Source organism: Bacteroides sp. 43_46 (assembly GCF_001915455.1).
Lineage (GTDB): Bacteria > Bacteroidota > Bacteroidia > Bacteroidales > Bacteroidaceae > Bacteroides > Bacteroides caccae.
On record NZ_MNQN01000014.1, the window covers coordinates 1 to 95,846 of the forward strand.

Annotated in this window: 65 protein-coding genes and 2 pseudogenes; 27 read left to right on the top strand and 40 right to left on the bottom strand. The window is 43.1% G+C overall.

Going from position 1 to position 95,846, the window contains the following annotated elements:
* From BHV72_RS00380 to BHV72_RS00400, 5 genes are all read right to left on the bottom strand, one after another.
* Positions 1-568, bottom strand: a 568-nt coding sequence (locus tag BHV72_RS00380) for a LytR/AlgR family response regulator transcription factor (protein WP_286853368.1), incomplete at its 3' end; no start/stop codon positions are given.
* Complete coding sequence (locus BHV72_RS00385) at positions 565-1,593, bottom strand: sensor histidine kinase (RefSeq protein ID WP_032838032.1); 1,029 nt, start codon at positions 1,591-1,593, stop codon at positions 565-567. The genes BHV72_RS00385 and BHV72_RS00380, both read right to left, overlap by 4 nt.
* Before the next feature lie 36 nt (positions 1,594-1,629).
* Positions 1,630-2,934: a TolC family protein gene (locus BHV72_RS00390; RefSeq protein WP_373587319.1), complete on the bottom strand. Its 1,305-nt coding sequence runs from the start codon at positions 2,932-2,934 to the stop codon at positions 1,630-1,632.
* A 2-nt stretch (positions 2,935-2,936) separates the two neighbouring features.
* A complete protein-coding gene (locus tag BHV72_RS00395) occupies positions 2,937-5,969 on the bottom strand; it encodes an efflux RND transporter permease subunit (protein ID WP_122140652.1) in 3,033 nt (1,010 codons plus the stop codon).
* 10 nt (positions 5,970-5,979) lie between these two features.
* Positions 5,980-7,050: an efflux RND transporter periplasmic adaptor subunit gene (locus tag BHV72_RS00400; RefSeq protein ID WP_122134510.1), complete on the bottom strand. Its 1,071-nt coding sequence runs from the start codon at positions 7,048-7,050 to the stop codon at positions 5,980-5,982.
* Positions 7,051-7,245: 195 nt separating this feature from the next.
* Between BHV72_RS00400 and BHV72_RS00405 the strand changes: the two genes are divergently transcribed.
* The 8 genes from BHV72_RS00405 (at position 7,246) to fucP (ending at position 16,275) form a co-directional block, all read left to right on the top strand.
* On the top strand, positions 7,246-8,547 hold the full coding sequence (locus tag BHV72_RS00405) for a Na+/H+ antiporter NhaC family protein (RefSeq protein ID WP_122264086.1): 1,302 nt from the start codon (positions 7,246-7,248) through the stop codon (positions 8,545-8,547).
* A 109-nt stretch (positions 8,548-8,656) separates the two neighbouring features.
* Positions 8,657-9,178, top strand: coding sequence for a 30S ribosomal protein S16 (locus BHV72_RS00410; protein ID WP_286853386.1), 522 nt, complete (start codon positions 8,657-8,659; stop codon positions 9,176-9,178).
* A gap of 261 nt (positions 9,179-9,439) precedes the next feature.
* Positions 9,440-10,435: a GntR family transcriptional regulator gene (locus BHV72_RS00415; protein WP_005677746.1), complete on the top strand. Its 996-nt coding sequence runs from the start codon at positions 9,440-9,442 to the stop codon at positions 10,433-10,435.
* A 69-nt stretch (positions 10,436-10,504) separates the two neighbouring features.
* On the top strand, positions 10,505-12,280 hold the full coding sequence (gene fucI, locus BHV72_RS00420) for an L-fucose isomerase (protein ID WP_022043309.1): 1,776 nt from the start codon (positions 10,505-10,507) through the stop codon (positions 12,278-12,280).
* Between the two features lie 171 nt (positions 12,281-12,451).
* Positions 12,452-13,090, top strand: a complete 639-nt coding sequence (locus BHV72_RS00425) for a class II aldolase/adducin family protein (protein WP_005677744.1) — start codon at positions 12,452-12,454, stop codon at positions 13,088-13,090.
* A 19-nt stretch (positions 13,091-13,109) separates the two neighbouring features.
* Positions 13,110-14,540: a rhamnulokinase gene (locus BHV72_RS00430; protein WP_149921712.1), complete on the top strand. Its 1,431-nt coding sequence runs from the start codon at positions 13,110-13,112 to the stop codon at positions 14,538-14,540.
* 7 nt (positions 14,541-14,547) lie between these two features.
* Positions 14,548-14,940, top strand: a complete 393-nt coding sequence (locus BHV72_RS00435) for an L-rhamnose mutarotase (protein ID WP_005677742.1) — start codon at positions 14,548-14,550, stop codon at positions 14,938-14,940.
* 18 nt (positions 14,941-14,958) lie between these two features.
* The gene (gene fucP, locus BHV72_RS00440) at positions 14,959-16,275 is read left to right on the top strand and encodes an L-fucose:H+ symporter permease (RefSeq protein ID WP_286853391.1); all 1,317 of its coding nucleotides are present in this window, start codon (positions 14,959-14,961) and stop codon (positions 16,273-16,275) included.
* Positions 16,276-16,509: 234 nt separating this feature from the next.
* Here the strand turns inward: fucP and BHV72_RS00445 are convergent, their stop codons facing one another.
* Together BHV72_RS00445 and BHV72_RS00450 are read right to left on the bottom strand one after the other, a co-directional pair.
* Complete coding sequence (locus BHV72_RS00445) at positions 16,510-18,564, bottom strand: protein-disulfide reductase DsbD family protein (protein WP_005677738.1); 2,055 nt, start codon at positions 18,562-18,564, stop codon at positions 16,510-16,512.
* A 17-nt stretch (positions 18,565-18,581) separates the two neighbouring features.
* Positions 18,582-18,881: a Dabb family protein gene (locus tag BHV72_RS00450; protein WP_005677737.1), complete on the bottom strand. Its 300-nt coding sequence runs from the start codon at positions 18,879-18,881 to the stop codon at positions 18,582-18,584.
* Positions 18,882-18,982: 101 nt separating this feature from the next.
* On the opposite strand from BHV72_RS00450, the gene udk reads away from it, so the two are divergent.
* Both udk and BHV72_RS00460 read left to right on the top strand, forming a co-directional pair.
* A complete protein-coding gene (gene udk, locus BHV72_RS00455) occupies positions 18,983-19,594 on the top strand; it encodes a uridine kinase (protein WP_032838031.1) in 612 nt (203 codons plus the stop codon).
* 37 nt (positions 19,595-19,631) lie between these two features.
* A complete protein-coding gene (locus BHV72_RS00460; protein WP_005680524.1) occupies positions 19,632-21,017 on the top strand; it encodes an MltF family protein in 1,386 nt (461 codons plus the stop codon).
* Here the strand turns inward: BHV72_RS00460 and BHV72_RS00465 are convergent.
* The 9 genes from BHV72_RS00465 to BHV72_RS00505 form a co-directional block, all read right to left on the bottom strand.
* Positions 21,014-22,564 (bottom strand): sodium:solute symporter family protein, encoded by a 1,551-nt coding sequence (locus BHV72_RS00465; protein ID WP_005677732.1) that lies wholly within the window; start codon positions 22,562-22,564, stop codon positions 21,014-21,016. The two genes, BHV72_RS00460 and BHV72_RS00465, sit on opposite strands and share 4 nt — an antisense overlap.
* Complete coding sequence (locus BHV72_RS00470) at positions 22,561-22,686, bottom strand: symporter small accessory protein (protein WP_004296931.1); 126 nt, start codon at positions 22,684-22,686, stop codon at positions 22,561-22,563. The genes BHV72_RS00465 and BHV72_RS00470 overlap by 4 nt, the downstream gene beginning before the upstream one ends.
* Positions 22,687-22,757: 71 nt before the next feature.
* Positions 22,758-23,357, bottom strand: coding sequence for a nitroreductase family protein (locus BHV72_RS00475; protein WP_258908437.1), 600 nt, complete (start codon positions 23,355-23,357; stop codon positions 22,758-22,760).
* A gap of 12 nt (positions 23,358-23,369) precedes the next feature.
* Positions 23,370-26,117, bottom strand: coding sequence for a methionine synthase (metH, locus tag BHV72_RS00480; RefSeq protein WP_286853422.1), 2,748 nt, complete (start codon positions 26,115-26,117; stop codon positions 23,370-23,372).
* A 10-nt stretch (positions 26,118-26,127) separates the two neighbouring features.
* Positions 26,128-26,580 (bottom strand): SsrA-binding protein, encoded by a 453-nt coding sequence (smpB, locus tag BHV72_RS00485; protein WP_286853424.1) that lies wholly within the window; start codon positions 26,578-26,580, stop codon positions 26,128-26,130.
* Between the two features lie 9 nt (positions 26,581-26,589).
* The gene (locus tag BHV72_RS00490) at positions 26,590-27,135 is read right to left on the bottom strand and encodes a Yip1 family protein (RefSeq protein ID WP_286853425.1); all 546 of its coding nucleotides are present in this window, start codon (positions 27,133-27,135) and stop codon (positions 26,590-26,592) included.
* A gap of 32 nt (positions 27,136-27,167) precedes the next feature.
* Positions 27,168-27,935: a hypothetical protein gene (locus BHV72_RS00495; protein ID WP_286853427.1), complete on the bottom strand. Its 768-nt coding sequence runs from the start codon at positions 27,933-27,935 to the stop codon at positions 27,168-27,170.
* Positions 27,936-28,017: 82 nt separating this feature from the next.
* On the bottom strand, positions 28,018-28,518 hold the full coding sequence (locus BHV72_RS00500) for a DMP19 family protein (protein ID WP_005677725.1): 501 nt from the start codon (positions 28,516-28,518) through the stop codon (positions 28,018-28,020).
* 493 nt (positions 28,519-29,011) lie between these two features.
* A complete protein-coding gene (locus BHV72_RS00505; protein ID WP_286853430.1) occupies positions 29,012-29,416 on the bottom strand; it encodes an HsmA family protein in 405 nt (134 codons plus the stop codon).
* A gap of 238 nt (positions 29,417-29,654) precedes the next feature.
* On the opposite strand from BHV72_RS00505, the gene BHV72_RS00510 reads away from it, so the two are divergent.
* Together BHV72_RS00510 and BHV72_RS00515 are read left to right on the top strand one after the other, a co-directional pair.
* Positions 29,655-30,356, top strand: a complete 702-nt coding sequence (locus BHV72_RS00510) for an iron-sulfur cluster assembly scaffold protein (protein WP_005677723.1) — start codon at positions 29,655-29,657, stop codon at positions 30,354-30,356.
* A gap of 19 nt (positions 30,357-30,375) precedes the next feature.
* Positions 30,376-31,386, top strand: coding sequence for a GGGtGRT protein (locus BHV72_RS00515; protein ID WP_005677721.1), 1,011 nt, complete (start codon positions 30,376-30,378; stop codon positions 31,384-31,386).
* A gap of 116 nt (positions 31,387-31,502) precedes the next feature.
* On the opposite strand, the gene BHV72_RS00520 is transcribed toward BHV72_RS00515, so the two are convergent.
* Positions 31,503-31,646, bottom strand: coding sequence for a hypothetical protein (locus BHV72_RS00520; RefSeq protein WP_286853500.1), 144 nt, complete (start codon positions 31,644-31,646; stop codon positions 31,503-31,505).
* Positions 31,647-31,923: 277 nt separating this feature from the next.
* Here BHV72_RS00520 and BHV72_RS00525 point away from each other — a divergent pair, with 277 nt between their 5' ends.
* The gene (locus tag BHV72_RS00525) at positions 31,924-34,479 is read left to right on the top strand and encodes a GH116 family glycosyl-hydrolase (RefSeq protein ID WP_286853501.1); all 2,556 of its coding nucleotides are present in this window, start codon (positions 31,924-31,926) and stop codon (positions 34,477-34,479) included.
* Between the two features lie 199 nt (positions 34,480-34,678).
* On the opposite strand, the gene bamJ is transcribed toward BHV72_RS00525, so the two are convergent.
* On the bottom strand, positions 34,679-35,080 hold the full coding sequence (bamJ, locus tag BHV72_RS00530; protein WP_005677719.1) for a BamJ family beta-barrel-assembly machinery protein: 402 nt from the start codon (positions 35,078-35,080) through the stop codon (positions 34,679-34,681).
* Between the two features lie 97 nt (positions 35,081-35,177).
* On the opposite strand from bamJ, the gene BHV72_RS00535 reads away from it, so the two are divergent.
* The 7 genes from BHV72_RS00535 (at position 35,178) to BHV72_RS00565 (ending at position 47,879) form a co-directional block, all read left to right on the top strand.
* Complete coding sequence (locus BHV72_RS00535; RefSeq protein WP_286853505.1) at positions 35,178-40,814, top strand: alpha-2-macroglobulin family protein; 5,637 nt, start codon at positions 35,178-35,180, stop codon at positions 40,812-40,814.
* Positions 40,815-40,846: 32 nt separating this feature from the next.
* On the top strand, positions 40,847-43,204 hold the full coding sequence (pbpC, locus tag BHV72_RS00540; protein WP_195578737.1) for a penicillin-binding protein 1C: 2,358 nt from the start codon (positions 40,847-40,849) through the stop codon (positions 43,202-43,204).
* A gap of 25 nt (positions 43,205-43,229) precedes the next feature.
* Positions 43,230-44,405 carry an MFS transporter gene (locus BHV72_RS00545; protein ID WP_195414325.1) on the top strand — a complete coding sequence of 392 codons (1,176 nt, stop codon included), beginning with the start codon at positions 43,230-43,232 and terminating at the stop codon, positions 44,403-44,405.
* A 49-nt stretch (positions 44,406-44,454) separates the two neighbouring features.
* Positions 44,455-44,889 carry a hypothetical protein gene (locus BHV72_RS00550; RefSeq protein ID WP_005677712.1) on the top strand — a complete coding sequence of 145 codons (435 nt, stop codon included), beginning with the start codon at positions 44,455-44,457 and terminating at the stop codon, positions 44,887-44,889.
* Between the two features lie 154 nt (positions 44,890-45,043).
* Entirely contained in the window at positions 45,044-46,471 is a 1,428-nt protein-coding gene (locus BHV72_RS00555; protein WP_005677711.1) for a Na+/H+ antiporter NhaC family protein, read from the top strand.
* Between the two features lie 67 nt (positions 46,472-46,538).
* Positions 46,539-47,129, top strand: coding sequence for a DUF4251 domain-containing protein (locus tag BHV72_RS00560; RefSeq protein WP_005680512.1), 591 nt, complete (start codon positions 46,539-46,541; stop codon positions 47,127-47,129).
* Positions 47,130-47,219: 90 nt separating this feature from the next.
* The gene (locus BHV72_RS00565; RefSeq protein WP_022042941.1) at positions 47,220-47,879 is read left to right on the top strand and encodes a response regulator transcription factor; all 660 of its coding nucleotides are present in this window, start codon (positions 47,220-47,222) and stop codon (positions 47,877-47,879) included.
* Between the two features lie 41 nt (positions 47,880-47,920).
* On the opposite strand, the gene mnmA is transcribed toward BHV72_RS00565, so the two are convergent.
* Positions 47,921-48,985 (bottom strand): tRNA 2-thiouridine(34) synthase MnmA, encoded by a 1,065-nt coding sequence (gene mnmA, locus BHV72_RS00570; protein WP_122134141.1) that lies wholly within the window; start codon positions 48,983-48,985, stop codon positions 47,921-47,923.
* Positions 48,986-49,141: 156 nt separating this feature from the next.
* Between mnmA and BHV72_RS00575 the strand changes: the two genes are divergently transcribed.
* Positions 49,142-50,551, top strand: a complete 1,410-nt coding sequence (locus tag BHV72_RS00575) for a S41 family peptidase (protein WP_005677704.1) — start codon at positions 49,142-49,144, stop codon at positions 50,549-50,551.
* Between the two features lie 373 nt (positions 50,552-50,924).
* Here BHV72_RS00575 and BHV72_RS00580 read toward each other — a convergent pair whose 3' ends face one another.
* Positions 50,925-51,743, bottom strand: a complete 819-nt coding sequence (locus BHV72_RS00580; RefSeq protein WP_286853514.1) for an alpha/beta hydrolase — start codon at positions 51,741-51,743, stop codon at positions 50,925-50,927.
* Between the two features lie 23 nt (positions 51,744-51,766).
* Entirely contained in the window at positions 51,767-52,204 is a 438-nt protein-coding gene (locus BHV72_RS00585) for a putative signal transducing protein (protein ID WP_022042940.1), read from the bottom strand.
* 114 nt (positions 52,205-52,318) lie between these two features.
* Here BHV72_RS00585 and BHV72_RS00590 point away from each other — a divergent pair, with 114 nt between their 5' ends.
* The 4 genes from BHV72_RS00590 (at position 52,319) to BHV72_RS00605 (ending at position 57,524) form a co-directional block, all read left to right on the top strand.
* Positions 52,319-54,697, top strand: coding sequence for a TonB-dependent receptor (locus BHV72_RS00590; protein WP_286853517.1), 2,379 nt, complete (start codon positions 52,319-52,321; stop codon positions 54,695-54,697).
* A gap of 30 nt (positions 54,698-54,727) precedes the next feature.
* Positions 54,728-55,510: a M48 family metallopeptidase gene (locus tag BHV72_RS00595; RefSeq protein ID WP_005677698.1), complete on the top strand. Its 783-nt coding sequence runs from the start codon at positions 54,728-54,730 to the stop codon at positions 55,508-55,510.
* Between the two features lie 188 nt (positions 55,511-55,698).
* Complete coding sequence (locus BHV72_RS00600; RefSeq protein ID WP_005677697.1) at positions 55,699-56,988, top strand: hemolysin family protein; 1,290 nt, start codon at positions 55,699-55,701, stop codon at positions 56,986-56,988.
* Between the two features lie 59 nt (positions 56,989-57,047).
* Positions 57,048-57,524: a copper resistance protein NlpE gene (locus BHV72_RS00605; RefSeq protein WP_005677696.1), complete on the top strand. Its 477-nt coding sequence runs from the start codon at positions 57,048-57,050 to the stop codon at positions 57,522-57,524.
* Positions 57,525-57,653: 129 nt separating this feature from the next.
* On the opposite strand, the gene BHV72_RS00610 is transcribed toward BHV72_RS00605, so the two are convergent.
* The 19 genes and pseudogenes from BHV72_RS00610 to BHV72_RS00700 form a co-directional block, all read right to left on the bottom strand.
* Positions 57,654-58,874 carry a glycoside hydrolase family 88 protein gene (locus tag BHV72_RS00610; RefSeq protein ID WP_122295525.1) on the bottom strand — a complete coding sequence of 407 codons (1,221 nt, stop codon included), beginning with the start codon at positions 58,872-58,874 and terminating at the stop codon, positions 57,654-57,656.
* A 63-nt stretch (positions 58,875-58,937) separates the two neighbouring features.
* Positions 58,938-60,587, bottom strand: coding sequence for a glycoside hydrolase family 43 protein (locus tag BHV72_RS00615; RefSeq protein ID WP_286853523.1), 1,650 nt, complete (start codon positions 60,585-60,587; stop codon positions 58,938-58,940).
* A 198-nt stretch (positions 60,588-60,785) separates the two neighbouring features.
* Entirely contained in the window at positions 60,786-62,144 is a 1,359-nt protein-coding gene (locus BHV72_RS00620) for an alginate lyase family protein (RefSeq protein WP_022042935.1), read from the bottom strand.
* 8 nt (positions 62,145-62,152) lie between these two features.
* Complete coding sequence (locus BHV72_RS00625; RefSeq protein WP_022042934.1) at positions 62,153-63,652, bottom strand: DUF4979 domain-containing protein; 1,500 nt, start codon at positions 63,650-63,652, stop codon at positions 62,153-62,155.
* Positions 63,653-63,688: 36 nt separating this feature from the next.
* Complete coding sequence (locus BHV72_RS00630) at positions 63,689-65,458, bottom strand: RagB/SusD family nutrient uptake outer membrane protein (protein WP_286853526.1); 1,770 nt, start codon at positions 65,456-65,458, stop codon at positions 63,689-63,691.
* Positions 65,459-65,468: 10 nt separating this feature from the next.
* Positions 65,469-68,660, bottom strand: coding sequence for a SusC/RagA family TonB-linked outer membrane protein (locus BHV72_RS00635; RefSeq protein WP_286853528.1), 3,192 nt, complete (start codon positions 68,658-68,660; stop codon positions 65,469-65,471).
* A 181-nt stretch (positions 68,661-68,841) separates the two neighbouring features.
* Complete coding sequence (locus tag BHV72_RS00640; protein ID WP_022042930.1) at positions 68,842-69,357, bottom strand: sigma-70 family RNA polymerase sigma factor; 516 nt, start codon at positions 69,355-69,357, stop codon at positions 68,842-68,844.
* 580 nt (positions 69,358-69,937) lie between these two features.
* Positions 69,938-72,760: a ligand-binding sensor domain-containing protein gene (locus tag BHV72_RS00645; protein ID WP_022042928.1), complete on the bottom strand. Its 2,823-nt coding sequence runs from the start codon at positions 72,758-72,760 to the stop codon at positions 69,938-69,940.
* A 159-nt stretch (positions 72,761-72,919) separates the two neighbouring features.
* Positions 72,920-76,102 (bottom strand): glycoside hydrolase family 2 TIM barrel-domain containing protein, encoded by a 3,183-nt coding sequence (locus BHV72_RS00650; RefSeq protein WP_286853530.1) that lies wholly within the window; start codon positions 76,100-76,102, stop codon positions 72,920-72,922.
* Positions 76,103-76,199: 97 nt separating this feature from the next.
* The gene (locus tag BHV72_RS00655; RefSeq protein ID WP_229093513.1) at positions 76,200-77,465 is read right to left on the bottom strand and encodes an alginate lyase family protein; all 1,266 of its coding nucleotides are present in this window, start codon (positions 77,463-77,465) and stop codon (positions 76,200-76,202) included.
* A 50-nt stretch (positions 77,466-77,515) separates the two neighbouring features.
* Positions 77,516-78,982 (bottom strand): Ig-like domain-containing protein, encoded by a 1,467-nt coding sequence (locus tag BHV72_RS00660; RefSeq protein ID WP_286853533.1) that lies wholly within the window; start codon positions 78,980-78,982, stop codon positions 77,516-77,518.
* A gap of 34 nt (positions 78,983-79,016) precedes the next feature.
* Positions 79,017-80,738, bottom strand: coding sequence for a RagB/SusD family nutrient uptake outer membrane protein (locus tag BHV72_RS00665; RefSeq protein ID WP_022042924.1), 1,722 nt, complete (start codon positions 80,736-80,738; stop codon positions 79,017-79,019).
* Between the two features lie 27 nt (positions 80,739-80,765).
* Positions 80,766-83,914, bottom strand: a pseudogene (locus tag BHV72_RS00670) (SusC/RagA family TonB-linked outer membrane protein).
* Between the two features lie 44 nt (positions 83,915-83,958).
* The gene (locus BHV72_RS00675; protein WP_008021644.1) at positions 83,959-84,474 is read right to left on the bottom strand and encodes a sigma-70 family RNA polymerase sigma factor; all 516 of its coding nucleotides are present in this window, start codon (positions 84,472-84,474) and stop codon (positions 83,959-83,961) included.
* A 186-nt stretch (positions 84,475-84,660) separates the two neighbouring features.
* Positions 84,661-87,432: a two-component regulator propeller domain-containing protein gene (locus tag BHV72_RS00680; protein WP_286853542.1), complete on the bottom strand. Its 2,772-nt coding sequence runs from the start codon at positions 87,430-87,432 to the stop codon at positions 84,661-84,663.
* Between the two features lie 101 nt (positions 87,433-87,533).
* Positions 87,534-89,813: a heparinase II/III domain-containing protein gene (locus BHV72_RS00685; protein ID WP_286853544.1), complete on the bottom strand. Its 2,280-nt coding sequence runs from the start codon at positions 89,811-89,813 to the stop codon at positions 87,534-87,536.
* Between the two features lie 29 nt (positions 89,814-89,842).
* Positions 89,843-90,922 (bottom strand): annotated as a pseudogene (locus tag BHV72_RS00690) (serine hydrolase domain-containing protein); the annotation flags it as partial.
* A gap of 112 nt (positions 90,923-91,034) precedes the next feature.
* Complete coding sequence (locus tag BHV72_RS00695; RefSeq protein ID WP_286853546.1) at positions 91,035-92,957, bottom strand: glycoside hydrolase family 127 protein; 1,923 nt, start codon at positions 92,955-92,957, stop codon at positions 91,035-91,037.
* Positions 92,958-93,039: 82 nt separating this feature from the next.
* The gene (locus BHV72_RS00700; RefSeq protein WP_122264935.1) at positions 93,040-94,650 is read right to left on the bottom strand and encodes a hypothetical protein; all 1,611 of its coding nucleotides are present in this window, start codon (positions 94,648-94,650) and stop codon (positions 93,040-93,042) included.
* 152 nt (positions 94,651-94,802) lie between these two features.
* Here BHV72_RS00700 and BHV72_RS00705 point away from each other — a divergent pair, with 152 nt between their 5' ends.
* Both BHV72_RS00705 and BHV72_RS00710 read left to right on the top strand, forming a co-directional pair.
* The gene (locus BHV72_RS00705; RefSeq protein WP_286853550.1) at positions 94,803-95,585 is read left to right on the top strand and encodes a HipA family kinase; all 783 of its coding nucleotides are present in this window, start codon (positions 94,803-94,805) and stop codon (positions 95,583-95,585) included.
* A partial coding sequence (locus BHV72_RS00710) for a DUF3037 domain-containing protein (RefSeq protein ID WP_286853551.1) occupies positions 95,563-95,846 on the top strand: 284 nt, incomplete at its 3' end. The genes BHV72_RS00705 and BHV72_RS00710, both read left to right, overlap by 23 nt.

Genomic DNA, 95,846 nt, shown 5'->3' on the forward strand with positions numbered 1-95,846 from the left:
TGGTAACTACAAAAGTGAGCTTGTTCTCCGAATAGAAATAGGCAACATCACTTACCGCCAAAGTAAAAAGTTTATTACCGGAAGAAATAAGAAATCGAGTGCGATATTTTTTATTCTCTACTACCGGAAGCTTCTGCGTATCAGACAAACTTTCCAACACCTCCAGTATCCGGCTCTCCCGATTAAAATCACGGATATATTTCTCTGTGAGACTCTCGAAACGTTCGATAGTCTGCAATAAACGTTCCTGATGAATCGGTTTCAGTAAATAGTCAATGCTATTCACCGCAAAAGCACGGACAGCGTACTCGTCATAAGCGGTGGTAAAAACAATCATACTATCCGGCCGAGCTTGTTCAATCAACATAAATGAATTACCGTCCGTCAACTGAATATCCAAAAATAAAAGTTCCGGATGAGGATTCACACGAAACCATTCAACGGATTCTTCGATAGTACCGGGCAGAATCATCACCTCCCAATCCGGGCGAAGCGACTGTATCATCTCATGTAGCAAACGTGCCGCCGGCACTTCATCTTCTATTATTGCAGCTTTTATCTTATTCATGAAAGCAAGGGAATTTTTACGGTAAATTTATCAGATTCATTTTCTATCACAATATCCTGATTACAAAGGAGCTTATAGCGGGCGGAAAGATTTTTCAGCCCCATTCCCGAAACGACTCCGCATTTTTTTGGCCGAATCGGATTACAGATTATCAGAGTCGGAGGTTCTTCTACATTACACAACTCGATAACCATTGGTTTCCCCGAATGGATCACATTATGCTTGATTACATTTTCGACCAATAGCTGAAGCGTCAAAGGCGGCATCTTCATCTCTTTCCACTCATCCGGCACATTGTTGTGGACATAAATGCAATCACCCAAACGAACTTGATGAAGAAAAATATATGAATCAAGAAAACCAAGCTCATCCTGCAACGTCACCAATCGCTGATTCTGACACTGGAGAGTATAACGATATACGTCGGAAAGATGTTGTGTGAAGAGTTCTGCATTTTTAGGATTATATCTGATTTCTGAAATCAACGTATTCAAACTATTAAACAGAAAATGGGGGTTTAGCTGGTTTTGAAGAGCTGTATAGCGTGCTATGTTATTTTCTTCCTGCAAAGCAGCCGCCTGTTTCTGCAATTTGAGGGTATGCTGCATAGAACGGTTGGCAAGCAGCAAACCTAAAATCACCAGTTCCACCAACCAAACTAATATCAAGATACGCCACCCGCCATTAGGAAAAACAAAAGGATGTGAAGCACCGACCAAGAATTTGGCAGTTACCAACAATCCATAATTGAGCAGAAAAAACATCAACATCACCATTGTATAAATAAAAATCAGTTTCCAACGACGATGAATATTCACCGAATACTGATTATCTACCCATGTAGTCAGCCGAATAGTAGAATATCCGAGCAAATTGAACGCAAGAATAAAAAACAGAAACATTCCTACCGAATATAACGCATCCGATACTCTATCGGAAAGTTCCGCATAGTTGGCTAGCAGGAAAAAAGAGAAAACGCCTAGCCCTGAAAACAGCGCACTATATGATATACGGTTCAATTTTATATTCATACGATTCTTTTCACACAAAGTTACTGCTTTTTAGCGATAATCATAACTATGGAGCGCTTTTATTAATTCCGAATAATGTCCTTGTGCAGCAGCTTTTGCCTGTACATAGTTCACCTGCGAAGTCTGCCGATAGGTTTGTGCATCAATCACTTCCACCACCGAAACTTTTCCTTCATTGTAGCGTTCTACTGCTTTTGTCTCATTTTCTTCTGCTTTAGCCAGCGAACTTTCACTCAAACGAACACGTTCAATAGCCTGTGACAATGCCTTACGCGCTACACTCACTTCTAATTCCACCTGGTCTACGACTTTATTTAGATTATCTTCCGCCATTCCGATACGGAAGGAAGAAACACGCTTCTCGCTTCTCCGTTTTCCCCATTCAAAAATAGGAACGGACACTTTAGCATAAACAGCGTAGTTTGGATCTAAATCTTTCTTGAAATTGTATCCGGGAGATGAATAGCTACCTTCTACTCCCACATAGAATTGAGGTTTGAATTGCGAATCATTCAGTTTTTTTGTGCTCTCAGCAATACGAATTTTGTCATAAGCCATTTGTATTTCCGGACGTCCCATCCCGGTAGATAACCACAGAGAATCGCTGACAACTACTATCGGTATCTGCGCATCCAACTCCGTAGGCTGTTCCAGCCGGACACCAATCATTGAGTTTAATGCCATTCTGCCTGTTTCAAAATTACTTTGCGCCTGAAGTAATTGATATTCCGCTTCATTTAACTTCACTTCTGCCATTAACAGGTCCTGTGGGTCAACGAGTCCTACTTCTACCCTTTCTTTTATTGTTTTAACCAAGGCTGCTATCGAATTGCGAAAGTCTTCGGCGACACCAACAATTTCCTGCCGAGCAACGGCACTCCAATACTGAATATCCGTTTGGTAACAAACAGCATCATTCAGTGCTTTCGCCTGATTACCGGCCAAGGCCTGCTGATGTTGCGCCATACGGATGGACTCCAGTACACGCCCTCCCGTATAAACCGGTTGTAAAATAGACAGAGAACCTCCATAGTTTAAATTCTTTCCTTCCACTGTTTTCGACAACCCTATGGAAGGAATATCCAAAGTTAGTTCCATAGGATTTCCGGTGTATTGAAAACTGGCAGCACCGGAAAGTTTCGGTTTCAAATCGGCACGTGCAGATTTCTCTACTTCCATACTGGCAGCGATATTCTTTTCCGCTGCTTTCAAATCGTGATTATAGTCCAATGCCATAGTCCGATATTTCTCCAGCAATGTGCTTTGTTGTGCAAGAACCGGCAAAGACAAAAAGACGAAAGTACAAAACAACAGGTTAAATATTCCTTTTCTCATCTTCATTTTCCTTTTACTTTATAAAACATGGAATATAAGGCGGGGGTGACAAAAAGCGTTAATCCCGTAGCAAATGTCAATCCGAAAATTATAGTAACAGCCATTCCCCCGAAAGCAACATCAAACAACAATGGCACCATACCGAAAATCGTTGTTGTAGCAGCCATTAATACAGGACGGGTTCGGGAAACAGTAGCCTCAACAATGGATGTATATAAATCAATTCCACTCCGATGTTGAACATTTATCTCATCAATCAGCACAATTACATTTTTGATTATCATCCCAAGCAAACCTAACCAGCCGGCTATCGGAAAGAATCCAAAATCAAACCCTGTCAGCAACATACCAACAGCAATTCCTATCAAAGACAAAGGCAGAATGCAAAGAATGATAACCGGCTCGCGAAAATTGCCGAACAAGGCCACCAAAATGACTATCAATGCAAGAAATGCCAACGGAAAATATTTCGCAATAGCCTGCATCGCCTCCCCTTGATCTTTATATTGAGAATCCCAAAAGAAGGTGTATCCTTCCGGTAAGTGGATTTTCTCTATTTCTTTCCGTATTTCTCCATGTACCTCGGACATGGTGTAGCCCGGTTTCACCCCACACATGGCAGCCATTGAAAGTTGCCGGTTATATGTCCGTACCTGAGGAAATTCCCAACTTCTTTCTATTCGTTCCGTGACCTGCGAAAGCGGAGCCGATCTTTCTCCATTCCAAATTGAGAAATCTCCCAATGCATTGACATCAGTAATATCCACATCACCTGATTTCAACAAAACGGGTACCTTTTTCTCATCATCCCGGTAGATACCAACAGGCAGACCGTCATTGATTGATTTCACTGATTGCATCATCGAAGCCTTGGTGATACCTAATGCACCCGCCTTCACAGGATCATAAACCGGGCGAATTACCAACGACATATTTCCCCATTCATTACGTGCATCCGCTACTTTGGGATTTCGTCGCATCACTTCAATAGCTTGTCCCACCAATGAATCAAGTACAGCAGGGTCCGGGCCAAGAAAACGGGCTTCAATGACGGCCTCCGTCAAAGGACTCAATTCAAACTTATTCACTTTAATCAGAGGTTCGGGATATTTCAGCGAAATCGAATCTTGTAACCGGGTATGCAACTGACGGGAAAGTTCTGACGTTTTACATTTTACCAATATTTGTGCATAATTGGACTGAGGTCCAAAAGATACATTAGACAAGTAATAACGTGGCGGAGTTCTTCCTATATAAGTAGATACTATTTCCGTTTCCTCCTGCCCACGGATATATTCCGACATTTCCATTACCTGACGGTCCGTTTCTTCTATTTTTGTCCCTTCGGGTAACCATACATCCAATGTGAAGTACTGTTTATCCAACGCCGGTATAAACACCTTGGGAATAAACTTGAAACTCCAAGCCGCTAGCAACATCATCACAACCATGCATCCTATTGTTGCATACCGATGACAAATCACCCACCTCAATGCTGTACGAAACTTATCATAATATTTACCTGCAAAAAGAGCATCCTTTAGTTCGTCGGGTCTTGGCCGACGAACAAACTCCTGAATGAAGAAAGGAGTCTGCGTCAGCGCAAAGACCCAACTGAACATCAGCGAAACGCCGATAACTACAACTAAGGATGACAACAACTCACCGGTTATATGCGGTGAATAATATATAGGTAAAAAAGTTAAAATTGCGATAATTGTTGCCGCTAATAACGGTAATGCAGTTGAGGAACAAGCTCGCATTATGGCCACTCGCTTGCGCATCCCCCGTTGCATATTGACTAATGCCGAATCGGATACTACAATGGCATTATCCACCAGCATTCCCATTGCAATAATAATTGCAGCCAGTGACATACGCTGCAAAGCTATCCCTTGAGCCAACATCACAATCAGCGTTGCAAAAATGGAAAAGACCAGACCACTACCTATCAGGATACCATTTTTGAATCCGATAAAAAACAACAGAATGGCAACTACCGTCACAACGGAAATTATCAAATTCCAGATAAAACCTTGATTTGCCACAGCCGACTCGTAACCTTGGTCGTAAATTGTCTGTAACTCAAAGCCTTCGGGCATTGTCTCCGAAAATTGCTCAATTTTACCTTTTACAGCTTCCGCCATATTTACGACATTCCCAGTCGGTACGGTAGATATGGCAATACCCACCGCGGGACTCCCATTAATCCGCATTTTATTGCTCGGAGGCGTCTGATAACTTTCCTTAATCTCTGCAATATCCGCCAATCGAAAATGCTCTCCCGTACGTGATACGATAGTCAGATTCCGGATATCATCCAAAGAATAAAAATTTCCGGTAGATTCAATCCGTATTCTGTTTACACCCGCATCAATACCTCCTGCATCTACTACTCTGTTTTGGGCCTCGAAAGCACGGGAAATATCCGAAGGAGTAATACCGCTTCGCGCCATGACGGAAGGGGTGAGAATAACATCAATCGTCGGAGGTTGTACACCATAAATTTCGACCTTGGCTACGTCCTTTACTTTCAACAGTTCGTTTTTAATGAGTTTTGCCTGTTCTTCCAGTTCCCGATACGAATATCCTTCACCAGTCAGCCCATAAAAGACACCCAACACATCGCCAAAGTCATCGTTTACTACGGACGGACCTGCGTCAGCCGGTAGCTTAGATTGTACATCATTAACCTTCCGACGGAGTTTATCCCACAGTTGCTGCATTTCATCCGCACGAATTTCCTTCTTCACATAAACCGTTATCTTGGAAAGTCCTGCCCGGTTTTCTGTTTTAAGATAATACAATTCACCTAAAGACTGTATGGATTCTTCCAGCACATCAGTCACTTGTGATTGTACCTCGGAAGGAGAAGCACCCGGATATGGAGTTAATACCAATGCCTGTTTTATAGTGAACGGAGCATCTTCCAACTTTCCCATTTTGACATAGGAAAGTAGTCCTCCTCCTAAGACTAATAGTAAGAGCAGAATAGTCACCGACCTTTTCTGCAAGAAATATTTCACAAACTTCATACTTTCAAATTTACTTTTGAGCAGTGACCGGCATTCCTTGTTTCTGAGCCATGATTTCTACAGATGTTCCTTCTGAAAGGAAACGCAATTTACTGACAGCTACCGTTTCTCCAGCCTGTAATCCACCTTTCACTTCCACTTTCCCATTCGGAAGTAATTCACCTAAAACAATCTTTCTTTTCGAGACTTTTCCGGCAGCATTATCTACCGTCCAGACATAATCTCCTTCAGTAGGACGATGATTGAGAGCTGTTTGCGGTATGGTTATCATGGATGTCGTTGAAGGAGAAGGAAGATCAAGCAAAACCTTTCCGGAAACGCCCGCCGGCCATTCACCCTGTTTATTGGGTAATAATGCCGTCATCAGGAAAGACAGGTTATTCCGGGTAGTACTTTTGGAAATTTCTACCACTTTCGCCGGATATACAACATCAGAACCTATATCAAAGCGCACACTTACTTCTTTGATTTCTCCGGCCTGAAGTGCAATATCCTGTGTGACATAAGCTTCTATCTTTAATTGAGTAATATCAATAAAGGAGATGACAGGTTGAGTCGCTTTCACATCCTGATATTTCTCGATATACACTTCCCCGACATATCCGTCAAAAGGTGCAATCAACTGCGTATCATGTAACTCATTTGTCGCTGTCTCAAAAGCAGTCTTAGCAGAAGTATAATCCGCACGTGCTTTTTCATAAGCGCTGGCAGATAAATTATTTTTCTCATACAACACTCTTATCCGTTCAAATTCCGCTTTTGCCTGATTATAGATAGCCTCTGCACGTTCTTTACGGATACGGAAATCACGAGAGTCTATTTCAGCAATGATATCCCCACGCTGATAATAGTTACCGGCATATACCTCAAAACGGTCAATAGGACCGCCTACCCGAAAAGATAGTTCCGTCTCCTTGAATGGTTTCGAAATAAACGAAAACTCACGTTCCGAGGAAGGAACCGACATTTCTACTTCTGCCACTTTTATCCGTATTGATTCATCAGTCCTCTTTTCTCCTGTTCCGCACGACGCAAACAGGCAGATAAAAAGCATACACATTGAATAATTAGTCGTTGTCATTCTATTCTACATTAGTTATATTATCAACGGTACGAAAATAGAGGAAACAAAGAAAAGCGCCCAACTTTAAATTTCCGAAACCGAAAAAGGAAAGGCTCAAACGGAAAAAGAAAAGATGAAAATCTGAGCCTTTTATACTACTTATGTGTTTCCTTACTATCTTTGCAGCTCAAACAAATATTACTAATCTCATTTATGACCGAAGAAAAAATACATAACGACCGTTCCGGTAGCTGGTGGGCATTAAGTCCGTTGTTCGTGTTCCTCTGCCTCTATCTGGTAACTTCCATTCTCGTCAACGACTTCTACAAGGTACCTATCACTGTCGCTTTTCTTGTTTCTTCCTGCTACGCGATTGCTATCACGCGCGGCTTGACACTGGACCAGCGGATTTACCAATTCTCCGTAGGAGCTGCCAATAAGAATATCCTCCTGATGATATGGATATTCATTCTCGCCGGTGCCTTTGCGCAAAGTGCCAAACAAATGGGTGCTATTGATGCCACCGTCAACCTGACTCTGCATATTCTTCCCGACAATCTGCTGTTAGCAGGAATATTTATAGCCGCCTGCTTCATCTCCCTATCCATAGGAACCAGTGTAGGAACAATCGTTGCCCTCACTCCTGTTGCCGTAGGACTAGCCGAAAAGACAGAGATTGCTCTCCCATTCATGGTGGCAGTTGTTGTCGGAGGGTCTTTTTTCGGAGATAATTTATCGTTTATCTCCGACACTACAATCGCCTCAACAAAAACTCAGGAATGTGTGATGCGTGATAAGTTCAGGGTAAATTCCCTGATTGTCGTCCCGGCAGCTATTATCGTGCTGGGTATTTATGTTTTCCACGGATTGTCCATCACTGCTCCCACCCAAGTACAGACTATCGAATGGATAAAAGTTATACCTTATATAATAGTATTGGGAACAGCCGTTGCCGGAATGAACGTTATGCTCGTATTAATCATAGGTATCCTGACAAGTGGTATTATCGGTATTACTACCGGAAGTATTGATGTGTTCGACTGGTTCGGAGCTATGGGAACAGGCATTACGGGCATGGGCGAACTGATAATCATTACTTTACTGGCCGGAGGAATGCTTGAAACAATCCGCTACAATGGTGGTATTGACTTTATTATCCGGAAACTAACCCTCCACGTCAACGGAAAGCGGGGAGCGGAACTAAGTATTGCCGCTTTAGTAAGTATCGCCAACTTATGTACCGCCAACAACACAATAGCCATCATTACAACAGGACCGATAGCCAAAGACATTGCGCAGAAATTCCACCTTGACCGGCGAAAGACTGCAAGTATCCTCGACACTTTCTCCTGTCTGATACAGGGAATTATCCCATACGGGGCACAAATGCTGATTGCTGCCGGATTAGCCAATATCTCTCCTATCAGTATCATCGGCAATCTTTATTATCCGTTTACAATGGGAGCTTGCGCCCTGCTCGCTATCTTATTCCGTTATCCGAAACGGTATTCATAAAGAAAAAGAACAGAAATATTTGTCAATCAAAAGAAAAGCCGTATCTTTGCGCCCGCTATTACGAGTTAGTAGCATAATTCAAATCATTAATTAAAAACAATTATTAAAAATGGCAACTAGAATCAGATTGCAGAGACACGGACGTAAAAGTTACGCGTTCTATTCAATTGTAATTGCAGACAGCAGAGTTGGTACTTACAACCCTAACACCAATCCTGCTACAGTAGATTTGAATTTCGACGCTGCATTGGCTTGGGTACTGAAAGGTGCACAACCAAGTGACACTGTACGTAACATCCTTTCTCGCGAAGGTGTATACATGAAGAAACATCTTCTTGGCGGTGTAGCAAAAGGTGCATTTGGAGAAGCAGAAGCAGAAGCTAAATTCGAAGCTTGGAAAAGCAACAAACAGTCAGGTCTGGCTACTTTGAAAGCTAAACAAGACGAAGCTAAGAAAGCTGAAGCCAAAGCACGCCTGGAAGCAGAAAAGAAAATCAACGAAGTGAAAGCAAAAGCACTCGCTGAAAAGAAAGCTGCTGAAGCTGCTGAAAAAGCTGCCGCTGAAGCACCTGCAGAAGAAACTGCTGCTCCGGCAGAAGAAGCTCCTGCAACAGAAGCTGCTGCTGAATAAATTCGGCAGATTCCGAACAAGAAACAAGGAAAAGCTATAAATCCTCTCCGGTTCGCCGGAGGGGATTTTTTTGTTTCAACACGAGAGAAACTGAGGTTTTATACAGAGACCTGATAATCTACAAATAGCAGATTCTATGTTACGTCATGTGAAATTATCCTCTTTATGCTATAAAACATAGTAAATTATTTCTCCTATTTAGAATAAAATTCCTTTCTTTGCATCAGCATAGTTCAGCACAGTTATCAATAATAAATAAGGATGAGACGAACTGATAAGAAAGCAACATTCGGCCAACACTCGAGCAAAGTCACACAATTGGCAGACACGCTCAGCCAGGCAATCTCCATGAAAGAATTTCGTGAGGGAGATTCCTTGCCTTCTATCAATCAGTTAAGTGCACAATATGGAGTATCACGGGATACTGTTTTTAAAGCCTTTCTGGATTTACGCGAACGGGGTCTGATAGACTCTACACCGGGAAAAGGATACTATGTGACCAGTCAGGTAACCAATATCCTATTATTACTTGACGAATATACTCCTTTCAAAGAGGCCTTATACAATAGTTTCATAAAACATTTGCCTATCAACTATAAAGTAGACTTGTTATTCCACCAATACAATGAACGGCTTTTCAATACTATCATCCGTGAATCCATAGGAAAGTATAAAAAATATATAGTGATGAACTTCGATAACGAAAAGTTCAGCACAGCTCTGAATAAAATCAATCCTTCCAGGTTATTACTCCTTGATTTCGGAAAATTTGAGAAAGATAAATACTCGTATATCTGTCAGGATTTCGATGATTCATTCTATCTAGCATTATTTACACTAAAAGAAAGAATGCAGAAATATCTTCAAATCGTTTTCCTGTTTTCTAAAGGTTTGAAACACCCTCAGAGTAGTAAGGAGTATTTCACACGTTTCTGTGAAAAAGAAGGCTTCTTGCATGAAATACAGGAAGATATCGAGAACCTGACGGTCCGCAAAGGGACTGTATACATTGCTATCAAACAGCAAGATGTAGTAAAGGTAGTAAAACAAGGAAGATTGGCAGGACTGAAATGCGGAAAAGATTTCGGTCTGTTAGCATATAATGATATTCCTTCATACGAGGTCATCGATGAAGGAATTACTTCATTAAGTATTGACTGGGAAATGGTGGGAAATGAAGCGGCAAACTTCGTACTCAACAATGTCCCGATACAAAAGTACATGCCTACTGAAGTGCGACTTCGAAAGTCACTCTGATTTTTTTTGCCGCACAATCAGCACAGCTCAGCACAGATGTTATTTACTAAATAAAAAAATTAAGAAACCATGAAAAAGTATCCGAAAATCGGGATTCGTCCCACTATCGACGGTCGCCAGGGTGGCGTTCGTGAAAGCCTTGAAGAAAAGACAATGAACTTGGCTAAAGCAGTAGCCGAATTAATTAGCAGTAATCTGAAAAACGGTGACGGAAGCCCTGTGGAATGCGTGATTGCCGATAGCACTATCGGCCGTGTTGCTGAAAGCGCAGCCTGTGCTGAAAAGTTCGAAAGAGAAGGTGTAGGTTCTACTATTACCGTAACTTCTTGCTGGTGCTACGGTGCGGAAACTATGGATATGAACCCTCATTACCCGAAAGCTGTATGGGGATTCAATGGAACAGAGCGTCCGGGAGCAGTATATCTTGCAGCAGTATTGGCAGGACACGCACAAAAAGGACTTCCTGCATTCGGCATTTATGGACATGACGTACAGGATTTGGACGATAACAGCATTCCCGAAGATGTAGCGGAAAAAATTCTTCGTTTTGCACGCGCCGCACAGGCAGTAGCTACAATGAGAGGCAAATCTTACCTGTCAATGGGTAGCGTATCTATGGGAATTGCCGGTTCTATCGTTAATCCTGATTTCTTCCAGGAATACCTGGGAATGCGTAATGAGTCTGTCGACCTGACAGAAATCATCCGCCGCATGGAAGAAGGTATCTATGACCACGAAGAATATGAAAAAGCAATGGCATGGACAGAAAAGCATTGCAAAGTAAACGAAGGCGATGACTTCAAAAATCGTCCCGAAAAACGTAAAAACCGCGAAGAGAAAGATAAAGACTGGGAATTTATCGTGAAGATGATGATTATCATGCGCGACCTGATGACCGGTAATCCTAAACTGAAAGAAATGGGCTTCAAAGAAGAAGCATTAGGGCACAATGCTATTGCAGCCGGTTTCCAAGGACAACGCCAATGGACTGACTTCTATCCTAATGGCGACTATCCCGAAGCTCTGCTGAATACTTCCTTCGACTGGAACGGTATCCGCGAAGCATTCGTGGTAGCTACCGAGAACGATGCCTGCAACGGTGTGGCAATGCTGTTCGGACACTTACTGACCAACCGTGCTCAAATATTCTCTGATGTACGTACTTACTGGAGCCCCGAAGCTGTGAAACGTGTAACCGGCAAAGAACTGACAGGGCTGGCCGCCAACGGTATTATCCACCTTATCAACTCCGGAGCAACAACCCTAGACGGTTCGGGACAATCATTGGATGCAGAAGGAAATCCGGTAATGAAAGAACCTTGGAACCTGACTGACACAGATGTAGAAAACTGCCTTAAAGCAACGACCTGGTATCCGGCAGACCGTGATTACTTCCGTGGCGGCGGTTTTTCATCTAATTTCTTGTCAAAAGGTGGTATGCCTGTAACTATGATGCGTCTGAACCTAATTAAAGGCCTCGGTCCCGTTCTTCAAATTGCAGAAGGTTGGACTGTCGAGATCGACCCGGAAATCCACCAAAAACTGAATATGCGTACAGATCCTACATGGCCTACTACTTGGTTTGTTCCCCGTTTATGCGACAAACCGGCTTTCAAGGATGTGTATTCTGTAATGAATAACTGGGGAGCCAACCATGGAGCAATCAGCTACGGTCACATTGGTCAAGACCTGATTACTCTTGCTTCGATGCTTCGAATTCCGGTATGCATGCACAATGTAGAAGAAGACGAAATGTTCCGCCCGGCTGCATGGAATGCCTTCGGTATGGATAAAGAAGGAGCAGACTATAGAGCTTGTGCAACCTACGGTCCTATCTACAAATAATTTTCAGGCACGGATTACGCTGTTGCTTTCATATTTCTAAAAGCCGTGTAATCCGTGCCTGCAATGACAATCCCCTGCAAGGAAACCTTACCGGGGGAGTATGTCCCTAAATACCCATTTTTCTAACCTATTTTGAGTTACTATTATTATAAATAATTTATCTTTGCAATCATGATAACTAACGAACATATCGAACAGTTCATTGAACAAGCACATCGCTACGGTGATGCAAAACTTATGCTTTGCAGTAGCGGAAACCTTTCCTGGCGGATTGGTGAAGAAGCATTAATTTCCGGTACAGGTTCTTGGGTTCCTACCCTTGGCAAGGAAAAAGTCTCTATCTGCAATATAGCAAGCGGAACACCGACTAATGGTGTAAAACCTTCTATGGAAAGTACTTTCCATTTGGGTATTCTCCGCGAACGCCCGGATGTAAATGTGGTACTTCACTTCCAGTCGGAGTATGCCACGGCTATCTCCTGCATGAAAAACAAGCCGACTAATTTTAATGTAACAGCAGAAATTCCCTGCCATGTAGGTTCAGAAATACCTGTGATTCCATATTATCGTCCCGGCTCACCCGAACTGGCCAAAGCAGTAGTTGAAGCCATGTTGGAACACAACTCCGTCTTATTGACCAACCACGGACAAGTTGTCTGCGGAAAAGACTTTAATCAAGTGTACGAACGAGCTACCTTCTTCGAAATGGCTTGCCGTATTATTGTTCAGTCCGGAGGCGATTATTCAGTATTGACACCGGCAGAAATAGAAGATTTGGAAATCTATGTATTAGGAAAGAAAACAAAATAGTATCCGTACATACCATACCATGAAAGACAACATTAAAAACACATACTTAGCAGCAGACTTTGGAGGAGGTAGCGGACGAATTATCGCCGGCTCCCTTCTCCATGGAAAGCTGGAACTGGAAGAAGTTCACCGCTTCTCCAACCGTCAGGTAAAATTAGGAAATCATGTCTACTGGGATTTTCCTGCCCTATTCGAAGACATGAAAACCGGACTGAAGCTGGCTGCCCAAAAAGGATATGCCGTCAAGGGAATTGGTATCGACACGTGGGGCGTAGATTTCGGATTGATTGATAAAAATGGAAATTTGCTAAGTAACCCTATCTGTTACCGGGATGCAAGAACAGACGGAATGCCGGCAAAGGTATTCAAGGTTCTGGATGAACAGCAACACTATACTACTACCGGAATACAGGTCATGGCTATCAACACGCTATTCCAACTTTATAGTATGAAACAGAACCGGGATCCCCAATTAGAGATTGCCCACCAACTTCTGTTCATGCCCGACCTTTTCAGTTACTTCCTGACCGGAATAGCCAATAATGAATATTGCATCGCTTCCACTTCGGAATTACTTGACGCAAAACGACGAAACTGGTCACAAGAAACAATTCGTGCATTAGAACTTCCCGAGCATCTGTTTGGTGAAATTATCCAACCGGGAACTATCAGAGGTACTTTAAAAGAGGATATTGCACGGGAAACCGGACTGGGTGCAGTAGATGTAATAGCCGTAGGTTCTCATGACACAGCCAGTGCCGTTGCAGCCGTTCCGGCGACAAAAACTCCTATTGCTTTTCTAAGTTCCGGTACGTGGTCGCTTTTGGGCGTTGAAGTCAATGAACCGATATTGACAGAAGAAGCACGGAAAGCCGAATTCACCAATGAAGGAGGTGTTGGAGGCCGCATCCGCTTCCTGCAAAATATCACAGGACTATGGATTCTACAACGCTTGATGAGTGAATGGAAAGCACGTGGAGAAGAACAACATTATGATACAATCATACCACAAGCTGCCGAAGTGGAAACTGATACAATCATCCCTGTTGACGCTCCGGAATTCATGAATCCGGAAAATATGGAGACTGCTCTTATGAATTATTGCCGGGATCACTCTCTGCACATACCTCAAAGCAAAGCGGAAACCGTTAAATGTGTACTCCAATCATTAGCATTCAAATACCAACAGGCAGTAGAAAAGCTTAACCATTGTCTCCCCTCCCCGATCCGCCAATTAAACATCATTGGAGGAGGTTCGCAGAATAAATTACTCAACCAGCTTACAGCCGATGCACTCAATATCCCTGTTTACGCCGGTCCTGTCGAGGCTACTGCCATAGGTAATATTCTGACACAAGCAATGGCTAAGGGAGAAATTTCCGACCTCCGGGAATTAAGAGAGATTGTAAGCCGAAGTGTCACACCTCAAGTATATTATCCTAAAAAATAAAAAGTATATGGAAACACCTAAAACCGGTTATCAGGTCCAATCTTACAGCGTCCCAGTCAAAAGATATTGTCAGACTCTTGACTTACGCGATTCTCCGGAATTGATTGCCGAATATCGGAAAAGACATAGTCAAGCGGAGGCATGGCCTGAAATCCTTGCAGGTATCCGGGAAGTAGGCATCCTCGAAATGGAAATCTATATTCTTGGCACACGCTTGTTTATGATTGTCGAAACTCCCGTTGACTTCGACTGGGACACAGCAATGGCACGCCTGAATACTCTTCCCCGCCAACAGGAATGGGAGGAATACATGGCTATCTTCCAACAAGCCGCTCCCGGAATGAGTTCCGCGGAAAAATGGAAACCAATGGAGAGAATGTTCCATTTATATAATACCTAAAAATATCCCAAAAGAACCATGAAACACATCAAACAGTCCATCCTGTCAAAAGATGGCATCAATTATCTTATCCCTTTTATTCTCATCACTTCTTGTTTTGCGTTATGGGGATTTGCAAACGATATCACCAACCCAATGGTAAAGGCATTTTCCAAAATCTTCCGGATGAGTGCTACCGGCGGAGCGTTAGTACAAGTCGCTTTTTATGGAGGCTACTTTGCCATGGCTTTTCCGGCTGCCATGTTCATCCGCAAATATTCTTATAAAGCAGGTGTTCTGCTAGGTCTTGGTCTGTATGCTTTTGGAGCATTCCTATTCTTCCCTGCTAAAATGACAGGAGAATATTACCCGTTTCTGATAGCTTACTTTATCTTGACTTGCGGACTCTCATTTCTGGAGACAAGCTGTAATCCATACATTCTTTCTATGGGAACAGAAGATACTGCCACAAGACGTTTGAATCTTGCCCAATCTTTCAACCCAATGGGTTCATTGCTCGGAATGTATGTAGCCATGCAATTCATTCAAGCCAAATTACATCCAATGGGTACTGAAGAACGTGCTTTACTCAATGAGAGTGAATTTCAGGCAATCAAAGAGAGCGGTCTTGCAGTGCTAATCGCCCCTTATCTTATCATCGGTCTGATTATCGTAGCTATGCTTCTCTTGATACGATTCGTAAAAATGCCAAAGAACGGAGATCAGAACCATAAAATAGACTTCTTCCCGACATTAAAACGTATTTTCACCCAAACACGTTATCGCGAAGGTGTGATTGCTCAGTTTTTTTATGTAGGTGCACAAATCATGTGCTGGACTTTTATAATCCAATATGGTACCCGCCTGTTTATGTCACCGGAATTCGGCATGGACGAAAAGAGTGCGGAAGTGCTTTCGCAGCAATACAATATCATAGCAATGATTATTTTCTGTATCAGCCGTTTCATTTGTACTTTCATTCTGCGTTATCTGAATGCAGGAAAATTATTAATGATTCTGGCTATTTTCGGAGGAATTTTCACCTTAGGTACTATCTTCCTTCAAAATATTTATGGACTCTATTGCCTGGTAGCCGTATCCGCCTGCATGTCTCTAATGTTCCCCACTATTTACGGTATTGCCTTAAAAGGTCTTGGAGATGACGCAAAATTCGGAGCAGCCGGACTTATTATGGCTATTCTCGGAGGTTCTATTCTTCCTCCATTGCAAGCAAGCATTATTGATATGAAAGAAATCGGTTGGTTGCCGGCAGTCAACGTTTCATTCATTCTACCTTTTATCTGTTTCCTTGTGATTATCGGTTACGGCTATCGTACAGTGAAAAGAAACTGGTAGAAAACATACTTGACAATAGTGAGGCTACCTCAAAAAGAATGAACTGCCCCCAATAGTTTTGTGTCTAACTATTGGGGGCAGTTCACTTACACATTCACCTACCACCTCCCCCTACGGGGACTCCTCCTTCCCGAAGGAGGAGAATGGAGGATACTATCGACTATAAGCTAGCAAATCATTATTTTACTAATTCACCTTACCAGCAAATTTGAAGAAGAACCTTTAAGAAGGAGATTATCTCTCCTTCTTGTAATTTTCCAATCCAGTTTGCAGAAACTCGATATACTTGGGAATATCTTCATCATAAGCATACGACTTGTTCAACGGTTTTCCCTGATTATCCAGCAATACGTAGAAAGGCTGTGCATTGGCACCGAACTTCACACGTTGCAGATAACTCCATTTGTCACCGACAGTACGCAAGGTACGTTCTGTTCCGTTCTCGACAATCTTCACAGGTTCGGTCAGCGGAGTTTTATTATCTACATAGAGAGTTATCAATACATAATCGTTATTAATTAAGTCGCTCACCTTCGGGTCAGTCCAAACAGCAGCCTCCATTTTACGACAATTGACACAACCGTATCCGGTAAAGTCGAGCATTACAGGCTTACCATTCAAACGTGCATACTCCATTCCTAAATCATAATCGTCAAATTTGGCATGTACTTCATTCTTATACAAATTGAAATCCTGCGTCTGCATAGGCGGAGCAAACGCACTGACAGCTTTCAACGGTGCTCCCCATAGACCAGGAACCATATATACCGCAAATGCCAAAGAAACAAGTGCCATGAAGAAGCGGGTAACACCTACCTTATTATCATCATCATCATGCGGGAACTTGATCTTACCCAACAGATAAAATCCAAGTAAAGCAAAAATAACAATCCATAAAGCAAGGAAAGTTTCACGATCAAGCAGTCTCCAGCCATAAGCCAAATCGGCAACCGATAAGAATTTAAGTGCAAATGCAAGTTCAAGGAAACCCAGTGTTACCTTGATCACATTCATCCAACCTCCCGATTTCGGCATAGATTTCAGCCACGATGGAAATAAAGCGAAAAGAGTAAACGGCAACGCCAAAGCAATGGCGAATCCCAGCATTCCAATTGCCGGAGCTACTATACTTCCCGTTGTGGAAACCTGTACCAACAAAAATCCGATAATCGGACCTGTACAAGAGAAAGACACCAACGAAAGTGTAAATGCCATTAGGAAAATACTCAGTAATCCCGTAGTCGATTCCGCTTTACTATCTACCGCATTACTCCACTTCGAAGGCAATGTAATCTCAAATGCTCCGAAGAACGAAGCGGCAAAAACTACCAACATCAGGAAGAAGAGAATATTGAAAATTGCATTAGTAGATAAGGCATTCAACGCACTGGCACCGAAGATCAATGTAATAGCCAAGCCTAATGCCACATAAATCACAACAATAGACGCACCATAAGTCCACGCATCACGAATCCCTTTCTTCTTGTCCTTACTACGTTTCAGGAAAAAACTGACCGTCATAGGAATAATCGGCCATACACACGGAGTAAACAAAGCTAATAGTCCGCCTAAGAAACCTGTCACAAAAATATAAATCCAGGACATATCTCCCTGCGTATGTTCTTCACCTAACGCTTGCAGTTCACTAATGACCGGTTTCCAGAGTTCACCGGATGCAACGGCAGGTTGAATCCCCGTAGATGCATCTGTTGTAGTGGCAGGAACCAGTTCCATCATAGCTACAGTATCCTTAGAAACAACAGGAGCCGCCTCTTCTTTTTTCTCAACTTCCTTTTTTTCCGGTTGTTCCGCTTTAGCTGCAGCAGCATTAGCTGTCTTCGCTACTCCGGAAAACTTAAACGGCACTTCAGTAGGAGGAAGACAACTTTCATCGTCACAAGCTCCATACTCCAGATAACCTTCTATTTCATAAGCTCCACCTGTGAGCTTCACCTTCTGAATGAATTTAGCCGTATTCTCAAAATAACGCACCTTCATTTCAAACAACTTGTCGAAAGTGGCGACCTCTTTGCCAACCGGTTTCAGCTTTCCCAGTAGCTCTATGCCAGACGTTTTATCAACATTAAACGTTGCAGAAATAGGTCCGCCGTCTCCAAGTTCGGTAGAATACACATGCCACCCTTTATCAATGGCAGCGGTAAATACAATCTCCGCTTCCGTGTCAGAAAGAGTATTGAACTCAGTCTTGAACTTTACCGGATCTTTGATCTGCGCTTGCAAAACACATACAACAAAGCTTAAAAGCAGTGAAGAAATTAACTTTTTCATTTTCAATAATTAGGGGATTATAATTCATAATCTACACACGCACGGCTTTCCTTTGTCTCAGCCAAAATCCTTCCGGCTGCCACATGGTCGGGATGCGTCGCATAGTATTTCACATCTTCCAGCGTATCAAATTCACTATACAGCGCTATGTTCCACGTTTCTCCGGGATTCATATTCAATCCGACTTCAACCTTACGGATCACCGGAATTTTAGCCGGAAGCGCTTCTATTGCCTCCTTAAATTTATTCATGACTACAAGTTTCTCCTCTGCTGAAACTTCGTCTTTTAACTTAAATAATACAATGTGTTTTACCATTACGTTGTTATTTTAATGAATTGTTTCTATATTTGCCTGGTCAATGCACTGCATAAACAATGCAAATTTACTCTATTTGGTTTAAATATACACTTAAAGAGATGTTAATTATAGGAATAGCAGGCGGAACAGGCTCCGGAAAAACCACCGTCGTACGAAAAATTGTAGAAAGCCTTCCTGCAGGGGAGGTAGTATTGTTACCTCAGGATTCATACTACAAAGACAGTAGTCACGTCCCGGTGGAAGAACGCCAGAACATTAACTTCGATCATCCGGATGCCTTTGAGTGGAGTTTGCTCTCCAAACATGTCATGATGCTGAAAGAAGGAAAAAGCATCGAACAACCAACCTATTCCTATCTGACTTGTACCCGCCAGCCCGAAACAATTCATATTGAACCTCGCGAAGTAGTTATCATTGAAGGGATTCTTGCTTTATGCGATAAGAAACTACGCAACATAATGGATCTCAAAATATTTGTAGATGCCGATCCGGATGAACGCCTGATACGTGTTATTCAAAGAGACGTTATCGAACGGGGACGTACGGCAGAAGCTGTAATGGAACGTTACACACGCGTTCTCAAGCCCATGCACCTGCAATTTATCGAACCTTGCAAGCGCTATGCCGATCTTATCGTACCCGAAGGCGGAAGCAATAAAGTAGCCATTGATATACTGACAATGTACATCAAGAAGCACTTAAGGGGTTGAGAATGGTAAGTTGAAAATGAGAAGTAAAACGTCAAATATGAATGCCAAAAACCTGATTATCCCTCTACTCCTTGTGTTGTTCTGCTGCATGTTAGGTTGCCGAAATAAACAACATAACAAGGTGAATGAAAATGTACGCGATCTTTCGCAGATAAAAGATAGCGGAGAATTGGTTGTATTGACGCTTTACAGTTCAACTTCATATTTCAACTATCGTGGACAGGAAATGGGTTTTCAATACGAACTTAGTGAGCAATTCGCCAAAAGTATGGGATTGAAGCTCAGGATTGAAGTTGCCAACAGTGTGGATGAATTAATCCGCAAGTTATTGGCTGGCGAAGGAGATATGATTGCCTACAACCTGCCTATCACAAAAGAATGGAAAGACAGTATCCTCTATTGCGGGGAAGATATCATTACTCATCAAGTGATTGTGCAACAGGGAAAAAGCAAGTCTCTGAAAGATGTAACCGAGCTGGTAGGAAAAGACATATATGTTAAGCCGGGGAAATATTACGACCGGCTTGTCAATCTGAATAATGAACTGGGAGGAGGTATTCATATCCACAAAGTTACCAGTGACAGTATTACTGTGGAAGACCTGATCACGCAAGTAGCACAAGGTAAAATTCCCTATACGGTAGCCGACAATGACTTAGCGAAACTGAACAAGACCTACTATCCTAATCTGAATATCGATTTGTCCGTCAGTTTCGACCAACGTTCTTCATGGGCTGTACGAAAAGACAGTCCCGAACTGGCAGCCGCAGCTACAAAATGGCATCAGGAGAACATGACTTCTCCGGCTTATACAGCGAGTATGAAACGTTATTTTGAAAACAGTAAAATGATGCCCCACTCTCCTATCCTTTCATTAAAAGAAGGAAAAATATCCCATTATGACGATTTGTTCAGAAAATACTCCAAAGAAATCGGCTGGGATTGGCGTATGCTTGCATCATTAGCTTATACGGAATCCAATTTTGACACAACAGCTGTTTCATGGGCAGGAGCCAAAGGCTTAATGCAACTAATGCCTGCCACCGCCCGGGCTATGGGAGTACCTCCGGGAAAGGAACAGAATCCGGAAGAAAGCGTAAAGGCAGCTATCAAGTATATTGCCGCTACCGACCGCAGTTTCAGTATGATTCCCGATAAAGAAGAACGCCTCAATTTTATCCTCGCTTCTTACAATGCCGGTTTAGGACATATCTATGATGCCATGGCATTGGCAGAGAAATACGGAAAGAACAAACTGGTGTGGAAAGATAATGTAGAAAATTTCATCCTGCTTAAAAGCAATGAAGAATACTTCACTGATCCTGTCTGCAAAAACGGGTATTTCCGTGGTATAGAAACTTATAACTTCGTTCGTGACATTGTGTCACGGTACGAATCTTATAAGAAGAAAATTAAAGCCTAATACTTTTTGTAAGTCAACAGACTGATTCCGACAATAGCCAGGACTGATAAAGGTAATGCAAACAATATCGGGTCAATCACCGGGAACGGATATGTTTCTATCAGTACATCCCGTCCGAACAACGCCTTGCAGATACCCAATGCAGCCGATTCTTTCTGATGTAGAAATACCAGAGCAAAAAGACTTCCAAGAGTTCCTACCCAAAGACTCGCTATTACCCCTTGTTTCGTCGCCCGCTTCCAATAGAGCGCACAGAAATAGGCAGGGAGGAAAGCTGCCGCACAGATTCCCATAAAAATAGAAGTTCCACGGGCAATAATATCATGGGGCAACATATAGCAAATAATATAGCTGACCAAGATAGAGAATAACACTCCCAAACGAATCACATTCGTGAGTTTGCCACGGGAGCGAGGCTTATACGTACCATAAATATCCGAGCCGACCGACGCACCCATTGTATGAAACTGTGAACTCAACGTCGACATACTTGCCGAAAGGATGCACAGCATAAATAGTGCGGCAAACCAATCGGGCATTGCCTTATTAATAAAATATGGAATAATCTTATCAATATCCTGTACGACTTCCGTAGCAATCGCCCCTTCTGTTTTCAGAAAGAAAAGATTACTCAATGCTCCGGCATGATAAATAGCACCTACGGTTATAATCAAAAAGAAACAACCGATAAACACACCACGGTTCAACTGCTTGCTACTTTCCACCGTCATGAAACGGACTACTAGCTGCGGTTGCGCCAGACATCCGATTCCAACACCCAGAATAAGAGAAGTAACCAACGAATACCATTGTGGAGAACCCGTGACAGGCATCGCAGTCCACCCCTGATGTCCCAATGCCTTAAACTTTTCCGGAACCAGAGGAGCAATAGCAGTCAGTTCCTTATTAGCCTCCGTAAAGTTCATATCAAGCACCTGATACAAAGAGAAAAGCAGGAACAACATACAAGCAAACATAATGACTGCCTGCAAAGCGTCCGTATACATCACTCCCTTCATTCCTCCGGCAATCACATAAGCGGCAATCACCAGCGTGAAGATCAATAAAGAGATATTGAAGTCTATCTGAAAGATCTGTTCGATAAATACGGCTCCGCCCTTCATCACAACTGCGGCATAAAGCGGCATCCCTATAAAAATCACAGCAGCAATAAAGACTTGGATATTACGTGAGCGAAAATGACGTCCTAACAATTGCGGGAAAGTACTGACATTCAGTTTAGCCCCCATACGCCGGGTGCGCAAACCAAAAAAGATAAAAGCAATAACAACCCCGATAAACATATTGAGGAAACAGAGCCACTGGATACCCATACCAAAAGCGGCAGCCACTCCCCCGAAGCCCACAATAGCAGATGCGGAAATAAACGTGGCACCATAAGAAAGTGCCATAACGATAGGATTCATCTGACGCCCGCCTACCAGATAGTCACTGGTACTCGTTGTCTTTTTATACCCTAAAAAACCAAGATAAGCAAGTGATAGCAGATAGCCTATCACAATCAAACTGAGTGTAAATGTATTCATCGTGTTTCGTCTTTTTCGTCGTCCTTATTCCAGTATTTCAGCCCGAACCAGGCAGCAAAAATCACACATACTACCGAAAGCAGGTAGGGCAGAATTATAAAAGGGTCGTCTATTCCAAACATTTGCGTATCAGATTTTAATTAATTCAGACGCAAATGTAAGGAAATTATTGAAAAGACAAAACTTTTGTTTACTAATACTGATTATAATGTATCTTTTTCTCGTCAAATTTCTGTTTCGGATTCTCTTTGGTAGCGGGATAACCGAACGGAATGACACAAAGCGGAAGGATATTCTCAGGCAGACCGGTATATTTACGCACCACCTGCATACGGTCTTCATAAGGATAAGCGGCTGTCCACACAGCACCAAATCCCAGACTTTCGGCAGCCAAAAGGATGTTTTGGGCAGCAGCAGAGCAGTCCAGATACCAATAGGAAGATTTCACGGAATCACCGCAAACAATAATTGCATTACGAGCCTGCGTCAACATCTTGGCATACGGAAGTGCGGCAGCCATTGAATCCAGTTTGGCACGGTCGGACACAACGACAAATTCCCACGGACGGACGTCTTTACCCGAAGGGGCAGCCATTCCGGCACGAAGCAACAAATCAATCTTCTCTTTCTCCACTCCCTTATTCAGATAAGTGCGTACGCTTTTACGCTCAAAGATATTATCCAATGCAGCATTTCCGGTTCCGGACGTTCCTTTTTCTTCTTTTGCAGAAGAACATGAACTCATTGCAACTATTGCCATGAAGAGGCATAAGAAAGAGAAAATCTTTTTCATTGTGACACTGTTTTAAAATAGGTTTAACTTATTTTTCTGTGCTTCTTCCAGTGAAACGGTTTCACGGCGCAGTAATCCGCTCTTTTCACGAAGTGCCTCATATTCCGCCTCCAGTTCATTTACCAATTCAGCCTTTAATTGCGGATTCAATAAACGGGAAGCGACACTTGCATTCTGGGAAGCATCTTTAAGGTGCACCACCGGAGCGTGATAGACCGGAGCAATTTTCAGCGCCGTGTGCATCTTAGACGTAGTAGCTCCACCAATCAGAAGAGGTATATCCAGTCCGGCTTTCTCCAGTTCGATAGCTACATGGGCCATTTCCTCCAGAGACGGAGTAATCAGGCCACTAAGACCTATCATGTCTACTTTTTCCTCAATAGCGCGCTGAACGATAGTCTCTGCGGGAACCATTACTCCCAAGTCGACAATCTCATAGCCATTGCAAGCCATTACCACGGCAACAATATTCTTACCGATATCGTGTACATCACCTTTCACTGTGGCAAGCAATACCTTTCCGGCAGAAGTCGTTCCTTCTACTTTTTCCGACTCGATAATCGGTTGCAGAATAGCAACAGCCTTCTTCATTGTACGGGCAGTCTTCACCACTTGAGGCAGGAACATCTTTCCTGCACCGAAAAGCTCGCCTACATAATTCATTCCGTCCATCAACGGACCTTCAATTACATTGACTGCTTTATCATAGAGTGGCAATGCTTCTGCCAAGTCTTGTTCGAGATAATCTCCGATACCTTTCATCAAAGCATATTTCAGACGTTCCTGAACGGATTCATCCCTCCATGCATCATGCTTCACAGCCTGTTGTCCGGCAGCTTCGCCAGAAGTTGCCTTTAAAGCTTCCGCCAGTTCAATCAGGCGTTCGGCAGCGTCGGGGCGACGATTCAAGACAACATCCTCTATCTTTTCAAGAATATCTACCGGTATATCACTATAAAGTACAGAAGTTCCCGGATTCACAATCCCCATATCCATTCCTTGCTGTATGGCATGGTAAAGGAACACAGCGTGCATGGCTTCACGGATATAATTGTTACCACGGAAAGAGAAAGAAAGGTTACTTACTCCCCCGCTGACATGCGCTCCGGGAAGGTTTTTCTTAATCCAACCGGTAGCTTCGATGAAGTCCACCGCATAGTTGTTATGCTCTTCGATACCCGTAGCTACGGCAAGCACATTCGGATCGAAAATAATATCGTGAGGGTTAAAACCTATTTCATCAACCAAAAGACGATAAGCACGCTCGCAAACTTCTATTTTACGCGCAGCAGTGTCAGCCTGTCCTTTTTCATCAAAAGCCATTACTACGGCCGCAGCTCCATATTGCTTGATAATCCGGGCGTGTTCAAGGAATTTGTCTTCGCCTTCTTTCAGAGAAATAGAGTTAACGATCGATTTCCCCTGAAGGCATTTTAATCCGGCTTCGATAACTTCCCATTTAGAGGAATCGATCATCACAGGTACACGTGCAATCTCCGGCTCGGACATGATAAGATTGAGGAACGTTGTCATCTCTGCCTTAGCGTCCAGCAATCCATCATCCATATTGACGTCAATCACCAAAGCTCCGTCTTCTACCTGTTGACGGGCAATAGACAACGCTTCATCATATTTCTTTTCATTTATCAGACGAAGGAATTTACGCGAACCGGCCACATTACAGCGTTCTCCGACATTTACAAAGTTTATTTCCGGTTTCACTTCCAACAGCTCAAGGCCGGAAAGCCACATACAATCAGGTTTAGGAGCCGGTATATGCGGTCGGGCACCTTCTACCAAAGCCGGATATTCGGCAATATACGCATCCGTTGTTCCACAACAACCACCGATAATATTGATTAATCCTTCCTGGATATATTCTTTCACCTCATGGGCCATATCCGCAGGAGTTTGATCATACTTGCCGAGACTGTTCGGCAAACCCGCATTCGGATAAGCACTTATATAATAAGGTGCGCGGACAGCCAACTGTTCAAGGAAAGGCTTTAACTGTCGGGCCCCGAACGAGCAGTTCAAACCGACAGAAAAGATATTGGCGTGTTGCACAGAAGCAAGAAATGCATCCAGCGTCTGACCGGACAATGTTCTTCCGCCTACATCAGACACGGTAACAGATAACATGACCGGCACCTCAACACCTGTTACTTTCATAGCTTGTTCTGCAGCAAAAATAGCGGTCTTGGCATTCAACGTATCAAATATCGTCTCAATCAGAATGGCATCCACTCCACCTTCAAGCATAGCTTCCATTTGCTGTTGGTAAGCTGCCGCCAGTTCATCATAAGTCAAGGCACGATAAGCCGGGTTGTTCACATCCGGACTCATAGAGCAGGTCTTATTGGTAGGTCCAACGGAACCGGCTACAAAACGCGGTTTATCAGGATTCTTTGCAGTATATTCATCAGCCAGTTCACGCGCCAGTTTTACAGCTGCAAGATTTATTTCACACACATATTCTTCCACGTGATAATCTGCCATAGAAACCGTAGTCGAACTGAATGTATTGGTTTCAATAATATCCGCACCTGCTTCCAGATACTTACGATGAATATCTTGAATTACATCGGGACGTGTCAGACACAATAAATCATTATTTCCTTTCAACTGTCCGGGAATATGCGCAAAACGCTCGCCACGAAAATCTTCTTCTGTGAGATTATATTGTTGGATCATTGTACCCATTGCTCCGTCCAAAATAAGAATGCGGTCGGATACAATCTGAGAAATTGTCTTTTTCATTACCCTATCATCATCTTTTAAACATACGAGCCATATCTCTACGGTCGTCTTTTTCTTTTATGGATTCCCGCTTATCATACTCCTTCTTACCTTTCGCCAAAGCAACGACCAGTTTCGCCAAACCTTTTTCGTTGATAAAAAGACGCACGGTCACAATTGTAAACCCGGGATTCTTCATTTCCCGTTGAAGTTTCTCCAGTTCTTTCCTACTAAGCAACAGCTTCCTGTCCCTGCGTGCCGTATGATTATTGTACGATCCGTAAAAGTACTCGGCGATATGCATATTCTTTACCCATAATTCGCCTTTCACAAAATAGCAAAACGTATCTACCAGACTCGCTTTTCCCAAACGAATGGATTTGATTTCCGTACCGGTCAATACGATACCTGCCGTATAGGTATCTATCAGTTCATAGTCGAACGTAGCACGTTTATTCTTAATATTTACAGGAGGTTGTTTCATTTTCACTTATTAATTAAGTATGGCCGTCAACTTATTAAACACAAATTGAATCACCGTCGGACATAGTATTAACAAAACGGACGATAAAAGGGTGTATTTCAACCGTTGTTTTTCTTCTACCTTCATCATTATAGGAGCACCTTCCCATACTACATAGACAATGTAGAACTGCAACAGCCAAGCAATAATTCTAAAATCAGGTAATAGTCCGGTGACAATCTGAAGCAGAAACGGTACAACAAGTGCATATCCTGCAAATTGTTGCACTAACGGCATATTAGCATGCATGCCAAACATCTTGATTCCTATTTCATTTATGGCATAAGCTGCCAGAAAGTATCCTCCGAACAGGGCCACAGCTACGGCACAACAATTGGTCATAGCTATCTGAAAACTTTGCGGACCGCCCCAACCATTGGTCAATAGTGACCCGATAAAGACGGACAAGCCGCATAAACCAATCATAGGATAGACAAAAGCCATAAAAACTTTTCGCCTATCCTCTTCCATAGAAATTTCCTCCCAGGCCTTGGCCGGAGAGGAAATCAATTTCATTGCTATGTTAAATAGTTCCTTGTAGTTCAATGTTATTCTCTAAAAGTATAAGTCACAGGAGTTGTAGTTGTTGTCTTGGGGACATCATTATTGCTTGAATTCGCTTCTGATACAATCGTAATATTACTTGGATATCTTCCTTCATTTGCATTCTTATAAGCCTCTATAGCACTTCTTATATCAAAGACTCTATACGAAAAAGCTCTATAAGTTTCTTTAGCCTTTTCTTCTGTAGAAGTATGACGTAAAAACAGTTTTAAATCTGTTTTACCTTTAAGCTCGTTTTCATCACTATAATATACCATAAAAAAAGTATGACTGGCTATTTTCTCAAAAGCAAAATATTGAATAGGAACAAGCAAGTTATAGTTATCAATCATAGCCGGCTTCAAATCGGTAATACTTATGACACCTCTATCTGAAACATAAGAAGGATGCTCTCCTTCATCTTCTGCTTTTGTCGTACTATGTACAGCATTACCCGAGATTTTTTCAGTAGATCCGATTGTTGCATTGATAGTGTTTGTTGTATAATCTATATCCACCTCTCTATCATAGCTACACATTGCAACAATAAAATCACCTGTCATAAAGTTAGTTGTACCTTCAACCGTATTCTTTGATTTAAAAGTAAATCCATCCAATGAAGTGAAAGTTAACCCCAAAAAGCTATCTTTTACTTTACCTAGAACAGGAAGGTCATTTACCTGTGATTTATCATCCCCATTCATACAAGAAGTAACCGACATTCCCATTACTACAGCCATCAAAGCCACCAAGAAAAATTTCATTTGTTTCATAAACATATTTTTTAGATTTTGCAAAGATATAAATTCTAATTCACAATTGATAAATGCAGATACTTAAAAAATACTGCATCCCTTACTTTATTATTTTCGCAAAAAGTTCCAAATGTTCGTCTACATAGCTTGCAATCAAAGCCGTAACCTGTTCTTCCATTTCCAAATAAACCTCTTCCAGCTCATCAAAAGCCTCGTATTGCTCATACATAGCCATAAATTCATCATCAGTCCGCTCCTTCTCCAAGTCCTTACGATTGGCATCAAATATTTTTTTGGCCTTATAGATCAATTTCGAGAATTCATCCGCCCCCCACAAACGCATCACCTTCGCAAACGGATTATCAAAAATATATCCTCCGTATCCATTCTGGATCAATTGACAGAATCCGCCAACCATAATTTCATCACGGAAAATCTGGTAAGCCAACAAAGAATGCTGCTCACCTGTCAGTAATGGCATCGTATCAGCAGTCAATTCACCACCAATCACTTCCTTATATTTATCGGTAAACACTTGGATAAATTCATCCATTCCTTCGCCCGCAGCCTTTTGTAAAGCAGATTCTATAACTTCAATCATAATTCTTTCTTAATAAATTATGCAGCAAAGCTACGAATTTTATTCTACATCTCAATAACTCATACTACAAATAAGGATGCAAATCATTATCTTCTACACAAGGAAAAAATGCAATTTTCTCTTTCACCTATCACCGCAGAGCGTCAAAGTGGTTATTCATCGTGGTTTCGCATACGGTGACAGGTTAATTGCAACCTATCACCAACCTATCAACCTATCACCGTCTTCCCCCTTGATTAATACCCTAAAGAAGCAAGTATACTTCTTCTATCCCCCTTTCATAGTTCATATTTAGCGCTGATATTGTTAGGTCACCACGGCCGTGAAGAGAAGTTACCACAGCTGTGGCAGGATATCTCCACGTCCATGACAAGATCTTACCACGGCCGTGGTGACCTAACAATACCGGCATCCTTTTCCTATTTTAGCTACTACTTTTGAGTACTTTCCCTATGGGATATACTATTATTCTCTATTTGTCCGGAAACTAATTCTATGGATGTAAGCGCATTCCCATATACACACCTATTAAATAAGGTATAAGCCAAATACACCAAACGACAATGCTGAAACGGTTAAAATGCTTTTTAGCTTTTGCCGAACCTTTCACATAAGTCCATATCGCCCACAAAGCATGCACAAACATTAAAAGAATGGCAATAGGCCCCGTCACCGTATGAATCTCATCATGCAGGTGAGTCAGTTCGGCGATATGTTCCATTAAACTGGTACCAACCGTATCAGCTATCAATCCGATCAAAAAGAAAGCTATATGCCAGAACTTCAGCTTCTTTTGGAGTCGCTCGCCCCAGACACCGATCGAATAAAAAACGAGTGCAGAGGAAATGACACAAATTGCCGCAATTAAATAATGTATATCTATTTGATCCAGTTCCATACTTTTTTGTTTTTCAATAACAACAAAGATATGAATAGATAGTTCTACAACCTTCAAACTTTCACAAATGCAATCCCGACTTTACAAACGACGGAGAAAGGCAAACCGATTTGTCTCTTTTCACAAAAAAGTAATAAAAGGCGATTTGCAGAAACAAATAAATCGACTACCTTTGTGGGCGATTTAGAGAATCGTGACTACGTATTTTTAATTATATCACTTAAAAAAAGAGCTAATTATGACTTATTCACACGAAGTGGAACACATGTGTGTTGTAAAGAAGGGTCCTAACCACGGACCGGCTCCCATACCCGAAGAAGGCAAATGGGTAAAATCAAAAGAAATCGTTGATATTTCAGGTTTGACACACGGTATCGGTTGGTGTGCTCCTCAACAGGGTGCTTGCAAACTGACACTGAACGTTAAAGAAGGCGTTATCCAGGAAGCTTTGGTGGAGACTATCGGATGTTCCGGTATGACTCACTCTGCTGCTATGGCTGCCGAAATTCTTCCGGGAAAAACGATCCTCGAAGCATTGAACACTGACCTTGTTTGCGACGCAATCAACACTGCTATGCGCGAACTCTTCCTGCAAATCGTTTACGGACGTACTCAGTCTGCTTTCTCTGAAGGTGGTTTGATCATCGGTGCAGGTCTGGAAGATTTAGGTAAAGGTCTGCGTAGCCAGGTAGGTACTCTTTATGGTACTTTGGCTAAGGGTCCCCGTTACCTTGAAATGGCTGAAGGTTACATCAAAAACATCTTCTTGGATAAGAATGACGAAATCTGTGGATACGAATTCGTTCACATGGGTAAGTTCATGGATGAAATCAAGAAGGGAACAGATGCAAACGAAGCATTGAAGAAAGTTACAGGTACTTACGGACGTGTAACAGCAGAACAGGGAGCAGTTAAACATATTGATCCACGTCACGAATAATATAAGGAGGAAAGAAACTATGATTAGAGAAGTAAAATTCGAAAGCCAAGACCGTCGTATCAAAGGTATCATCGAAGCCTTGAACGCTAACGGCATCAAAGACATCGAAGAAGCTAACGCTATCTGCGAAGCTGCCGGACTTGATCCTTATAAAACGTGTGAAGAAACTCAGCCTATCTGTTTTGAAAACGCAAAATGGGCTTATGTGGTAGGTACTGCAATCGCTCTTAAGAAGAACTGCACAAACGCTGCTGAAGCTGCAGAAGCTATCGGTATCGGTTTGCAGGCATTCTGTATTCCGGGTTCTGTTGCTGACGACCGTAAGGTTGGTATCGGCCACGGTAACCTCGCTGCTATGTTGCTGCGCGAAGAAACTAAATGTTTCGCTTTCCTTGCAGGTCACGAATCTTTCGCTGCTGCTGAAGGTGCTATCAAAATCGCTGCAAAAGCAGACAAAGTACGTAAAGAACCGTTGCGTTGCATCCTGAACGGTCTTGGAAAAGACGCTGCTCAGATCATCTCTCGTATCAACGGCTTTACTTACGTTCAGACTCAATTCGATTACTTTACCGGTGAACTGAAAGTTGTTCGCGAAATCGCTTACTCTGACGGTCCTCGTGCAAAAGTAAAATGCTACGGTGCTGACGACGTTCGTGAAGGTGTAGCTATCATGTGGAAAGAAGGCGTAGACGTTTCTATCACAGGTAACTCTACTAACCCGACTCGTTTCCAACATCCGGTTGCAGGTACTTACAAGAAAGAACGTGTTCTTGCCGGTAAACCCTATTTCTCAGTAGCTTCAGGTGGTGGTACAGGTCGTACTCTTCACCCGGACAACATGGCTGCCGGTCCTGCTTCATACGGTATGACGGACACTATGGGTCGTATGCACTCAGACGCTCAGTTCGCTGGTTCTTCATCAGTTCCTGCTCACGTAGAAATGATGGGATTCCTGGGAATTGGTAACAACCCGATGGTAGGTTGTACAGTGGCTTGTGCTGTTGACGTAGCTCAGGCTTTGAGCAAGTAATTATAACAATTACAACATATTAAATCCCTGTAACTGATAAGGTTATGGGGATTTTTATTCTCTATACCAAAAGAAAAAGCAAAGCAAGAAGGTTCTTCTTCAAATTTAGTGGTAATTTACAAGTCGGTGTTATCTCTATTCTCCTCCTTCGGGAAGGAGGAGTACCCGTAGGGGGAGGTGGTAGGTAAATGCACAAGCATAATATATGCACAGATAGGCGCACCTACCACCCCGACTTTTAGCCACCCCTCCTTATTCATATAATTATGAGTTTATGCAAATATTGCCAATCTATTTGAATCCGACAATAACAACATTCCATCCTTATTGATCATTTACAGGAGTTTAGGGCGAAGGTAGAAGTAAAAGCCTATGGTAACTGTAACAAAATTTGTTATAATCACTAAATTAGTTATCTTTACCGTACAAACCCATTTGGGAAATAAAAGAATATTACCATTAAATTCTAATAAAAGGATATTGGAATTTTGATACGGTTGATCTAATCGTGAACTCACATAAAACTATATTTACGATATGAATAAACTCTATTTAATTGCAATCGGAGCATTGCTTTCCGGTATTATTACGGTCCAGGCTCAAGAATGGAAGCCGCAACAATGGCCTGTATTAAAGAAATATGACAAGGAACATCTTTACCAAATTGCGTTACCTTTAGGAGGTATCGGAACTGGTACAGTATCGCTCGGAGGGCGTGGAGAACTACGCGACTGGGAAATAATGAATGTCCCGGCAAAGAAATACAGCACAGTAACCACAGGGAACAATGCTCCTTTCTTTGCAATCTATGCCAAACCGCAAAACCAGAAAGCGACTACCACATTGCTGACAGGACCATTATATTCGCATGAATATTTACATTATGAAGGACGTCCTGTCAATCATCATGGTCTTCCGCGTTTTGAACAAGCTTCATTCGAGGCGGCATACCCTTTCGGACAAGTTTCTTTATCGGACAGCAATCTGCCTGTAAAAGTTAAGGTAAAGGGTTTTAACCCGTTTATTCCTGGCGATGCCGATGCCAGCGGATTGCCTGTGGCCGTACTCTCGTATGAAGTTACAAACACTACCGACCAACCGATGAATGTATCAATCTGTGGTTCGATACGCAACTTTATAGGTAAGGACGGAAGTAAATTCCGTACAGACTGGAAAGGTGATTACATTCCTACAGGAGCAAAGAACAACAAGAACAAGTATGTTGAAAGCAACAATATAAAAGGAATATACCTTTATTCGGATGGTGTAGATAAGGATGATTCGGCATGGGGAACTGTTGCGCTTACCACTCAGGCAGTTAATGGCGTGACTTACCGTACTTCGTCAAAAGCCGATAACTGGAACAATAGCATTCTCAACTTTTGGGATGATTTTAGTGCGGATGGTATGCTGACCGAACGAAGTAAGCAGGAAGATGAAGATCCTATGGCCTCATTGTCTGTAAATAAGACAATAGCTCCACAAAGTACTGAAACATTTACATTTTATATCACATGGAGTTTCCCGAACAGGAAAGCTTGGTCTTCTGTTGTAGTAGGCAACTATTATAGCAATCAATATCCTGATGCTTGGAAAGCAGCGGAAACTATCATCCCACAAATACCCGGATTAGAAAATAAGACATTGTCGTTCATTAATGCACTGCTCGGCACTTCTTATCCGGAGGTGGTGAAAGAGGCGGCTTTATTCAATCTAGCCACATTGCGCTCTCAAACAGTATTTCGTTTGCCAAGCGGTCACATGATGGGATGGGAAGGTGTGATGGACCGTTTCGGTTCGTGTGAAGGTTCTTGTACCCATGTATGGAACTACGAAACTGCCACTCCTTATCTTTTCGGGGAACTGGCAAAAACCATGCGTGACGTAGAGTTCAACTATGCCACAAAGGAAAACGGTTTGATGAATTTCAGGGCATCTCTCCCACTTTCTGAAGCAAGCAAAGGGAACAATCCGGCTGCAGACGGGCAAATGGGATGTATAATGAAAATATATCGCGAATGGCAACTCTCCGGAGATAATGATTTTCTGAGAAATAACTGGGAACAGGTGAAGAAAGTCCTTTCATACGCTTGGATAGAAAAAGGCTGGGATGGTAATCAGGATGGAGTAATGGAAGGTTCGCAACATAATACCATGGATGTAAACTACTTTGGACCTAATCCTCAAATGGGCTTTTGGTATATGGGAGCTTTAAAGGCTGCCGAAAAGATGTCAATAGCTATGAAAGATAAAAGCTTTGCGAAGAAATGCCGTACACTGTTTGAGAAGGGAAGCGAATGGATGGACGAAAATCTGTTCAACGGAGAGTACTATGAACATAAGATTACAGATCCGAAGACATTTGAATTTCTTGACATGAACGACCCTGATGTTAAGATTCCGGGATTCCAGTTAGGACAAGGTTGTCTTGTCGACCAGCTTGTTGGACAATATATGGCTCACTTGTGCGGATTAGGTTATCTGGGTGATAAGAAGAATATACAAACAACTATGAAGAGTATCATGAAATATAACTTCGTGGAAGACTTCAGCCGTCATTTTAACAATATGCGTTCTTACGTAATGGGCGATGAAGCAGGTTTACTTATGGCTTCTTGGCCGAAAGGACGTCTGGAAGTTCCATTCCCATACTTTTCCGAAGTCATGACAGGATTTGAATATTGTGCTGCCGTTGGAATGCTTTATGAAGGCATGGAAGAAGATGCTCTTACTTGTATCAATGCCATCCGACGCCGTCATGATGGTGCAAAACGTAATCCTTTCAGTGAATCGGAATGCGGACACCATTACGCTCGCTCCATGGCAAGCTGGTCTGCTATCATAGCTTTGAGCGAGTTCCAATATTCGGGTGTTGATAAAAGCATGAAGATAACAGACCGTCCAGGCAACTATTTCTGGAGCAACGGCTATTCATGGGGTACGGTTCAAGTAACAGAAGATGATGTTACCATAGAAGTGATTAATGGCACCCTCTCGTTGAAGTCGCTTACGGTAGGTAGCCGGAAAGGTATGAAACTGAAGCATTTTGATTTTAAAGAAGGAGATGTCCGAAACATCAAACTTCATAAATAATTATTATTAAACATGGGTACACGGAGATACGGATTTGTTCCGGTAAGGAACTTTTATATCCGTATCTCCGCGTTTTAATATTTAATTTAGTATAAAAATGAAAAGCTAATATTATTATCTTACCTGTTTGTCCACTTTATTCCAAGTGGCTGTTTACCAAGAGAGAGAGAAAGCAATCTGAAGGGTTGCTTTCTTGTTTCTAAGCAACTCCCAACAGTTCTACCTCAAACACCAATGTTGAGTAAGCAGGAATAGAATCAACTGATTTATTGCCGTATCCCATTGTATAAGGGATATAAATTATCCATTTATCCCCAACGTGCATTTTCTGAAGCGCCACCTGCCAGCCTTCTATTACGTCACTGAGACGTAAAGCATCGGGACAACTGCGTTCATAAGAATTATCAAACTCCCGACCGTCAATCAGACTTCCTTTGTAATGCACGGTAACAATGCTCCGCGCACCCGGAGAAACCGTACCTTCACCGGTCTCCAGTATTTTATAATAGATGCCACACGGCAATGCAAAAACACCTTCCTGAAAAGACAGGTTTTTCAGAAATCGCCGATTGGCTTCTTTATATTCTTTCTTCTTTCCCATAAACTATCTTATTAGAGTTCACAAAAATAAGTAGAATTGAGAAGAATCTATCATAAAAACAGTATATTTGTTTGTTGAATTATAAAACCTCTTCGCTATGGGACAAATGAAAACTAAATGTAGCAGTAGTGCTACCGGACTATTCTTTCTGCTTTTGATGATCGTGAGTTTTTCATCATGCACACGCACGCAAAAAGACATCATTCCTTCTGCCGAATATGCTCCGTATGTAAATGCCTATACGGGAGGAGTTATTTCACAGAACTCTACCATACGTATTGAACTGACACACGAGCAACCAATGGTAGACTTAAATAATGAGTTAAAGGAAAATCCATTTAGTTTTTCACCTTCACTGAAAGGGAAGGCATATTGGGTGAGTAATAATACCATTGAATTTGTACCCGAAGAAGGTACACTGAAGCCGGGGTCACTTTATGAGTGTACGTTCCAACTTGGCAAATTCGTCGAAGTGGACAAGAAATTAAAGGAGTTCAACTTCTCCTTCCGGGTACAGGAACGCAATTTCACACTTTCCATAGAACCACTACCTATCACAGATGCCCAACCGGATGAAATAAATATCAAGGGGGAAATATGTTTCAGCGACATCGTAAAAAAGGAAGAGGTGGAAAAGATATTGACCGTCAAGGACGGGAATAACAAAAGCTATCCGGTAGAAATTATACCAACAGATAATCTTACCCGATACCAATTCTGTATCAACCAGGTTCCAAGAGATACGGAGGATTACCAACTGACCATCACTGCCAATGGCAGTCCCGCACGTATCGATCAAACTCAAAGTGAAGAGGTTCTGATTCCAGCGAAAGATAGTTTCCGCTTTCTGTCCGCCACACGCATCGACGAACCGGAAAATGGAATTGAGGTTGTGTTCTCCACCCCTTTATCCGATACACAGGACCTGAAAGGGTTGATTGAGATTCCGGAGCTTTCTTCTTCCGTTTTCCAGATCAAAGAAAACAGGGTATTCATCTACTTCGAAGCAAACCAGCTAAGCAAATTGACGCTCAACATCCATGAAGGAGTAAAAAGCAGTCAGGGCAAAACGTTGGGAACTTCACATTCGATCTCATTCAGCGAAATAAATCTGAAACCGCAGGTAGAGATGTTGACAACCGCCGCTATCCTGCCCGATTCAAAAAGCCTGATTATCCCATTCCGGGCTGTAAACCTGTATGCTGTGGACTTAAGCGTGATTCGTATCTTTGAAAATAATGTGCTGATGTTTATGCAAACCAATTCGCTTGCTTCCGCTAATGAATTACGCCGTTCGGGACGGTTGGTATACAAGAAAACATTATGGCTGGGCAAAGATACCTCAAAAGATATTCATAACTGGGAAAACTATTCGATAGACCTTGCCGGATTGATTCGTCAGGAACCGGGAGCCATTTACCGGGTGATACTCTCTTTCCGCCAGGAATACTCCGCTTATCCATGCAGCGGAGTCGACAATCAGGATATCAAGTTCGCTGACAATAATACGCCGGACGGTTTGATGAAAGTAAGCGGAAGTGCCTTGTCCGAAGCGGATGAAGCGGTTTGGGATACGCCCGAAGCCTATTATTACTATAACGGCGGAACAATGGACTGGAGTGTATACCGATGGAAAGAACGGGATAATCCCTGTCACCCTTCCTATTATATGAATTCGGATCGGGCTGCCGCCTGCAACGTTTTTGCCTCTAACCTGGGAATGATCGTGAAACGTAATTCTCTGAATAAACTATGGATTGCCGTAAGTAACATATTGGATACAAATCCGGTAGGAAAAGCACAGGTAACGGTTTACAACTTCCAATTGCAACCCATAGGAAAAGGGGAAACGAATGGAGAGGGTTTTGTTGAAATCAGTTCAAAAGGAACACCCTTCATCGTTGTGGCAGAAGCGGAGAAACAAAAGGCTTATGTTCGCGTGGTAGACGGTGAAGAACAGTCTGTCAGCCGGTTCGATGTAGGAGGAAAAGAGATTCAGAAAGGACTGAAAGGATTTATCTATGGTGAAAGAGGCGTATGGCGACCGGGAGATACACTACACATCTCCTTCATATTGGAAGACCGGGAAAAGAGGATACCGGACAAACATCCCGTAGCACTCGAAATCTATAATCCGAAAGGGCAGTTCTATACCAAAATGATTTCTACACAAGGTATGAACGGATTCTACACGTTTGATGTTCCTACGCAAGCCGGTGACCCGACCGGTCTTTGGAATGCATATATAAAGGTAGGAGGAACTACTTTCCACAAAGGCCTGCGTATTGAAACGATAAAGCCCAACCGACTGAAAATCAATCTGACGCTACCGAAGATTCTTCAATCAACAGACAAAAATGTCACTGTTCCGCTCGCTTCTGCGTGGCTGACGGGAGCCACTGCCTCCAAATTGAAAGCTAAAGTGGAAATGTCTTTGTCCAAAGTAAACACGCAATTCAAGAACTACGGACAATATATATTCAACGATCCTGCTACGGATTTCACAACCATTAAAACGGATGTGTTCGATGGCATACTTAATGCGGAAGGAAAAGCAGGAGTCACGTTGAAAGTTCCGGCAGCAACAAATGCACCGGGTATGCTGAATGTGACCTTCACCACCCGGGTATTCGAACCGGGAGGAGACGCCAGCATCTATACACAAAGCATTCCGTTCTCCCCATTTGTATCTTACGTAGGAATCAATCTGAATCAACCGAAAGGAAAATATATCGAAACGGATAAAGACCACGTCTTTGATATCGTGACCGTTAATTCGCAAGGACAGCCGGTGAACCGTTCCAACCTGGAATATAAGATATACCGCATCAGTTGGAGCTGGTGGTGGGAAAACAGCGACGAGTCTTTCGGCACTTACATCAACAATAGTTCCATTACCCCCGTAGCCAGTGGTAAATTGCAGACCAGCGGAGGAAAAACAACATTTAAATTCCGTGTCGATTATCCGTCTTGGGGACGCTATCTCGTATATGTAAAAGACAAAGATAGTGGCCACGCCACCGGAGGAACCATCTATGTAGACTGGCCGGAATCACGGGGACGTTCGAACAAGACCGATCCCAGCGGTATCAAGATGCTTACTTTCTCGCTGGATAAAGACTCTTACGAGATAGGAGAAACAGCTACGGCAATTATTCCTGCGGCTGCCGGAGGGCGTGCGTTGGTATCCATAGAAAACGGTTCGTCCGTATTGCACCGGGAATGGATAGAGGTAACCAACGAGGGAGACACGAAATATACATTTGAGATTACTCCGGAAATGGCTCCGAACGTATATCTGCACATCAGTCTGCTACAACCTCATGCACAGACAATAAATGATTTACCGATCCGTATGTATGGCATTGCTCCGGTATTTGTCACCAACCGCCAGACTGTTCTGCAACCTCAGATACAGATGCCGGAAGTATTGCGACCGGAGACAGACTTCAACGTCACAGTCAGCGAAAAAAGTGGGAAGCCGATGACTTACACATTAGCTATTGTTGATGACGGATTATTGGATCTAACCAATTTCAAGACACCTGATCCCTGGAATGAATTCTATTCACGCGAGGCACTCGGTATCCGCACTTGGGATATGTACGACAATGTATTGGGAGCTTCTGCCGGAGCTTACAGTTCACTTTTCAGCGTTGGTGGAGATGCAACGCTCAAACCGGCCGACGCAAAAGCGAACCGGTTCAAACCCGTAGTGAAGTTTATAGGGCCATTCTATTTGGAAAAGGGCAGGCAGCAGACGCATACATTGAAACTTCCGATGTATGTGGGTTCGGTACGTGCCATGGTAGTGGCAGGACAGGACGGAGCTTACGGGAATGCAGAAAAGACTGCATTTGTACGGACACCATTAATGTTACTCTCCACTTTGCCGCGCGTACTTAGTATTCAGGAAGAAATCACTGTTCCGGTCAATGTCTTCGCTATGGAAAAACAAGTGAAGAATGTGACCGTATCGCTTCAGGCGTCCGGTGGCGGAGTTCAGATAGAAGGTTCCCATCAACAGTCGCTCACCTTCAACCGGCCCGGCGACCAACTTGTGTTCTTTACTTTAAAGACCGGAAACAAAACCGGAAAGGCAACCATCAAACTGACGGCAAGCGGTGGCGGACAACAAACCAAAGAAACCATTGAAATAGAAGTACGGAATCCGAATCCGATAGTTACATTACGCAGCAGCGAATGGATAGAAACGGGACAGAACAAAGAATTATCCTATCAGTTAGGAAGTTTGTCTGCAAACAACCAGATAAAACTGGAAGTATCGCGCATTCCATCAGTAGACATCAGCCGTCGGTTCGACTTCTTATATAACTATCAACACCACTGCACGGAACAGTTGACTTCAAAAGCACTGCCACTCCTGTTTATCGCTCAGTTCAAAACAATAGATACCCGGGAAGCAGAGAAGATAAAAGCAAATGTACAAGAAGCGATCCGTCAGATTTACGCCCGCCAACTCCCCAACGGAGGATTTGTCTACTGGCCGGGAAATGCCGTTGCTGACGAATGGATCAGTTCTTACACAGGAATGTTCTTAACACTGGCGCAGGAGAAAGGCTATGCCGTCCATGCAAATGTATTGAACAAGTGGAAACGCTTCCAACGTGCTGCCGCACAAAATTGGCGTATGCCTCAAGAGGCAAACAACTGGCAACAATGGCAGTCAGAACTGCAACAGGCTTTCCGCCTCTATACCCTGGCTCTGGCCGGTGCACCGGAATATGGCGCCATGAACCGGATGAAAGAACAACCGGGATTATCTATCCAAGCTAAATGGAGACTGGCAGCTGCCTACGCACTGACGGGTAAGATGAAGCCTGCCGAAGAACTAGTGTACAATGCAGAGACAACAGTCATCCCCTACTCTTCCATGAATCAGATTTACGGTTCGTCCGACCGGGATGAAGCGATGATCTTGGAAACATTACTTCTGATGAACCGGGAACGGGATGCTTTACAGCAAGCGAAAGTCGTTTCAAAGAATCTGTCACAAGAGAACTGGTTCAGCACACAGTCCACCGCTTTCGCCCTTATGGCAATGGGATGCCTGGCGGAGAAGTTGTCCGGCTCGTTAGACTTCACCTGGACATGGAACGGCAAACAACAGCCTGCCGTAAAATCGGCTAAAGCCGTCTTCGAGAAAGAGATTTCCACTTCTCCCAAATCAGGAACGGTTGCCGTAAAGAATCAAGGCAAGGGAGCACTAAGCGTAGACCTTATTACACGTACACAGTTGTTGAATGATACGTTGCCGGCTATTTCCGACAATCTTCGTATGGATATCAGGTATGCAAGTATGGATGGTAAACCGATGTCTGTCAACGATATCCGGCAGGGAACGGACTTCACGGCTATTGCTTCGATATCCAACACAAGCGGGACCACCGATTACACCAACTTGGCATTGACTCACATCATCCCGTCCGGCTGGGAAGTGTATAACGAGAGAATGACGGTTCCCGAAGCAGAGCCACAAGAGACAACCGACTCGTCCGGTAATGTGAGCGGCCAATATACTTATCAGGATATCCGCGACGATCGTGTATTGACTTATTTCAATCTGCGCCGGGGCGAAACGAAGATATTTACAATCAGGTTGCAAGCTACCTATGCGGGTAACTTTATCCTTCCGGCTGTTCAGTGTGAGGCGATGTATGACGTCAATGTACAGGCACGAAGCAAAGCGGGAAGAACCACAGTCAGCCGCTAATGTAGATTCTGTGCATGGAACAAACTCGGTTCATGGGAGACAAGATATTGAATTTCTTCAAACATTTATCCGTCACTAAAAGAGTATTGCTCGGCATTATTACTCTTTTAGTGATAGGATATATCTTTTGTCTTCCCCGGCAACTGTTTCATGTTCCCTACTCTACCGTTGTGACAGACAGAAATGGAGAGTTATTAGGAGCACGTATCGCTTCCGACGGTCAATGGAGATTTCCTCCACGAAAGACGACACCCGAGAAAATCAGGCAATGCCTCATTACTTTCGAAGACAAGAATTTCTATTATCATTGGGGAGTAGACCCGTTATCCATAGGGAGAGCTACTTATCAGAATCTAAAAAACAAACGTATCGTCAGCGGAGGCAGTACCCTCACAATGCAGACGATCCGCCTGGCCCGCAATGAGTCACGAACTTTCGGAGAGAAAGTGATTGAAATGATTCTTGCCACCCGGTTGGAATTTCGTGCTTCAAAAGAAGAAATCCTGTCGATGTATGTATCACACGCACCTTTCGGAGGAAATGTAGTAGGATTGGATGCAGCATCCTGGCGTTATTTCGGTCACTCCGCCGAGGATTTATCATGGGCAGAATCCGCCATGCTCGCCGTCCTGCCCAATGCCCCCGCCATCATTCATTTGTCGAAAGGACGAAAAACACTACTTGCCAAACGAAACCGTCTCCTGAAACAACTTCTTGATAAAGAGATTATCGACTCATCGACCTATGAACTGGCTGTCAGCGAACCGCTGCCTGACGAACCTCATCCCTTACCTCAAATAGCGCCGCATCTGGTCAGCCGATTCTATCAGGAAAGAAACGGCCGGTATTCCCGCACGACTATCAACAAAGGAATGCAGACTCATATAGAGGATTTGGCCGAACGCTGGAGCAATGAATTCAATCGGAGTGACATTCGTAACCTGGCTATTCTTGTGATTGACATTCCTTCCAATCAAGTAGTGGCTTACTGCGGGAATGTACATTTCGACCGGAAACAAGGAGGAAATCAGGTAGATGTGATCCAGGCTCCCAGAAGCACTGGCAGTATATTGAAACCTTTCTTATATTATGCCATGTTGCAGGAAGGAAGTATGTTGCCCGATATGCTATTGCCGGATGTGCCTGTCAACATCAACGGGTATACTCCACAGAACTTCAGTATGCAATATGAAGGAGCCGTACCCGCTTCAGAAGCATTGGCACGCTCATTGAATATCCCGGCAGTAACCATGCTGCAAAGATACGGAGTACCCAAGTTCCACAACTTCCTGCAACAAATAGGATTCAAAACGATCAGTCGCCCATCCTCCCATTATGGGTTATCATTGATTTTAGGAGGAGCGGAAGCTACGTTATGGGACGTGACGAACGCCTATGCGCAAATGGGGCGAAGCCTTGTCACCGGACATTCGGATTCAGAAACTCCCGTTTCCGCCAAAGAAGCGGAAGCGAGAATGATAGTAGAAGAAGATACTAAAAACAGGGCCGTACAGCATAAAAGTATCTGGGATAAAGGTGCCGTGTGGCAGACATTCAACGCTTTGAAAGAAGTCAACCGCCCCGAAGAAATTGACTGGAAAGCTATCCCTTCCATGCAGCCGGTTGCATGGAAAACCGGAACAAGCTATGGTTTCCGTGACGCCTGGGCAGTGGGTGTAACTCCACGTTATGCAGTCGGCGTATGGGTAGGAAATGCAACCGGAGAGGGAAAGCCCGGATTAGTCGGCGCACAAACAGCAGGTCCCGTGTTATTCGACATATTCAATTATCTCCCTTCATCGTCATGGTTCGAACGCCCGACAGGAGTTTTCATTGATGCAGAAATATGCCACCAGTCTGGGCACCTGAAAGGAAGATTTTGTGAAGATATAGATACATTGCTAGTTCTGCCCGCCGGACTGCGGACAGAAGCTTGCCCTTATCATCATCTTGTCACACTATCCGCCGATGAAAGCCGGCGTATTTATGAAAACTGTGCAAATACAGAGCCTACTATTCAGAAATCCTGGTTTGTCCTGCCACCCGTATGGGAATGGTATTACAAACAACATCACCCGGAATACAAGTCGCTTCCGCCTTTCAAACCCGGCTGTGGGGAAGACACCTTCCAAGCAATGCAATTTATTTATCCTCCGATGAACGCCCGTATCAAACTGCCCCGACAAATGGATGGCAGTAAAGGTTTTATAACGGTGGAACTGGCTCATAGCAATCCTGACGCAACGATCTTCTGGCACCTCGACGAAACTTATCAGACGCAAACGCAGGACTTCCACAAGATTTCCCTGCAACCTGCTCCCGGTAAACATTCACTGACAGCAGTAGACGATGAGGGCAATACAGTTTCTACTACTTTCTTCGTCGAATAAACAGCTTATTTATTATCTTTGCGGCATGAAACAGCCATTAAAAGAAAACGGAGGACTACCGGCGTCTATCCTCTGGACACTTGCTATTGTGGCGGGTATTTCGGTAGCCAATATCTATTACGTCCAACCTCTGCTAAATATGATACGCCATGAACTTGGCATATCAGAGTTCCGAACTAACCTGATTGCCATGGTCACGCAGATAGGTTATGCGGCCGGACTATTGTTTATCACTCCCTTGGGTGATTTATACCAACGCAAGAAGATTATCCTTGCCAACTTCCTCGTCCTTATATTCTCACTATTGACGATTGCCCTGGCGCATAATATCCATGTGATACTTGTTGCCTCATTCCTTACGGGGGCCTGTTCTATGATTCCACAGATATTCATTCCCATGGCCGCCCAGTTTTCACGTCCGGAGCATAAAGGCAGAAATGTAGGAATCGTCTTATCGGGATTACTGACCGGCATCCTGGCTTCACGCGTCGTCAGCGGACTCGTCGGTGAACTGTTCGGGTGGCGGGAGATGTATTATATTGCCGCAGGTATGATGTTTGTCTGTGCGGTTGTCGTACTGAAAGTTCTTCCCAACATTCAGACCAACTTCCGGGGAAAGTACAGCGACCTGATGAAATCCCTGCTGGCTTTGGTGAAAGAGTTTCCGCAACTACGCATCTACTCTATCCGGGCTGCCCTGAACTTCGGTTCGCTCCTCGCCATGTGGTCCTGCCTCGCTTTCAAAATGGGACAAGCTCCATTCTTCGCCAATAGCGACGTGATTGGTATGCTGGGACTTTGCGGAGTAGCCGGAGCATTAACAGCTTCTTTTGTGGGAAGATATGTAAAACGGGTAGGCGTCCGCCGCTTCAACTTCATCGGCTGCGGGTTGATTCTTTTGTCCTGGTTATTGTTCTTCGTCGGAGAAAACACTTACGCCGGAATCATCGCCGGCATTATCATGATTGATATAGGGATGCAATGCATCCAACTCAGTAACCAGACGAGTATCTTCGAACTGAATCCCCGCGCTTCGAACCGTATCAATACAATTTTCATGACTACCTACTTCATCGGTGGCTCCATGGGAACATTCCTTGCCGGAAGTTTCTGGCAACTGTATGGCTGGCACGGCGTTATCGGTATCGGAGTCCTTTTAACCGGTATTTCTCTATTAATTACGATTTTCTTTAAGAAGTGAGTCAACAAAATGGATGATAAAACCGTTTAATACAAAAAATCAGTAAACTATGAAGTACGGAGTTAACAGACAAATCTTACTAATCATAGCCGGCACCGTCTGGATTATTGCGGGCGGAAACATCCTGCGGATAGGAATCGTCACCTGGATGAACAACTCACACGACTGGATGTTTAAGATAGGGGAAGCCACTATCGTTTTCCTGTTATTCTTCGTACTGATTTTTAAAAGACTCTACTACAAGCATACCCGCCGGATTGAACAGAAGAAAGAAACCCGCAACTGTCCTTTCTCTTTCTTCGATGTAAAAAGCTGGATAATCATGATATTCATGATTTCTCTCGGAATTACGATCCGAAGCTTCCATTTGCTACCCGAAAGTTTTATCTCTGTCTTCTACACCGGATTGTCCATTGCGCTGATTCTGACAGGGATACTTTTCATCCGCTATTGGTGGCTGAAACGTAAAACCATGCTCAACTAAAGGTTAGCTCTTTCTATATTCCAAGAAAATATAAACTTATAATAATTTTTATTGCCCGCTCCCATAATGCAAAAGATTTCTACCTTTTTGTTGTATCTTTGCAGCCAAAAATAAATATCAGCTAAACAACAAAAAAAGGATTAGAGAATTTAGCATGAAAAAAGCTCCTTCCCCACTCGTATCACTGATACCGATTATTGTACTTGTTCTATTATTATTCGCTACTATCCATACTTTCGGCAGCGACGCACTGAGTGGCGGCAGCCAAGTGTCACTGCTTACTACCACCGCAGTCTGTATCCTTATCGGCATGGCATTCTACAAAATCCCATGGAAAGACTACGAGCTGGCTATTACAAACAACGTAGCCGGAGTGACAACTGCTATCATTATCCTGCTGATTATTGGTGCGCTCAGCGGTATCTGGATGATTAGCGGTGTAGTGCCTACGCTGATTTATTATGGAATGCAGATTATCCACCCAAGTTTCTTCCTTGCATCCACCTGCATTATCTGCGTACTGATTTCAGTCATGACCGGAAGTTCGTGGACTACAATTGCCACTATCGGTATCGCATTAATGGGGATCGGTAAGGCACAGGGATTTGAAGAAGGTTGGATTGCTGGAGCGATCATCTCCGGTGCCTATTTTGGCGACAAGGTATCTCCATTGTCGGAAACTACCATATTGGCAGCCTCCGTCACAGACACTCCCCTCTTCCGCCATATCCGCTACATGATGATAACCACGATTCCTTCTCTTGTCATTACCCTGATTATTTTCACCGTAGCGGGATTCTCACATGATGCCAACAATACGCAACATATCACGGAGGTGGCCGCCGCACTGAATGAGAAGTTCCATATCACACCATGGCTTCTGATTGTTCCGGTCGCCACGGGAATATTGATTGCACGTAAGGTACCTTCTATCATTACGCTGTTCCTGTCAACATTGCTGGCAGGCATCTTTGCCCTGATATTTCAACCGGATTTATTACAGGAGATTTCGGGAATGGCCGCCTCCGGCTTCGATTCGCTGTTCAAAGGACTGATGATGACCTTCTACGGAAGTACAAGTCTGCACACAGATAATGCCGTTTTGACAGATTTAATCGCTACACGTGGCATGTCCGGCATGATGAATACGATTTGGCTGATCTTATGTGCCATGTGCTTTGGCGGGGCGATGACAGCCAGCGGTATGTTGGGAAGTATCACTTCTATCTTTGTCCGTTTTATGAAGAAAACAGTCAGCGTGGTGGGAGCTACGGTTTGTTCCGGGTTGTTCCTCAATCTGGCAACTGCCGACCAATACATCAGTATCATTCTGACCGGAAATATGTTCCGCGACATTTATGCTAAAAAAGGTTACGAAAGTTGTTTGCTGAGCCGGACGACCGAGGATTCAGTAACCGTTACATCCGTGCTGATCCCCTGGAATACCTGCGGGATGACGCAGGCTACAATACTAAGCGTCCCCACATTGGTATATCTTCCCTATTGTTTTTTCAACATTATCAGCCCTTTAATGAGTATTGCCGTCGCAGCGATCGGATATAAAATTGCGCGACGCTCGTGAACAATCTGGCACAGACTTTGTTTTTGCAATAAACGGACAACGTATTAAACCTAAACAAAAAAAAGTTATGAAAAAGTTTATTGCATTATTAGCATTAGTATTAGTAAGTGCAAGCACGATGATGTATGCACAGGAAAGTAACGCAGCAGCACGCCGCGCAGAAAGAAAAGCTCAAAGAGATGCGGAAAGAGCTAAACTCCGTGCCGAAGAACAGGTGCAGGACATGGCAGCTTATCAACAAGCCGTACAGGCTTTGAAGAATAAACAGTTCGTTCTGGAAGCCAATCAGGTAATATTCCGCAATGGCATGAGCGCTTTTGTTACTTCAAACACTAACTTCGTTCTGATGAACGGCAACAGAGCCACAGTACAGACTGCTTTCAACACTCCTTATCCCGGCCCTAACGGAATCGGTGGTGTCACAGTAGACGGTAATTCTTCGGACATGAAGATGAATGTCGACAAGAAAGGTAATGTGAACTGCTCATTCAGCGTTCAAGGTATCGGTATCTCCGCTCAAGTATTTATCACCATGAGCAACGGAGACAACAACGCTTCAGTTACAATCAGCCCTAACTTCAGCAACAATAACCTGACACTGAACGGAAATATCATTCCGCTCGACCAGTCCAACATCTTCAAAGGACGTTCCTGGTAATCGGGATACAAGAATCTTGGAACAACTCCGCTACAAATCGCGCAAAATGCGTACATTTGTAGCGGAGTTTTTTTAATTCATTAATTTCCTATGAGAGAATATATCATCGCAGACAATCAGGACATCAGTAAAGCGGGGATGATGTTTCTGCTAAGCAAGCAGAAAGATGTTGCCACCCTCTTAGAAGCTGACAACAAGGCAGAACTGATTCAGCAGCTCCGGTTGTATCCGCAAGCGGTGGTAGTGCTGGATTATACGCTATTCGATTTTGCCGGGGCGGATGAGCTGATTGTCTTGCAGGAAAGATTCAAAGAGGTCGACTGGATTCTGTTCTCGGATGAGTTAAGTATTAATTTTCTCCGCCAGGTATTGTTCAGCAGTATGGCTTTCGGGGTAGTGATGAAAGATAATTCAAAAGAGGAAATCATGACTGCTATCCAATGTGCCGGCCGTAAACAACGGTATATCTGCAATCATGTCAGCAACCTGCTGCTTTCAGGCGCTGCTTCTCCTGTGGCCGGCACAATAACAGAAGACCATTTGCTGACGCAAACGGAAAAGAATATCCTGAAAGAAATTGCACTGGGGAAAACAACGAAAGAGATTGCAGCGGAAAAAAATCTAAGCTTCCATACAATTAACAGCCACCGCAAAAATATCTTCCGGAAACTGGGAGTGAATAATGTGCACGAAGCGACTAAATATGCGATGCGGGCAGGGATTGTGGATTTGGCGGAATATTATATCTAAAAACAATCTACTTCACGGCGTCAATCCCTGCAAGAAGCTCTTCATCCGATTTCCCCACTCCCCACGCAAACCTGCGCAGCCTCATCATAAACAACTCCGAACTGTCCGGGGGCAATGCCCTGTAAGTTTTCAGAAGACAAGATACGGAACTGCCTCTCTCCTTCCTGCACAAGTTTCCCTTTCGTAAATTCGGGAGTATGGCGAATCTTGAAAGTGATGCCTATCTCCTTTCCTGCTGACTGCCACGGATTATCCGTAATAAAATGGAAATCGTTGATGCGAAGTTCATTGCCGTATTGTGTTTTCACACCGTAACCACGGGACACATAGATAATATTCTCCTGAATATCTTTCTTTATCACAAACCAAGGACCACCACTTAATCCGAGCCCCTTGCGCTGACCGATCGTATGAAACCAATAACCCCGATGCGTACCCAGTTTCTTACCAGTCTCCAGTTCGATAATCATCCCTTCCTTTTCTCCCAAAAAGCGGCGGACAAAATCATTGTAGTTTATCTTTCCGAGAAAGCAAATGCCCTGACTGTCTTTTCTCCGGGCACTCGGTAAGCCTGCATTCAACGCTATCTCACGCACTTCATGCTTCATCAGTCCGCCAATGGGAAACATCAGCTTGGAAACTTGCAGATAATCTATTTGTGCAAGGAAGTCCGTCTGGTCCTTTACAGGATCTTTCGCTGTCCCGAGCCACGTCTTACCGTTACGTTGCAAGGTAGTGGCGTAATGTCCGGTAGCCGTATAATCAAAGTCTTTTCCGATACGCTGTTCAAAGCAGCCAAACTTAATAAGTTTGTTGCACATCACATCCGGATTGGGTGTCAGCCCCTTCTTAATCTTATCAATGGCATAGGCCGCCACATTGTCCCAATACTCGCGATGTAAATCCACCACCTCCAAAGACAGACCGTATTTACGGGCAGTAGCGGTAGACAATTCAATATCTTCCTCTGCCGAACAATCCATATATTCCGTCCCGTCCATGCCGATCTTAATATAAAAAAGAGTCGGCTTGTATCCTTGCTCACAAAGGAGATGTACGACCACCGAACTGTCGACACCTCCCGATAATAATGCAGCTATATCCATCCAAAAATCCTATTAATACCTATTGATAACTTTGATATGGCAAAGATAAGGGCATATCCGCTAACAACCAATCACACATTGAAGGCATTTTTATACCATAAATGTGGTAGATAAGCAAAGTATTTCCTACATTTGCACAGTGAAAAGCTTTTTATAATGACAAAATTAAGAAAGATAATCCTTATACCTGCCCTGGTTATCGTATCTATCAGCGGCTTTTTCTCCTGCGGTGTCGACCGCTGGCCGGAGTATGCCCACATGACTGCATTGGACACATGGATGTACGATATCATGCAACAGAACTATCTGTGGTATCAAGACCTACCTTCCTACGATGATGCGAATCTGTTTCTGGAACCTGCCCAGTTCTTGTCAAAAGTAAAGTCGAAGAACGACAGTTATTCGTTCGTCGATTCTGTCATGGAGACTCCGCTGCCAAGCTATGGATTCGACTATTCATTGGTTCGCAACCCGGACATTGACACTGCTTACAACGCACTGATTACTTATGTCATTCCCGGTTCTCCGGCCGCGGCCGTACTGAAACGGGGCGACTGGATTGTGAAAGTAGACACCTCTTATATCAGCAAGAAATATGAAAGCCAACTACTGCAAGGTACGGAACCCCTGGAAGTTACTTTAGGAAAATATCAATTAGTTCCGCCCACAGAGCCACCGGTAGAAGGTGAAGAAGAAGAAATTTACCGGGTTGTTCCGGTAGGTGATCCGGTAAAGATTGGTGCAGCCGTACCATTGGTAGACAATCCGGTTCACTGTAAGAAAACACTGACACTGACCGATGGAAGTGAAGTCGGCTATCTGATGTACAACAGTTTTACGGCAGGCACCAAAGAGAGCCCGGAAAAATACAACGCTGAATTACGCGAATGGTCGGATGAGCTTGCTCAGAAGAATATTCACGAGGTAATACTCGACCTGCGATACAACAAAGGAGGAAGCATTGATTGCGTACAGTTGTTGAGTACGATGCTTGTGTCTTCTTATTATCTTGACCAGACAATGGGATTTCTGGAATATAATGACAAGAACACGGATAAAGATGTGACCCTGACATTTGACTCCAAACTTTTAAATACCTCCGGCGGCAAGAACCTGGACTTAACAACCCTTATCGTCCTGATTGGCGGAGAAACAGCAGGAGCACCGGAAATGCTGATGCACTGCCTGAACGGAAAGATTCAAAAATTAATAGCTATCGGCAGTTCAACAAAAGGACAAAATGTAGCCACGGAACAATTCATCAACGAAGAATTCCAATGGTCCGTCAATCCGGTTGTAGCTACTATCTATGACTCCGAGCATGATACTTACCCCGGATTCAAACCGACATACTCAGTCAATGCTTCAACAGATTACTTAACTTTCCTGCCTTTCGGTGATGAAAAGGAAACTTTGTTGAGTGTTGCCCTCGGAGTATTGAACGGAACTTATCCGCCTAAAGAAGAGGAAGAAGAAACTCCAAGCACACGAATCAAGATAGAGAAAAGTGTGAATAGTCCTTCGAGCCGGTTGTTCATAGGAGGAAGCGGATTAAGAATCAAATAATAGCCAGACTACAATTTCGGCATTCTTTTGTCAAGAGCAGATTTATGCATCATTAACAGAAAAAGCGGCATTACTCCGCTTTTTCAAAACGCACGCTCTAAATCTACTTAACAGAGCGTCTGTTTCCGGTAAACAGAGCGTCTGTTCCGACCTGACAGAGCGTGTAATTTGTCGTAGTCCGTCAGCTAAAGTGCTTTCATCCCCGAGCTTACGCCCGTTATGAGCCGGGGTCAAGTTCTCCCACATCCGGCATACAATAAAAAAAGGAGAAAGCCAATGCTTTCTCCTTTTATCGTAGTTTAACCTCAATCTATTTTATGATTATGTATCCAAAGATACGACATCCAAAAGCTAAAGTCAAGCATTAGCCCTTTTATTTCTTGAAAAACTTATCAAAGAACAGAATCTGATAGTCAATGGAGTTATTCCAATACTTCCCGTTATGTCCGCCGGGACGAGTGATAAAGTCATGGTTAATCTTCCGGGCCAACAGACGGTTATGCAAATCCTTGTTCACATTCAGAAAGAAATCCGCTTCACCACAGTCGATAATGATAGCCAAATCCCCGTTTTCTATCTTGTCAATCTGATTGATAACCGTATGTTCATCCCATACCTTTTTATTGTATGCAAATTCGCCCAACTGTTTCGACATATCCCAGTTCAACGGGAACGGACGGATATCTACCCCGCCACTGGTACTTCCACCGGCACCAAACGTATCTTTATGACGGATAGCGTTCCACATAGCCCCATGTCCTCCCATGCTCAATCCTGTTATGGCACGTCCTTTCCTGTCAGCAATCGTCTTATAATGTCCGTCAATATACTTCACCAGTTCCGATGAAACAAAAGTTTCGTAACGGTAAGACAGATCTTTCGGACTGTCCCAGTACCAGCTATTCTTTCCGTCCGGACAAACAAAGATGATTCCTTTTTCATCCGCAATCTGCGGAAGATCCGGTTTCACCCCGATCCATGTTTTAGCATTTCCACCATAACCGTGCAACAGATAAATGACGGGACAAGCCACCGCTTTCTTGCCCAACGCAGCGTCCGGCGTAACGACCACCACCTGTACATCCTTATTCATGGAAGGGCTATTAACTAATAAAGTATCTACTTTGGCAGCAAAAGAGGGGGCCACCAATATCAATAATAAAGCAGCTAACAGAAGATTTCTCTTTTTCATTATACGTATATAGTTAGATTAAATTATTCTTCCTCCTTTTCCTCTGAAGAAGGGAACTTGGCAACAGGCACCTCAAAAGTCCGTTGGCACTGTCCGCAGGTATATTCCCAATGATTATCTCCCGGAGGGGCTGCCGCCAACATGGAAAGTATTGCCGCACCGACAGCACGCAGCCTCTGTCCTTTTTTTAACCTGAACTTAATATCCGACGACCCGCAATAAGGGCAAAGCGTCAATTCTTCCGGCCAACTCTGGTTATCTCTCAACACCTGAACGGCTTTCTCATAATCATCATCCGCCACCAGAATGTCCACTCCCGCTATGCTGCTCACACAACTCTTATATAAGGTAGAGAAGTTTTCATTGTGCAGAATAGATTCAATCCCTTCGTTCTCCAACGCTCCCTGAAGGATATGTGCCTTCATCGCGTCATTGCAAGTAATCAGTTTTACAGTCTTCATAAGGAATCTGTTTTTATATTTCCCACAAATATAGAACATATTCTTTTTTTATTCACTGAATATATCATTCTTTAATACTTTTTTCGTACTTTCGCAGCACTAAACTGCAACCGCATGAAAAGATTGTTGACACTTCTACTGTTTTTCAATACTATGCTCCTTCTGTTGCAAGCACAACCTATGCATCAGATAAAGGGAACGGTGATTGACAAGAATAGTCGTCAGCCATTGGAATTTATCAATGTGATGATTATCGGGCTGAATAAGGGCAGTGTCACCAATGTTGAAGGGCGTTTCACCATTGAACAAGTGCCGCCGGGCATTTACCGCCTGCAAGCATCGGCAATCGGATACAAGAGCGTTACGACCTCCGAATACATCTTATCTACCAAAAACCTGAACATCCCGATAGAAATGGAGGAGAACCTGACCGAACTCGAAGGAGTGACAATCACCGCCTCCCCTTTCCGGCGCGATGTGGAAAGTCCCGTCAGCCTGCGCATTATCGGAATACAGGAAATAGAAAAGAATCCGGGCGCCAACCGGGATATTTCACGCATCGTGCAATCTTACCCCGGAGTCGCCTTTTCACCGATAGGATACCGCAACGACCTGATTGTGCGAGGCGGGGCTCCTTCCGAAAACCGCTTCTATCTTGACGGAGTAGAAATCCCCAACATCAACCACTTCAGTACGCAAGGCGCATCCGGCGGTCCGGTAGGAATCCTCAACGCCGACCTGATACGGGAAGTAAATTTCTATACCGGCGCTTTCCCTGCGGATAAGGGAAATGCACTTAGTTCCGTACTCGACTTCAAGTTGCGCGACGGAGATATGGAACGCAATTCATTGAAGGCTACACTGGGAGCTTCCGAAGTTTCTTTGGCTTCCAACGGACATATAGGCAAGAAGACTTCCTACTTGGTTTCCGTGCGCCAGTCTTATCTGCAATTCCTGTTTGATATGCTCGATTTGCCTTTCCTGCCAACCTTTACCGATGCACAATTCAAACTGAAAACCCGGTTTAACGAGCAGAATGAACTGACGGTATTAGGACTGGGCGGAATTGATAATATGCGGCTGAATACGAAAGCTGACAGTGAAGACAATGAATATATCCTGAGTTATCTGCCTAAGATAAAACAGGAGACATTTACTGTGGGGGCAGTCTATCGTCATTATGCAGGTGCACACGTGCAATCGGCAGTAGTCAGCCATAGCTATCTGAACAACCGTAATACGAAATATCGCCGGAACGATGAAAGCCATCCGGATAACTTAATGCTCCGCCTCCGTTCCACCGAACAGGAAACGAAACTCCGTCTCGAGAACAGCACTACTTTCCGTAATTGGAAAATCAATCTCGGCATCAATCTGGATTACAGCCAATATACCAACACTACCTTTCAACGGGTGTACACTAACCAGCCGCAAACTTTTGATTATCACACGTATTTAGGAATCTTGCGCTGGGGACTTTTCGGAACGATCAATTACACTTCAATGGACGACCGCTTCACTGCCTCTCTAGGTCTGCGGGCCGACGCCAATGATTATTCATCAACAATGAAGAACCTTTCCGACCAGCTTTCTCCCCGCCTGTCACTCTCCTATCAACTAGCCGATCATTGGTTTGCAAGCGGAAATGCGGGACTGTATTATCAACTCCCTGCCTACACGGCTCTCGGTTTTAAGAATAATAACGGGACTTTCGCTAATAAATACAACCTCCGTTACATGAAAGTGAGTGAAGGAAGTCTGGGAATCAGTTGGCGAAAGGGAGATACCTTCGAAGCATCCGTAGAAGGATTCTACAAAGATTATGATAAGATCCCTCTTTCCGTAGCGGACGGGATTCCTCTTAACTGCAAAGGAAATGATTATGGAGTAGTCGGTAATGAGTTACTTACTTCCACTGCACAAGGGCGCTCCTACGGTGCGGAGATTTTGGTGAAGTGGCTTATTGCCAAGAAACTGAATCTGGCTTCTTCCTTTACCTTGTTCAAGAGTGAATATCGCAACGATAAAGAAAGCGAATACATCGCCTCCGCGTGGGACAACCGCTATATATTCAATCTGCGGGGAACGTATAATCTTCCGCATCAATGGAGTTTCGGCATGAAGGTAAGCTGCATCGGCGGTGCTCCGTACACTCCTTATGACGAAACCAAGTCGTCTTTGGTATCAGCATGGGATGCACAGGGAAAAGCATATTACGATTACTCGAAATATAACAAAGAGCGTCTCCCCGCTTTTGCGCAGGTGGATGTACGCGTGGACAAAACGTTTTATCTGAAACATTGTATGCTGGGATTTTATCTCGATTTGCAGAACATCACAGTCAGCAAGCTGAAACAGCAGGATGTGCTTATGAGTACCGGCATCATCGAGAACCCGGAAGCTCCCGCCGCTGCGCAACGATACAGGATGAAGCGCATTAAACAATCAAGCGGAACATTACTTCCGACACTGGGAATCACATTTGAATATTAACCATAGTTTGAAACATTAATTGAAACGAGAATGAAAAGACAAATTGCTATGATTGCCCTGTTGTTTTTGGGTATGGGAATGACAGCTTCGGCACAATTCGGAAAGAAGTTTAATGTAGGGAAAGCCCTGCAAGCTGGAAAAGACGTAGTATCGGCAGTTACCTTATCAGACGCGGACATCGCCAACATGAGTAAGGAATACATGGTCTGGATGGATGCACACAATCCACTGACAAAACCTGACACTGAATACGGCAAACGTCTGGAGAAGCTGACCGGCCACATCAAAGAAATGGACGGGCTGAAACTGAACTTCGGTGTTTATGAAGTTGTAGACGTGAATGCTTTTGCCTGTGGAGACGGCAGTGTACGTATCTGCGCCGGACTAATGGATGTGATGACTGACGAAGAAGTAATGGCAGTAGTAGGACATGAAATCGGTCACGTTGTACACACTGACTCTAAAGACGCGATGAAAAATGCCTACCTTCGCTCGGCAGTGAAGAATGCAGCAGGTGCAGCCAGCAACAAAGTTGCCAAACTGACTGACTCTGAACTGGGAGCAATGGCAGAAGCTCTTGCTGGCGCACAGTATTCACAAAAGCAGGAAAACGAAGCAGACGAATACGGTGTTGAGTTCTGTGTAAAAAACAACATCGACCCTTATGCCATGGCCAACGCATTGACCAAACTGGCTGAACTGGCAAAAGACGCTCCGAAATCTTCTTATGTACAGAGAATGTTCTCCTCTCACCCGGATACCGCCAAACGCATCGAACGCGCCAAAGCCAAAGCAGACAGCTATAAAAAATAAGGAGTATCTCTCGCTTTATCTTATATAAGAAAGGGAATACAGAGGCGGCTTCGCCTCTGTATTCCCTTTCTCACTTCCAATACCCAAAAAGACAACACGATTATTAAATTTTCATTAATATATTACATAGATTTGCATAGTGTCGTGATTTCATGTAATTTCGAGGCTATAACCATTTTAATCCATTTATGGAATTTCTTATTATACTTTTCTTACTCGTACTGAATGGCATTTTTGCCATGTACGAAATCGCGCTGGTATCTTCCAGCAAAGCACGTCTTGAAACTCTTGTAGCCAAAGGTAACAAATCTGCCCGAGGAGTATTAAAGCAATTAGAAGAACCGGAAAAGTTTTTATCTACTATCCAAATCGGTATTACACTTATCGGTATTGTGTCCGGTGCTTATGGTGGAGTTGCCATTGCCGACGACCTTGTTCCTCTGTTCTCTCTTATTCCGGGAGCGGAAGCCTATGCGCGCAATCTGGCTATGATTACTACCGTGGCAGTGATCACTTATCTTTCTCTTATCATCGGGGAACTGGTACCTAAGTCCATAGCTCTCAGCAATCCGGAAAGATATGCAATCTTATTCAGCCCGATAATGATTCTGCTGACAAAAATCTCTTATCCTTTCGTATGGTTACTCAGTATCTCCACCCGCCTGTTGAATAAACTGATCGGACTGAAAAGCGAAGAACGCCCCATGACACAGGAGGAAATCAAAATGATTCTGCACCAAAGTTCGGAACAAGGGGTGATCGACAAGGAAGAGACGGAAATGATACGCGATGTATTCCGCTTCTCGGACAAACGTGCCAATGAATTGATGACGCACCGCAGAGATGTTGTGATACTTCATCCTGACGATACGCGGGAGAAGGTGATGAAGACTATCGAAGAAGAACATTACAGCAAGTATCTGTTGGTGGACGAACGGAAAGATGAGATAATCGGTGTGGTGTCCGTCAAAGATATTATCCTGACAATGGGCAATCAGAAGGAGTTCAACCTGCGTGAAATAGCCCGTCCGCCTCTCTTTATTCCGGAAAGTTTGTATGCAAATAAAGTTTTAGAGCTATTTAAGAAGAACAAAAACAAGTTCGGAGTTGTTGTTAACGAGTATGGTAGCACAGAAGGTATTATCACACTGCACGACCTGACCGAAAGTATCTTTGGAGACATCCTCGAAGAGGACGAAACGGAAGAAGAAGAAATCGTCACAAGGCAGGACGGTTCGATGTTGGTGGAAGCTTCAATGAACATCGACGACTTCATGGAGGAAATGGGAATCTTATCCTATGAAGACCTGGAATCGGAAGACTTCACCACGCTAGGCGGACTGGCAATGTTCTTGATAGGCCGTATCCCGAAAGCCGGAGACATCTTCACTTACAAGAATCTGCAATTCGAAGTAGTGGACATGGACCGCGGACGAGTAGACAAACTGCTGGTCATCAAACGGGACGAGGAGGAATAGATTTATGACAAAAACGAGCGATAGCTCACTATATTTATATTAACTTAAAGCACTTAACGATGAAAAAAGTAATTATGTTAGCAGCCGTCGTAGCTGCTTTGGCATCTTGCCAATCAAAAGCCAACAAAACCGCAGAGGCAGAAGCAGACAGTCTGGCCATTGCCATGACTCCGATTACCGAACTGACAGAAGTTTACGAAGGTACTCTTCCTGCTGCAGACGGTCCGGGTATTGACTATGTACTGACCCTGAACGCTGCAACCGACGGCGTAGATACTACGTATACACTGGATATGACTTACCTTGATGCTGAAGGTCAGGGCCAAAACAAGACGTTTACCTCAAACGGAAAACAGCAAACCGTACACAAGGTAGTGAACAAAAAACCTGTTACGGCTGTGAAGTTAACTCCGAAAAACGGTGAAGCTCCCATGTATTTTGTAATTGTGAACGACACCACCCTTCGTCTGGTAAACGATAGCTTACAGGAAGCTGTCAGCGATCTGAACTATGACATCATCAAGGTGAAACAATAATAAAAGAACCTAACCCTAACCAGTAAAAATGCTCTGCGAGAACTGAACGTTCTTTGCAGAGCATTTCTTTTTTTACCTTGTAATATTATATTCGTATCGTTACTTTCCGCAACAGACTGGTATAAATATTTATCCTTGTACTGTTTGTCCTTCCCGCAAACGTTTTAATCTTAGCAATGCTTCGATATAATAGTAGTCTGCATAAATAATAGACGCATCTATTTCCGAATGATTCGGCCAATGTCCTACACTATGCAATAAGAATGAAGGTTTACTTTTGCCACTCTGATAGTGGCGGGAACTTAGACTTGACAACATTTCGATTGCAGCGTCTTTATAATATTTTCCTTTTCCATTCGGAAGATAAGTGGACAGTTCGAGCAAGGCGGAAGCTACAACTGCTGCTGCTGAAGCATCACGGGGAGCGTCCGGTATTCCCGGATCGTCGAAATCCCAGTAGGGTACTTTGTCTTCAGGAAGTCTTTCCAAATAGACATCCGTCACTTTCTGCGCAAAGTCAAGATATTTAGGGTCTTTCGTTTCTCGATAGACTACTGTGTATCCATAAATCGCCCATGCTTGCCCACGCGCCCACATAGTACTGTCGGCATATCCCTGGTGAGTGACACCTTTAATCAGATTACCTGTAATTGTATCATATACAGCAACGTGATACGAAGTATAGTCGGGACGAAAGTGGCATTTCATGGTCTTGTCGGCATGTGCTACCGCTACATCATATAAGTAGGGATTGCCGCCGTTCTTTGCCGCCCAAAAAAGCATTTCGAGGTTGATCATATTGTCCATGATTGTATTGTGCGGCCAGTTACGAGGTTCTACTTCACGAGGCCATGAAAGTATTGTTCCTACTACCGGATTGAATAAAGTAGCCAGTGTGTCGGCAGTATCCAGAATTACTTGTTTATATGCCGGATTCTTGGTTAGCCGATAACCGTTTCCATAACTGCAAAAAACAAGGAATCCCAAATCATGATCGAAAGCCGGAATCTTGGAAAGAAACTCCAGAGAGTTCGTAAACTTCTCCGCTTCTTCCTTAATATGCTTATCTTGCGTATATTCATAATCATACCACAGCACTCCCGGCCAGAATCCCGCACACCATTCTTCTTTCGTCGCTTTACGACAGTTCCAATGTTGCTCATCGGCCATGATATTACGCGGCATCATCGTATAATCGATTCCGGAATCTGTTTTCAGCTCCGCAAGCGTACGTTGTGTCTGCTCTGCACAGTAATCCAATGCCTTATTCACATCTAATGTACCGGAAGGCTGATGAGCACACATACAGAACCCTAACATCACAGCCAAACCTACTACCAACTTTTTCATCTTAATCTTACTATCTTCGTATTAATTCTTAATCTTTATTTCTCTTTGTCAGTTATCTATCAATTACTTAGTCATCCGGAACCAGTCTATATCCGCCCAACCACGATTTCCTTCGTTAGGAGTCACACAGAATACACCGACTTTAGCTCCTATCCACTTGCCTTGACGGGCAGTGAAAGCCTCTCCTACCGTCGTATATTTCTTTCCGTCCAGACTATAAGCAAATGTACAGACAGCACCTCTACGGACTTTTACTCGCAAATAAACTGTTTTCCATTCATTATCTGCTACACCGGGCATCTTCAGATATTCTACCGGTATACTTGCCAACTCTTTTACCTGTTCGGGATTCTGCCGTTCCGCATCTTTACAAACAGCCTGTTGCAGAATAAATTTATCCCCCGCCTTGCGAATCGAAAGATAACTGTAATCCCATCCCATTACAATGAGTCCGGCTTGTTCACCATTCTGTTTGGCGGTAAACGTCAACTTAGTGGTAGCTGTAAATTCTTCGGCCGGAAACTTCTGCATCAACAGATTCGGCACCTCCCAGAAGTTCACAAATTCTTTCGAGAGACTGCCCGCATACAGGCGAAGATATCCCAAATCGGTAGTGAATCCATAAGTATCTTGCTTATTAGCGTGCCATTGCCACTGTAACCCTAAATGCCGGGTATTGAACTCATCACTCTCCGGTGGAGTGGTTATCGGATAAGTCTTTCCTACATTCGGTTTCTTATAAGTAGTCACAGGTTCACCGCAACCGTCCTTGTCTTTATCCGCTCCGATTACCGGCCAGTCATTTACCCAGTTCATCGGATTCAAGTGAATCACACGTCCGTAAGCTCCCTTATCCTGAAAATGAATAAACCAAGACTCACTCGTATTAGTATCTACCCAACCGCCTTGATGAGGACCGTTTATATTCGTCTGCCCTTGTACCATTACAATTTTCGACTCATAAGGTCCATAGATGTTCTTCGAGCGAAGCACCAACTGCCAACCGTTAGCCACACCACCTGCCGGAGCAAAAATATAATAGTATCCGTTCCGTTTATAGAGTTTCGGACCTTCTACCGTATGATTCTTTCCGTCGTTACCATCGAATACCATTACCGGATCAGAAACGACTTCCGTTCCTTCTGCATTCAATTCTGAAATCACAAGAATACTGTTCACCCCACTACGGCTTCCGGCATAGGCATATATCAGATATACTTTCCCGTCTTCATCCCACAAGGGAGTAGCATCAATCATCCCTTTTCCGGCTTTCACCAATACGGGGTTACTCCATTTGCCTTTCGGGTCTTTCGTCTTTATCATGTAAATCCCATAGTCCGGATCGCCCCAGTAGATATAAAACTCTCCGTTATGGAAACGGATAGACGGCGCCCATACCCCTTTACCATGTTGGGCCTTATCGAAAAATTCTTTCGGTTCCTGCACCGGCAACGCATAGTTCACCAACGACCAATTCACCAAATCTCCGGAGTGAAGGATAGGAATGCCGGGAATGCAATTAAAACTGGATGCCGTCATATAAAAATCATCTCCGACTGCACACACATCCGGATCGGAATAATCAGCATGAAGAACCGGGTTCTGATAAGTACCATTTCCCTTATCAGCCACCCAGGTCTTAGAAATTTCTTGTGCGCCCGCCCATGTGCAGCAAGCCATCATCCCTGCCAAAAACAGAATCTTTTTACGCATATACCTTACTAATCAATTTCATTCTAAATTCAATCGTTATTCCTAAAAACAGATTCTTTCTACCTTTATAAAAAGACTAACCAACCGAAAAACCGAATCTAATAACTTTCATTTCAAACAATCTATTTGCTTATATATACGAAGGGGATTAAGTAAATACCTAATCCCCTCCACTATTTTTTTCTATAAAGCTTCCTATTATTCTTTCGTATACATCAAAGTCCCGAATCCCAGTTGGTCGAATCCGCCGCTAGTAGAACCGTAATGACCACCGCCACCTTCTACACCCATACCATCCATAAACTTTTTAGTATAATAAGCTTCTATCCCTTTTGTTTTATAATGATAGTAGATCAGTGCCCAACAAGGACGAATCTCTCCTCTCGACTTATCATTTTCTTCTTTGGAAGAAAGCGCAGGACATTGCCAACTACAGTTCTCGTAAAAACTATAAGGGAATCCCTCTTTGCTATACACAAATTTCTCATTGGAGGTAGAAGACCGATCATCAAAGTCTTTCCATAGATTATACTTAGCCGTGTATTCTGCCATAGCAAGTACTTTATTATCCTGATAAGCAAAAAGGTCCTCGCCGATATTATATGCCATTTGGCAGAAAGCACCCATCAAAGCAATACAAAGTGTAGCGTGCCCCTGGTCACGGCCGGATTCCTGTCCTTGGCCCAATACTCCGTGTCCATCCGGATCCTGATGAAGAAAAGGAACCGCATTGTCTATACTACCATTGCCTACTCCATACTTAAAATATAAAATAGCCTCATTGATTTTGTCCTGATCATCACAAAGAATGCCGATAGAGAGAATCGATGTCATCTGAGCTAAATCCCAGTTAAGCCAGCTATGCTGTTTGCATGCTTCCTTATGAGCCAGAAAATCAGAAGCGGCAGGATAAAATACATTCTTCATCATTGTCTGGAACGCCGACAATTGAGCTTTTGTGAAGAGCGTCTCATCCGTACGCATAATTTCGGCAGCATTAGCCATTTGGTGGACATTAATAGAAATAAGATATTCGTTCGGATCGGCTATTTCACCATTCGCGTCATAGGTTCTATCATTTGCCAAACTCTTGACACGAACCAATCCTTTGCAAGTTTCAGCCCAGGCATTCAATATCTTAACGGCTGTTTGCCCGCAAGCAACGTCACCTTCCAGTTTCCAACGAAGTGCCAGCTGATAAGCAGCGGCAGCGTCTTTATAGAAATAAGTATAGTTATTCCACCATTCCGGAAACTTGCTGGCCCAGTTCCCCTGGTCCATACGTCCCAATACCTCCTGCGGCGTAGGAACATATCCCGCATAGGAATATCCGGAGTTCTTCAATTTATCATATCCTTCACTCCAAGGAGCTACGGTCAACTTTGATGCAACATAAGATAAATCGGCTGCAGTATGCAGCATACAGGGATGAGCAAGGGTATACTCATTAATAGCAGGCCACGAATCAATATCGGTAGTACCATCTTCGATGTCGGTGCATGCGCTCAAATGGAGCGCAAGCATCGTAAACAGGATGAATATATTTCTAGTTCTCATAGTCTTTATTAATTATTAGTGTTTTCATTTTCAACGAAAGCTTTTAAATCCTCAATAGTTTTGAAAGTCCGTACCCAATATACTGTATATTCCGTATTTGAGCCGTTAGCTTCTTTGAAGTCCGCCATTACAAATTGGAGTGTCTTTATTTCTTCCGGTTCTGTTTTAGAGAAAGTATGGAAAGGTTTATTCGATCCATTTCCAACAGCATTTTCTCTTTGCAGATCATAATAATATACTTCCGGACTTCCCGGAGTTTCAGCACCGTCTAATATTGTATATTTATTACTTCCGCTGCCACTATTCTCCAAATAGGCACCATACTGTGTATCAAGTTTAATGTTACCTTGCAATTTACCAGCTCCATAAGGTCGGATCATTTTTATGGCCAGATAAGGATATACCCCAACATTCAAATAGACCTTATCTTTATAACTGCCATTTGACGTCAATACAAGGTCCGCACGGCAAGAATTTCCCTTTGAAGGATTAGGAACCATTTTCACAACTGCTCCTCCTGCTTTAAACTCGGCAGATGAAGTATACCCATCCGCCTGCTTCAAATACCAAGGAGACAATGAGGTATCAAATGAATATTTCATCAAGCCATAAGGTACTTTAACCGTAGTTGTATACGAAACTTCAGTTGTCGTAGTGGCGGTAATGGTAGCTTCTCCATAAGCTTTGGCGGTTACCACACCCTGATCATTCACCTCTATAACATCCGTATTACTACTGGACCACTTTAAAGAAGCTATAGTCGCATCCACCGGAACGGTTGTAAAGTTCAGTTTAGCACTTTCGCCCGGCAATAAATCCTCCTGCTCACCAAATGTCAGACTTTCAACATATATAATCGGTATAATCTTCAAATCAAAGGATTCCTCGTAACCTCCCCTATCTAAAGAAATAGCAGTAATAGTGACAGTCTTTCCCGTTGTACTCGTACCTCCGTTAACACCTCTCACTACACCTTCTTTTGTCACAGTAGCAATAGATTCATCACTACTCTTCCAAGTCACCATAGAATAAGTGTGTCCTGCCGGCAACAGAGTGGGGCGCAAACTCCTCTCTTCGGAAACATACAAATCCTTCTTATCATCATCCGTAAACTCAAAATCCGCAATCGGAATAAACTCCGGTACTACCGTCAATTCAAAAAAGGTGCTTGCTCCGAATCCAATTTCAGGAGTCACAACAATATTCGCCTTGCCTGCACTCACCGCATGTACAAGTCCGTCTTGTGTTACCGTAGCCACATTTTCATCTGACGAAGACCAGCTTACCTTCCTGTTGGTCGGCTGTTCCGGTACAATCTTACACTGTATCAAAGAGTCCATATAGTCCACAGACGCAGCCAAAGTCAGTTTTCCATTTTCTACGTTAGCCAATGTAATCTCTGAAATCAAGGTCTTCTCCTCCAGTCCGTCTCCATACTCTTTACTATCATCACATGCAGTAAAACAGATAGCCGTAAGAAAAGCCAAACTAAATAATGTATATCTCATAATTATATTCTTTATAATCTTCGGTTTATAAATACGTTACCATCCCGGATTCTGACCGATGTTGGGATTCAATTGCTTCTGATCGGATGGAATCGGATAAAGATAGTTCTTATTTTCCCAAACACGATCCGTTTCAATCATCAGGCATCCCGCAATACCGGCATCATCTGTATCCGTAGAGTATGAAGGTTTCCAGGCAGTGGCCCATGTACTCCAATCACCCGTTGTACTCCATTTCACTCCCAACATATTTTTAGGCATTTCCACTTCAGCCGTCTTCCAACGTTTCAAATCGTCTATACGGAAACCTTCATTGAAAAGTTCCACCGTACGTTCACGACGAATCTCTTCCCGCAGACTTAATCCTTTTGTTGCGGCAAACGAGACTGTCAAATTCGGCATATCCGGATTTACCCGTTTACGAACTTCATTCAAATATTTCAAGGCCGCATCCACCTTAGACTCATCCGTAATGCTTCCATCGGTAGCAGCATATCTCTCGTACACAGCTTCCGTATAATTCAGCAATACCTCCGCATAGCGGATAACCGGGAAATCATATCCTTCATACGTATCTTTCACATCACGCTCAGTAGCCCATTTCTGATTATGATATCCGCTGCCGCTAGTAGGATAGAATGGTTTATTGTCAAAAGCCGCCTTATCTGCATCCGTCCAGGTAGTATGGGGCGCGTTATTATTCCAATATCTATTTCCGGGAATCATCAATGTGTTGTTCATACGATTATCGCGTTTGGCATATTCCTGTTGAGGAGAAGAATAGTTCACTCCTACTGTAGAATTCGGATTATGAATAGGAAGTCCGTCCGCACCCAAATACATTTCGGCCAACTTACGCGTAATCCACTGTACATTGGCAAAGCAAGCTTTCGTTATATTCTTTCCAATCGGAGCAATCACTTCATCATGACGACGAGAGAAAATGTACTCTAGATTCTTGGCCTTTGTAATATTAGCCGGATTGGATTGCGCGTTTTCCAGAATGAACAGATATTTGTAAGCTGTCGTTCCCAACTCTTCCGGTTTAAAGATTTCATATTGCTTGCTGTCAATCACATCCCAGGCAGCACTTGCCGCAATATCCAGCAAATCATTAACCCGTGTTACGTCGCCCGATCTGAACTTCTGCCAAGTCCCTTCATACAATGCCACACGCGACAGAAATGCTTGAGCCGCACCTTTAGAAACACGCCCTTTATCGGCAGTAGAAATCTCACTTTCTCTCGGCAGATCAGGAATAGCTTCCTGCAAATCTCTGATAATAAGATCGGCTACTTCCGAACGGTCATTACGAGCCGCATTCATTTCTGCAGCATCTATATCAACCGGTTTGGTCACAATAATCGCATCTCCGAAAAGCTGTAACAAGTCAAAATACTCATAGGCACGGAAAAACTTAGCTTCTGCTACATAGCGCGCTATATCATTCAGATTGGCATAATTCTCCGCATTCTGTAATAAGATATTAGCATAACGGATTTTAGTATAGGCTCCTGTATAATTACCATCCGATACAGGAATCGTATTGACTCCTTTACTATATTCATTGTAGTCACTAGATGTGATCAGGTCCGAACGCGTGTCACTATGCGGCCCATCGAAAAGAGCAGCAGCAAAATCACGCGGCCATTCATAAAATTGATTGGCATATAATTTATAATCATTCGGAGTCTGCCACAAATTCGCATCTGCCAACTGAGCCTTAGGATCAAGATCCAGACAAGAAGGAAGAGTTATCACCACTGACAGCAACAATATTGCTTTTATTATATTTATAATCTTCATATTCTAACTATTAAAAGGTTAAATCTAATCCTACGGTACAAGTACGATTGAAGGGAAAACGACCGTTTCCTGAAACTTTACGGGAAGCTTCCGGATCCCATCCGTCGTTAATTTTACTAACTTCCCACAAGTCATTGCCCGACACATAGACACGCATCCTGCTAATCACTCTTATCTTGTTCAGAAGCGAAGTCGGGAAGTTATATCCCAATGTCACACTTTTCAAGCGCAAATAATTACCATTTTCTACCGACCAGGACGAACACTGGTAGTTATAATCGTTTATAGAGTTTATATTCGTATATGTCGGATAACGCCCGCCTCTATTTTCAGGGCTCCATACATCCCCGACCGACTGTGTAGTCGAATTTAAATGAGCGGCTTTCATCGGGATACGGTAATTATCATTGCTACTGTCGCGGAAAATGGTACGTTTGGCAACTCCCTGAAAGACTGCGGAGAAGTCAAAGTTGTTCCATTCCAGCCCCAAATTGAATGAATAAGAGATTTTCGGGTCATCAGAACCCAGATACACATAATCCTTTTCATCTAGTACGCCATCCCCATTCACATCTTCATACATATTATCTCCCAAACGAATATCGCTCGGAATACCAATCCCGTTTCCGTTGTAGTATTGATATTTATATTTACGCAATTGTTCCTCTGTCTGAATCTTTCCGCAGTACTTCAATCCAAACACTGAATTTAGGGAATATCCTTGTTGCTTGTCTATAAATCCGGATTTGAAAACTGTTACTCCTCCGTAGTCTACCAATTTATTATCCGCGTATGTAAACGTACCGCCAATGTGGTAATTTACTTTCCCGATTTTGTCCGACCATGTCAAAGTGCCTTCATAACCTTTCGCTTCAAACTTACCGCTATTGGAAGCAGGTGCCTTGTCACCCAAAATGCCCGGATAAGTTACAGCAATCAACATATTATTGTTTTTCTTCATAAACAGTTCCACAGTACCTTGAAGGCGGCTATTAAATAGTTGGAAATCCACACCCAAGTTATAATTATGGATCCGTTCCCAACTACGCCCCGTAGTAGCAATTTCACCGTTACTCTTTACGTAAGATACTCTGCCGTCACCCAGATAAGCTCCGTTCACAGAATTGAAGTTATAAAGTTGTCTGCCATCATAACGAGATATCCCGGACTGATTACCTACCACACCATACGAAAGCCTGAGTTTCAGTTCGTTCAAGAATTTCACATTCTTCATAAAATTCTCTTCAGTAAGACGCCAACCACCGGAAAAGCCATAAAAGAAATCCCAACGGTTTTCCGGGAGGAACTTGGATGATCCGTCATAACGCAAGTTAGCTTCCAATAGATATTTCGACAAATAGTTATAATTGAAACGTCCGAAATAAGACATCATCGCTTCCTGCCATTTGTCAGGCGAAGAAGTTTTGGCAGAGTTCTTTAAAAAAATATCCCCCGAGCCGTTAAGTATTTCCAGCGAACTCTGTACGTCCTTTGCCGTCACAACTGTATAATCATATTCCTTCAGATTGTACTGGGCACCTAACATCGCACTTACCGTATGTTTTTCCGCAAATGTCTGATGAAAATTCAAATAACCGGAAACAGAATAGTAGTCCGTACGCGCAAATGATTTGGAATATTCGGTCGATGCCTGATTCGGATTATAGATCGCATTGGGTTTCGCTGTACTAAGCGTCCCGTCATAAGTATACCAGGTAATACTATTTTTCACTGCATCGCGAGTAGCAGTAGAAGTATTATATCCCAGATTAACCACTGCGTCCAAATAAGAAGTGAGCTTATATTTCAGATTCTCACTGATATTGATACCGGAAACCTTCAAATTATTATCTCCACCTAATTCAGCATACCAGTTGGGAGTATAGTTTCCTCCCCAGTGATAAGGTTTACCATCCATTGTAGAAGACGGAAGTCCCGGCTGCGGATAACTGGAGGTCAGCACACTGCCAATCATAGTAGGAGAAACCTGGTCCTGACGATTATACGCAATCACGGATTCAATTGTAAAGTCATCGGTAAGTTTTACCGTGTTAGTCAGACGAAGATTGAAACGTTTATTGCTATTATTACCCCATTTTAATGTACTATCATCATACATATATCCCACTGACAAACGATACAGAGATTTATCATTTCCTCCTGAAACGCTTAGGTTATGTTGCGTGGAACCTGCATTTCCAAATAAAACATCCTGCCAGTTAGTATCCATGAATACATAGTCGTCTACATCCCCAAACGCCGTTATTGGATTGGGGTTAACGGACAAATCAATATATCCTCCTTTATAAGCTTTCGCCAACTTAGCATACTGGATCCACTGGTCATCAGCACCTTTACCATCATTCGTACGAGCTGCAATAATAGCATCACTCCATTGGTCAATACTCATCATCTTAGGTTGCAACCCTACAAACTTATGTGTATAAGAACCACTATATTCTATCTTTGCTTTCCCTTCTTTCGCCTGCTTTGTAGTTACCAGAACAACACCTCCGGCTGCTTTCGAACCATAAATAGCGGCAGAGGCATCTTTCAAAAAATTGATAGACTCGATATCTGCCGAGTTTAACAGACGAAGTTCATTCACACTCTCATACTCCACCCCATCAATGATAACCAACGGGTCAGTAGAATTGGCAGATACAGCACCACGCAGTTTCATACCCCAGCTTTCATCGCCCGGAGCACCGGAAGAACGGGTAATGATTACCCCCGGAACTTGTCCTTGCAAGGCTTGTACGGGACTGGACATTGATCCTTTGTTTGTCAGCATTTTATCAGATACTACCGTTACGGCACCGGTCAATGTTTCTTTCTTCTGCGAACCATATCCTACTACCACAACTTCGTCCAGCACTTCGCTGTCTTCCTGCAATTTTACATTAATCACCGTTTGCGCAGCTACATCTATAATCTGGTCCTTATATCCGATATAGCTGAATTTCAGTTTGGCTCCGGCAGGTACGTTAATCGCATAATTTCCATCAATATCCGTAATAGTTCCTTCCGTACCGCCTATCACACTTATATTCACGCCAATCAACGGCTCGCCCGTAGCATCAATCACTTGCCCCTTCACTTTCTTCTGAGCCTGTGCCACTACTTGACTGTCAGTTATATTCGTATCGGCCCACGCCTGTGAGACAGGACAAAGTCCCAGCATTAATCCTAACGCAAACATTGCTGCCTTGTCAGGTCGCGAATTAAAAATTAATCCTCTTCGTTTTATAAAATTAAATTTGAGGTTTAAAAATAGTGTTTATTTCTTGTTTTCTAAAATTTGATGAGGCATCAGTATGTCTCTCCCTAGATTCTGATTCTTTTTCCATAAGCACAAAGGATTATATATTATATAAATAAGATTAAATACATTTTCTGAAAAACTCACGCATTTCGCGACGACCTATAAATAGATGATTCTCTACTGTACGACGACTGAGTTGCAAGGCTTCCGCTATTTCAGTAGATGTCTTGTCTCCATAACGACTTAAGGTGTAGACTATCCGACGTTGTTCGGGGAAGATAGCAAGCCGACGTTGTTCAGCCGAAGCTAAGTCATCGGCAATTATTGCCTCTTCTGTCTCATTGGACGAAGTAACGGCAAAATCATACATATAACTGTCTATCTCCTGTTTCTTATAATACCGACGGATATAATCGGTTACTATATTACGTGCAATGGCGAACAAAAAATACTTCACTGTATCCGGACGGAGCATCTGTTTATAGTCCAGCAGACGTACAAACACATCTTGAGCCAAATCCTCAGCTTCGTAACGATGAGTGATACGATAAGTAATATAGGTAAGAATCACCTGATGATATTCTTTATAAGAATTAGTGATAATGTTGTCGGAAGTGTTAGTTATTGTCTCCATAATACTATCTTTTTCGGTTTTAATCACGATGCAAATATAAAGGTGATTTCGGATATAGTAACCGGAAAATGGAGCATATCAATCTCAACGAATCGAGATAGACTCATTTTAATCTACAATCCTAATAATCAACATATTACCCTCAACTTTATAGAGTCTCATTTTATAAAATGAGACTCTATAAGCTAAATACAATATGTTTTCGCTCAGCTTACACTCCTTTACTTTCATCCCTTCATTCTTTTATCTTCTCTCCTTTTATCATCTTGTCGTTTTAGTATCTCATTAAAGCTGTCACTGAAATACTAGAGATAAGTTTCATTGCATTAATGACAAACTTACTTTGTACTTATAGTAAAGTTACTGTTGATTTAGAATAAACTATAAACGCAAGCTTTGTTTTTATAAATGAAACCTTCGTTTTTATAAATGAAAGTTGCGTTTATAAAAACAAAGCTTACGTTTATAATTTAATCCCTATGAAAAACAACTTTGTAATAGGAACAAGAAAAGTTTATGCAGGATGAAGCAGAACTTATCTATTAATAGATTACAGATTAAAAAAGAGGTTCACCGAAATTTATTCCTCCTTAGCAGTTCCACCTATGCTACGGATATATTCGTTCGGAGTGACTCCCGTACTCTTTTTGAATGACCGGAAAAAAGAAGCACGTGAACTAAAGCCGCAAAGTTCTGCCAATGCAGTTAACGTATAGCGGGAATAGTGACTGTCCTCTACCATTTTCTTAAATTGAGTGACGCGGTATTCATTGATAAAGTCATAGTAAGACTGATTGAGATACTGGTTCAAAAGATACGATAATGAATGCGAAGAAGTATCTAATGCGGAAGCCAGATCACCCATTTTCAAGTCGGAATTAATATAAGGCTTTTCTTTCTCAACATAAGCCACCAGTTTTCTATGAAGCTCCACGCATTCTTCTTCAGTTAACCTATTCGTCTTATACTTCTCTTCGGTAACAGTAGACGACTGTTCAACAATTGTTTCCGACTGTTCCGTCTCTTGTTCTTTCCGGGATATTTCCTCCACCGGTGTTGAAGCTACCTGAACAGGAGAAGTGAGTAAACGGCGCATACGCTTCCATACATAATAACGTATAAAGGCTATAATTCCTATGATTAATAAGACAAAAAGCGCCCATCCCCACCAAGGTATCATAGGAAGTACCGTCACTTGACAGGTAGCTTCCGAATGTTCATTTCCCGGAAGACGGACACGGAATGTATAAGTCCCGGAAGGAAGTCCATAATAAGAAACCTCGTTCTGTGCTGCCAATAGTTTCCAGTCTTTATCAACCCCTTCCAACTGATATTCATACAGCAAGGCAGAAGGCAGTCCGTAGGCAAAATCCGTAAAACAGAAAGTAAGATTATTCTGATTATATTTCAAAGACGAACCGGTAAAAGAAACACCATTAGCCAATATATCTGTAAATACTATCGGACGCGCCTTACCACGTACTTCATCCACACGCTTCGGGTCAACGTAAATCAATCCTTTGGTATTGCCGAACCATAGTATTCCTTTATCGTCTTTATAGGCAGCTCCGTTGGTAAATGTTGGTCCGGGCACTCCATCGTTGAAAGTGAAAGCGTCATACTCTTCGCCTTCTTTCTTTATACGCAGCAAACCGTCATTACAGCCTACCCACAACCAACCTTGATTATCCTCTACAATCGCCATCAGAGAATTGTCGGGAAGAGTGGAAAATACGGACTGATTATAGAAGCGGTCCATTGTCAGCGTAGACGTAAACAAACTCCCTTTCTCACGGATAAAATAAAGGTTATGTTCGGAATCTTCATAAATCGTTCGAACTTTGTCTTTATTCACGAATCCTTCAGGAAAAACATTGGAACGCAAGTTCTGGGAAGCCGGGTCATAAATACACATACCGGTTTCAGTGGCAATCCACCCTTTACCGGTAGAATCAAAACTGACCTCATACACGTTGCCCTCCGGCAGTTGAGAATTGGCACTGGTAAAGTGCTTTATCTGTTTTGTCTGCCCATTATAGTTGAATAGTCCCTGTGAGGTTCCTATCCAGAGATTTCCCTTTGTATCCGGTTTCACACAGAAGATATGTCCTTTTTGAAAAAGCTCCGTATCACTTTGGGAGAAATATTTTAGCGATAACGTCTCCGGATTCAATACCATCATGCCGCCCCCATAGGTACCTATATAATATTCTCCTTGATAGAAGCTGATTGTCAGTATCAAATCCGAGGTCAGGACAGGTTTTACAAAACTCTTGACCATTCCGGTAGCCTCATTTATATAGAACAAGCCGTCACGCGAACCGATAACTTTCTCCTGCCCTCTGCTTATGAAAGAACGGATAGAGAGGTTTGCCGAATTAAACAAAGGTGGATAGGCATACGTACGGAAAAGACCGTTCTGGTAGAGTGAATAATCCAAGCCTGCCTGAAAATGCCCTACCCAAACGGCACCCCTGTCATCTACGAGTAAGGAGTAGACAGAATTACTGCGAATCCCTTCCTTATCACTTACATCATGGTAGAAACGACGCGTCACCTGCTGTTTTTTATGTGAAAGAAAATGGACGCCATTGCCATCGGTAGCTATATAGACGGTTTCTTTTCCATCACTAGAAATATCGGAAATAACATCGCATCCTAAAGATATCGTATGAGAAAACGTCTTCTTTTTCATATCAAAACGTACTACTCCCTGGCTCATTGTCCCCAAGTAGAGCGTTTCCCCGATACGGGTGAGGCAACGGAAATAATCGGCTTCGGGCACATTTTCCTGAAAATGCCAGGAATCAATCTTTCCGTCTTTCAATGAATAGGAGAATAGCCCTTGCACCGTAGCCAGCCATAGTGCGGTTTTATCTTCATTCAGACAAATATCCATGATTCTGTTACAAGCGGCCAACATATTCCGGTCTGTCAAAACTTGGAGCAACTGACCGTCTTTATGAATGAACAAGCCTTTCTCCGTACCAATATAAAGAATATCTCCATCGGATAGTAACGTATTGACGGCAAAATCTATCTTTTCGGGAACAATCCTCTCCAATTGGCCACTTGCACGGTTCAACCGCCAAAGTCCGATACCATTTCCCACCCAAAGTTGCTTATTGGCAGTTTCCGTAATCGTATTTACACGCTTTTTTCTTCCCGACTCAATGCCCCGGAATTCAAAATGGCGCACTTTCACACCGTCAAAACGATCGAGGCAATTATCTGTCCCTAACCATACAAAACCTTCGGAATCTTTATAAATGGCATTGACCAACAGTCCGGATAATCCGTCGGACATGACGACATTACGGAATGTGTAATTCTGAGCTTGCAGTTCCACACCACAAACCAAATATATTAATATAAGAATCAGATATTTAATCGTGTTCTTCACTTACAACTGCTTCCTTTCATATTAAACATGTGACAAACATACATAAAAATCTCCAAAAGAGCACATTCCTTTTCCTAAAAAAGTCTCCCCTTCGTATTTGTTGTATATGACAAGCAAATACGAAGGGGAGAGATTATTTACTCAATGCTATGAAAGATTTTATTTGCGGCTGTTCAAATAATCATTTTTATCCGAACCTTTTTCAACCAATTCAATCATATAGCTATAAGTATATTTCTTGTCAAGCAAGCGATATTCATTGTGCGGATACATTCCCCAACTATTATCTCCGCCTAATCCGCGCTGCTTCAGGTCAACGTGCAAGAAGATATTTTTTTGCGGAACAATGTCGATAGTATGCTGTAATTTACGAGTCAGACCGGGGTCAAGATCTTCCGGTGAGAAATGCAATGCGGAAAATGAGATAGGTTGCAAGCCTGTAATTTTCACTCCCAGTCCTCCGCTATCCAATAAAGTCAGCCAACGAACATCTGTTTTATTTCCTGTTTCCTGCGGACGTATATACCAATAGAATTGATTTTCTACCTTATCCTCATATCGTCCGATGAAGGCCCCCGAATAACGGTCGATATAGTTTTCAAAAGGCCCTCTACCATAATAGGTCAGGTTTTCATAAGGTTGATGCAATTCCATACGCATACCAAAACGGGGAAGTTCGGGAAGTTTCGTTCCTGTCAGGTCGATACTGCCCGTCACAATGACAGTTCCGTTATCCCGTACCAAATATTCCATCGTATAAGGCACTTGAATATCGCTTAAGACCCAATCAACCCTTACGGATAACCCTTTTTCATTATTCTCCCCTATTGTCACTTTCTTCACATAGCGGTTGACATGGGCCGTCCGCCAGACACCTGCCAAAACGGGCATTTTATTCCCAAAATCATTATCTATCGGAGCACGCCAAAAGGCTGGTTCGGGATATTGCCTGATAGGTTGCTTGCCATTTATCATATAATCAAACAAGATTCCCTTTTTCAAATCAATCTTACCTGAAACGGCACCTGATTGAAAAGACAAAATATTGTCTTTTGTTTCATAAGACAGTTTTCCCGAACAAGGCGGAAGCGATGTGAAGAAACTACTTTTATTTAATTGCATTTGCTCTCTAGCTACTTCATAGCCAGCAGGTACTAAATCGGTAGCAACCCGGGTGTGCACATAGAGATTAAGGAAATACTCATTTCCGTCTTCTGGAATAACGGGGAGAGATAAACGTATCTCTTTCTCTTCATGAGGTTTTAAATCAACATTGAAATCCCCCGTAGATATTTTTTCTCCGTTTTTGTATATTTCCCACATGAAAGCATACTCATCCAGATTGGTAAAGTCATAACGGTTTTTAATAGAAATAATTCCTTTCCCCAAGTCTTTTGCGATAAACTGAATGTACTGATACACTTTCTTCACTTCATACGCTTGTGGTTTAGGAATACCATTGGCAGAAATCAAACCGTCAGTTCCCGTGTTTAGTTCCCCTTTCTTATCTTCCAGCCATTTATAACTACCCATCTTACCATTATACGTCCAATAAGTACGTCCGTCTCTTGGTTCGGTCTTTATCTTAAATCCCTGATCCATAAAATCCCAGATAAAACCGCCCTGCAAGTTAGGGCTGTCATAAATAATATCCCAAAGGTCTTTAAAATTGCCATTGCTGTTTCCTTGGGCGTGAGCATACTCACACATGATAAACGGTCGCTGTTTGCCGGACTTCCGATATTCTGTTATTTTCCACATATTGGGATACATCGGACAGACAATATCTGTATTCCAATCTTCCCAAGCCTGCTCGAACTGTACAAAACGACCGGGGTCATATTTCTTCAAACGTTTATACTCATCGTGGAACACGATTCCATTGCCACATTCGTTTCCTAATGACCATCCGATGATACATGGATGATTTTTATCCCTTTCGACCATTCGGGTGATACGGTCGACATGAGCAGCATACCATTCGGGACGATAAGCAGGATGCGGAATGGTATCTTTAAAATAAGGAACCGAACCCATTCCATGAGTTTCAATATTGGCCTCATCCACTACATAGATACCATATTGATCACACAATTGATAGAATAACGGATGATTGGGATAATGACTGGTACGAACAGCGTTCATGTTCAGTTGTTTAATCAGTCGCAAATCATTCATTATGATTTCGCGAGTCTGCGTATGTCCCAAGCTGTCGTTATGTTCGTGACGGTTAACACCTTTTATATAGGTGGGTACACCATTTACCAGTAGCCGTGTATTCTTAATCTCAATGCGACGGAATCCGACTTTATGAGCCACTACCGTCTGTTGCTTGTTGTCATTGGCTCGAAGTGTCAGAATACAGTCGTAAAGCGAAGGGTGTTCAGCGCTCCATTTCCGTACATTACGCACAGTGCCTTCGAAAGTAAGTGTAGTACTTATATCTGAGATACAATATGCTTTCTGCGCAGATAAGACAGTCTTCCCCCCTGCGTCCTTCAATTCGAGTGTAAGTGTCCCTTTTTGTAGAGTTGCATTAGCATTGAACGAACGCAAGTCTACAGTAGCCCGAAATTGCCCGTGTCGGTAGGTATCGTCCAGTCCTGCATGCAAAAAGAAATCCCAAATGGTCGTTTGGGGATAAGCGGTCAGAAAAACATCGCGTTCGATACCGCTTAGACGCCAAAAATCCTGGTCTTCCATATAGCTGCCATCGTGCCAGCGATACACCTGTACAGCAAGTAAGTTCTCTCCTTTTTTTAAATAGTTTGTCACATTAAATTCTGCCGGAGTCTTGGATGCTTTAGTCATACCCACCTGCTGTCCGTTCACATAGATACGGGCGTAGCCGCTGATGGAACCGAAGTGCAACAACACTTCACGCCCCTGCCAGTTTTGAGGAACCGTAAATGTGCGCCGGTAAGTCCCCACAGGATTATCAACGTCGATATAAGGTGGATTGGGTGAAAACACATACTGAATGTTGCGAATTATCGGCTCACCGAATCCTTGGATTTCCCAGTTGGAAGGGACAGTAATTGTATCCCAATCATTGTCGGATAAATCTGTACAATAAAAATCTTTTATGCTTTCTGCGATAGAGGGAGCATAAACAAATTTCCACGTACCATTCAACGAGTATTGCCAAGACGATTTTTGTGGATTATCGTTCACAGCATCATCTGTCCGCTCATAAAGGCGAAAGTCAGCGTGTGGTTTCTCTTTGTTCCACTCATATTTGGTGGGATTTTCCCACTCGTTGTTTTGCGCCTTTGCCGTTTGAGACAAACCACCAAAAAGACAGGAAAGGAATAATAAGGTAGAAAATAATCTATTTATCATAAGATAAAGGGTTGTGAGGGTTTCCATTGAGTAACGTCAAGGAGTTAAGAAGCCTAACCTCTTAACTCCTTGAAATCAGTAAGAAAATCTCAAAAAGTTATTCTTCAGTATACAATAATGTTCCAAACCCCAAATCACCGGCTTCGGCAGTACCACGCTCGCCATATCCTTCGGGGCGTTCTTTTTCGGCAAAAGCTTGCGAATATGGAGCATTCATACCTTTCACCTTGGCATAATGGTTGTAAAGGAGTTCCCATCCCGGACGGGCACGCCCTTTACCGTCGGCCGACACCTTCTCGTGCCAACCGTATTTGGGGTGATAGTAAGGTTCGAAAGGCATTTCCACATCTTCGGCCGAAGTTAAGTTATACTTAGCCGTATATTCGCAGAGGTCGAGAATGATGTTGTCGTTATAGGCAAAAAGGTCGATACCCATGTTATAGGCTGTACGACAGAAGTAAGCGTGTAAGCCTACGTTGAGAGTAGCGTGCCCCTGGTCGCGTCCCATCTCTTGGCTCTGTGCCAAATGTCTGCCTTTCACTTTTCCCGCAGGATCCTCGTGCATGCCTTTCACCGACCATTCGATACAGCCCATACCTTTTCCGTGATAGAAAAATTCCAAGGCTTGTTTAATCTTGGCATCGTCATCGTTCAGCACGCCGATAGAAAGAATCGTGAGCATGGCGGGCAGATCCCAACTCATCCAACCCGAAATGGCTGAAGAATTAAAGTGGTTATCCAAAAAATCATCACAGATAGGATAGAAAGTTTTATCTATCCATTTCTTGAAGACTTCAAAATCTTCGGTTTTCCAGCCTTCGTAATCCCGCATCAATTCAGCGGGAGCAGCAAACTGGTATCCGATAAATCCGGCGGCAAGCAGACGATGGCTGTCGTCGGGCCATGTTTTATAATTCACCCCCTTACAAGTCTTAGCCCATCCGTTCAGAATTTTAACAGCTGCCTTGGCATAATCTTCATCTCCCGAAATTTTCCAGCGTACAGCCAACTGATAAGCGGCACCGGCATCGAAAGCGGCCGTATTGAAGTTGCCACCTTGCGAGTGACGTACAATTTCTTCTTGCGGGTTTGCGTTGTAGCTCAGTTGGGCAAATCGGCTTTCGCACAATTTTTCCCAACCGCTAATCCAAGGTTCGGCACGTTCGTTCACTTTGCGGCGTGCGCGTTCAAAGTCAGCTTCGGTGTTCACCAGACAAGGATGCTTGATGATGTACTCATAATTTTCATTGGGGTTGATTTCGCGTTGCCATGGTTCGGGAGTTCCATTCTCAAACTCAGCACTACAGCCGATCAGCAACACAAACGTTATGCTGCTCACGAAGGTATAAATCAGATTTTTCATACATTCAATTTTCATTTTGTTATTCAATCAGTTTCCAGAGAAAGTAGATGCTATTGTTTACCACTTTCGTTCTTTATCAAATCTTTCAGTTCTTGTTCCGATTCGAAAGTCTTTATCCAATCCACATAAATGCTACCTGTTTCATTGGTTTCATACCATATTTTCCAAAATTGAAGTTCCACCGTGTCGTACTTCGTCAATGAGGTAGGCATATACTGTTGGTTTTTGCCAAGGAATTTCTTCGTGAAGTCGGCGTAGAATACTTTGTATTCACCGCAATCTACCACAGTCATGGCATTTTTTCCTTTATCGGTATCTTCGCCATATTTACCGGCTACGGTAATACCGCTTCCGCCCCAAATGTCTAGATACCACTCTATACTCGTTGATGCTTCGAACACATTTTCGGGAAATTTCATTTTAAAGGCTAAGATGGGATAGTTGGTTACGTTGAACCCAAAACCGCCGGTGCGACAAATGCGAACAGCTTTGTAAGTCTTATCTTCACCGGGGAAAATACGAAGTACTCCGTCATTCTCCATCCATTCAAATTCCCGGTGAGTAAAGTTTCCGAATGGCTGCCAGATATTCTCGACAGTAAACTGGTCGTTCATTAAACCTTCGCTCACGCTGACACTCATCGTAGCTTTGACAGGTTTACCATCACCATAGTCGGCCAAAGCGGTAATTACTGCATTGCCATAAGCCTTCGCCACGAACCGGCCTTTTTCGTCAATCTCTACAACATCCGGCTTACTGCTTTCCCATGCGATGTACGAAAGCGTAGCATCTATCGGCGTTACATTCATCTGTGGAGTGTAGGTTTCGCCCAAAGCTAGTTTGTCTGTTTCTTTCACAAATTCCATACTTTCGATATAGATAATGGGCTTCACCTTAATTTCAAACTCTTTCGTGAAATGTTTGTCGTCGGTAGCGGTAACTTGGATGCGTGCCTTTCCTTCAGCTATGCCCTTCACCTCGCCTTTTTCATTGACGGTGGCTTTATCGGGAGTTAGGCTTTTCCAAATCAACCCGGGGTAAGTGGGGTCGGCCGGAGTAGTCTGCCAAGTGAGGGGCAAAGTCGAGGTTACAAACACTTCGAGGTCTTCATTAGTGAGATTGATATCAGTGATGTGAATAATTTCGTTTACTACCTTCACATTAATGGTCGAAGTGACAGAATAGCCCACAGCCGGCTTGGCCGAAATTACCGTACTACCGGCCTTCACTGCCGTGATGCGTCCTTCGGCATCTACGGTAGCCACATCGGGCACAGTCGATTTCCATACCACCTCTTTGTTGAAAGCCTCATCAGGACCTATAGTATATTTTATCAAAGTGTCAGTGCCTATCAGCAGAGGCAGTTCGGAGGTCACTTCAAGGTTGATTTCCTTAACGAGCACTCTCTCTTCTAAAACAGGGGATACATCGTCATCGTTGCACGAAACGGTCATCATCAAGCCAGCTGTAATCAGTGCTGCAAACACACCCTTTTGAAGTATATTTTTGTATGTCATAATTCGATTACTTTATAAATGAATAATGAATGGATTATTGGTTCCAACCCGGATTTTGTTTCAAGTTGGAGTTCAGTTTGAGCTGGTCGGTGGGCAGCGGCAATAAGTAATGCTTTTCATGCCAGTTGCGTCCTTTCTCGTGGATAATACAACCTTCACCATCTTTCTCCTTAAAGGAAGCATCAGGCCATCTGTTTTCAAAATCGGTACCTTTCCACTTCACACCGGTGAGGTTCATCGGCATTTCGTCTTCGGCCGTTTTCCAACGCTTCAGATCATCAATGCGGAAATTCTCATCGAAAAATTCGATGGTACGCTCACGACGAATCTCTGTGCGCATATCCAAATTATTCGCCGTAACAAAGTCGTTAGTCAAGTCAGGCATTTCGGGGTTGATGCGTTTGCGTGTCAGGTTCAAACTGATGGCTAAGTCTTCATCCGATATTTGTCCATCGCGTTCAAACACGGCTTCGGCATAGTTCAGCAGTACCTCGGCATAGCGGATGATAGGGAAATCGTAAGCTTCCATACCGGTAGGCACTCCGTCGCGTTCGCTACACCACTTGTGGGGAAAGTACCCCGTACCCGTCTGAGGCATGAAGTTCCTATGCGAGGCATTGGCTATTTCGGCTGCATTGCCGCTCCAATCAATGCGTCCGCCGTTTGTACCCCAGTAAGTTTGTCCGGGCACCATAAGCTGATTGTTCATGCGGTTGTCGCGATTTTTATATTCATCATCCACTTTCGTGTAATTCCACGTTTGGGGATTGATGGGCAACCCATTGCTTTGCAGATACATATTAGCCATTTTACGAGTAACATACAAGGCATTACCCAAACGCCCTTGGGTTATGTTGAACCCGATAGAATTGATAACAGGGTCGTGACGGCGGGTAAAGATATACTCTTTATTACCTGTTTTATTGATACTGGCAGGGTTCGACTTTTCATTTTCCAAGATAAAGAGATACTTGTAGGCCTCCGTACCCAATTCTTGAGGAGCAAAAAGTTCGAATGCTCCGCCCGCCATCACATCATGAGCCGCCTGTGCTGCGGTATTGAGCAAATCTTTTGTACGTTCGGTATTTTGACCGCCATTATGGAATTTCTCCCATGTACCTTCATAGAGGGCTACACGCGAAAGAAATGCCAAAGCGGCTTCGCAGGAGAGGCGGCCTTCATCGCTGCTGCTGATAGCCTTATCGACGGGTAATAGTTTAGCGGCTTCTTTCAAGTCGTCAATGATGAAGTCAGCTACCTCGGTACGCGGATTACGGGCCTTCTGCATCTCAGGCGAGTCGATGTCGAGCGGTGTGCGGGTAATGATAAGATCACCATAAGCCTGCAACAACTCAAAGTAACAATAAGCACGGAAGAAACGGGCTTCCCCCACCGAAATGGCAATGTCGGCTTGTTGTTCATACGTATCGGCTTGTTGCAATAAAGTATTGGTTTGACGAATACGATTGTAATTGTCGGTATAATGCTTGTCTGACGACGGAATACTGTTCGTTCCGTTACTATAGATGTTCACCGTGCTACCGGCAAACAAGTCCGAGCGAATATCAGCGTGCTGACTGTCGTCGAGCCATCGAAAGTCGGCCGACCAGCTGTAGAACTGGGTGGCAAAAAGTTTGAAGTGTTCGGGCGACTTCCAATAGTTGGTATCCGCCAATTGCGTCTTGGGTTCAAGGTCTAAACACGACTGCATGGTCATGGCGCAAATGATTCCTAAAATATATGCTATTTTTTTCATTGTTATCTTCAATATTAAGAATAAAAATTAGAATATGGCATTCACACCGAAAGTCACGGTGCGGTTAAACGGATAGCGTTGCTTGTGTCGGCGCCCGATACATAAATACGCAGGTTGCTGATAAAACCGCTCTTATTCATCCATGCCTTTGGCAATGTGTAACCTAGTACAATCTCTTTGAGACGCAGGTAAGCTCCGTTATCGGCCGACCAGGTAGAAGGAATGTAGTTGTAGTTATTGATGTCATTACTGTTTGAATAAGTAGGGAAATGGTTATTGGGAGTTTCAGGACTCCATACATTACCTACCGACTGGTTGGTAGTGTTCAGCCAAATAGCTTTGAAAGGCACTTTCCAAGAGTCGATTTCACGATAAATGGTACGCTTGCCCACACCTTGGAACACGGTATTGAAATCAAATCCTTTCCACTCGCATCCGAAATTAAACGAGAACGAATATTTTGGGTCGTCGGAACCAAGAAATACAAGGTCGTCTTGTGTCAGTTTACCGTCTTTGTTCACATCTTCATACATGTGGTCGCCCAAACGCAAGTTGGCAGGTAGAGCGATAGAGTTGCTGCCCACATATTTGTCCACATAATAGTCCAGTTGGTCTTGGTTTTGTACCTTGCCCACATAGCGGTAACCAAATACCGAGTTGAGTGGGTAGCCATTCACAGCTTCGTTATAACCTGCGCTCACCACGATGTTACCTCCATCGACTAGTTTGTTGGTCATATAGGTTAACGTACCGCCAACGTGGTAGTTGAAACCGCCTATCTTGTCACGCCAAGTCAAGCTGGCATCGTAACCATTGGCCTCAAACTTACCGCTATTAGTACTGGGAGCAGTTCCACCCAATACACCGGGGTGCAGACGCGAAACCAGCATATTGTCGTTTTTCTTTTTAAAGACCTCGAACGTACCTGTAAGGCGATTGTTGAGGAATCCGAAGTCAATCCCCAAGTTATAGTTGTAGATACGTTCCCAAGTACGCATGGTGCTCACCAGTCCGGCAGATTCCACATAGGTTCCTTTCGAGTTGCCCAACAAAGCGCCACTGTTCGATTTGTAATTGTAAAGTTGGATGCCGTCATAGCGTCCAATACCATTTTGATTACCTACCTCACCATATGAGGCACGTAGTTTCAGTTCATTCACATAGTCACGCAAGTTCTCCATGAATTTCTCTTCAGTGATACGCCATCCAGCTGATGCGCCCCAAAAGAAGTTCCAGCGGTTCTTGGGCAAAAATTTCGAAGAACCGTCGTAGCGAGCATTCACTTCAACCATATATCTCGACTTGTAATTATAATTCAAGCGACCGAAATAAGAGAGAATGGCTTCCTCCCAACGGTCTACCTTGTCTATGTAAATTTGTCCTTTACCGTTAAGCGATTCGATTGCCGCTTCTACGTCCATTGCTTTGGTGCCGCTATAATCGTAAGCGGCATAATCGTATTGCACACCTCCCATAAGCGATATGTCATGAACCTCATCAAATAATTTCTTATAAGTGAGGAAAGCTGATGCCGTGTAATTGTCGGTACGCGCAGAACTTTTAGTATACGATGATTTTTCTTTTGCGGGATAGGGAGAGTTCTCATTTTGAATCGGTGTACCGTCGTATTGATACCAATCAATCGAAAGATATTGTTCGTCACGGGCCGCATTGTTCGTTGAGTATCCCAAAGTTCCCTGAAAATCAAGACCATCCAAAATGTTCACTTTCAAAATCTCGTTCACATTCATTGTGGTCACCACAAGTTTGTTGTCACCACCCAATTCGGCCGACCAGTTAGGGGTATGAATGCCTCCCCACGCATACGGTTTGCCATCAATAGTCGAAACCGGTAGCCCTGGCTGTGGTATGCTACTGCCTAATATACTACCAATCTGTGTAGGAGCCACCTGATGCTGACGACTAGCTGACATGTTGGTTTCCAAGCTGATACGGTTGTTTATCTTGAAACTGTTGAATAAACGTACGTTATAGCGTTCGTTCGAGTTGTTCCCCCATTGCAACGTCCCCTGGTCGTTCAAATAACCCAACGAAAGTCGGTAGGTCGATTTTTCCGAACCTCCGCTTACGCTGAGGTTATGCTGGGTAGAAGTGGCATTTCCCCAAAGCACATCAGTCCAGTTCATATCGTGAAACACAAAATCGGCCACACCACGGAATCCTCCCGGAATGGGATCTTCATCGGGGTTGTTTCCACCATGCAGATTAATCCAACTCCCCTTCATCGCTTTAGCCAAACGGGCATAACGTACCCAGTTGTCATCTTCGCCATAGCCGTCATTCAAACGGGCTTGGAGCACACCGTCCGTCCATTCGTCCATGCTCATCATGCGGGGCTGTAAACCCACAATTTTACGTGTAACCGAACCACTATATTCCACTTTGGTTTTGCCGGCATCGGGACGTTTGGTAGTTACCAAAATCACACCACCCGCTGCTTTTGCGCCATAAATAGCAGCCGAAGCATCTTTCAGAAAGTTAATGGTTTCGATATCATCGGCATTGAGTTGAGCCATCTCGCTCACACCACTGGCTGGTACACCGTCAATAATCAAGAGAGGTTCTACCTTGTTTTTCGAGACAGAGCCACGAATTGAGACACCCCATCCTTCTTCACCAGGAGCAGCCGACGATCGGGTGATGCGTAAGCCCGGAACCTGACCTTGCATAGCCGAAAGCGGATTGGGCACCGTACCTTTGTCTTTAAAAAGTTTTTGGTCGACCACTGTTACCGAGCCTGTCAACGATTCTTTTTTCTGAGTACCATAACCTACCACGACAACCTCATCCAGCACCTCTGTATCTTCGTGCATGATAATTTTAGCCAGATTCGTCCCTTTTACAGAAACTTCCAACGTCTTATAACCAATAAAAGAAATCACCAACGTACCACCTGATACATTATTCAAAGTAAAGTTTCCATCCATATCCGTTATCGTACCATTGGTAGTGCCTTTCACCTTGACATTGGCACCAATAACAGGTTCTCCATAGGAATCCACGATTTTACCTTTGATTGTCCCAGTCTGCGAAACAGCCTGTACTTCTCCCACATAGGCAAATACCGCCTGCGGAGCACCTGTTACAAGGGCAGAGGCCATCACCGTAGAGAATAGAAATCTTCTCGATGAGAATCTGAAGAGATTTTTTTTCATATACATAAAATTTAAAACTAACATTTATACTATTTATTCTAATATTAGATACACTGTTGGATATACTCACGGATTTCTTTCCGACTGATAAACAAGTGGTTTTCCACCGTACGGGAAGAAATTCCCAATTGGGCGGCAATATCAGCCGAGGATTTATTTTCGAAACGACTCATGATATAAATCTTCCGACGTTGTTCAGGAAGCTGATTGGCGCGCTCCCATTCGCATGTCAATAGATTATTGGCAATGATCTGACTCTCCACTTCATTGGTACAAGTAGGAATCCGGTCGAAAAGATAGGAAGTTACTTCTTGAGCTTTGTAAAAACGACGCAAATAGTCCGTTACTAGATTCCGGCAAATCGCGAATATAAAATGTTTCACTGTTTCCGGACGCAATATCTGCTTATAGTCCATCAAACGCAAAAAGACATCTTGTGACAGATCTTTTGCTTCTTCGTCCTTACCTATTTTATAATAGATATAAAGATAAACGGAATGATGATAACTCTTATAAGAGTCAGCAACCAGTTGAGTGGATTTCATGTTTATATTTTCCATTGCTTAGATTTTTGTTTATCATTACGCTGGCAAATATAAATGGTAAATACGGAAAAGAAACAATAAAAAAGGGCGGATAGATTTCATCCTATTGGAAGGAAAACAGAAGTCGTAATACCTACTGGTAATCAATCAATTATACAATCACAAACTGGAGTCTCAAATTATTATATGAGACTCCGACAATCAATCTTCATTAGTTCGTCCTATACTTTGGACGTATTCATTCGGGGTTATTCCAGTTGTCTTTTTAAAATAGCGGAAAAAGGAAGTGCGAGAACTAAAACCACACAGTTCAGCTAAAGCACTTAAGGTATATTTTGAATATTCATCCTCATTAAGTAACCGTTTAAACTCAGCTATGCGGTAATCATTCAGATAATCATAATAATTCTTGTTCAAGAACTGATTAAACACGTAGGACAATGTATATGGAGAGACGTTCAGCACTGACGCCAAATCCGCAATCTTTAAATCAGGGTTAACATACAGTCTTTTTTCCTGCATCAACATATCCAATTCGTCTGCCAGCCGATGACATTCTTCCATACTCACATTGCTCTTTCTGTATTTTTCTTCAATTATCGGTTTCTCGGTTTCTATGACGTCCGCCGCAAGAGCCGGAGAGTTCTTTTTTCTCCGGTAATAAGCATAGCTTAAGCATATTATTGCAATCAATAATAGAATTGTTCCCCATAAGGTCGCGTTAAAAGAGGAAGCAATAGTCACTGATAAACAGATTTCTGAACCGGGCTCACCAATCCGACGGATTTTGAATTGATATTTCCCAGAAGACAAGTCATAATAGGTCAGTTCGGATTTACCACCTAACAACTGCCAATCATCATCCATCCCTTCCATTTTATATTCATAAGACATATATGCAGGATCGGAATAGGTAAATCCGGAGAAACAGATAGTCAGATTCTTGTGCGACGGTTCCAAAGAGACTTTATAGAGATGCTGTTCTCTCTGTATAGCAGGATGATAAGGTTCTTTACCATTCACATATACATCTGTGATAGCCAGGGGATAACTATTTTCTTCATCTATATCACGTAAATCCCTGGTCAAATAAATCAATCCTTTGGAATTGCCAAACCAGATTGTTCCCGAAGCATCTATAACAGGGCAACAGGTAATAAAAACAGAACTCGGTAATCCATCCACAAAAGTATAAGGAACAATTGTACTTTTTTTATCATAACGGTACAAGCCCAGATTCGTACCAATCCACAGCCACCCTTCACGGTCTTCGATCATAAACATGGCGTCTTTCCCTTCCAAAAGAGTACCTGGCTGGAGTCTTCGAAAATGAGTCATTGACAAATCGGAAATAAAAATGGGGCCTTTATCCGGAAGGAAATAGAGTTCGTGGGAAGAATCTTCATATACTGTCCTGATTTTCTCTTTATGTATAAAGCCTTCGGGGAATACATCTGATTTTATGCTACGAGTGGAAGGATCCCAGATACATAAACCGGTAGCCGTACAAATCCAGCCCTTTCCTGTAGAATCAAAGCATATATCAAGCACATTCCCTTCCGGGAGTTTGGAGTTCGAACTGGTATAGTGATTGAGTTGTTCGCCATCTTTATACTGATACAAACCCATTGAAGTGGCAATCCACAGACAACCGTCATTGTCCGACTTGATGCAGAAAACATGTCCTTTCACAAAAGGAGTCTCCGAAGGTTCAAAATCACGGATAGTTAATGTAGAAGAATCCAGTATATACATGCCACCACCATACGTACCGATATAATACTTTCCCTGAAACGGGTAAATACACATTATCATATTAGAGCGTAATTGAGGTGACTTGAAACTCCTAAAACGCCGATTCTTCTCATCAACATAGAACAAACCATTGCGGGAACCTATCAATCTTTCATTCTCATTGATAGCTATGGCCCGTACCGGTATGTCTTTTGAGTCAAAATAAGGAGAATAAGAATAGGTAGAGAAAAGCCCGCTCTGATACAGTGTATAATCAAGTCCCAACTGATAGAATCCAACCCATATCAATCCTTCTCTGTCCACCAGCAATGAATAGACTGAGTTAGAGCGGATTCCGCCATTAGTACCGGGTTCATAGCAGAAAGATTTCATAACCTTATTTTCCGTGACAGATACAAAATGTACTCCATTTCCGTCTGTTCCAACATAAAGTATATCTTTTCCGTCACCCGACAAAGAGGAAATTACATTGCATCCCAAATCAATCCAATTATCCCTGAACTTCCCTGTCGATATATCGAAAACAACCACTCCATGTTCCATTGTTCCTAAATAGAGCCTGGAACCAATTCGTGCCATTTTCCGATAAGTATAATCCTGTCTATCATTGTCACCGTATGGACATAAAGTTATTTTTCGGGTAGACAGATTCATTGAATATAGTTTGGAGCGGGTCAGAATCCATAATGTATCTTTTTCTCCCATATTCAAATCGACTATGAAATTATCCGATGACCACATATCCGCATTGATAGTAATCTGCTTCATTTCATTATTTTTGCAGACAAACAATCCTTTTTCGCTGCCAATATATAAGGTTCCCTGCGCATCGGTCAATAAAGAACGAACTCCGAATTTTATCACTTCAGTAACAAACGGTTCTAATTTACCGGATTCTTTATTTATCCGCCAAAGGCCCATATCGTTTCCCACCCAAATCTGATTGCCTTGCGTTTCTGCAATAACATTCACCCATTTCAGTTTCTCATCATCTCCGAATATCGGATAATGCTTGAAACGGAAGCCATCAAAACATTCAACTGACGTAGCTGTTCCAATCCAAAGATAACCTACGGAGTCTTTATACAAGGCACTGACCGTTAAATCAGATAATCCATTTGTTTCTGACAGACCGCGAAAGGAATAAGAAATCGGATAGGCAGACAGAAAAAAAGAAATAAATATAAGGCTTGTTATATGTCGTATCAGATTATTCATAGGATTCATATTTGATAAAACAATGCAAACCTACATAAAATATCCCTAATTTTATGTAGGTTTATACAAAAACAAAACACATTCCTCATTAAAAATGAGTGTTAATCTACCAGCTTTATACTCAATTGGGATTGTTTATAAACAACAGGAATTCTCTTATTATTAACCTCTACTCTTACAGGCTTTTTCTTACTCCTGAAACTGGCATTTATCTTCGGTTGTCCGTCTATCCAAAGATTGAGTTTCTTATCTTCTTCCTTTTGAATGACAAACAACTTGACCAAAGAAGAAAAATAGGTTTCCTTATCACGTCTTAATGCACTTCCATAGCAGATAAAGAAATCTGTGGCGTCTTTGGCTTCCGTTCCTTCAGGATAAGAGACTGCAAACATATAGGCATCTGTCATCCAGCCGTCCGGCATAATCCAGGAGTTGCTGTGCATCAGCCTGCCGTCTGCTAATTGATTAATATAAAGATCGGTCACTTTACCTTTGTGGCGGATACGAAGACCAATCCAGTCCTGCCCTTCCCGCCGTTCCATTTGCGGCAGATCTTTTTCATCAGGAGTATCCTTCAAAATAATAGCTGTCAGCCCTTTTACACGGTTCACTTCTGCGGGCAAATGGAATGAATAATAAGTTTCGGTACCTTTCAGATCTTCAGTTGGAGCCTGTATTTCTTCCCAATACAAATCTTCCGGATAATCGTGCACAAAATCGGACTTAGCAAGCAAACGGGGATAAAGAGGACGAATCACAACGGAAGAATTACCATTCGTCACATTCACGTCAACTCCCGACTTTTTATAAGTCCCGTTGGTATGCCACAGCCATTCAAAACGACCGACCTTATGCGTCTTTAAATCATCAATCATGTAAATCACATCATCCATCCAAAGAAAATGACGGAAATTACGGCTGAAATTGTTTGAAACGGGCCCCGTTCCATTAGCCAGGACATATTTCACATTTCCCGCATCCAAAAGATGATATAAATATCCCCGCAAAGTAGAACCGCTATATTGCTGCTCACGGGGTTGTCCCTCGCCATTGAACAGTACTACATTATGCGCCTGGTTTTGAAAGAAATAATTTCGATAAGCAGGATTAGGATACCAGCAATTTCCACCGTCTTTTATAATATCCACTCCTTTGTGAAATATAATAAAGGAATTGGCGTCCGCATGAGAGTGATTCCATGTATGACCGCTTTTTACAGCCAGCATCGTAGCATCCTTTTCCCACGAATTGCGCATCGTAGCCCAGCCAAAATCAGAAAATAATTGAGAAGTCGGTAATTGAGGTATAGCGGGCGCCTTACTCAAATCGGGAGTATAAAGAAAGCCCATCGGACGATTCAGAAAATATCCGTCACGATGTTGTCCTTGTTCCACTTGACTGATATACCATAGAATAACAGGATCTTTTATACCTAATGCATACAATAACATCATGCTGGATTCGGCTGATACATTTTTATGACTATCACCAAAGTTAAGACTATGTAGCATGCCGGTACGCGGATAACATACTTGCGAAAAGTAATTGGGAAGTTTTGATAATTGGGGAATATCGCCCGCGCTTTGTCCGGGATGCGTATTTATCCACGCAATACGGAACAACAAAGCTTCCTGAATACCAAAGTTGGCGTAATTCAGACTTTCATACATTCCGCCGGCCTCATCAAAACTCTTTGCTTTCTGCTGCAATACATCACCTGCAAAGTCGAACCATTCGGGAAGAGATTCGTGAAGTTGCTCCACCCATTCCCTGGCTTCGGGGATTTCGTTTTGAAGGCTCATTGCCAATAATCCCCCTTGGCAAACGCAGGAAGTCCACCAGTTATGCCCCATTGAATTCAATGAGTGGATACGGGTCGGTTCCAACAGCCAGTCACCTAATGCAGGTTCCAGAGCAAGTCGTTTTAAGCCTTGGGCAATCTCTTTCTTTTCCGAAGATGAAAGAATATCATAGGCTGCATCATAACCCATAGCGCACAAGAAACTTTTATGTGCCAACCCCAGATGTGAGCGCCACACCGGGATACGTGCCAGCATTTCCTTATCTCCCCATGTTTCGGCTTTCACAGCTTTCAGCAATATCTCTTTTATTGAATTTGCATAGCTTTTGTCCTTTGTCATCAGATAAGCCAATGCCAGATAATCCAGTTTGTTAAAGTCATTCTTTTGTAAAGCTGCATCGGCAGTCTGTTTAATGCTTTCCCAGGCTTCCTGCAATTTCGGTTCATTCTGCATACGCTGCTTCACTTGCTGAATGCGTTGCGGAGTATATAAGAGTGAAGGATGATTTATTTTCTGCGCTTGTATATATGATGACGAAAGACACAAAAAACAGATGATAGCAATAACAGTTTGTTTCATAATATTTGGCTTATTCTATATATTGACTATTTAACAATCTCCGAAACCGTCCGAGAAATCACAGGACTGCCATAGAACGAAGAAAAACCGTCTTCCTTAGCAGAAGGACCTACTACATGGGCGATAAAGAAGCCGTAAACACTATCACGTTTATTTATCCAGGGGTAAGCGCCAGCCCAACCCGGAGAACTGATTTGATAGGCTTCGCCCGTCTTCTTATCTATTAATTCACGCCATTCGCCCAATCCATAGATACCGGTATGCGACTGTCCCAGTGCTATTTCCGTGTATTCCCCGGGAGAAACAAGGGCATCCTTTACTTGATTAGCCTGCATTTCCTTTACTGTCTCCGCAGTCAGTATCCGTTTTCCTTCATACGTTCCTTCATGGTAAATCATAGATAGGAAATGAATATAATCGTTCAAGGTAGTACACAGACCACCACCTAACATCGGGGCATGTCCGCCATCAGTATTTATCGGAGTAAAATGAGAATTCTTCATTTCCAATGGTTGCGCCAATAGTTCTTGAAAGAGAGTTTCAAACTCCTTTCCCATTGCCACTTCCGCCATTCTTCCGGCAATCTGCATGGCAAGCCCTCCATACTGGAACCGGCTTCCCGGAGTAAAAACCGTATCTAACGGCAATATCTCAATAATGGCAGAATCCAAATGATTGTAATTATCTACGCGCGGTTCAGGAAGATAGGGACGCACTCCGGAAGTATGAGATAACAATTGTCGTAAAAGGATTTTTCCTTTGGCATCTCCCTTAAACTCCGGCAACCACTTTTCCACAGGGTCATCCCATTCCAAACTAGTACTGTCCACTACCGCTCCGATAACAGCAGCAGCCACCCATTTTCCGGCAGAGGCTACGTATACTTTTGTATCAGGAGTATAGCTACCGTAGTTCTTCTGAAAAATGACAGAATCATTCTTTACTACACAAATAGAAGCACCGGGATAGTACTCTTTACTCACCCAGCCTTGAATAACAGAATCTAATGAAGAGAAGTTATAACGACTCCCTTGTACGGATGATACATTGCAGGAACCTGCAATTAAACAGATACTTATAAAAATTACGATTAATAATCTTCCCTTCATTTTCGTTATCTATTAACTTCGTATTAAACACAAATTACACGAACTACGTTGTTGTTTGATGCAATTATAATTATAAAACCGCGTAATTCGTGTAATTCGTTCTTAAAATTTTCTATTTCGACTGCAAATCCCAATATACCACATAACGCTGATGATGCAAATCATAAAGCGGACGAATCACATCTCCTTGTTCTGTTGTAAATTTCAGTTCTTTTCCTGTACGCTGCAAAGTACGTTCCGGATGTTTCATATCTATTTTCAATGAGGTACGCAAATCGGCAGGCACATGGAAATTATAAGTATAATAATCATTATAAAGAGCAGGATTAGAGAAAGGTGCGGGAGCCTGCATACCTTCCGTACCCCGTTCTCCGGCAAGCACTAACGGGCCATACAATAAAGCCACTTTATTCGGATTATCGGGAGTGGCTTCCAATTCAATCTGCATCGGGTAAGTAGCCGAGATACGGTCATTATCTTTCCAGTCACGGGTGATAGCGATGTAAGAACCCGGCTTTTGTTTTACTGCCACTTTTTTACCGTTCACAAGAACTTCCGCTTTTTTACTCCATGAAGGATATCTTAGATAAACAGTAGTGCGAACCGGTTTCTCGGCACGAATAGTTAACAGGGTCGTTTCCTCTTTCGGAAATTCCGTTTCCTGAAGAAGGGTTAATCCTTTTTCTTTCCAGGTGACTTGGGAAGGAATAAACAGATTTACATAGATTCCCTGGTTGTTGTGGTAGTAGATAGCTTCTCCGTATTTAGCATGATTTTCGAATCCACTGCCGACACAACACCAGAAAGAGTTCTCTTTGGTACTATACAGTTTATGTGAGCCCGAAAGTAAGGGTAAGAAATAAGTGACCATTCCTGTTTCCGGATCTTGCTGTCCCAGAATATGATTATATAGTGCCCTTTCATAATAATCGGCAATAGATGAATCGCCCGTCCAACAGAAAAGATGACGACTAAGCTTCAACATATTATAAGTACAGCAGGTTTCTCCGGTATAGCCGGTCAAGTGTTTAGAAAATTTCTTCGGGTCGAAAAAATGCTCCTTATCACTACTGCATCCCGGAGCAAAAGTATGGTGGTCAATCATAGTATGCCAGAAGAATTCCGAGAGCTTTTTGCTGGTCTCATTCTCTGTCAGTTCATAGTTACGCGCTTCGGCTATGACTTTCGGGATAAACGTATTCGTATGCTTGGTTCCCAAATCGTCCCGAAGTTCTTTCAACGGGTCAATTACATCATTATGGTAGAAATATTCAGCCAACCAACGGTACCGTTCATCTCCTGTGATAGCATACAAATTGTAGAATGATTCATTGACACCTCCAAACTCATTACGTATCATGAGTTTGCGGGTTTCTTCACTAAGTGGTTTCAGTTTGTTATAAGCCCAGTCGCCCATTTTGGTCACTGTTTTCAAAGCCTGCTGATTATCTGCATACAGATATTGGTCTATCAGGCCGGAATAAAGCTTATGCAAAGTGTACCAAGGTGCCCAAACACTCTTTCCCCGGATATTACGGTTTATCAGTTCTTCGGGAAAAGCACTTAAATATCCGCCTTTCAAAGCGTTCTGAACCTCGGTCAGCCCGTTGACAAGGCTATCCCCTTTCAACTTGAAAATCTCACTTCCGGTAGCAGCATACATCAAAGCGTAAGCCGAAAGCAGATGTCCGGTAGTATGTCCGCGGAGCTCACAGTCCAAAGATTCCCAGCCACCGAGTTTTTTCACTGTCATATAACCGCCTTCACGACCCGCAAAGACTCCGGCATTTGTCCGGAAACTATGCAACAGGCGACTTACGTCAATAGAGGTCATCCATGCGGAATCCCGCAACATATTGTCACGAAAGCGACTCGGTAATAAACGGACGTCCTTCAAATCAAAACTTTCTACCCGAACAGGAGCCACTGTCTCTTTTTTCATTTTCCCCTGGTGCTGTCCGGGGTACACAGATTGAGCCGACGATATAGCCGATACTGCCAATAATGCGATTGCAACTAAAGATTTCTTATTCATAATCATTTTTAATATCCTTATTTATTATTGGATACGAATAGACTCCGCCTATTACTCAATGCAAAAATACGAATTTAATATTTCATGGATAAATGAAAAAACTTCGTTCTACCGGTTCGGCAGTCTGTACTTCTCCTGCCAATCCATATTGCCATGCCACCACAGTCACTTTCAACGGGAACTTACTGCGTGGGGGAATTCGAGTAAATACCAACTTGTTTCCCTCTATTTCTGCCGGCCCTTCTTTCACGTAGTAATATACGGGTAACCCGCAATCGGAAGTTGCATGTAAAGAGATAGTTTCCGTGCCTTGCTTCACATCGTCAAGACCCGGGAAAAGAATATGCTGACGTTTACCTTCCGTATTGCGATAGGGAATCCGGAAACTAAGTTCCTGAACTGTGCTTTTATAGTGCTTGTCACCGTCATTACCGGCTAGAAGGCAAATATCTCCCGTACGGCGCTGATTGTACATTCCCATACGGTAGAAACGGACAGTAAAAGTAGTGTCGTTCACTTTCTGAACCGGGCCACAGATACGGGTTATTTCAGGAGAAGTGAGCGAATGTTCGTCAGAAATTGCAGTATGCAAGCTATCCGTATATACAGCTTTCAGATGAAAAGTCAATCCGTCTTTTTCCGGCAGGAAGCGGGCGGCAACTTTCACATGGGATTTGGGATTATATGTGAGTAATTGCCCCTTTTGTACAAAACCTAAATATTGTGGTTTCTTCCCTCTCTCCCGGCGATAGCGTTCTTCCGTCATTTCAGCCATTTCCTTATCGAAATACCAGAATGCATCGTGCGAGTCTCCTTTATACTCTTTATAAGGAGCAGCTTTTGCACGTTTCTTCTGATTCGGATGCCACCTTTCGGCAAGCCAGCCATTCTGCGGATTCAGTTTCTTCAATTCCACAGGCTTATTCAAATCATACGTTGCAGGCATACGATATTCCAGTGCTTTCTTTAAGAACAACGCAATATAACCAGCGGTGCGGTCGGCTATATCGAAATGTCCTCGTCCTGTGTCGCAAAGGAAAGAGACGCAACTTTTAGGATACATCATACGGAATGCCAAAGCCGGATTTACACGGTCTTCCCACCATTCGTATTCGCCTTCAATCATCAATCCAGGGATGCCGTCAATCGTACGTTTTCCCCACTCCATATTGTCACGACCATATCCGGTAAGGTTAGTGCGTGGCGCATCTCCATGCAAAGAGATAATGGCTAATGTGCGGTCGGGATTCCAGGCCGCAAAGTTCCACGGATAGGTAGCCATTGCCGAATGTCCGAACGGAACAATCGGAGCATATTTCAATTCGTTATATCCGCTAACAGAAGCAAAGTCATCCAGCATTTGTTCAAATGCCTTCTGGCTTCCGGCAGTTATGTCCCATTTCTGATCCCACCCCGGAGTTATCCATATCAGTGCCAGACCTATTTCAGACATTTTCTCCCGAAACAAGGCGTTCTCAAACAAAGTTTCTTCCGTCATATTATGAGTACCTATCATAACCCCTTTTACTTGGACACAATCAGACGGTATCCATAAAAAAGCCTGCGGATGGTCATTCGTCTCGTTGGAAACAATACCCGAAATCTGCACGGACCACTGCCATTCGGCAGCTATGCTACTTGGCAATAAACTGACAGCCAATATTACAAATATAAAAAAACGAAGTAGTTTCATGTTTAATTCATTTATCATTCTCCCATATAATACGCAGTAATGACTACATATACTCAACCGAAAAATATAAAAAAACTATTATTATCGGAAGCCTTTCACCGGCTATTCCACAAAAACGTTGTATCTTTATTCTCAATTAAGAAAGGAGTTATATGGATTTACGTACAGCAAATGTCACAAGATATATTCTTGCCCTGCGGGAAGGGGGCTCATTACCGGCTTTGGCCGAAGCTGACGATGAATTTAAGTATGTGGTAAAGTTCAGAGGGGCAGGACACGGGACGAAAGCGCTGATTGCCGAACTGATTGGCGGGGAAATTGCCCGTACGTTGGGGTTCAGAGTACCGGAGATTGTTTTTCTGAACCTGGACGAGGCTTTCGGACGGACGGAAGCGGACGAAGAAATACAGGATTTGCTTCAATGGAGCCGCGGGTTGAATCTGGGGCTGCATTTTCTGTCGGGAGCATTAACATTCGACCCCGTTGTGCATAAGGTAGACGGTAAGACAGCCTCGCAAATTGTGTGGCTGGATGCCTTATTGACCAATGTAGACCGTACTATCAAAAATACGAATATGCTGATGTGGCATAAGGAACTGTGGTTGATTGACCATGGGGCTTCCCTCTATTTTCACCATTCATGGACTACTTGGCAAAAGCATGCGCTTAGTCCGTTCGTGCAGATAAAAGACCATGTGCTGTTGCCGTTTGCTGATAAATTGGAAGAGGTGGATGCTGAGTTCAAGCAACTGCTGACTTCTGATAAAATCCGGGAAATAGTCAATGCAGTTCCCGACGACTGGCTGAACTGGACAGACGGACAGGAAACTCCGCAAGACCTGAAAGATATTTATATTCAATTTTTAGAAGAAAGGATAAACCATTCCGAAACATTTGTAAATGAAGCGCAAAATGCAAGAAAGGCACTTATATGAATACGCAGTCATCCGTTTCGTCCCCAGGGTTGAACGTGAGGAATTTATTAATGTAGGTATTGTACTGTTTTCCAAACGGTGCAAGTATCTTAAATCCCTTTATACAATAAATGAAAATAAATTGAAACTGTTTTCTTCCGAATTGGACGTTAGTTGTTTGAAAGAGGGATTACAGGTCTTTGATAAGATATGTCTGGGGAATAAGGAAGGGGGAGCGATAGCGAATATGGATATTCCCGACAGATTCCGCTGGCTGACTGC

Excerpts from the sequence above, each read along its gene's own strand:
- BHV72_RS00390 (WP_373587319.1), bottom strand. The coding sequence starts at position 2,934 with ATGAGAAAAGGAATATTTAACCTGTTGTTTTGTACTTTCGTCTTTTTG.
- BHV72_RS00395 (WP_122140652.1), bottom strand. The coding sequence starts at position 5,969 with ATGAAGTTTGTGAAATATTTCTTGCAGAAAAGGTCGGTGACTATTCTG.
- BHV72_RS00400 (WP_122134510.1), bottom strand. The coding sequence starts at position 7,050 with ATGACAACGACTAATTATTCAATGTGTATGCTTTTTATCTGCCTGTTT.
- BHV72_RS00405 (WP_122264086.1), top strand. The coding sequence starts at position 7,246 with ATGACCGAAGAAAAAATACATAACGACCGTTCCGGTAGCTGGTGGGCA.
- BHV72_RS00410 (WP_286853386.1), top strand. The coding sequence starts at position 8,657 with ATGGCAACTAGAATCAGATTGCAGAGACACGGACGTAAAAGTTACGCG.
- BHV72_RS00415 (WP_005677746.1), top strand. The coding sequence starts at position 9,440 with ATGAGACGAACTGATAAGAAAGCAACATTCGGCCAACACTCGAGCAAA.
- fucI (WP_022043309.1), top strand. The coding sequence starts at position 10,505 with ATGAAAAAGTATCCGAAAATCGGGATTCGTCCCACTATCGACGGTCGC.
- BHV72_RS00425 (WP_005677744.1), top strand. The coding sequence starts at position 12,452 with ATGATAACTAACGAACATATCGAACAGTTCATTGAACAAGCACATCGC.
- BHV72_RS00430 (WP_149921712.1), top strand. The coding sequence starts at position 13,110 with ATGAAAGACAACATTAAAAACACATACTTAGCAGCAGACTTTGGAGGA.
- BHV72_RS00435 (WP_005677742.1), top strand. The coding sequence starts at position 14,548 with ATGGAAACACCTAAAACCGGTTATCAGGTCCAATCTTACAGCGTCCCA.
- fucP (WP_286853391.1), top strand. The coding sequence starts at position 14,959 with ATGAAACACATCAAACAGTCCATCCTGTCAAAAGATGGCATCAATTAT.
- BHV72_RS00445 (WP_005677738.1), bottom strand. The coding sequence starts at position 18,564 with ATGAAAAAGTTAATTTCTTCACTGCTTTTAAGCTTTGTTGTATGTGTT.
- BHV72_RS00450 (WP_005677737.1), bottom strand. The coding sequence starts at position 18,881 with ATGGTAAAACACATTGTATTATTTAAGTTAAAAGACGAAGTTTCAGCA.
- udk (WP_032838031.1), top strand. The coding sequence starts at position 18,983 with ATGTTAATTATAGGAATAGCAGGCGGAACAGGCTCCGGAAAAACCACC.
- BHV72_RS00460 (WP_005680524.1), top strand. The coding sequence starts at position 19,632 with ATGAATGCCAAAAACCTGATTATCCCTCTACTCCTTGTGTTGTTCTGC.
- BHV72_RS00465 (WP_005677732.1), bottom strand. The coding sequence starts at position 22,564 with ATGAATACATTTACACTCAGTTTGATTGTGATAGGCTATCTGCTATCA.
- BHV72_RS00470 (WP_004296931.1), bottom strand. The coding sequence starts at position 22,686 with ATGTTTGGAATAGACGACCCTTTTATAATTCTGCCCTACCTGCTTTCG.
- BHV72_RS00475 (WP_258908437.1), bottom strand. The coding sequence starts at position 23,357 with ATGAAAAAGATTTTCTCTTTCTTATGCCTCTTCATGGCAATAGTTGCA.
- metH (WP_286853422.1), bottom strand. The coding sequence starts at position 26,117 with ATGAAAAAGACAATTTCTCAGATTGTATCCGACCGCATTCTTATTTTG.
- smpB (WP_286853424.1), bottom strand. The coding sequence starts at position 26,580 with ATGAAACAACCTCCTGTAAATATTAAGAATAAACGTGCTACGTTCGAC.
- BHV72_RS00490 (WP_286853425.1), bottom strand. The coding sequence starts at position 27,135 with ATGAAATTGATTTCCTCTCCGGCCAAGGCCTGGGAGGAAATTTCTATG.
- BHV72_RS00495 (WP_286853427.1), bottom strand. The coding sequence starts at position 27,935 with ATGAAACAAATGAAATTTTTCTTGGTGGCTTTGATGGCTGTAGTAATG.
- BHV72_RS00500 (WP_005677725.1), bottom strand. The coding sequence starts at position 28,518 with ATGATTGAAGTTATAGAATCTGCTTTACAAAAGGCTGCGGGCGAAGGA.
- BHV72_RS00505 (WP_286853430.1), bottom strand. The coding sequence starts at position 29,416 with ATGGAACTGGATCAAATAGATATACATTATTTAATTGCGGCAATTTGT.
- BHV72_RS00510 (WP_005677723.1), top strand. The coding sequence starts at position 29,655 with ATGACTTATTCACACGAAGTGGAACACATGTGTGTTGTAAAGAAGGGT.
- BHV72_RS00515 (WP_005677721.1), top strand. The coding sequence starts at position 30,376 with ATGATTAGAGAAGTAAAATTCGAAAGCCAAGACCGTCGTATCAAAGGT.
- BHV72_RS00520 (WP_286853500.1), bottom strand. The coding sequence starts at position 31,646 with ATGAATAAGGAGGGGTGGCTAAAAGTCGGGGTGGTAGGTGCGCCTATC.
- BHV72_RS00525 (WP_286853501.1), top strand. The coding sequence starts at position 31,924 with ATGAATAAACTCTATTTAATTGCAATCGGAGCATTGCTTTCCGGTATT.
- bamJ (WP_005677719.1), bottom strand. The coding sequence starts at position 35,080 with ATGGGAAAGAAGAAAGAATATAAAGAAGCCAATCGGCGATTTCTGAAA.
- BHV72_RS00535 (WP_286853505.1), top strand. The coding sequence starts at position 35,178 with ATGGGACAAATGAAAACTAAATGTAGCAGTAGTGCTACCGGACTATTC.
- pbpC (WP_195578737.1), top strand. The coding sequence starts at position 40,847 with ATGGGAGACAAGATATTGAATTTCTTCAAACATTTATCCGTCACTAAA.
- BHV72_RS00545 (WP_195414325.1), top strand. The coding sequence starts at position 43,230 with ATGAAACAGCCATTAAAAGAAAACGGAGGACTACCGGCGTCTATCCTC.
- BHV72_RS00550 (WP_005677712.1), top strand. The coding sequence starts at position 44,455 with ATGAAGTACGGAGTTAACAGACAAATCTTACTAATCATAGCCGGCACC.
- BHV72_RS00555 (WP_005677711.1), top strand. The coding sequence starts at position 45,044 with ATGAAAAAAGCTCCTTCCCCACTCGTATCACTGATACCGATTATTGTA.
- BHV72_RS00560 (WP_005680512.1), top strand. The coding sequence starts at position 46,539 with ATGAAAAAGTTTATTGCATTATTAGCATTAGTATTAGTAAGTGCAAGC.
- BHV72_RS00565 (WP_022042941.1), top strand. The coding sequence starts at position 47,220 with ATGAGAGAATATATCATCGCAGACAATCAGGACATCAGTAAAGCGGGG.
- mnmA (WP_122134141.1), bottom strand. The coding sequence starts at position 48,985 with ATGGATATAGCTGCATTATTATCGGGAGGTGTCGACAGTTCGGTGGTC.
- BHV72_RS00575 (WP_005677704.1), top strand. The coding sequence starts at position 49,142 with ATGACAAAATTAAGAAAGATAATCCTTATACCTGCCCTGGTTATCGTA.
- BHV72_RS00580 (WP_286853514.1), bottom strand. The coding sequence starts at position 51,743 with ATGAAAAAGAGAAATCTTCTGTTAGCTGCTTTATTATTGATATTGGTG.
- BHV72_RS00585 (WP_022042940.1), bottom strand. The coding sequence starts at position 52,204 with ATGAAGACTGTAAAACTGATTACTTGCAATGACGCGATGAAGGCACAT.
- BHV72_RS00590 (WP_286853517.1), top strand. The coding sequence starts at position 52,319 with ATGAAAAGATTGTTGACACTTCTACTGTTTTTCAATACTATGCTCCTT.
- BHV72_RS00595 (WP_005677698.1), top strand. The coding sequence starts at position 54,728 with ATGAAAAGACAAATTGCTATGATTGCCCTGTTGTTTTTGGGTATGGGA.
- BHV72_RS00600 (WP_005677697.1), top strand. The coding sequence starts at position 55,699 with ATGGAATTTCTTATTATACTTTTCTTACTCGTACTGAATGGCATTTTT.
- BHV72_RS00605 (WP_005677696.1), top strand. The coding sequence starts at position 57,048 with ATGAAAAAAGTAATTATGTTAGCAGCCGTCGTAGCTGCTTTGGCATCT.
- BHV72_RS00610 (WP_122295525.1), bottom strand. The coding sequence starts at position 58,874 with ATGAAAAAGTTGGTAGTAGGTTTGGCTGTGATGTTAGGGTTCTGTATG.
- BHV72_RS00615 (WP_286853523.1), bottom strand. The coding sequence starts at position 60,587 with ATGCGTAAAAAGATTCTGTTTTTGGCAGGGATGATGGCTTGCTGCACA.
- BHV72_RS00620 (WP_022042935.1), bottom strand. The coding sequence starts at position 62,144 with ATGAGAACTAGAAATATATTCATCCTGTTTACGATGCTTGCGCTCCAT.
- BHV72_RS00625 (WP_022042934.1), bottom strand. The coding sequence starts at position 63,652 with ATGAGATATACATTATTTAGTTTGGCTTTTCTTACGGCTATCTGTTTT.
- BHV72_RS00630 (WP_286853526.1), bottom strand. The coding sequence starts at position 65,458 with ATGAAGATTATAAATATAATAAAAGCAATATTGTTGCTGTCAGTGGTG.
- BHV72_RS00635 (WP_286853528.1), bottom strand. The coding sequence starts at position 68,660 with ATGTTTGCGTTAGGATTAATGCTGGGACTTTGTCCTGTCTCACAGGCG.
- BHV72_RS00640 (WP_022042930.1), bottom strand. The coding sequence starts at position 69,357 with ATGGAGACAATAACTAACACTTCCGACAACATTATCACTAATTCTTAT.
- BHV72_RS00650 (WP_286853530.1), bottom strand. The coding sequence starts at position 76,102 with ATGATAAATAGATTATTTTCTACCTTATTATTCCTTTCCTGTCTTTTT.
- BHV72_RS00655 (WP_229093513.1), bottom strand. The coding sequence starts at position 77,465 with ATGAAAAATCTGATTTATACCTTCGTGAGCAGCATAACGTTTGTGTTG.
- BHV72_RS00660 (WP_286853533.1), bottom strand. The coding sequence starts at position 78,982 with ATGACATACAAAAATATACTTCAAAAGGGTGTGTTTGCAGCACTGATT.
- BHV72_RS00665 (WP_022042924.1), bottom strand. The coding sequence starts at position 80,738 with ATGAAAAAAATAGCATATATTTTAGGAATCATTTGCGCCATGACCATG.
- BHV72_RS00675 (WP_008021644.1), bottom strand. The coding sequence starts at position 84,474 with ATGGAAAATATAAACATGAAATCCACTCAACTGGTTGCTGACTCTTAT.
- BHV72_RS00680 (WP_286853542.1), bottom strand. The coding sequence starts at position 87,432 with ATGAATAATCTGATACGACATATAACAAGCCTTATATTTATTTCTTTT.
- BHV72_RS00685 (WP_286853544.1), bottom strand. The coding sequence starts at position 89,813 with ATGAAACAAACTGTTATTGCTATCATCTGTTTTTTGTGTCTTTCGTCA.
- BHV72_RS00695 (WP_286853546.1), bottom strand. The coding sequence starts at position 92,957 with ATGAATAAGAAATCTTTAGTTGCAATCGCATTATTGGCAGTATCGGCT.
- BHV72_RS00700 (WP_122264935.1), bottom strand. The coding sequence starts at position 94,650 with ATGAAACTACTTCGTTTTTTTATATTTGTAATATTGGCTGTCAGTTTA.
- BHV72_RS00705 (WP_286853550.1), top strand. The coding sequence starts at position 94,803 with ATGGATTTACGTACAGCAAATGTCACAAGATATATTCTTGCCCTGCGG.